The sequence below is a fragment of the Streptomyces taklimakanensis genome, from assembly GCF_009709575.1.
Lineage (GTDB): Bacteria > Actinomycetota > Actinomycetes > Streptomycetales > Streptomycetaceae > Streptomyces > Streptomyces taklimakanensis.
The window spans coordinates 1-115,343 of sequence record NZ_WIXO01000002.1; the positions used below are offsets into that span (position 1 = coordinate 1).

The following is a 115,343-nucleotide window of genomic DNA, read 5'->3' on the forward strand; positions in this document are numbered from 1 at the left end:
CCTCCCCCCGGGGGTCGGCCACTGCTCGCTTCGCTCACAGCGGGCTGGAGGGCCTGTGTGGCGGGGTGGGGGTTCCGCTGCGCTCCACCCCCGGAACACCCCCTCATGAGGCGGAAGTGGCCAACCGTCAGCGGTTGCGCGGTGGGCAAGAGTTGGGCCCGCTGCGCGGGCGGCCGGCTATAGCGGAAAAGGACAGTGCGGGGTGACCGCGAGCGTGACGGTCAGTCACGGGGCGAAGAACAGGGCGGGTTGACGGGTTCCTCACATACAGAGATGCATCGCTGTGTAGAAACTGGAGAATACCCTTTCCTCGGTCGAGCCTGTCGTTTTCCTCCGGGCCGGTCCGCTCCCGTTGTTCATCGGGTTCGCCGGATGTCGAGCCCGCTGTTCCGGCAAGGACACATCGGAAATCGGATTCCAACCTGGGAGTTCGAAGACCCAAGGTGTGGTCGTTCAAGGAAGGAAGGAGGAGCGCACGGTGGGAGTGGTCCTTGCCGAAGGCCCGTTCCTAGCGTGGCGGCTGGGGCACGTTACCCGCGCCGTTCCGACGCGGGTGTGAGGGTCGTCTGTCACCGGAGAGAGGGAGGACCTGTGGATCATCCGCCGGGAACATCGGAAGCAATCGGCATGCCGGGAATGGGGATGTCGGTATCCACCGTGGACACGGTGGGAGCCGTCTTCATCATCCTCTGGACCGTCGCGATGTGGTCGGCCGTCGCCGTACTGGCCTGGGCCAACCGGGGGCCGGTGCGCTCCTGGGTGCACCGCACCGCCGTCGGTCTGATCGTGGTGGGAGCGGTCGGCCAGCTCGGTCACTTCCAGGAGCACGTGGCCCAGGCCGGTTACTGGGTCCTCCATCCGAACTCGCCGGCCTGGATGACCCCGTGGGGGGACAGCATGGCCCGCGGGCTGGGCCGGATCGACATGACCAAACCGTCGCTGGGCATGGAGATCCTGCACTTGGCGGGCAACTTCATCTTCCTCGCCGGGCTGGTCGGGATCATGCAGATCACCCGGCGGTCCGCCCGGTACCTGAAGTCCCGCAAGTGCGCCCGGATGGGGGTGTGGATGCAGGGAATCCACGGTCTGGAACACGCGGTGCTGACCGTGTCCGTGGCGCTGGGGGCCGACCGTGCCGTCGGCCTGTCCACCTGGTTCGGGACGATCGAGCCCGGTCCGGCGCTGACGACCTACCGCGTGTGGTGGCACTTCGTGGCCAACCTGGTCGGCACGAGCATCCTCGTGCTCTCCCTCTACCATCTGTGGCGCGAGAGGCGCAGTGTCCGGGCGGACTACGAGCCGGGCGGCACGGCGGAGGAGTCCGCGCGCTCCGGCGCCGAGCCCACCGGGCGGCCACTGCCCGGCCCCGGCGCGGAGCCCTGCACGGCGACGGCCCCCGTGCGGGAGACGGCCCTGACCGGAGGGACCGGGTAGCGCGCCGGTCCCGCGGCTCCGGGATTCGCGTACCGCGAAGGCCGTGAGTCCCGGGCGACGCGGTGCGGTGCCGGCTGCCGCGGAGGCGCGCTCGCGCGCACGCTCCCGCGGGGGGCGGCGGCTTCAGCCGCCGCCCGGCAACGCCAGCACAGGCCGTGCGGCGTCACGCGGCCACAGCTCTTCCCCCCGCTTCCCGGACACACCCCCACGGGTGGGCCGGGCACGGCGGCTCCTGCCGCGCCGAGGCGGCAGTCCCGGCAGACTCCCGAACCGCCCGGCAGGTGGGGGCGTTCGCATTCGGGGCAGTGCGGGGCGGGGAGGCCGGGGGAAGTGGGCCGTCGGGCGGGTGTGGAGGGGCCGGGTCGGTCCCCGCGGCGGGCGGCGGCCGCCTCCGCACAGGCCCGGCACCCTTCTCCGGTCGACCACAGCGTCCCGGACTCGCAGTCGGGGTTGCGGCATCCCCAGCGGGGGAGGGCGACGCCCAGGAGCCAGCCGCCGGGGTCCCGGATGTCGTCCGGGGGCAGGAGGGCCAGACGGGACGCCAGACGGGCCCGCAGCCGGTCGATGCCGGTGCCGTCGTCGAGTTGGCGGCCGATCTCCCGGCCCACGCGGCGTTGCAGGTAGGCGTTCGTCCGGAGTAACTGCGGCCGAACGGGGTCCAGTACGGCGTGGACCCTGGCGCTGAAGGTCAGTCGCGGTCCGGAGTACGGGGATCGGGGCTTCCCGGTGGAAGGAGCCGCCGTCGCGCTGCCCGGACGCGGCAGCGTCCGGGGCGTGTCCGCCGCCTTGTCCACCGGTACCTCGCCTGCGGCGGGTGACAGGGACGTGCGTTCGTCATCGAGTCGGTCAGTTCTGGTGTCTTCCTTGCACATGAGCGATGCCTCACCGGTGCGGTGACCCGATCCGTCGTCGGGACGGGGTGTCGAATCGCGGGACGGGACGTGTTCCGGTGTCGCCCCGGGACCGGAGTGGACGACGAAGTGGTGCCGTCCGCGCGGACCCGACCGGCGGTCCACCGTGATCCATCCGCTCGCCGCCAGTTTGTCGACGACCCGTCCCGCGGCGTCGGCCGAGATCGGCAGGCCCGCCAGTCGGCCGGAGCGGTGGCGCAGGTATCCGGCGAGTTCGCGCTCGGTCAGCGAGATCTTCCGTGCGGTGGCGTAGGCGATCACGGCGTAGGCGCGCAGCAGCCGGGGCCTGAGGCATTCGCTCGCCGCCACCGGCAGCCACACGAACCGCTCGTGCGCCTCCATCGGGCGTACCTGCCGTCGTGCCGTGGTGCCGCGGCCGCCGGGCAGGGAGCGGCGTCTGCTGTGCGGGAGTTCCACGACGCCGTCCGGAGCCTCGGTGCGCAGCTGGGTGATTCCGCGCTCGACGGTCGACTTCGAGAGGTTGAGGTACCGGGCGATCCCGGCGACCCCGGCTGTGCACGCCTCGGGACGCTGCCCGAGGGCCTTGATCTTGATGTAGACGTTCAGGGCCGCGTCCGCGTAGAAGGGGGACTCCACCAACCGCATGGGCACCTTGACGCGCTGCCGGCAGGTGCGGGGAAGGGGGGCGGCCGATGGCGCCGGTGGGTGTGGTGTCGTGTGCCGGGCGCGGCCGGCACAGGAGTGGCCGGGGGTGTTCTCCGGTCCGCGGGCGTGGCAAGGCTGGAAAAGCCGGAAATTATGCTCCACGATGTGGGGATCTCCGTGCGGGAGGCATGGCGAAGTCGTCGTACGGCTTCGTGATTCGGGCGAGACGCCTGTGTCGGCGTGTTCCGGGGTGGCACCCGGAGCGGGTTCTTCACTCGCCGGGGGGCAACCCGGCGGATGGCGGATACGGCCGCGAGCCCGGTGGTGGCACACCGGGCTCGGCCGACGACGGCGGTACCGGGCGCGAGGCGGCCGCCTGACGTGGTGTCCGTTCTCCTTTTCTCTTCCTTCTCCGTGGTGGCGGAGTCCTGCGGGTGTGGCGGGCCGGTCGGCGTGGGCCGACCGGCCTGTGCGGCGGACACCGCCGGGGGGCGGTCGGGTACCGGTCAGACGGTGGCCATCTCGGCGGTCGCGGTGAAGGCGAAGCTGCCCCGCTGGAGGGCGTTGACGCGCACGGACCTGCGGCCGCCGGGTGCCTTGGGTTCCGTCTCGGCCTCGATCCAGCACGGTTCGTCGAACTCCACGTAGCGCCTGAAGGAGACGTCCATCGCGGTCGGCACCATCGCTCCGGCGGAGGGTCCCAGGGCGTGGGCCGCTTGACGCACGGCCTCCAGCAGGAGCATGCCGGGTACGTGGTCGACGGGGTGGTCGAAGAGGACGGGGTGCGTGGTGTCGACGCGCAGTTGCCAGCGCCAGTCCTCGGCGGTGGGGGAGAGGACCACGTCCTGGGGCCTGGTGCGCCCTGCCACCTCCCCGGCGACGGGAGGTGCGGGTGCCGGGGCGTCGGCGAACATGCGGGCCGCGTCGCACCGGCCGGATCGGAGGCGTTCGTAGACGCGTGGGGAGTGCAGGCCGAAGGCGATGGTGGCCACCGCCAGCAGGGAGCCGTCGCGAGCGGCCTCGATGTGCATGGTCATCGAGGCGGGCAGGGACCGGTGGTAGCGGATGTCGGTGCACGCCACGTGCAGGTCGATCTCGGCGGGTGTGTTCTCCACGTGGAGGACCTGGGCGTTGACGGCGTACTGCAGGCGGGACCAGCTGAGCTGGTAGCCGAACGGGGTCTCGTACGCGGTGTGGGCGAGCAGCAGGCCGCTCTGCCGGAACGTCTCGCAGAGCAGCAGCGGGTCGTGCACACCGTGCTCGGAGGTGTAGAAGCTGTGGCTGCGCGGCCACTGGGCAGTGACCGTGAAGGTGTCCTGGCCGACTTCGTCCCACCCCGTCAGGAACACCTCGGAGAACGCGGCCCGGTGCACGTACTCTCTGGCCACGGTGGTGGTCAGGGCAGGTCTCACGGAGACGGAGCGTTCTTCGGTGGTAAGCATGCCTCTCCCCTAGGACGTGCGTACGTGGCGCCCCCCGCGCTACCCGTCGGAGGGGGCTGACCTGTAAAATAAGGGTGTTCGTTTTTTTTGTCGAGGGAGAGATTGAGGTCGCCGGATGAGCGAACCGAAGCAGGAACGGGCGGTGAAGACGAGGGAAGCGATTCTCCACGCTGCGGCGGAAGTCTTCGACGAGTACGGGTACAGCGGTGCCAGCATCAGCAAGATCATGGAACGCGCCGGGGTGACCCAGGGCGGGATGTACTTCCACTTCAAGTCGAAGAAGTCACTCGCCCACGCCGTCATCGCCAGTCAGCAGGAGTTCGTCCAGTTCCCCGCCGGCGAGCCCGGACTGCAGCGGTTGGTCGACCTGACGTTCCACCTGGCCCGGGCACTGCAGACCAACGTCCTGGTCCGCGCGAGCGTCCGCCTCTCGGTCGAGCAGGGCGAGATGGGACTGCGCGACGACACTCCCTACCGGGAATGGGTGGAACAGCTCTACGTGCACCTGTGCGCGGCGCGCGAGCGTGGCGAGCTCCTGCCCGACGTGGACGAGGAGGAGTTCGCCAAGGTGCTCGTGGGCGCCTACAGCGGCACCCAGCTGTACTCGAACATCTCCACCGGCCGGGAGGACCTGATGGAGCGCGTCGCCATGCTGTGGCACTACCTCCTGCCCGGGTTGGCCCCCGCGCACGTGAGGGCGAAGGTCCGGGTGGGCCCCCAGGAGGAAGGGCTGGCCGCTTGAGGGCGCCGCGGGTCGCGGTCACGGGAGCCACCGGGTTCACCGGCACGGCCGTGCTGCGGTCGCTGGCGCTCCGGCGGGAGGCCGCCGGGGACCGGCTCGTCGTCCGCGCGGTGGGACGGCGGCCTCCCGCCGACGCGGCGGCCGCCGACGAGTGGTTCCCGGCCGACCTGGCGGAGCCCGGCACGCTGGGCGGCGCGTGCGAGGACGCGGACGTGCTGGTGCACCTCGGTGTCTCGCTCGATCCGGACCCGTCGCGGTGCGACGCGGTCAACGACCGGGGGACCGCCGCGGTGATGGCGGAGGCGGAGCGGGCCGGGGTCCGCAGGATCGTGCACCTGTCCACGGCGGCGGTCTACGGTCCCGGCCCCCACCGCGGCATCGCGGTGGGGGAGGTCGAGCCCGCCCCCGTCTCCGCGGTCAGCCGGTCCCGGCTCGCCGGGGAACGGCACGCCCTCGCGGCCGGCGCGACCGTGCTGCGTCCGGGGCTGGTGGTGGGTCGAGGGGACCGGTGGGTCGTCCCCACGCTGGCCGAGCTGCTGGCCGCGGTCCCCGCGGTGTGGGACGGCGGGCGGGCCCTGCTCTCCCTGGTCGACGTCCAGGACCTCGCGCGCCTGATCGTCGGCTTCGGTCTCACCAGGCGGCCGATCCCCGCGGCGGTGCGCCACGCCGGCCATCCCGTCCCGGTGCGCTGCGGCGACCTCCTGACGGTGTTGGCGGGGCACGGGGTGCTGCCGGCGGTCGCGGGGGAGTTGCCCTGGAGCGAGTGCGTGCGTGCGCTGGAGGCGTCCGGCAGCGCGGTGAGCGTGCGTCAGATGTCGCTCGTCGCGCTCGACCACTGGTACGACAGCGCGGACACCTGGCGCGTCGCGGAATGCGAGCCGGGTCCGGGCCCTCTGGCGCGGCTGGGGGAGGCCGCGGCCTGGTACCGCTCGGTCACGGCCGCAGGGGCCGACGGCACCCGCGGGGCGGGGTGAGGGGACCGGGTGGTGTCGGCCGTGGACGCACCACCCGGCAGGGGTCGTCCGTCAGGGGCCGTCCGTCGCGGTACCCGTCGCGGGGACGGGGTTCCCGGAGGCGGAGACGCCCGTCAGTGCCAGGCGCCACACGCGTTCCAGCCGGCCGACGGCGCTCTGGTGGCCGGTGTCCGGCTCGGGTCCGGTGTCGCGCCGCTCGCGTGTGTAGGCCTCGGCTCCACTCGTGAGGTGCTCCACCAGTGTCGCGACGTCCGCCGGCAGCGCGCCCTCACGGAGTTGCCCGGACCGGTGCGCCTCGTCCAGCAGTTTCCGCACGGTCGGCAGCCAACTGTCCGACCACGCCGGGGTGGCGGGCCGTTCCCGCGCGAGGCGGACGGCCGAGCGCACCGACACGTTCTCCTCCATCAGGCGGGCGAGTTCGAGGGTGAGGTCGATGATGACGCGCAGGGCGGGCGTCTGCTGTCCCGTGACGCGCTCCAAGGCGGCCTGCGTGACCTCCCAGCCCTCCCTCAGGACGGCGTCCGCCAGATCGGCCTTGGTGGAGAAGTGGAAGGTCAGTGCCCCCACCGACATACCCGCGGCCTTGCTGACCTGGGACAGTGACGTGCCCTCGTAGCCGCCGCGGTCGAACGCGTCCGCGGCGGCCCTGAGCACGGTGGCGCGTGTCCGTAGAGCTCTCTCCTGCTTCACCATGCCGACTCCGAATGGGCACTCGCCGATGGGCGCACGGGGTGTGGTCCCCTGCTACAACGCACCGTTCTGATTTCCCCACAGTGGTCCGCTTTTCACGTTGGGTGAAAACCCTCCTCCTCCTCGGAGAGGCCGGGCAATACCGAGTTGCCCAAGATGCAACGGGTCCGCAGGACGGCACTCCGGGGCGTCTTCCACCGCGGCGACCTGCGTGTGAGCGCGCCGTTGCCGCTCATGGGCGGCGTACGGGCGGCGTGCGGGCGCGCCGGCGGACAGGACGGAGGGCGGCTCGTCTCGTCACACCGCGCCACCTCCACCGGGACTCGGCCGGGGCCCGGCGGGGTACGGCGGGGTGCGGCGCGGGGCGCGAGTTGGCGAAGTAGCGGACCGACTCCCCGGAGTCGCAAAAAAAAGAGGGTGTTCGCTATTCTTTTGACGTGCGCCAGCTTCCGGCCCGCCACAGGGAGGGGACCACGTCATGACCACGCACGCCTTGACGGACACCCGGGGCCCGGTGTCCGTGTTCGCCGACAGGGTCTTCGGGCACCTGCCGCGGACCGACCAGCGCCGGTGGGCGCGTGCCTACCTGCAGGGCCTGCTCGCCACTTCGGGCAAGAAGTCGGTGCGGCGCATCGCCGCCGCCTTCTCGGACTCGCCCACGGCGTCCCAGTCGCTGCACCAGTTCGTCAACGCCAGCCCGTGGGACTGGATCCCCGCCCGGGAGGAGTTGATGCGCTGGGCCGAGCACCGCGTGCGGCCTCAGGCCTGGACCGTGGACCTGGCGGTGCTGCGCAAACGGGGGGAGCACTCCTGCGGCGTGCACCGGCGCTTCGTGCCGTCCACCGGACGCTCGGTCACCTGTCAGGTGGGCGTCGGCGCCTTCCTCGCCGCGTCCGACGCGGTCGTTCCGGTCGACTGGCGCCTGCTGCTGCCCGGCTCCTGGGCCAAGGATCCGCAGCGTCGCCGGCGCGCCCGCATCCCGGACGACGTCGACGGCCGGCCGATCGAGCGGCACGTCCTGGACCTGGTCGACGCGCTGACCTCGGCCAGCCGCACGGCTCCCGTGCCGGTCGTGGCGGACCTGTCCACCTCCCCCGGCGCGGTCGGCCTGGTGCGCGGACTGGTCCTGCGCGACTGCGACTTCGTCGTCTCCGTGCCGGACGACTTCAAGGTCGTGCTCGGCCGCCATCTGAGGGTCCAGCGCCGCAGCGGCCCCGGCGAGCACGGCATGGCCCTCGCGGCACGCAGCCTCTTCCAGTTCGACGCGGGCGGGCTGTTCCAACTGGAGACGGTGCCCGCCGGCTCCGGGCACCGGCGCGGCACGACCGTCATGACCAGCGTCGTGCACCTGCCCATGGCGCTCCCCGCCGGTTCCCAACCGCTGCGCACCTACCAGTTGTTCACCGTGCGCTCCGCCGGGGACCGCCGGCCGCCCCGGCTGTGGCTGACCACCCTCACCCGCGCCAAGGCGGAGGAGAGGCTCGCGCTGGTGCGGACGCTGGCGCGGACGGCCGAGTCGGTGAGGCAGTTGGAGGAGGGCTTCGGCCTGCTCGACTTCGAGGGGCGTTCCTACCCCGGTTGGCACCATCACATGACGCTGGTGTCGGCGGCGTACGCCTACAGCCGGCTCGACGGCTCGGGAGTCCGGACGCGGCCGCTGACGGCCGCCGCCTGACCGGGCCAGGCCGTCGGTGCGTCGTGCACGGGCCCGCGACCTCACCGTCTCGGTCCCTTGAGAAAACGGTCCGACGCTAGGGTGAGCGGATGCTGAGACACACCTACGAGGGGCAGGACTGCAACTTGGCCCGGACCCTGGAGGTCGTCGGCGAGCGCTGGACCCTCCTGATCGTCCGCTCGGCACTGCTCGGCACCAAGCGCTTCGACGCGTTCCTGGAGCACCTGGACATCGCCCGGAACGTCCTGACCAAACGCCTCACCCGGCTCGTCGAGCACGGGATCATGGAACGGGTCCCCTACCAGGACAGGCCCGTGCGGTACGAGTACCGGCTCACCCCCTCGGGGCGCGATCTGACCCGGGCGGTCGTCGCGCTGATGCAGTGGGGCGACCGGAACCTGCCCCAGGAGGGCGGTCCTCCGCGCAGGGCCGACCACATCGGCTGTGACGGCACCGTCCACGTCGAACTCAGGTGTTCCGACTGCGGCCGCGAGGTGCGCGACGAGGAGGTGGAGGTGCGGCGGGTGCGTTGAACACGCCCGCGCGCCTGAACACCGCCCCACCGGGTCGAACGCAAGTGGGCCCCGGTCGAACACACGTCCCCTGCGCACGCCCGAAGATGCCCGGCGCGCCCGCGCCGCACCACGATGGGCCCTCCGCCGCCGACAGGGCGATCCGTGACAGGAGGGCGACCGTGGCATCCGTGCTGGGAGCGTTGCGCAGGCTGGCGATGGCTCCGTCCCTGGGGGAGGTGAGCTTCGCCGGGCGGGGCTTCGCGGTGGAGGCGACCGAGAGCACCCGGCGACTGGAGGCCATCCCGCAAGCGGTCGTCTGCGGCTTCGAGTGGGGCATCGAGGACCGCGATCCGGCCGACACCGAACGCCGCCTGGCCATGGTCGACCCCGAGGTCAGGGGGTTCGCCTACGAGGGCGCCACGATGGCCTGCGTCATCCGCGACGCGATGGGGCCGAACGGCCATCGCGCCCGGACCCTGATGGAGGGCGGCGGCAGGCCGCACGTCTTCCTCAACTACATCGGGATCGGCTTCGCCATGGCGCGCCTGCCACGGCCGCTGTGGCGCAAGGCCGTGCCCGCACCGACCGGACCCGGGCACTATCCGGCGATGAGCTGGCTGGCCGTGGACGGGTACGGCTTCGACCGCGCCTACTTCGACACCGGCCGCTGGATCGATGCGCAACGGGTGCCCCGGGCATACCCTTGGGAAGGCGATCCCGACTACTTCCTGCGCGCCGTCGACCAGGGCATCGGCCGGGCCCTGTGGTTCGTCCACGGCGGCCGCGCCGACCGCGTCTGCGCCGCCGTGCGCGCATTCGCCGACCGCCGCAGGGCGGACCTGTGGAGCGGCGTCGCGCTGGCCGCCACCTTCGCCGGCGGAAGCACCCCCGCGGGCCTCGCCGCGCTGCGTCACGAGGCCGGGGAGGACCGCGGCCACGTGGCCCAGGGGTCGGTGTTCGCCGCCAAGGCCCGTCACCACGCCGGTCATGTGCCCGAGCACACCCGTGTCGCCACCCGGGCGCTCGCCGGTCTCGACGTCGAGGCGGCCGCGGAGCTGGCCGACGACTGCGCGGTGACCCGGACCGGGGCGGGGGGCCCTCCAGCGTACGAACTGTGGCGCCGGAGCGTGCGCGAACGGCTGACCTCCACCGTGGTTTGAGCATTTACGGAGTAGACGCCCGTCCGCCATCCCTGGATAGATTCGAAATCACCCGGTAATTAAGGGAGTTTCCACGAGGGGCGGTTTACTGCGTTGTCCACGATCTTCGGCGCGCTACGGCGCCGCATTCTCACTCCTTCCGTTTCCGAAACAAAACTGGAAAAGCGCGGATTCCATCGGAAGAACCGTCGGGCCCAGGAACAGCTGGAGACGATCGGCCGGGTGTTCCTGGAGGGGTACGGCCACGCGGTCCGGGCACGGTCGGCCGCCGAGGCCGAGGAGTCGCTGGAGGCCGTCCCCCGCGCCTACCGCGGGTTCGCCTACGAAGGCGCCGGCATGGGGGCCGTCGTGCACGACGCGCTGCCGGGCCACAGCGGGAGGCTGGAGGGCCTCCTCGCCGGGAAGGGGCGCGACCACGTCTACATGGTCCACGTCGGCATCGGCTGGGCGATGGCCCGCCTGCCCAGGTTCCTGTGGCCCGACGTGGAGCGGACCGATCCGCTGCTGCGGTGGCTGATCCTGGACGGCTACGGCTTCCACCAGGCGTACTTCCACACCCGGTCCTACGTCCGCACGCCGCACGTCCGGCACCCCTTCAGCTGGGCGGGCGGACCGGACGACCACTCCGCCAAGGTGATCGACCAGGGCATCGGGCGGGCCCTGTGGTTCGTCGGCGGCACCGACGTCGACGTCGTCACGGACCTGATCGCCTCCTACCCCGAACACCGCCGCGGTGACCTGTACGCCGGCGCGGGGCTGGCCGCGACCTACGCCGGGGCCGCGGACGAGGAGGAGCTGCGCCGGTTCGCCGAGCGGGCCGGGAAGTACCGCTTCCAACTGGCCCAGGGCGCCGCCTTCGCCGCGGAGGCCCGCGACCGGGCGGGCACCACGATCGCACACACCCACCTGGCCACCCGCGTCCTGTGCGGCACGACGCCGGAGCGGGCGGCGCGGGTGTGCCTGGACCGCATGCCCGCCCCCGGCGACCACGGTGACGTTCCCGCCTACGAGAGGTGGCGCCGGGACATCGCCGCCGAACTCGCCTCCACAACGCTCTCCCGGAAAGGTGCCGACCTGTGAGAAAAGCAATCGGATGGCTGCGCAAGAATGCGGCGGGAGTCGCCGCGCTCACCCTCATGGTGGGCACTTTCTACGCGGTACGGCTTCCTGATACATCCGCTGCGGAAACCAGAGAGATGGCCGAGAATTTCTCGTTCGAATCGATGTCGGTCGCCATGCCGGCCGGATTCGAGAAGAAGGAGATACGCGAGGTCAACAAGGCGTACGAGCACATCGACGCCTGGATCTCCTCGGTCGGCGCCGGCATCGCCATGAACGACGTGGACGGTGACGGGCTGGCCAACGACCTGTGTGTCACCGACCCGCGCATCGACCAGGTCGTCGTGACGCCCTCACCGAACCGCGAGGACGCCTACCCGCCCTTCGCGCTCGACCCCGCCCCGCTGCCGGTCGGCGACACGATGGCGCCGATGGGGTGCGTGCCCGGCGACTTCGACGAGAACGGCGCCACCGATCTCCTCGTGTACTACTGGGGCCGCACCCCCATCGTCTTCCTCGCCCGGGACGGGAAGGACGAGCCCCTGACGGCCGCCTCCTTCAAGCCGACCGAACTGCTGCCCGGCAAGGCCGGCCCCCGGTACACCGGCCCGCTGTGGAACTCCAACGCCGCCGCCGTCGCCGACTTCGACGGCGACGGCCACGACGACATCTTCATCGGCAACTACTTCCCCGAGAGCCCGGTCCTGGACCCGTCCAAGGACGGCGACGTCGTGATGAACGACTCGCTCTCCCACGCCCAGAACGGCGGCGGCGGCCACTTCTTCCGCTGGACGGAGAACGGCTACGAGAAGACCGACGGCTCCCTGCCGCAGAACATCAGCCACGGCTGGACGCTCGGCGCGTCCGCCGCCGACCTCGACGGCGACCAGTTGCCGGAGCTGTTCCTGGCCCACGACTTCGGCACCTCCGCGCTGCTGCACAACACCTCCCGTCCCGGCCGGATCGAGTTCACCGAGGTCAAGTCCGTCCACTCGGGCACCGTGCCCAAGTCCAAGGAGATCGGACGCAGCTCCTTCAAGGGCATGGGCATCGACTTCGGCGACCTGGACAACGACGGCCTGTACGACATGTTCGTCAGCAACATCACCACCTCGTTCGGCATCCAGGAGTCCAACTTCGCCTTCATCGGCACGGCCGACAGCAGGGCCGAGGTGAGGGCCCGTCTGGAGGACGGCGAGGCCCCCTTCAAGGACGAGAGCACCGGTCTCGGCCTCGCCTGGTCCGGTTGGGGCTGGGACGTGAAGACGGCCGACTTCGACAACGACGGCGTGCTGGAGATCGCCCAGGCCCTCGGCTTCGTCAAGGGCAAGGAGAACCGCTGGCCGCAGCTGCAGGAGCTGGCCACCGCCAACGACGCGCTGGTCTCCGACCCCCGGTGGTGGCCCAACGTCCGGCAGGGTGACGACCTCGCCGGGAGCCAGACCATGCGGCTGTTCGCCAAGGGGAAGGACGGCAGGTACGTCGATCTGTCCCCCGCGCTCGGCCTCGCCGTCCCCGTCCCCAGCCGGGGCATCGCCACCGGCGACGTCGACGGCGACGGGCGCCTCGACCTCGCGGTCGCCCACCAGTGGGGCGAGCCGAGGTTCTACCACAACGTCAGCGAGGACACCGGCGCCCACCTCGGACTGAAGCTCACCCGCGAGTCCGGCTCGCCGGCGGTCGGCGCGGAGGTCCGCGTCACCCTGCCCGACGGCACCGAGCGCATCGGTCGCGTCGACGGCGGCGGCGGCCACTCCGGCAAGCGCAGCTCCGAAGTGCACATCGGCCTCGGCGAGGACGTCCGGGGACCGGTCGACGTCCGGCTGACCTGGCGGGACCACACCGGCGACGTACACGAGCAGCGGCTGCGGCTCGCCCCCGGCCGCCACAGCATCCAGCTCGGCACCCAGGCCAAGGAGAAGTGACACCATGTCCGCACAGCAGAAGGCGCCGGCCGCTCCGCGCCACAACCCGAAGGTCGTCACCGCCCTGCGCCGGTTCGCGATCTCGATCTCCGTGCTCAACATCTTCGGCTACACCGTCCTCGGCTTCGAACAACCGTGGACCTGGCCGTTCATCGCCCTGGCCACCGCCTACACGCTGGAGGTGGCCCTGGAGGCGGTCGGCGCCCGCTCCGAGGGCCGGGCGCCCCGGTTCCGCGGCAACGGCTTCCGCGGGCTGGTGGAGTTCCTCTACCCGGCCCACATCACCGCCCTGGCGGTCAACATGCTCACCTACGTCAACGACCTGGTCTGGGTCATGGTGTTCGGCGTCATCGTCGCCGTCGGCACCAAGTGGGTGCTGCGCGCGCCGGTGCGCGGCCGGATGCGGCACTTCATGAACCCGTCGAACTTCGGCATCGCCGTCATCCTGCTGCTCTTCCCGTGGGCGAGCATCGCCCCGCCCTACCACTTCACCGAGTACCTCGACGGCGGCTTCGACTGGCTCGTCCCGGCCATCATCATCACCCTCGGCACGATGCTCAACGCCAAGCTCACCGAGCGGATGTGGCTGATCCTCGCCTGGGTGGCCGGCTACGCGCTGCAGGCCGTCGTCCGCGGTCTGCTGTTCGGCACCTCCATCCCCGCGGCCCTGGCGATGATGACCGGCGTGGCGTTCGTGCTCTTCACGAACTACATGATCACCGACCCGGGGACCACCCCGTCCTCCAAGTGGGGCCAGATCGCCTTCGGCGGCGGCGTGGCGGCCGCGTACGGCGTGCTGACCGCGCTCGGCGTCGCCTACGGCATCTTCTTCGCCACCGCCCTGGTGTGCCTCGTCCGCGGCGTCCACCTGTGGACGGTCGACATCCTGGACAGGAGGCACACCCCGGCGCGCGAGCGGGCGGACCTGACCGTCGGGCGGACCCCGGAGCAACCGACCACCGAGCAGCCGACCCTCGACCGGCTCACCGCCGCGCAGTGCGCGGGCGGCTGCGTCGGCGAGTGCGCCTGCCCGGCCGAGCCCGCCGCGAAGAACGCGCCGGAGAAGGTCGGGGTGGCGGCGTGACCAGGATCGCCATCGTCGGCATGGCCTGCCGCTACCCCGACGCCGCCGACCCCGGACAGCTGTGGGACAACGCCGTCGCCGGACGCCGTGCCTTCCGCCGGCTGCCCGACGTGCGCATGCGCCTGGAGGACTACTGGGACGCGGACCCCGCCGCACCCGACCGCTTCTACGCGCGCAACGCCGCGGTGCTGGAGGGGTACGAGTTCGACCGGGTCGCCCACCGGATCGCGGGCAGCACCTACCGCTCGACCGACCTCACCCACTGGCTCGCCCTGGAGACCGCCGGGCGGGCCCTGGCCGACGCCGGGTTCGCCGAGGGCGGGGGACTCCCCCGCGAACGCACCGGTGTCGTGATCGGCAACACCCTCACCGGCGAGTTCGCCCGCGCCAACGTGATGCGGCTGCGCTGGCCGTACGTGCGCCGCGTCATGGCCGAGGCGCTCAGGGGTCAGGACTGGGACGACGAGCGGATCGCGGACTTCCTGGCCGACGTCGAGACCGCCTACAAGGAGCCGTTCCCGGCCGTCGACGAGGACACCCTGGCCGGCGGTCTGGCCAACACCATCGCCGGCCGGATCTGCAACCACTTCGACCTGGGCGGTGGCGGCTACACCGTCGACGGCGCCTGCTCCTCGTCGCTGCTGTCGGTCACCACGGCCGGCACCTCGCTGCTCAGCGGTGACATCGACGTCGCCGTGGCGGGCGGGGTGGACCTGTCGATCGACCCGTTCGAGATCATCGGGTTCGCCAAGACCGGCGCCCTGGCCAAGGGCGAGATGCGCCTGTACGACCGCGGTTCCAACGGCTTCTGGCCCGGCGAGGGCTGCGGCATGGTCGTTCTGATGCGCGAGGAGGACGCCCTGGCGGGCAACCACCGCGTCTACGCGACGATCGCGGGCTGGGGCGTCTCCTCCGACGGCCAGGGCGGCATCACCCGCCCCGAGGTCGACGGCTACCGGCTCGCCCTGCGCAGGGCGTACGAGCGGGCCGGATTCGGCATCGACACCGTCTCGCTGTTCGAGGGCCACGGCACCGGCACCGCGGTCGGCGACCGCACCGAGCTGTCCGCCCTGACGGGCGCCAGGGCCGCGGCGAACCCCGACGCCCCGGTCGCGGCCATCACCTCCATCAAGGGCATGATCGGCCACACCAAGGCGGCGGCCGGCATCGCGGGTCTGATCAAGTCGGCGATGGCCGTCGACCGCCGGATCCTGCCCCCGGCCATCGGCTGCGTCGACCCGCACGAGCTGCTCACCGGCGAGCAGGCCAACCTGCGGGCCCTGCGCACCGCCGAGGCCTGGCCGCAGGACGCGCCGCGGCGGGCGGGCGTCACCGCCATGGGCTTCGGCGGGATCAACACCCACGTCGTGCTGGACGAGCCCGCCACCCGCCGGCGCACGGCGCCCGACCGCCGCTCCATCGCGCTGGCGCGCTCCGCGCAGGACTGCGAACTGCTGCTGGTCGAGGGCGGCTCCCCGAAGAGCCTGCGCGCCCGGCTCGTCGAGGTCGCCGACTTCGTGGCGCGGGTCTCCTACGCGCAGGTCGCCGACCTGGCCGCCACGCTCCAGGGCGAGCTGCGGGGTCTGCCGCACCGCGCCGCGGTCGTGGCCTCCTCCCCGGAGGACGCCGAGCGCCGGCTGCGGAACCTGGCCGACGCCCTCGACGCGGGAGAGACCACGCACTTCACCCCCGACGGCCGCGGTTTCCTGGGGCACGCCACCGGCCGCGGCCGGATCGGCTTCCTCTTCCCCGGGCAGGGATCGGGGAGGGGCACCGGGGGCGGGGCGCTGCGCCGCCGCTTCCCCGAGGCGGCGGAAGTCCACGACGCCGCCGGTCTGCCCACCGCCGGCGACATGGTGGCCACCGACGTGGCCCAGCCGCGCATCGCCACCGGCTCGGCGGCCGGTCTGCGCGTCCTGGACGCCCTGCGGGTGGAGGCGACCGTCGCCCTGGGCCACAGCCTGGGCGAGCTGTCCGCCCTGCACTGGGCCGGCGCGCTCGACGAGGAGACCCTGCTGGAGGCGGCCCGGGTCCGCGGCCGCGCGATGGCCGAGCACAGCGCCTCGGGCACCATGGCCTCGCTGGCGGCCGCCCCGCAGGAGGCCGAACGGCTCACCGACGGGCTGCCCGTGGTCGTCGCCGGGTACAACGGCCCCGAGCAGACCGTCGTGGCCGGACCGGTCGACGCGGTCGAGGAGGTGGCCGGCCGCGCCGCCGCGGCGGGGGTCGGCTGCACCAGGCTCGCCGTGTCCCACGCCTTCCACTCCCCGCTGGTGGCGCCGGCCGCCGACGCCTTCGGCGACTGGCTCGCCGGCGTCCGCTTCGGCGAGGTCGGCGCCCGGGTGGTCTCCACCGTCACCGGCGGGGAGCTGGCACGGGACACGGACCTGGCCGGGCTGTTGCGGCGTCAGATCACCGACCCCGTGCTGTTCACCCAGGCGGTCACCGCGGCCGCCCGGGAGGTCGACCTGTTCGTCGAGGTCGGCCCGGGCCGGGTGCTGAGTTCGCTGGCCGCGGCGGCCACCGGCGTCCCGTCCGTCGCGCTGGACACCGACGACGAGTCGCTGCGGGGGCTCCTGGGGGTGGTCGGCGCCGCCTACGTCGTCGGCGCGCCCGTCGCCCACGAGCGGCTCTTCCAGGACCGGCTGATCCGGCCGCTGGAGGTGGGCCAGGAGTTCGACTTCCTGGCCAACCCCTGCGAGCAGGCCCCGCGGGTGGCCCTGCCCGCCGGCCGGCCCTCCCCGGCCGGGGCGGCTGCCGACCCGGCCCCGGCCCCGGCCCCGGCCCCGGCCCAGGCCCAGGCCCCGACTCCGGCCTCGGTGCCGGCCTCGGTACCGGACGCCGGGACCGCCGACGCGGAACCGGAGGGGTCGGGCGGCGCCTCGACCCTGGAGGTGCTGCGCGGTCTCGTCGCCGAGCGGGCCGAGCTGCCCGCCGACCTCGTCGCCGAGGACAGCCGGCTCCTGGACGACCTGCACATGAGCTCCATCACGGTCGGTCAGATCGTCAACCAGGCCGCCTCCCGTCTGGGCATCGCCGCGGCACGGGTGCCGACCAACTTCGCCACCGCGACCCTCGCCGAGCTCGCCGAGGCCCTGGAGACGCTGGTGCGCACCGGCGGCGAGGAGCCCGGCGCGACGGACGCCCCCGTGGTCACGGGCGCCGCGCCCTGGGCCCGCCCGTTCTCCGTCGATCTGGACGAGGTGCCCCTGCCCCCGGCCGCCGCGGCCGAGGGCGACGGCGGCTGGGAGCTGTTCGCGCCGGTCGAGGACCGGGCGGCGCGGGAGCTGCGCGACGCGCTCCAGCGCGCCGGGGTCGGCTCCGGCGTGCTGGTCCGCCTGCCGGCGGACTGCTCCCCGGAACAGGTCGAGCAGGCGCTCGCCGGCGCGAAGAGCGCCCTGGCGGGGGAGCGCGACCGGCGCTTCGTCCTGGTGCAGGACGGCCGGGGCGCGGCCGGACTGGCCAAGACGCTCCACCAGGAGGCGCCCCACCTGCGCACGACCATCGTGCACACCCCGCCGACGGACGGCCTGGTCGAGCGGGTCGTGGCCGAGGTGGCCGCGACCACCCGGTTCACCGAGGTCCACTACGACGCCGACGGGGTGCGTCGCGTACCGACGCTGCGTGCCCTGCCCGTGGCCGCGGAACGCGCCGACTCGCCCCTGGGGGCCTCGGACGTCCTGTTGGTGACCGGTGGCGGCAAGGGCATCTCCGCCGAGTGCGCCCTGGCGGTCGCCCTGGACACCGGTGCGCGGCTCGCTGTGCTGGGCCGCTCCGATCCCGCCTCGGACCGGGAGCTGGCCGACAACCTGGCGCGGATGGCCGACAGCGGCGTCACCGTGCGCTACGCGCGCGCCGACGTCACCGATCCGGAACAGGTCCGCGCCGCCGTCGCCGAACTGGAGCGGGAGCTGGGGCCGGTCACCGGTCTGCTGCACGGTGCCGGGCGCAACGAGCCGGGCCCGCTGCACGCGCTGGAGCCGGACGACTTCCGCCGCACCTTCGCGCCCAAGGTGGGCGGCCTGCGGAACGTGCTGGACGCGGTCGGGCCCGGCGACCTGAAGTTGCTGGTCACCTTCGGCAGCATCATCGGCCGCGCCGGACTGCGGGGCGAGGCCCACTACGCCACCGCCAACGAGTGGCTGGCCGACCTCACCGAGGACATCGCCCGCAGCCACCCGCAGGTCCGCGCCCGCTGCGTGGAGTGGTCGGTGTGGTCCGGAGTCGGCATGGGCGAGAAGCTCTCGGTCGTCGAGTCCCTGTCCCGCGAGGGCATCACCCCGGTCTCCCCGGACCGGGGCGTGGAGATCCTGCTGCGGCTGATCTCCGACCCGGACGCGCCCGTGGTGACGGTCGTCAGCGGCCGTACCGAGGGCATCGAGACGGTGCGCCGCGACCTGCCGGCCCTGCCGCTGCTGCGGTTCACCGGCAACCCGCTGATCCGCTACCACGGGGTGGAGCTGGTCACCGAGGTCGAACTGAACGCGGGCACCGACCCGTATCTGGCCGACCACCTGCTGGACGGCAACCTCCTGATGCCGGCTGTCATGGGCATGGAAGCCATGGTGCAGGTCGGCGCCGCGGTCACCGGGTGGACCGGGACGCCGGTGATCGAGGACGCGCGCTTCCTGCGGCCCATCGTGGTCCCGCCGAACGGCGGCACCACGATCCGCGTCGCCGCGACCGTCACCGGCGCCGACACCGTCGACGTCGCCGTCCACGCCGAGGACACCGGTTTCGTGGCGGAGCACTTCCGGGCCCGGCTGGTCTACTCCGGCGCCACCGCGCCGGACGGGCCGCCCCTGCAGACCGCCGCCGGCACCCCACCGGTCCCCCTGGACCCGGCGGCCGACCTGTACGGCGGCGTCCTCTTCCAGGGGGAGCGCTTCCGGCGGCTGCGCCGTTTCCACCGGGCCGCGGCGCGCCACGTGGACGCGGACGTGGCGGTGCGGGGGCCGGAGGGTTGGTTCGCCGGCTTCCTCCCCGGCGAGCTGCTGTTGGCCGACCCCGGAATGCGCGACGCGCTGATGCACGGCAACCAGGTGTGCGTCCCCGACGCCACCCTGCTGCCCTCGGGGGTCGAGCGCATCCACCCGCTCGGCGCCGGCCCGGACCTCCCGGAGGAGCTGCGCTACTGCGCGGTCGAGCGCAGCCGCGACGGCGACACCTACGTGTACGACGTCGCGGTCCGCGACGCCGACGGCACCGTCGTCGAGCGCTGGGAGGGCCTGACCCTCCAGGCGGTGCGCAAGGGCGACGGTTCCGGGCCCTGGGTCGCCCCGCTGCTGGGCCCGTACCTGGAGCGGACGCTGGAGGACGTGCTCGGCGCCCGTGTCGCGGTGGCGGTCGAGCCGCACGGCGACGCACCGGCCGGCTCCGCCGCCGAGCGCCGCGCGTTCACCGCGACCGCGACCTCCCGGACCCTGGGGGGCCCGGTGACGGTGCGCCACCGTCCCGACGGGCGCCCGGAGATCGACGGGGACCGGTACGTGTCGGCCGCCCACAGCCTGGGGGTCACCCTCGGTGTCGTCGCCGACACCGAGGTGGCCTGCGACGTCGAGGCGGTCAGCATGCGCCCGGCGGCCGAGTGGGAGGGCCTGCTCGGTGAGCACGCGGCCGTTGCGGAGCTGGTCGCCAAGGAGACCGGGGAGGCTCCCGACACGGCCGCCACCCGGGTGTGGAGCACCGTCGAATGCCTGAGGAAGGCGGGCGTCATGGCGGGAGCGCCCCTGACGGTGCTGCCCCGCGGCGAGGACGCCTGGGTGGTCTTCGCCACGGGCGGGCTGCGGATCGCGACCTTCGTCACGTCACTGCTCAACGCCCTGGAACCCGCCGTCTTCGCGTTCCTGACGCACGAGACGGACGACAGGAAGGATGGCACCGGAAAATGACGGCAGACTACTTCGAGTACCGGCACACGGTCGGCTTCGAGGAGACCAACCTCGTCGGGAACGTGTACTACGTCAACTACTTGCGCTGGCAGGGCCGGTGCCGGGAGCTGTTCCTGCAGCAGAAGGCGCCGGACGTGCTGGCCGAGGTGCAGGACGACCTCAAGCTGTTCACCCTGAAGGTGGACTGCGAGTTCTTCGCCGAGATCACGGCCTTCGACGAGCTGTCCATCCGGATGCGGCTGTCGGAGCTGGGGCAGACGCAGCTGGAGTTCACCTTCGACTACGTCAAGGTGACCGACGGCGCCGAGGTCCTCGTGGCGCGGGGCCGGCAGCGGATCGCCTGTATGCGCGGCCCGAACACCAACACCGTGCCCTCGGTCGTCCCCGCCTCCCTGGCCCGCGCCCTGGAGCCGTACGCCGCACGGGGCCGGGTCCTGGCGGGGAGGGCGGCATGAGCACCGCCGTCGCGTCACCGCCCGTGGGCACCGGCGCGCACGCCGACGTGGGCGCCGGTGTCGACGACACCGCGCGACTGCGGCGAGTCTTCGGCGCCTTCGCCACCGGCGTGACGGTGGTGACGGTCGGCGGGGCCTCGCCCCGGGGCATGACCGCCAACTCCTTCACCTCCGTGTCGCTGGATCCGGCCCTGGTGCTGCTGTGCGTGGGCAAGGACGCCGTCATGCACCGCGTGCTCGCCGAGGCCGACACCTTCGCGGTGTCGGTCCTCGGCGCCGAACAGGAGGACGTGGCCCGGCACTTCGCCGACCGCTCGCGGCCGATGGGCGCCAGGCAGTTCGACACCGTGGACTGGCTGCCCGGCGCGTCCGGGGCCCCGCTGCTCACCGGCGCGGTGGCGCACTTCGAGTGCGCGAAGTGGCGTGCCTACGACGGGGGCGACCACACCGTCCACATGGGCCGGGTGCTCTCCCTGGCCGAGCTGCCGGACCGTGAGCCGTTGGTGTTCCACCGGGGACGCTTCCGGCGGCTCGCCGACCGGACGCACGGAGGCGCGGAATGAGCGCCCACCCCCTCGCGGCGGTCCGCGGCCGGGGGGCGCGCGGGCGTGGCACGGGCGTCCGACCGCCCGGCCCGCCCGTGCGGGCCCTGCCCGGTCTGCTGCGCAAGCTGGCGGTCGACCGGCTCGGCATGATGCGGGACGCGGCGGAGCTCTCCGACGCCGTGCGGGTGTCCATCGGACCGAAGAGGATGTACGTCTTCAACCGGCCCGACTACGCCAAGCACGTGCTGGCCGACAACGCCTCCAACTACCGCAAGGGCATCGGCCTGGTGGAGTCCCGCAAGGTGCTCGGCGACGGTCTGCTCACCAGCGAGGGCGAACTGTGGCGCGCCCAGCGTCGCGCCGTCCGGCCGGCGTTCCGGCCCGGACGGATCGCCGCCCAGGCCGGTGCTGTGGCCGAGGAGTCCGCGAAACTGGTGGACCTGCTGCGCGGGCGCGCCGGCGGCGGGCCCGTCGACGTCCTGAAGGAGGTCACCGGCCTCACCCTCGGAGTGCTGGGCCGGGCCCTGATGAACGCCGACCTGGAGGAGTACGGCGGCATCGCGCACGCCTTCGAGGCCGTCCAGGACCAGGCGATGTTCGACATGGTCACGCAGAGCCTGGTGCCGACGTGGGTGCCGTTGGCGACCCAGCGGCGGTTCCGCCGGGCCCGCCGGGAGTTGGTCCGGATCGCCGACGAACTGGTGGCCGACCACGACCTCCGCGCGGCCGGCGGCGAGGACGCCGACGACGCGCTCTCCCGGATGATCCTCGCCGCGCGCGGGCACCGCGATCCGGCCGTCGGGCGGCGGCTCCTGCGGGACGAGCTGATCACCCTGCTGCTGGCCGGGCACGAGACGACGGCGAGCACGCTGGGCTGGACCCTGCTGTCACTGGCCCGCCACCCCCGCGTCCGCGACCGGGTGCGCGAGGAGGCCCGCGCGGTGCTGGCCGGCGGCCGGCTCCCGGAGGCGGAGGACCTCCACCGGCTGGTGTACACCGCGCAGGTGGTGCAGGAGGCCATGCGTCTGTACCCGCCGGTGTGGATCCTGCCGCGCGTCGCCCGGCGGGACGACGAGGTCGGCGGGTACGCGGTGCCGGCCGGGTCCGACGTGCTCATCTGCCCGTACACGCTGCACCGTCATCCGGACCTGTGGGAGGCTCCGGAGCGCTTCGACCCGGAGCGCTTCGACCCGGAGCGCTCCGCGCACCGCTCGCGCTACGCGTACATCCCCTTCGGCGCGGGGCCGCGGTTCTGCGTCGGCAGCGGCCTCGGGATGATGGAGGCCGTGTTCGTGACGGCCCTGGTCACCCGGGACCTGGACCTGACCCCCGTCCCCGGGCACGAGGGCGTCGCCGAGCCGATGATGTCCCTGCGGATGCGCGGCGGACTGCCGATGACGGTCCGGGTGGCGCGGTGAGGCGCGGGCGCGAGCCGGCCGCGGGCGGTGCCCGCGGCCGGCTCGCGTTTTCGGGGGTGTCAGCCCGCCACGGCCTCCAGCGCGGTGGTGCGCATGTCGAGCAGGGCCGTCAGCACGGGCGGGTCCAGGGCGTCCAGCGGACGCAGGACGATGTCGGCCGGCATCAACAGCGTGTCGGCGTGCACGGTGACGGGGCCGTACCGCCCGACGGAGACGACGTCCGCGCGGCCGCCGCCCGTGGGCGTGTGCTCCTGGCCGTAGGGGACGGAGTGCACCAGGACGTACCAGGTCCCCGCGGGGGCGTCCGGCAGTTCGAAGGCACCGGGGCCCTTCAGGACGGCGCAGCACACCGGACGGCCCTGGGGGACCGGTGTGGGGAAGAGACCGACGAAGCAGTATCCGGGGGAACGGTCCTCCGGGAGCTGGACGCGGCCCCGCAAGGTGGCGCGCGGCGGGGATCCGGCGGACGCGGGCGGTTCCTCCCGGCCGACTTCGGGGGTGAATCCGCCCATGGCCCGGAACATGCTCGGGGAGACGCCCACGCAGGCCTTGAAACGTGAACTGAACGTGCCGACGCTGCTGTATCCCACCTGACTGCTGATGTCGGCCACGCTGTAATCGGTTTCGAGCAGCAGGCGTTTGGCCTCCTGCAGTCTCAGCGCGGACAGGAAACGCCCCGGGGAGGTTCCCGTCACTTCCCTGAACACCCGGGTGAAGTGGAACTTGCTGAACATGGCGGTGCGCGCCATGTCGTCGATGGTGATTTCCTGACCGAGGTTGGCGTGCATGTCGTCGATAACCCGGCGGACGGCGCGCTCGATGGCGGTTGTCACCATTTCCCCCTGTCGTTGAGTGGCGTCAGTTTCGATTTCCCGAAGTCGCACGCGGCGCCGGGGCGGGTGTCAGATCGGTGAGTCGCCGTCGGGAGAGTTCCTCGGCGAATCTCCGCCAGGTGTGGGAGCACTGCAGGGCGAGTTCGGCCACGGTGGCGGTGCAGTGGGCCGGAACGGCGTCGGCCTGCTGCCGCCAGGCGTCGTCCACGACGAAGTGCGTGTGCAGCCAGCGCAGCAGGTGACGGCCGGACTCCGAGTGGCGCAGGGACGGGTCGGCGGCGAGCCTGCGCAGCGTCTCCAAGGAGTGGCGGGTCCGGCCGACCGGGCCGGGGGTTCCCGCCGCGAGCCCGGCCGGCCGGGGCCTTGGGCCGTCCGCGGGACGCGTCGGACCGGGCGGCGCCGCGGCGTCGGCCGGGGCCGGCGCGGGCGCCCCGCCCCGGCCGCGGCGTCCGGGGGGCACCGGCGACTCGCCCCTCAACAGTCGCTGCCGCACGTCGTGCGCGGTGCCGAGCGAGAGACCGGTCTCCTTGACGATGGCCCGCAGCGGGAGGTCCGGACGGCTGGTCATCAACTCCGCGGCGCGCATCCGCTCGGCGGTGCGGTCCAGTGGGTGGACCCTGCCGTCGGTGCCCGTGCGCGTGTTCGACCGGGGAGATTCCGCGGCTGAACGCCGCCGGATGGCGGCCACGGTCTTGGCGTCCAGGCCGGCGCAGGTCGCGATGGCGCGGTCCGACAGGTGCGGGTGCGTGCCCAGGATCCGCAGGGCCGCCGCCTTGCGGTCCTCGGTCGACAGTGGCAGCCCGTGGGAGACGTTGGCCGCGACCGCGCGCAGGAAGGACTCCTCCTCGGCGCCGTCGAAGTACTGCACCTCGACGGTCTCCAGTCCCTTCAAGTCCGCCGCCGCCATGCGGTGCATTCCGTCGACCACGCGCATCGTCGCGCGGTGGACGAGGACGGGCGGCAGTGTCGCGTATATTTCGGCAAGTCGTCGCACATGGGCTTCGTCGATGCCGCCCAGACGCGGCGAGTCGGCCGGCAGGAGATCCGCGACTCGTACCCTGTGCGTGAAGTTGGACGGTAGTTCCAGGGTTCTGTCGGTGCTTTCCAACTTTCCCCCCGAAGTGAGATTGAAATGCGTTCCGGTACGCCGTTCAAATTCCCGTCGGATAACTGGAGCTGCGGACAGGCAGCATGTCCGCGGAGAGCATAGCGGTCGTCCTGTTTTTTTTGTCGAGGCGATGCGGGCGCCGCTTCGACTCCGGCTAGTTGCATGAAAGGACTCTCTTGTTCTCCTGAACCGGGAGAATCAGTTGCTTGAAAAGACTCACAGGTCCTAGCGTCCTTCCCACGCCATCGGGCGGCCCCCAACCCACCCCACCCACGGAGGTCGAGTTGCAGCGAGAAGAAGCAGCCGCGCGGACGAGGGACGCGGCCGACGACGCGTCGCTCACCCTCGAGGCCTACGCGGACACGATCGTCCCGGGAGAGAAGCGCTGGCCGGGCGACCGGGCCGTCGCCGGCGCCGCCCCAGGAGGCGGCGCGGTCGCCGCGGGAGCACTGGAACTGCTGCGCTGGGACGCCACCGGCATCAGCGACGGCCTCGACGACCTGGCGCGGCGCGTCAACGAGCACGCCCGGGCCTACGCCGAGGAGGTCGGCCTGGAGCTCGACCCGGAGGTCCCCCCGTTCGTGGCCCTGGAGTTCGAGGACCGCACGGAACTGGTCGCGCGGCTGACCCGCCCCGGCCACCCCGAGAAGGAGTTCTGGGTGCTCCTGTCCCTGTTCTGCACCATGGCCTTCGACTCGGCCGCGCACCTGCACACCGCGGACGCGCTGCGGGACGGCCACCCGGGGCTGGCGGCCATGGGCATCACCCGGCCCGACGCCGACGGCCTGTGGCGCTTCCAGAACTTCGGCTACGGCCGCGAACTGGCCCGACTGCACCCGTCCACCACACCCTCGGGGAGCCCGGCATGAGCGCCGCCATCGAGCGCACCGACGTCCTGGTGATCGGCAGCGGCTTCGGCGGCGCCATCGCCGCCTACCACCTGGCCGCGGGCGGAGCCAAGGTGACCGTGCTGGAGCGCGGTCCCTGGCTGGAGAGCAAGGATTTCGAGCACGACTACAAGCTCGGCTCGTCCTACACGCGGATCTTCGACTTCGTCGTCGGCGACGGCATGAGCGTGCTGGGCGGCAACTGCGTCGGCGGCGGCAGCGTCGTCTACTTCGCGGCCATGCCCCGTGCCCCGAGATTCGTCTTCGACCGAAGGGGCAGCATCGGCCGCCGCATGTGGCCCGGCTCCATCAGCCGCGACACCCTCGATCCGTGGTACGACCGGGTCGAGGAGTCACTCTCGGTCAGCAGGCAGGGCTGGAGCGACGCCTCCTACGCGGGAGGGCTGTGGGCGGCGGCCTGCCACCGGGCCGGACGCACCGCGAACCCGCTGGCCGCCGCGATCGACAACGCCAAGTGCGTCAACTGCAACTTCATGATGGCCGGGTGCCGCTTCGAGGCGAAGCAGTCGCTGACGGCCAACTACCTGCCGGCCGCCGTCGCCCACGGCGCCGAGATCCGCCCCCTGCACGAGGTTCAGTACCTGACGCGGACCGCGGAGGGCGGCTACCGGGTCCACTACACCATCGTCCACGACGAGGACTACCGCCTGCAGAACGGCTCCGGCGTGATCGAGGCGAAGATCGTCGTGATGGCCGCCGGCGCCGGCGCGACCCCCGTCATCCTCCAACGCAGCGAGGCGCACCTGGGCAGGATGCCGCACGCCGTGGGGCGGTACTTCTCCGGCAACGGCGAGCGCCTCAACACCGCCGTCCTCAACGAGGACAAGGTCGCCGAACTGCTGGGCCTGTCCCGCGGCGAGGGGCTGCCGCCCTACGGCGCCAACGCGATCGGCAAGGGCCCCACCGTGGCCAGTTGGGACAGGCTCGACGGATCGCTGCCCGAGTATTCCCGCTACTCGCTGGAACAGCTCTACTTCCCGCCGGGCCTGGGGACGATCCTCGCCCAGGCGCCCGACGCGACCGGCCCCACCTGGTTCGGCAGGGAGAAGAAGGAGATCCTGAGGAACTGGAAGTCCTGGCTCACCATCTTCTCCATGACCGAGGACGACAACGAGGGCGTCTTCGGCCCGCCGCCGGCGACCGGCAACGCGCACCGCATCTCCCAGCAGATGCTCGGGCGGGGCAACCTGACGTACCGGCCGACGGAGAACACCTGGCGCGGCTGGCGGCAGTCCGACGCCGACGTGAAGGAGATCCTGGAGAAGGACGGCCTGGCCAAGGTGATGCCGTGGACCAACGACCTGGTCGGCGCCTACACCGTGCACCCGCTGGCCTCCTGCCGGATGGGCGACGACCCCCACACCTCCGCGCTCGACGACCGCAACGAACTCCGCGGCCACCCCGGCATCTTCGTCACCGACGGCTCCGCCGTCCCCTGCGCCCTCACCGTCAACCCGGCGATGACCATCGCGGCGATCGCCGAGCGCGCGATCCCCGGCATCGTGGCGTCCGCCCGGCTCAGGGGCGTGGCGGTCACCTACGGCGCCCCGGCCCCCAACGGCCGGACCGGCGGGCGCAAGGGCGTCCTGCCCCTGCTGCGGCGGGAGCAGCCGGCGCGGGCCTGACCGCTTCCGCTCGGCTCCGCGCCGACCGGTCGGTTGCTCCACAGAACTTTCCCATGACCGATCAGTTGCTCCACGCAACTCGAAGAGGAACCAGGAGGCGGCGGTGCGACCGCTGGTGAGAACAGTGCTGAGAGGATCCCTCCGGCAGATCCGGCACGTCCGGGCCGTCCCGCACGCCGGGGCCCGGGGCCTGGTGGCCGAGGTCTACGACCGGGCCCGGCGCGAGTTCGGGATCGTCGCGCCACCCCTGGCGCTGCACTCGCCGGCCCCCGAGACCCTGGCCGCCTGCTGGCTGATGCTGCGCGAGACGCTGCTGGCCGAGGGGCGGGCGAGCCGGGCCGCCAAGGAGGCCGTCGCCACCGCGGTGTCCCGGGCCAACGACTGCCCGTACTGCGTCGCGGTCCACCAGGCCAAGCTCGACACCCTGCCCGCCGAGGAGGACGACGGGCTCCGCGCCCTCGTCGGCCGGGCCCGCGCCGGCGCCTCCGAGCCCCCCGGTTCCCCCGGCGCCGGCGAGGCCGCCGAACTGCTCGGCACCGCCGTCACCTTCCACTACCTCAACCGCATGGTCCGACTGTTCCTGCCGGACTCGCCCGTCCCCGCCGCCACGCCGACCGCCGGCCGCGGCCCGGTGATGCGATCGGTCGCCCGGGCCATGCGCCCCGACGCCGGCACGGCCGTGACGCCCGGCGCCGCCCTCGACCTGCTGCCGGCGGCCCCGCTGCCCGCGGAGCTCGGCTGGGCCGAGGCAAGCCCCTCCGTCGCCGGCGCGCTGGCCCGAGCCGTCGCCGCCGTCGACAGGGCCGCCGAGCGCTGGATCCCCCGACCCGTGCGCGAGAGCGTGCGCGCCGAACTCGCCGCGCGCGACGGCGCCGCGCCCGGCCCCGGCCGCGCCTGGCTGGAGGAGGTCGGCGCCGGCCATGCGGCCGGGCACCTGCCCGCGGTCCGCCTGGCCCTCCTCGTCGCCCTCGCCCCCTACCAGATCACCGACGCGGACCTCGACGCGTTCCGCGCCGTCCACCCCGGCGACCGGGAGCTGGTCGAACTCGCCTCCTGGGCGGCGCTCACCGCCGCCGTCCGTGCCGGCGACCGCCTCACGCTCCCGGACCCGTCCCGGCCCGCACCACCCGTCCCGTCCCGCCCGCACTGATCCGACCCCACCGAAGGAGAGCACGACCATGAGCACCCTGAACGACGTTCTGAAGGACCTGACCGCCGACATCGAGGAGACCGCCCGCCTGGTCGAAGGGCTGGACGAGGACGCCTGGAACACCCCGACCCCCGCGCCCGGCTGGAGCATCGCCGACCAGATCGCCCACCTGACCTTCATCTTCCACCTGGCCGGCACCGCCGCCTCCGACCCCGCGGCCTTCGCGAAGATCGCCGAAGGCGCCTCCGGCGACTTCGACGGCGCCGTGAACGCCGCCCTGCGGCAGTTCAACCGGTTCCCGCCCGCCCAACTGCTGGCCCGCTTCCGCGCCCTCGGACAGAGCTCCGTCGACGCCCTCGCCGCCGTGCCCGAGGACCGGACCGTGCCGTGGCTGGTCAACCCGCTGCCGCCCGCCGTTCTCGCCTCCGCCGGGATCATGGAGATCTTCGGCCACGGGCAGGACATCGCCGACGCGCTCGGCGCGCGCCGCGAGCCCACCGAGCGGCTGCGCCACCTCGTCCGGTTCGCCTTCCTCACCCGCGACTTCGGCTACCTCTCGCGCGGGCTGACCCCGCCGGCCGACCCCTTCCGCATCGAGGTGACCTCCCCGGCCGGCGAGGTGTGGGCCCACGGCCCCGAGGACGCCGGGAACAGGATCACCGGTCCGGCGCACGACTTCTGCCTGCTGGTCACCCGGCGCCGCCACCGTGACGACCTCTCCCTCACCGCCACCGGCGCCGAGGCCGAGCGCTGGCTGGACATCGCCCAGGCCTACCGCGGTCCGGCCGGCGCGGGCCGCGCGCCCGGCCAGTTCGGCCACCCGCGCCGTGACCGCTGACGCGTCGGCGACCACCGCGCCCGCCCCACCCCCGAGCACCACCAGGAGGCCCCGTGACCACCGCCGTCCCGCGCACCGCCGTCATCGTCGGCTGCGGCGTCACGGGCACCTCCGTGGCCCTCGCCCTCACCGCCGGGGGCGTCGAGGTCACCCTGGTCGACCGGGACCCGGAGGCCGTCACCGAGGCGGCGGCCCTCGGGTCGGGGACCCCCTGGACCGCGGCCGGCCCGCCCGCCGACCTGGTCGTCGTCGCCACCCCGCCCTCCGAGGTCGTCGACGCCCTGCACACGGCGCAGGCCAGGGGGCTGGGCCACGTCTACACCGACACCGCCGGCACGAAGGAGATCGTCAGCGCCGAGGCGGAGCTGCGCGGCTGCGACCTGAAGGGCTACGTGCCCGGCCATCCGCTGGCCGGCCCGGACGCGCCGGGCCGGGCCGGCGCCGACGCCACCCGGTTCGCCGGGCGCCCCTGGGTCCTGTGCCCGTACGAGACCACCCCCGCGTGGGCCCTGGAGACCGTCGCCGCGCTGGTGGAGTTGTGCGGCGCGGTCCGCCTCGACATGACGCCGGACGCGCACGATCGGGCCGTGGCGGCCGTCCTCCACCTGCCCTACGTGGTCGCGGCCGTGCTCGCCGCGAACCTCGCCGGGGCCGGTCCGGAACTGCTCCGCCTGGCCGGGGACGAGTTGTCCTCGGCCGTCGCGGCCGCGGGAGCCGACCCCGTGCTCGGCAGCGATCTACTCGCCCACAACGCCGGTCCGGTCGCCGACGCCGTCGACCGGACCGTCGCGGGCCTGCGCGCGGTGGCCCGGACACTGCACGCGGGGGACGACACCGTGCCCGTCGAGCTCGGGTTGCTCCTGGAGCTCGGCGCGCGGGGCCACCGGGCCCTGGCGGAGGAGGCGCCGCGGCCCGGGACGGCCGGGCGCGACCTGCCCGGCGACCGGTAGGGGCACCCGCGCCGGAGGACGCCGAGGCCGGGACGGCCAACACCGCACCCTGGGAGATGTGACGGCCGCCCGGCGGGTGTGACCTTCTAGGCACAACGTGCCGCGGGAGGAGTCCGTCCATGTCCGATGAGAGCCTCGGGGAGACCGTCACCCCCCAGGACGCCCGCTACCCGGACCTGGTGGAGGGGTACAACCACCGCTTCACCGGGCGGCCGGAGTGCGTCCGACTCGTGCGCACCACCGACGAGGTCGCCGCAGCCGTCCAGGACGCCGTCGACACCGGCCGCCGGATCGCCGTGCGCAGCGGCGGCCACTGCTTCGAGGACTTCACCGCCTCCCCGGACATCCGGGTGCTCCTGGACCTGTCGCCGATGGCGGCCGTCTCCTACGACGAGGACATGCGCGCCTTCGCCGTCGAGGGCGGCGCCACCCTCGACCGGGTCTACCGGCGGCTGCACGACGGGTGGGGCGTGACCGTCCCGGCCGGCACCTGCTTCGAGGTCGGTGTCGGCGGCCACGTCTGCGGCGGGGGGTACGGGCACCTCTCGCGGCGCGACGGCCTGGTCGTCGACCACCTCCACGCCGTCGAGGTCGTCACCGTCGACGAGTCCGGCACCGTCCGCGTGGTCGTGGCCACCCGCGAGCCCGACGATCCGCACCACGACCTGTGGTGGGCCCACACCGGGGGCGGCGGCGGCAACTTCGGCGTGGTCACCCGCTTCTGGCTGCGCAGCCCCGGCGACGCCCCGACCTCTCCCGGACGGGCCCTGCCGCGAGCTCCCCGGCGGATGCGCCGCGCCGACGTCACCTGGTCGTGGGACTCGCTGGACGAGGAGTCCTTCACCCGGCTCCTGGTGAACTACGCCTCCTGGTACGAGAAGAACAGCGCGCCCGACTCCCCCGCGCGCCACCTGTGGAGCAACCTCGTCGTCCTGCACCGGTCCGCCGGGACGTTCTTCATGACCGCGGTCGTCGACGAGGACGTGCCGGGAGCGGCCGACCTGATGGCGGAGCACCTCGCCGCGGTGACCTCCGGCACCGGCCCGGTGTCGGTCCAGGAGCAGGTGGTGTCCTGGATGGACACCTGGATGCCCTCCTACAGCTGGCCCAGCGACCCCCGGGGCCGCTACAAGAACAAGGCCGGTTACCTGCGCCGCGGCTTCACCCCCCACCAGTTGGCCGCCGTCCACCGCCACCTGACGGACCCCGACTACCGCAACCCCATGGCCTGCCTGGTGCTGACCGGGTTCGGCGGCCGGGTCAACGCGGTCGCCCCCGACGCCACCGCGGTGGCCCAGCGCGACTCGGTCCTGAAGGCCTCCTACTCCACCGGGGCGTGGACCTCCCCGGACGAGGACGACCTGCACATCGCCTGGGTCCGCTCCTTCTACCGCGACGTGTACGCCGAGACCGGCGGCGTCCCCCTGCCGGACGAGGTCAACGACGGCTCCTACATCAGCTACCCCGACGCGGACCTGGCCGATCCCGCCTGGAACACCTCCGGCACCGGCTGGCAGACCCTCTACTACAAGGACAACTACGCGCGCCTGCAGAGGGTCAAGAAGAGCTACGACCCGCGCGACGTCTTCCGCCACGCGCTCTCCGTCGAACTTCCCTCCTGACGCCCGCCGCCGCCCGCGGCGGCACGCGGGCGCGTACCCATCCACCCCGGACACAGGGAGAACCAACATGACCGCCACCGTCCACGAGACCCCCTCCGCCCTGGCCGACGACGCCGCCGCCGTCGCCGCGGTGCCGCGACGCGTCATCGCCGCCTGGGCCGCGCAGGACGGCACCGCCTTCTCCGAGGTCTTCACCGAGGACGGCACCATGGTGCTGCCCGGCGTCCACGAGACCGGGCGCGAGCGCATCGCCGCCTTCATGACGGCGGCGTTCGCCGGACCGTACAAGGGCACGCAGGTCACCGGCACCCCGCTCGCGGTGAAGTTCCTCTCCCCCGAGAACGCCGTCGTCATCACCCAGGGCGGAATCCTGGCGCCCGGGGAGACCGAGGTCGCCCCGGAGCGCGCCGTCCGGGCCATCTGGGTCCTGACCAAGCGGGACGGCGACTGGTTCATCGCCGCCTACCAGAACACCCCCCGCGACACTCCCTGACCCGACCCGTCTCCGAAGAGGTGAAGCACAAGTGGGCAAGACGGCCGACAGCCGGGCGGTGGTGCTCGGTGGCAGCATGGCGGGCCTCCTCGCCGCACGCGTACTCTCCGACCACCACGCGGAGGTCCTGCTGGTCGACCGCGACCGGCTCGTGGACACCGCCGGCCCGCGCCGCGGCGTGCCGCACGGCCGTCACGCCCACGGCCTGGTGGGTCGCGGGCAGCAGGTGCTGGAGGAGCTGTTCCCGGGACTCACGGAGGACATGAGGGCCGCGGGCGCCGAACCCGGCGACTTCGGCCGCGACTGCCACTGGTACTTCAACGGCAGGCGCATCGCGCCCGTGGAGACCGGGCTCGTCTCCATACCGGCCACCCGACCCGTCCTGGAGGAGCGGGTGCGCCGCCGCGTGCAGGCGATCCCCACCGTCCGCTTCCTGGAAGAGCACGACATCCTGGGGCTGGAGGCCACCGCCGACCGGACCCGGATCACCGGCGCGCGCGTCCAGGCCCGCGCGGCGGGCGGCGCCCCGCGCACCCTCGACGCCGACCTGGTGGTCGACACCACCGGGCGCGGCTCCCGCACCCCGGTGTGGCTGGAGGAACTCGGCTACGAGCGCCCCGAGGAGGAGCGGATCGGGATCGACCTGGCGTACACCACCCGGCACTACCGCCTGAGCCGGGACCCGCTGGGCGACGGCCAGGCGATCATCCCGGCGGCCACCCCCGGGCACCCGCGCGGCGGCCTGTTCTACCGGGTGCCCGGCACCGGCGACCAGTACGAGCTCTCCCTCACCGGCATCCTCGGGGACCACCCGCCGACGGACCCGGAGGGTTTCCTCGAGTACGCCCGCTCCCTGCCCGTGCCGGACATCCACGAGGCGATCGTCGACGGCGAACCGCTCGACGACCCGGTGATGTTCCGCTATCCGGCGAGCGTCTGGCGCCACTACGAGCGCCTGCGGCGCTTTCCGCGGGGGCTGCTGGTCATGGGCGACGCCGTGTGCAGCTTCAACCCCGTCTACGCGCAGGGCATGACGGTCGCCGCCCTGGAGGCACTGGAACTGCGGCGGCACCTGGAGCGGGACCCCGTACCGCGGGCCGCCGCGTTCTTCCGGGGCGTCGCGACCGGCATCAAGGCGCCCTGGGAGCTGGCCGCGGGGTCGGACCTCGGCTACAGCGGAGTCGCCGGCCGCCGCACGCCCAAGGTCAGGGCGATCAACGCGTACGTCGCCATGCTCCAGGACGCCGCCGTGCACGACCCGGAGCTGAGCCGGGCCTTCATCCGCGTCGCGGGACTCGTCGACCCCCCGCAGGCCCTGCTGCGGCCGCGCACGTTCCTGAGGGTGCTGCGCGCCCGGCGCCGTACCGGCGGCGGGGCCGCGATGCCGCGGGCCCGCGTGCCCGCCGCCCACCACTGACACCCCGCGGGCGGTCGGGCCGCCCGCGCACGACGAGAGGCTTTTCCGCCATGCGTCCTTTCCGCATCGAGGTACCGCAGGCCGACCTGGACGACCTGCGGGAACGCATCGCACGCACCCGATGGCCCAAGGGGGAGATCCCGGACTCCGGCTGGTCCCGGGGAGTTCCGGTGGAGTACCTCAGGGAACTGGCCGAGTACTGGCGTTCCGGCTTCGACTGGCGGGCCGCCGAGGAGCGGCTCAACCGGTACCCCCAGTTCATCACCGAGATCGACGGCGTGGACGTCCACTTCCTGCACGTGAGGTCCCCCGAGCCGGACGCCACGCCGCTGATCGTCACCCACGGCTGGCCGGGCTCGGTGGCCGAGTTCCTCGACGTGATCGGCCCGCTGACCGATCCGGCGGCGCACGGCGGCGACCCCGCCGACGCCTTCCACCTCGTCATCCCCTCGATCCCCGGCTACGGGTTCTCCGGCCCCACCGGCCGGGCGGGCTGGGACACCCGCCGCGTCGCCCGCGCCTGGGCCGAGCTGATGAGCCGGCTGGGCTACGGGCGCTACGTCGCCCAGGGGAGCGACTGGGGCATGGCGATCTCCCTGGAGCTGGGGCTCGCCGACCCGGAGCACGTCGCCGGCGTCCACGTGAACATGTTCGCCACCTTCCCGCCGCGGGAACCGGAGGCGTTCGAGGGCCTGGACGCGGCCGACCTGGCGCGGCTGGAGTTCGCCGGCCGGTTCCAGCAGGACGGCATGGGGTGGCAGCGGATACAGTCCACCCGCCCCCAGACCCTCTCCTACGGGCTGACCGACTCCCCGGTGGGCCAGCTCGCCTGGATCGTCGAGAAGTTCAAGGAGTGGTCCGCCGCCGACAAGGTCCCCGAGGACGCCGTCGGCCGCGACCACCTGCTCACCAACGCCTCGATCTACTGGTTCACCGGCACCGCGGGCTCCAGCGCCCAGCTGTACTACGAGTCCGCGCACGGCGACGAGGCCTTCGTGCGGACGTGGGGCGGGCCCTGGCGGCTGGAGATGCCCGTCGGCGTCGCGGTCTTCCCGCGTGACGTGGTGCTGCCGATCCGCCGGTGGGCCGAACCGCTGCTGCCCACGCTCACCCACTGGAGCGAGTTCGACAGGGGCGGCCACTTCGCCGCGATGGAGCAACCCGAACTGCTGGTCGGGGACGTCCGTGCCTTCGTCCGCTCGCTGAACTGACCGGCAGGCCGGGAGGCCGCCTCTGCGGGGGCGGGTCGGAGCGCGTGTTCCGCGCTCCGACCCGCCCCCGTCGCCGTTCCCGGGGCCGCGGGTGGGTCCCGTGCCGTCCCGCCCACTCCCCCCGGCCCCCGCCCTCCCCGCCTCGGCACCGCCCTTCCTGTCTCCGGAACCGCCCTCCCTGCCTCCGGCACCGTCCGCCGGTCGCGGCGCGGGCGGGAGAACGCCGCGGCCGGACGGCGGGTCGCCGTCCGGCCGCACAGCTCCTCCCCGGTCTCCGGGGCGATGGGGTCAGGCCTTCGTCAGCACCCTGGGCTCGGCCGCGCCGGGCTCGGACCGAGGCGGGACGTCCGCGGGCGGCGCCGGCCGGTCGAAGAGCGTGCGCAGCCTCCTGCTGATCGGCTGCTCCAGGGCGTAGAAGCTGATCGAGGCGGCGACGACGGAGCCGGCCAGCGAGACGACGACCATGGGCCAGAAGCCGACCTGGCCGCGGAGCACGGCGTCCGGCACGGCCGTCGTGCCGAAGATCCAGCCGTTCTGCAGGACCACGTGGATGAAGAAGACGTGCCACAGGTAGATGCCGTACGAGATACGGCCGAGGAAGACCATCGGGCGGTTGGTGAGCACCGCGTCCACCGTCCGGGAGCGCGCCCCCGGGGCAACGACCGGGATGACCAGCAACACGGCGAAGACGAAGAACAGCACGTGCAGGACCATCTGCTGGGCCAGCGCGCCCCAGTCGCCCGTGCCCGGACGGCCGAACGGCTGCGGGACGTTGAGCGCGTAGGCGACCGCGGCCGCGGCCCAGAACGCCAGGGGACGCCGGGCCGCGGCGCGGTAGAGGGCGGGGGTGCGGCCGGTGGCCTCGCCGTACGCGGTGAGCACCGCCAGCGCCATGCCGCCCGCGAAGAAGCCCACGTAGCCGAACGGGAAGAAGTTCAGGTACCACACGTCGGCGGCCATGGCCGGCAGGAAGCAGTACGCGGTCCAGCCGGCGCCGACCAGGACGAGCACGGCTATGGGCCAGAACATGCGACGCATCCGCCGTGCCGGGTCCTCGACGCGGCGCGCGAGCCGGTGGGCGATCCAGGCGACGGCCGGCAGCGACAGGTAGAACACCATCTCCGCGGGCACGGTCCAGGTGGGGTCGAGGCCGATGATCCACTCGGTGCGCACGAAGAAGTGGATCATCAGCAGTGGCCGCAGGACGTACCAGGGGCCGTCGATCTTGTCGTAGTTGAGCGCCACGATCACCACGACGGTGACCAGCCAGAAGGCCGGGACGATACGCAGGACGCGCCGCCACAGGAAGGGCAGCAGCGGGGGCTTGGGGGCGGAGTCGATCAGCGTCCGCCGGGCGAACGGCAGGTACAGCATGAGGCCCGACAGCACGAAGAACGGCGGCAGGAAGACGCCCATTCCGGCGGTGAGGTAGCCCCAGACGTCCTCACGCGGGTCGGAGTAGTGGTGCATCACCCCCGAGCTGTAGGACACGTGGAAGACGAGGACGGCCAGGGCGCACAGCCCCCGCAGTCCGTCGAGGGCGGGAACCCTCGCCCTCTCGACGGGCCCCCCGCCCGATCTGTGCGTGGTAGGTGTTGCCACAGTCGGCGCTCCCTTGCGTACGAAAACAAGCCACCTGTCGGGTCACGGCGATCCTTGCGCCGGACGGGGAGGCGGCGCACCTTCTGGAATGCTGTCTGCGACGGTCCGGGGGCTCGGCCTCCCGCGTCCGGCCGGGTGCGGCCGTGCCCCGGCCGGGGCCGCCTCCTCAGGAGAAGCGGTCGGAGTGGAACTCGAACTCCAACGCCTGGCCCTCCAGCGCCGCGTGGAGTTCGGCCAGCGCCGCCCTGGCGGCGGCGAGCACGCCGGGCACCTCGACGGTCCCGGCGATCCGCGCCAGTTGCGCGTAGCAGTCCCTGAGCTGCTGCTCCTGCCGCGCGGTGAGTTCAGCCTGCCCGTTCATCATGGAACCTCTTCGCCTTGACCTCGAATCGGGGGAGGCTGCCGGGGGCCACCACTTCCACCTCCGGCCGCAACCCGATCTGCTCCTTCATCCCGGTGCTGATACGCGCGCCCAGCGACGCGGTGTCGACGCCGGGCGCGTCCCGCGGTTCGACCCGGATGACGACGACGTCCAGTCCCCGGTCCGTGCGCAGGACGGTCTGGAACTCGCTGACCTCGCCGAAACCGCGCAGGACGTCCTCCACCATCAGCGGGGTGATGGAGACGCCGCGGATCTTGCGCATCTCGTCGGTGCGCCCGAGGATCCCGCGGTCGAACCAGTCCCAGGTGCGGCCGCAGCCGCACTCGTACCAGGGCCGCTTCACCACCAGGTCGTCCGTCCAGTAGCGGAAGATCTGGATCCCCTCGCGGCCGAGCCCCGTCATCACCCGCACGCCCCGCTCGCCGTAGCCCACGGGCTCCTTCGTCTCGGGGTGCAGCACCTCCTCGAGCACGCCGGTCTCGATGATGTGGTTGGCTCCGGGGCGGGCGGGACACTCGAAGATGTTCAGCGTGCCCAGCTCGGTCATGCCGGCGACGTTGTGGACCGGGGCGTCGAAGGCCTCCGAGATGACCCGGTCGGTCTTCTCCGGCCGGGGCTCGGCGGCCGCCACCAGGAGCCGGACGTTGGCCTCCTTCGCGAGGTCGACGCCCATCTCCCGCGCCGTCTCGATCAGGCGCAGCGCGTAGGTCGGCGTGCAGGCCAGGAACTCGATCCGCTGCTCGACCAGCAGCCGGATCCTGCTGCGGGAGTCCATGGAGCCGGTGGGCACCACCGTGCAGCCCAGGCGTTCGAGTCCGTAGTGCATGCCCCAGAAGCCGATGAACAGGCCGTAGCCGAAGGCCAGCATGGCCTTGTGCCGGGGCCGCGCTCCCATGCCGTACAGCGCGGTGCACCACATGTCCGCGCCCCAGACCCAGTCACGCGTCGTGTCGAAGGTGCGCACCGGCGGCGCGCCGCTCGTCCCGCTGGTCTGGTGGTGGCGGATGGCCAGCGCGGGATCGACGGAGGGCAGCGTGCCGTAGGGCGGGGCGGTTTGCTGGGCCGCGACGAGGTCGGACTTGTACAGCAGCGGGACCCGCTCGGTGAAGTCCTCCAGCGAGGTGATCCCGTCGGGCAGCCGCTCGCCCCAGAAGACCGAGTTCTCCCGGGCATGGTCCAGGCTCCGGCTGAGCTTGCGCCACTGCCAGGCCCTCAGCTCCCGGCGCGGCATGGTCTCAGTCTTCTTGTTCCAGTACTCCACTTTCCCTCTCCACCGTCTCGGGAGTCGTCGGATGAAGCACGCAGGCGTCCGCCCACCCGGCCGCCACGACCGTGTCGACGTCGTCCCGGGTGCGGGCGCCGCCGTCGACCCAGACCGTGACCCCGCCCTCGTTGCGCACGGCGTCCGCGAGCCGGACGCCGGCCACGAGCAGCGCGTCCGCTCCCGTGGCGGCCGACCGGCGCGCCAGGGCGACGAGTTCGGCTTCGTCGCGGGCCTCGCCGGCCTCGTCCGTCCCGTGCGGCTCGGGCAGCGCGGCGGCCACGGGCAGGTCCGCCGGCCACCGGGCGCGCAGCTCCTTCAGCGCGGCCAGGCCGGCCTCGGGGTCCGTGGAGGGGTCCAGGAGCACCAGGCCGTACCCCGCGGCCCGGGCCCGTTCGGCCAGCGCGGTGTAGCCGCCGGGGTCCTTCAGGACCGGCACCCGCAGGCCCGCCACGGCGCACCCGCCGGGCGGCGCGGGGACCGGGGTCGCGGCGGACGGGGCGACGAGGGCCAGCGCGGCGCCCCGGGCGCCGGTCAGGGTGACGATCCGGTTGGGCAGGACGAGGGAGCCCACCCGCAGGGGGGCGAAGGCCGGGGAGGGGGCGACCTCGACCGGTTCCCCCGTCGCCCGGCCGTGGAACCAGGCGTCGTAGGCGGAGACGAAGTCCGGGTCCCGGCGCGCGATGTCCGAGTGCCTGATCCGCCACGAACGGGCCGTCAGCTGGTAGGCGAACTGCGACGGTTCGAAGTCGAGGTAGCGCGGCGTCTTCTCGAAGTACCGCTCGGAGCGGCGGGCCGCGGCCTGGAACTTCTCCACCCGCGGCCGGCGGGTCCGTTCGAACGCGGCCAGGGCGCCCTCGATCCGTCCGGGACGGGCGGCCAGCTCCTCGGTCAGGGCGATGGCGTCCTCGACGGCGAGCCGGGTGCCCGATCCGATCGACCAGTGGGCGGTGTGGGCGGCGTCGCCGACCAGCACCGTGCGGCCGTGGTGCCAGCGGGCGCACCGCAGGTGCGGGAACCGCTGCCACGGCGAGCCCTTCGTCAGGACCGCGGCGCCCTCCAGGTCCCGCGCGAAGACCCGCTCGCACAGGCGGGCGGACTCCTCCTCCCCCGCCTCCGCCAGGCCCGACTCCCGCCACGTCTCGGGCGAGACGTGGACGATCAGGGAACTCCAGGGCCGGCCGGAGGGGTAGGCGTACGCCCGGAAGACCCCCCAGGGCGTGTCGCGGAAGACGTAGGTGAAGTCGTGGAAGACCCGGTCGGTCCCCAACCAGGCGTACACGAACTCCGACTCCTCCAGGACGGGCCGGAAGCGGTCCCGGTGCGCCTCGCGGACCGCGGAGCGCACTCCGTCCGCGCCCACGACCAGATCGGCGTCCGGGTGTCCGGCCGGGTCCTCGACGGTGTGTCCGAACGTCAGGCGCACGCCCGCGTCCGCCGCCGCGCGCTGCAGGATCTCCAGCAGCGCGGTGCGGGGGATCCCGTGGAACCGGTTGCCGTTGACCCGGCGCCGGAAGCCCCGGTGGCGGACGTCGATGTGGGTCCACGTCGTGCCCGCGGCGAGGACGTCCGCGTGGATGTCGGGCGCGGCCCGGGCCAGCCGGTCCAGCGCGCCCTCGGGGAAGACGACGCCCCAGCCGTACGTGGTGCCCGCCGGGTGCCGTTCGAGGACCCGCACGTCGTCGGCGACGCCGCGGCGCCGCAGGAGGACGGCGGTCAGGAGGCCCGCCGGGCCTCCGCCAACGATGTCCGCTCGCATGTCATCGCTCCTTCACCGGCGGGTCCGCCGGCGGGCGGTGGGTCGCCTCCCGCCAGGCGCGCACCGCCGCGCGCAGTTCCTGTTCCCGGGTGCGGGGGGAGGCGGTCCGCAGCACGCGGATCGCCTCGCTGCCGACGACCACCCCGGCGGCGTGCGGGGCCAGGGCGGCGACGTCCCGCGGGGTGCTGACGCCGAAGCCCACGAGGAACGGTGCGGACGCCCCCCGCGCGAGTTCCCGCGCACGCCGCCGCGCCGCCCGCGGGTCCAGCCGTCCACCGGTGCGGTCGGACAGGGCGCGGTAGGTGAGGTGGGCGGCCGCTTCCTCGGCCCGTGCCACCTCGTCCGGGTCCGCGGTCGCCGGCAGCACCGGCACCGCGCTCACGCCGGCCGCGGCGACCCTCTCCAGTCCGTCGTCGTGCCAGGGCCGGGTCAGCACCAGGCCGTCCGCCCCGGCCGCGGTGGCCTCGCCCAGCAGCGCGTCCCAGCCGAGGTCGCCGGAGGTCTCCGGGTAGACCAGGGGCAGCAGCGGGGTGTGGGGAAGCGCCTCACGCAGCCGGCGCAGCGTCTCCCAGGAGCGTTCGGGGGCCGTGCCGGCGGCACGCCGGAAGGAGGCGCCCACCTCCTCGCCGCGCGGCCTCGTGGACGGCGTGGGGATGCCCAGTTCGAGGACGTCCGCGCCGGCCTCGACGGCGGCCCGGGCCAGGTCGACGGGGGAGCAGCTCGCGGGCGCGTGCGTCAGGTAGACGACGAGCAGGGCGCGGTGCTCCTCCCGCGCCGTGCGCAGCGCGCGGCCCAGCCGGTCTACCGGCGCCATGCCGCCGCTGCCAGGGTCCGCACGAAGGCCGCCGGGTCGGGGCTCTTGGCGACGGCTGTCCCGATCAGGACGGCGTCCGCACCGGCCCGGGCCGCCCGCGCCACGTCGTCGGGGGAGTGCAGGCCGCTCTCCGAGATCACCAGGACCTCGGGCGGCAGCAGACCGGTGACGGCCTCGCTGTGTCCGACCGTGCCCTCGTCCAGTTCCAGGGCCCGGATGTCGCGGTTGTTGAGGCCCACCACGTGCGCGCCCAGTTCGGCGGCCTGTTGGATCTCCTCGCGCGTGTGCACGCCGATGACCGGTTCGAGGCCGAGCTCGGCCGCGCGCGCCTGCATCTCGCGCACGAGTCCGAGGTCGCCGATGGTCCGCAGGGTCAGGTGGACGGCGTCGAATCCCAGGGCGTGCGACTCGTCGATCTGCGCCACGGAGGTGAAGAACTCCTTGCGCATCAGCGGGACGCCGGAGACCGCGCGGACGCGGCGGGCGATCTCGGGGCTCCCCCCGAAGTACTGCGGCTCGGTGACGGCGGCGAGCGCCTCCACCCCCGCGCCCAGCAGCTCCCGCACGTACCCCTCGACCCGCTCGCGGGCGATCAGCTCGCCGTCGCGGGGGGAGCGGCACTTGACGTCCACGACCAGGGCCGCGCGCCCCTCCGCGCGGGCCCGCGCGAGGACGCGGGCGAAGGATCCGGTGGGCGGCTGGGCGAGCGCGGCGCCGGAGCCGGGGGACGGACGGACGGGCCTGCCGTCGCTGCCGAGTGTCTCCGTCATCGCGAGCCCCCGTCCTCTTGCCGTGTCTCTTGTCTGAGATCGTCGCCCGCTGCCGTGACGCAGTGCATCTCCTGGAATGCGGTGTGGGCGGGGACGGCGGACGCCCGGAGGGGGCGCGGCGGGTCCGCCGCGCCCCCTCCGGGCGTACCTGGCCCTCCGGGGCCTCGTTCCGGGTCAGGCCGGGACGTGCCGCGCGTCCCCGGCCCGCTCCGGGGCCTGCTCCCCCGCCCCGCCGGCCCCGGGGGCGGCGCCGCGCCGCTCCCGCAGGGCGGTGCCCAGGACGACCGCCAGGACGGCCACGACGCACCCGGACACGCCGGCGACCGTGTTGAGACCGGTGGTGAACGCGTCGCGCGCCGCGTCCAGCAGCGCTCCGCCGACGGGTGCGGGCAGGGACTCGGCCGTCGCCGCGGCCCCGGCCAGCGTCTCCCGGGCCGCGGCGGCCTCGGCGCCGCCCAGGGCCGCCGGGAGATCGTCGGCGACGAGACCGCGGTAGACCGCGGTGCCGAGCGTGCCCAGGAGCGCCAGGCCCAGGGTCGAGCCCAGGACGTTGCTGCTCTCGGAGAGCGAAGCCGCCGAACCGGCCTTCTCGACGGGGGCCGACCCCACGATCAGACCGGTGCCCAGGGCGAACAGCGGACCGACGCCGAAGGCGACGACGGCGATGCCCAGGGCGACGACGGGCGCCCCCGATCCGCTGCCGGCCACGGCCAGCAGCAGCAGGCCGGACGCGGACACCGCCAGGCCCGTGACCATCGCGGTCAGGGGTTTGACCCACCGCACGAACAGCGGGGCCATGAGCACGCCCGCGGCGATGCCGCCGCCGGTCGGCGCCTGCCACAGCCCGGCCTCGCCGGGCGTCAGCCCCGCGACGCTCTGGATGTACTGGCTCGTCAGCAGCGAGGTGCCGGCGAACGCCCCGGAGGCCAGGGCCATGGCCGCCAGGGCGATGCTGAACGACGGCCTGGAGAACAGGCGCAGGTCGACCAGGGGGTCCTCCAGGCGCCGTTGGCGGCGCACGAAGGCCAGCGCGCCGCCCGCTCCCACCGCCAGCGCGGCGAAAGCCGCCGCCGGGCTCTCGGCGTTGCCGGCGGCCAGCTCCTTGACGCCGTGGATGATCGGCAGGACCGCCACCAGGGAGAGCGCGACGCTGACCACGTCCAGCCGTCCCGCCCGCTCGTTGCGGAACTCCGGCAGGAAACGCGGCCCCGCCAGCAGGAGGATCGCCATCACGGGCACCCCGAGCAGGAAGACCGACCCCCACCAGAAGTGCTTGAGCATCAGCCCGCCGATGGCGGGCCCGACCGCCGCGCCGCCGAACTGGCAGGTGGCCCACAGGGAGATGGCCAGACCCCGCTGCCGGTCGTCGCGGAACATGTTGCTGATCAGCGCGAGCGTCGACGGGTTGAGCGTCGCGCCCGCGATGCCCAGCAGCGCGCGGGCCGCGATCAGCGTCCAGGGGGTGTCGGCGTAGGCGGCCACCACCGAGGCGACGCCGAACGCCGCCCCGCCGATCATCAGCAGTCTGCGCCGCCCGATGCGGTCGCCCAGGTTCCCCATGGTGATGAGGAACCCGGCGAGCATGAAGCCGTAGATGTCCGTGATCCACAGCTGTTCGGTCGCGCTGGTGCCCAAATCCTCGCTGAGGTGAGGCAACGCCAGGAAGAGCACGCCGATGTCGAGCGCGATGAGCAGGGTCGGCAGCATCAGGACCGCGAGGCCGATCCACTCCTTGCGGCCGGCCCGCTCCGCGGCCGCCGGCGCCGGCGCCGTTCCGTTCGTCATGGCAGATCCTCTTCTCGTACCGGCCCGGGGGTCAGGCCCTGGCGACGGCCTCGGCGACGATCGCGCCGACCCGCTCGACGGCGCCGGCCGCCATCGGGTCGAAGCGGTTCTTGGTCAGCGCGAAGGCGACCTTCGTCGACGTGTCGGCGTATCCCGCGCTGCCGCCCATGCCCACCGAGCCGAAGACGTGACGGGTCTGCCGCGGGTCGGCGCCCGGACGTCCGATGGAGTAGCCCAGCCCCCACGCCGTGGGCATGCCGAACACCTGGTCCACCCCTTCGAACGCCACCGAGGAGATCTCGCGCAGGCGCTCCTCGGAGACCAGCCGGACGCCGTCGACCTCGCCCAGCAGCGCCGCGTACATACGTGCCACGGCGCGGGCCGTCATGGTGCCGCCCGCCGGAATGTCGGAGGTGAGGACGTCCGCCCGGTTGCCGTAGGCGGCGTTCGGCGTGACCTGCGGGGGAGACGCCTTGAACAGGGGGAAGTCCTCGGGCAGGGAGCCGAAGGCGTTCGGGTCGGCCGGGGCGTCCTCCAGGCGGGCCAGGCGGCCGAGCTCGGCCTCGGGGACGCCGAAGTACAGCTCGTCGGCCACCCCCAGCGGACCCGCGACCTCCTCGCGCAGCACCTGCGAGATCGGCTTGCCGGTGGCCCGGCGCACCACCTCGCCCAGCAGCCAGCCGTAGGTGAAGGCGTGGTAGCCCGTCCGGGTGCCCGGCTCCCACCACGGCTCGGCGTCGGCGACCGCGGCGCACATGGCGTCCCAGTCGGTCAGGCTCTCGGGGGTGACGTCGGCGGGCATGCCCGGGACGCCGGCGGTGTGGGTCAGGGCGTGTCGGACGGTCACCGCCGTCTTGCCGTGGGCGGCGAACTCCGGCCACAGGTCGGCGATCGGCGTGTCGTACCCGAACAGGCCGCGCTCGACGAGAACGTGCACCACGGTCGCGGCCACCCCCTTGGCGGTGGAGGCGCTGTAGAACGGCGTTCCGGACTCGACCCGGCGACCGTCCTCGGGGTCCGCCACGCCCGCCACCGCGTCGACGACCGGTTCGCCGTCGACGTAGACGGCCGCCTGCAGGCCGAGTTCCGCGCCGGACTCCACCAGGCCGTCGAGGGCTTCCTGCACCAGCTTCTGAATGTCGCTCATGTTCTCTTCCTTGCCGGAGGGGGGACAACAGGGCCGCGTCGGGGCGGGTGGGCGCCGGCCGGCCCTGGTTCTCCTCGCGGAACCGGCGCTCCCGGGTCTGACGCCCGCGCCCGGGCGGGCGCGGGCGTCAGTTCCGCACCGCCCACAGCCAGGGGAACATCGTCTTGAACAGGCCGGCGCGCACGTAGGCGGCGCCCGCCGTTCCACCGGTTCCGGACCTGCCGCCGATGGTGCGGGCGACCATGGTCACGTGCCGGTAGCGCCATTCCTGGAGCAGCTGGTCGATGTCGACCAGCCCTTCGGCGAGCCGGGTGGCCACGCCGTTCTCGCGGTAGACCGTGCGCAGTACCTCCGTCAGCTCCGGCGAGGCCTCAAGGGGCCGCGAGACGTCGCGGTCCAGCAGCTCCGCCGGCACCCGGTAGCCGCCGAGCGCCAGGTAGGACAGGTACGCGTCGAAGACGGACGGCGCCCCCAGCGCGGCCCGCAGCCGCTTCCGCTCCGCACTGCCCTCGGGATACCGGAGCGGCACGTCGTGGTCGCGTGCGCCCAGCACCGTCTCGATCTCGCGGAACTGCGCGGACTGGAACCCGCTGCCGTCGAGCCGGTGGCGGAAGGCCGCGAACTGGCCCGGCGTCATGGTCTCCAGCACGTCGAGGTGCCCGATCAGCACGCGGAAGACCGTTCCCGAACGGTGCAGGCACTGCAGGGCGCGGGCGGTGTCGCCGTCGGCCAGGGCGCGCCGCAGCTCCGCGAACTCGGCGATCAGCTGCTTGAACCACAGCTCGTGCGCCTGGTGGACGATGATGAACAGCAACTCCTCGTGCGCGTCGGTCCGCGGGTGCTGGGCCCGCAGGACCGTGCCGAGTTCGAGGTAGGAGGAGTAGGTGGTGGAAGGGGCGGCCGGTGCGGCGGTCGTGCCGCCGACGACCGCCGCGGCCTCGCTGCCGGCGCTCACGGGGACCTCGCAATCGTCGTCTGGGGCATGACGTCCTGCCGGAACAGACCGCGGGGGTCGACACGGTCGCGGACGCGGGAGACCGCGGCGAGCGTCCCGGTGTCCAGGTGCCGCTGCGGCTGGTGGGCGCTCTCCACGAACGTCGGTGCCGTGCGGCCGGTGTCCCACGGGCCGAGCGCGGCGCGCACCCGGTCCAGGTGGCCCCTGACGCGCTCCGCCGGGAACAGCTCGGGCAGCCCCGCTCCCATCCAGGCGTACGCGGCGGCCAGGTGGTCGAGCGCTCCGCCCGCCGCGGCGGGCTCGGCCAGCGCCCCGCCGAGTTGGCGCAGTTCGGCCGCGACCAGCGGCGACGACGAGCCGGGGCCCGCGGCGTCCAGGAACGCGGCGGTGCCGCTTCCGTCCAACTCCCGCAGCAGCATGTGGTCGCCGAGGACGTTGACGGGGCCCGACGGGTCCATGTGGGCCGACGGGACGTCGGCCGGGGTGCCGGGACGCCAGGTGTCCTCCAGCGGGCGGGCGACCGCGCGCAGCGGGGCGAGCAGCTCCTCGGCGGCGCGCCGGGCGGCCGGTGCGTCCGACCGCCCGGGGGCGAGCACGGCGCCCGCCACGCACACCACCGGTGCGGCGCTCAGCTCGGCCGGGATCTCCGGGATCCGGGGCAGGTTCATGATCCGGAAGGAGGTCGCCGCCTCGCGGGGCGCCTCCCGGGCCCAGGCGCACCACAGCTCCAACAGGCGTTCGGCGTGCCGGCCGGCCCAGAACGCGGCGCCGGTGACGACCTCGGCGGCCGGGAAGAGGGCGAACTCGACCGCCGTCACCACGCCGAAGCCCCCGCCCCCGCCGCGCAGCGCCCAGAACAGCTCGGGGTCGTGGTCGGCGTCGACCCGGCGCAGGGCGCCGTCGGCCGTGACGACCTCGACGGCCCGGAGCGCGTTGGCCGCCAGCCCCACCCGTCTGCCGTACAGGCTCACGCCCCCGCGCAGCAGGTAGCCGACGACGCCGACGGTCCCGGAGGTGCCGTGGGGCGCGGCCAGCCCGTGCGGCGTCGCCGCCGCCACGACCTCCGACCAGGTGGTTCCGGCGGGCACGCGGGCCGTCCGGCGCTCGGCGTCGATCCGGACGCCGCCGGCCAGACGGGTGCGGACGAGCAGGCTGCCGTCCATCGGGCCGGCCGCGCCCGCCGAGTGTCCGGTGGTGTGGACGCGCAGGGGCATGCCCCGGTCCGCCGCGTACGCGACCGCGGCCCGCACGTCCTCGACGGTGCGGGCGGTGACGGCGGCGGCGGGCCGAGCCGGTGCCGCCTCGTTGAACACGCGGCCGGCGCTGTCGTACTCGGGGGTGCCGGGAGGGGCCGGTGTCGCCGGGCGCCCGGTGACCGCCGTGCTCACGGCCGGGCGCCTTCCGCGGCCCCGAAGCGCGCCCGGGCGTACTCACGGGTGGCCGTGCCGCGCAACAGGACGCCGATGCCGGCGTGGCTGTGCAGCGTCGACATGTCGCGCCAGACGCGCTCGACGCGCTCGCCCGCGCGCACGGCACTGGATCCGGCGGTGGGGAACAGGTGCCCCTCCACGGCCTCCCAGGCGAGCCGGACGACCTCGCGGCAGACGGCCGCCAGGCGCAGGTCCGCCTCCCGGGTGAACGCCTCGGGCCCCTCGGCACACGTCGCGCTCCACCGGCGGGCCGCCTCGTGCACGGCGGCCTCGGCGGTGGCGATCATCCCGGCGGCCTGCCCGTACCAGAGCTGGTAGTCGGGGTCCTCGGCCCGGGTGACCCGAGTGAAGATGGTCTTCCGCGTCCGCATGAGGTCCTCGTAGGCGTCCAGCGCGCCCTGCGCCATTCCCACCGCCAGCGAGGCGGACTCCAGCAACATGGAGCTGAGCGGGCCGCCGCCGTACTCGGGGTTGCCGTGCAGCCGGCGCCCCGGGGTCCCGCGTGTCACGTCGATCTCGCTCAGGTGCGTGCCCGGCAGGGCGAAGTGCTCGGGGATGTGGCCGCCCGCGAAGGAGACGCTGTGCGAGCCGCTGCCCTTGAGGCCGAGCTGGCGCCCCCAGTCGTCCACGAGCGTCCACTGGTCGCGGGGCGCGATGAAGAGCAGCAGCTCCGGCTCGCCGCCGTCGTCGGGCTCCACGGTGGTGTGGCCGATGAAGTGCGTGGCGTACGGGGCGCCGGAGCAGTAGGGGAAGGTCCCGTCGATGATCCAGCCGCCGTCCGGGGCGCGGCGCGCCCTGCCCGCCGGTGTGATGGTCGCCGGGCTGACGAAGTCGCCCCCGGCGAAGATCTCCGCCTGGGCCCGCTCCTCGAAGATCGAGGCGACCGCCAGCGCGTGCGCGGCGCCCAGGGTGTACATCCAGCCGGTGGAGGGGCAGCCGCGGGCGAGCGCCTGGGCGACCCGCATGAAGGTCTCGACGCCGAACTCGTACCCGCCGTACCGGCGCGGGACCAGGATCCGGTACAGGCCCGCCCGGGCGAACTCCTCGTGCGTGTCGGGCGCGTAGTACGTGCGCTCCTCGGTCTCGGCCTGGCGGTCGACCAGGGTGCGGGCCAGCGCCTCGGCCCGCCGGACGACCTCGTCCCGGGTCAGGTCGGGCTCCGGCGGCGCTGAGGCGCCGCCGGCCCCGGTGGTGAGGGTTGCGGTGCTCATGCGAGGGTCCCTTCGGGGTCCGCGGGGTCAGTTCCCGGCGGAGGGTGCGACGTTGACGTTGCGGGAGAACAGGTTCTCCGGGTCGTACGCGTCCTTGACCTTCTGGAGCCGCGCGTAGGTCGACGGCGGGTAGACGGCCGCCATGTCGTCCGCGTCCAGCTCGCTGAGGAAGTTGCTGTAGGCGCCCCGCGTGTACGGGGCCAGGGACTTCCAGAAGCGGGCCAGGGCCGGCTCGGCCTCCAGGTTCTCGGCGCGCGTGCCGAGCTTCGCGGTGTTGATCATCACCTCGGCATCGCGGTGCGCGAAGGCGGTCGCGTCCGCCGGGACACGTCCGACCGCGCCGCCCATGCTGCGCAGCTCCACGAAGAGGCTGTCGAAGGAGCGCGCGCCCTCCAGCAGCGTGTCGACGAACTCGTCACCGGCTTCGCGGACGAAGCGGCTGCGGACCGTGGGCTGCCAGTCGGGGGGCAGCTCGCCCGGCTCCTCGAGGATCGTCGGGTAGGGCACGCGGTCGATGTCCTTGCCCTCCGGCGTGCCGAGTTCCAGCAGGGGGGCGATGGCGGCCTCGGCCGCCTCCGCGTCGCCGCAGTGGCACACGAGCACGGTCACCGGCGCCGGGTCGCCGCCGAAGGAGGGGAACAGCGCGATGTGCGAAGTCAGTTCGTCGGGCGCGGTGCGCATGTGGCGGAGCCAGCCCTTGACGACCCGGGCCGCCTCGTCCGCCGGGTAGGTGATGCTGCCGAAGTGGACCGGTCCGCAGGGGTGGGCGGTGATCTCGAAGGAGGTCACGACGCCGAAGTTGCCGCCCCCGCCGCGCAGCGCCCAGAACAGGTCGGCGTTCTCCTCGGCGTCGGCGCGCACGACGCGCCCGTCGGCGGTGACCACCTGCGCCGAGACCAGGTTGTCCAGGGCCAGCCCGGTCCTGCGCACCATCCATCCGATGCCGCCGCCCAGCAGGTTGCCGCCCACGCCCACCGTGGTGGTGTCGCCGGAGGAGAAGGCCAGCCCGTGCTCCTGGAGGCGGTCGGCCACCTCGATCCAGGTGGCGCCCGGCCCCACACGCACCAGGCCGCGCCCGGCGTCGACCGGTTCGACGGTGTTCAGCCGCGACAGGTCGATGACGATGCCGCCGTCGTCCGTGCTCAGGCCCGCGTTGCTGTGGCCGCCGCTGCGGACGGAGATCCTGAGTCCGTGCTCACGGGCGAAGAGCACCGCGGCACGGACGTCCTCGGTGCCGTCGCACCGGACGATCACCTCCGGCGCCCCCTTGTGCGAGAAGACGTTGCGCAACTCCTCGTAGGCACTGTCACCGGGCAGGACGACGGTGCCCGAGACGGTGTCGGCCAGGACGGTTGCCGCGGCGGAATTCATTGACTCTCCTGTGGGTTCTAGACGGCGGCCCGCCGATCCAGCCTGGCATGTGACGGGGTGTCGGCGCGTCTTCCAGAATGCTGACCTGGAACCGATCCGGCGCGGCCGCCGCGTACGGGCTCAGTGGTGGTACTCGCCCCCGTTGACGTCGAGGCACTGCCCGGTGACGGCCCGGGACAGGTCGGACAGCAGGAAGACCACGCTGTCGGCGATCTCGTCCGGCTCGGGCAGCCTGCGCAGGTCCAGACCGGCCGCCACCTCGTCGTAGACCTGCCGCTCCGAGACGCCGCGCTCGTTCGCCAGGTGCGCGAAGTACCCCCGCAGGGCCGGCGCCCAGATGTAGCCCGGCGCGACGGTGTTGACCCGCACACCCCGCGGCCCCAGTTCGGTCGACAGGCTCTGCGCGAGGGCCAGCAGGCTCGCCTTGGCCATCTTGTAGGCGCCGAACAGGGGTTTGGAGTGGCGGACGGCCACGGAGTTGATCATCACGACCGATCCGCCGCTCTCCGCGAGGGCGGGGGCGAACAGCCGGGTGGTGCGCAGCGCGGCGTACACGTTGGTCTCGAAGCCGGACCGCACGTCCTCGATGCGCACGTCGGCCAGCGGGGTCATGGGCGGCACGGCGAAGGCGTTGTTGACCAGGCCGTCCACCCGGCCGAAGGTGTCCACGGCCGCCTTGACCAGGGCGTGGACGGCGGGCTCGTCGGTGATGTCGGTCGGTACGGCCAGGGCGCGCCGGCCGGTGGCCTCCACCTCCGCGGCCGTCTCGGCCAGCACGGACTCGGTCCGCGCGGCCAGGACGACGTCCGCGCCGGCGTGCGCGGCCCGCAGGGCCAGCGACCGGCCCAGCCCCGGTCCCACGCCCGAGACCACCACGACCTTGTCGCGCAGCAGTGTGCTCACGATGATGCGTCCTCCTTCCCGTTCCCCGGCCGCCCGGTGCGGACGGGCGGCCTCACACGAGTTCCTTCAGCGGGCGGCCGGCGGTGCGGTTGAGCCACCACTGCACGGCGATGAGGTTGATGACCCAGCCCAGCCACGGCGCGGTGCCCACCACCTGCGCCCACACCCACTGGCTCTGCACGTGGAGGGTTTCGAGCACCACGACGAAGACGCGGCCCCACACGATGTTGATGGCGAACGCGAAGCTGTAGAGCATCCACATCCGGTGGGAGACGAACCTGCCCTGGACGGCGCGCACGAAGCCCATCACCGTGGTGACCAGCCACAGCACACCGCCGAGGGTGGTGCCGACCGAGGGCCCCATCGACAGCGGGGTGATCAGGAAGGCGAGGATCGCGGAGGGCAGGGCGCCGGCGAAGACGTAGAGCCGTCCGGACCAGCGGTGCACGGCCGGGTGCCGGCGGCGCAGCCGGGGCCACAGCTGTGGGACGACCGTCAGCAGCGCGATCGTCCCCGTGGCGATGTGGGCGACCAGCAGCGGGTAGTGCTGCGCGGCGTCGGGCCGGATGGGGATCAGCGACGCCTCCGGGTCCAGGCCCAGGTACGGCGGCCACACGTGGACGAGGAACGCCAGGACCACGACGGCCAACGGGATCACCCACGGGCGCCGCCACCAGGCGGTGGCGGCCGGGGCGGCGGAGTCGGGGACGGCGGCCCCCGACACGTCGGGGAGCGCCCCCCGGGGCGCCCCGGCGGCCGGGGCGGGTTCGGTGCGGGGGGCGGTTTCCAGGTTCTGCGCCACAGTGTTTCCTCCTGGGAGAGTCCGAAGCGGTGGGGCGGCCCGGGGCCGGCCCGGTCAGCCGACCCTGAACCGGTGCGGTCCGCGCGGCCCGGGCGCGTGCCCGAGGCAGTGGGCGTTGTAGTCGTCGAGCAGCCGCTGCGCCTCGGCGGTGGCCTGCCCGAACCGCACCGCGGGGTCCGCCCCGGCGGTGAGCACGTCGTGCATCGCCGCCGTCATGGCGTCCTGGATCGAGACGAAGTCGCCCAGCAGCGCGCCGCGGGCGGCGACCGAGCGGTCGCCCGCCGCCAGTTGGTCGAGGGCCACCCGGTGGTGCGGGTTCTCGTCGAACCATCCCTCGTCCTCCAGCAGGGCCCGTGCCGACTCGGTGACCGGGACGAACCCGCTGGTCTTGTGACGGGTCGCGGCGTTCCCGGGCGTCAGGAAGGTCAGGAGGAAGGCCAGCGCGGCGTCGAGGGCTGCGGGCTCCAGGCCGGCGGTCAGCCACAGCGAGTCCCCGCCGATGACGTTGCCCGCGTACGGGACGCCGCCCGGGCGCGGCATCGGGGCGGCCTCGACGGCGAACCCCGCGTCGAGCCCCGACCGGACCATGCGGTCGGCCTCCACCGAGGTGCTGAGCACCATGGCGACCCGCTGCTCGGCGAAGGCTCGGTGGTTGAGCTCCCACGCCGGGTAGGTGTCGTCGCCGGCCGACCGCAGGCCCGTGTAGTGGTAGTGGCCGGCCACGTGCAGCTCCTGCCACCACCGGGCGAAGCGGAGCATCGCGGGCGAGTCCAGCCCGACGGTGCCGGCGCGGCCGGCGCGGCCGTTGTCCGGGTCGGCGAGCAGGGCGCCCTGCTGGGCGACCGCCTGCTGGAACAGCCAGCCGTGGTTGGGCCAGGTGATGCCGTGGGCGGGGCCGGAGCCGAGCCGCGCGACGGCCTCGCAGGCCGCGGTGACCTCCTCCCAGGTGCGGGGGATCCGGTCCACCCCCGCGGCCTCCAGCAGCGTGGTGTTGGCGTACAGCAGCGTCGTCGAGGTCAGCGGCGGCAGGGCGAACAGCCCGTCGTCGCCGAACGTGTAGTAGTCGCGGGCGGCCGTCACCAGGTCGTCGAGCCGCACCGGCACGCCCAGGATCTCCTCGCGGCCGGCGATGGCCCGCTCCACGGAGGTGAACAGCGGTGAGCCGTCGGCGGCCCGCAGGTCCCTGGCCAGTTGGGTGGAGGTGTAGAAGTTCTGCACGATGGCCGGCGGGCGTCCCTCGCGCGCGGCGCGGGCGACCTCCTCCGGCAGCCGCAGGTGGTCGATCCCGCGGACCTCCACCCGCACCCCGGGGTGCGTCCGGCCGAACTCCTCGGCCAGCTTCCTGGTCTCGCTCAGGAAGAGCGGAACGACCGGGTAGTCGTTGAGCCAGACGTCCAGGACGACCTCGTCGGTCATGGGTTTCGGCCTCCGCTCGGGCATCGGGCAGCTTCGTTCGGCTCCGCAGGACGGGCGCGGCCCATTGTTGGGATCCGGGCGCCGAAGCCGCATCTTCCGGAGTGCTCTCGGCAGCGCTTTGGACGCGGCAACCTGGGAGAAGACCCCGCCGCACCGCCGGTGCCAGACTCGGTCCCCTCGGACGAGGAGGGGAAGGCCATGGCTGAGGAGCGACGCAGGACACGGCCGTTCACGGGTGACGAGTACGTGGAGAGCCTGCGTGACGGCCGCGAGGTCTACATCTACGGGGAGCGGGTCGGGGACGTCACGACGCACCCCGCCTTCCGCAACCCGATCCGCATGACCGCGCGGCTCTACGACGCCCTGCACGACCCGGACAGACGGGACGCCCTCACCACCCCGACCGACACCGGCAGCGACGGCTACACGCACCGGTTCTTCACCACCCCGCGCTCGGTCGAGGACCTCGTGGCCGGCCAGCGGGCCATCGCCGAGTGGTCGCGGATCGGCTACGGGTGGATGGGACGCAGCCCCGACTACAAGGCGTCCTTCCTCGGCACGCTCGGCGCCAACGCCGACTTCTACGGCCCCTTCGCGGACAACGCGCGCCGCTGGTACCGGGAGTCCCAGGAGAAGGTCCTCTACTGGAACCACGCGATCGTGCACCCGCCCGTCGACCGCAGCCTGCCGCCGGACCGGGTCAGGGACGTCTTCGTCCACGTGGAGGAGGAGACGGACGCCGGACTCGTGGTCAGCGGCGCCAAGGTCGTGGCCACCGGCTCCGCGCTGACCCACTACAACTTCATCGCCCACTACGGGCTGCCCGTCAAGGAACGCGAGTTCGCGCTGGTCGCCACCATCCCGATGGACGCTCCCGGGCTGAAGCTGATCTGCCGCGCGTCCTACACCGCCGCGGCGGCCATGATCGGCAGCCCGTTCGACTACCCCCTGAGCTCCCGGCTCGACGAGAACGACACCATCCTCGTCATGGACCGGGTGCTGGTCCCCTGGGAGAACGTCTTCATCTACGGGGACCTGGGCAAGGTCCAGATGTTCACCGCCAAGTCCGGCTTCCCCGAGCGCTTCACCTTCCACGGGTGCACGCGCCTGGCGGTCAAGCTGGAGTTCCTGGCCGGGCTGCTGGCCAAAGCGCTCGAGGTGACCGGCACCGGCGACTTCCGCGGCGTGCAGAGCCGGCTGGGGGAGGTCCTGGCCTGGCGCAACCTGTTCTGGGGCCTGTCGGACGCCGCGGCCCGCAACCCCGTTCCGTGGCGGAACGGCGCGCTGCTGCCCAACCCGCAGTACGGGATGGCCTACCGCTGGTTCATGCAGATCGGCTATCCGCGGATCAAGGAGATCATCCAGCAGGACGTGGCCAGCGGACTCGTCTACGTGAACTCCAGCGCCGACGACTTCGCCAACCCGAGCATCCGCCCCTACCTGGACAAGTACGTGCGGGGCTCGGGCGGGACGGACGCCGAGGGCCGGGTCAAGCTCATGAAGCTGCTGTGGGACGCGGTGGGGACCGAGTTCGGCGGTCGCCACGAGCTGTACGAGCGCAACTACGCCGGCAACCACGAGAACACCCGTCTGGAGACGCTGTTCGCACAGACCGTCAGCGGACAGCTCGACCAGTACAAGAGCTTCGTCGACGACTGCATGAGCGAGTACGACCTGAACGGCTGGACCGTGCCGGACCTCGACTCGTTCGACGAACTCAGAAAGACCGCAAGCGAAGCGCTCAACGCCTGAGGAGGCAAGCCGTGACGAACAGTGTCGAGCAGGTCGTCACCCGGATATGGACGGACGTCCTGCGCCCGGATCCGGGCCGGGAGAACCTGTCCTTCTTCGAGCTCTCCGGCCAGTCGGTCTCGGCCATGCGGATCGTGGCGCGCGTCGAGTCGGAACTGGGGGTGGAGGTCGACATCAGCGTGCTCTTCGACGACCCGGACCTGGACGCCTTCGTGCGGGCGGTCGCCGAGTCGGCCGGGGACCGGGCGGGCGAGGCGGCATGACCGTCACCGAGACCCCGCCGGCCGTCGGCGCGCACGGCGACGAGGTGCCCCTCTCGGTCCAACAGGAGTTCCTGTGCCTGTGGGACAAGGGCGACGACATGGGCCCGTTCGGGCCCCGGTTCCACATCGTCGACGGCTGGCGCGTGCGCGGCCGGGTGGACACCGCCCTGCTCCGGGCCGCCCTCGACGACGTCGTGGTGCGGCACGAGGCGTTGCGCACCACCGTGGTGCGGGAGGAGGGCGGGCGCCGGCAGTCGATCCACGATCCCAGCCCGGTGCCCTTGGAGGTGCGCGACCTGTCCGGCACCGACCGGGCGGACGAGGAGGCCCGGCACCTGCGTTCCGAGGAACTCCTCAACGAACTCGCCGCCGGCACCGTCGACGTGCGCCGGATGCCCCTGCTGCGGGCCGTCCTCGGCCGTTTCGACGAGGACGACGCCGTCCTCGCCCTGGTCGCGCACCACACCGCGGTCGACGCCTGGTCGATGCAGGTCCTCCTGCGCGACCTCGCGGCCCTCTACGCCCGGCGTGCGGGCCAACCGGACATCCCCCTGGAGCCCGCCACCCAGTACCGTGAGTACGCCCTGTGGCAGCGCTCCCCGGAGGCCCGGGAGGCCGAACGGTCCGCCCGCGCCTTCTGGCGGCGCCGGCTGGAGGGGGCCCGCGCGCTCGCCCTGCCGACCGACCGGCCGCGCTCGGCGGAGCCGGACTTCTCCACCGCCTGGCACCGCTTCCGCTACGGCGAGCGGCTGAGCGCGGCCACGACGGACCTGGCCCGGCAGACGCGTAGTTCGGCGTTCATCGTCCTGCTCGCGGCCTTCAACGTGTTCCTGCGCCGCAGGACGGGCGAGACCGACATCGTGGTCCCGACCTTCACGCCGGGCCGCGGCCAGGCCCGCTTCCAGAACGCGGTGGGGTCGTTCTTCAACTTCCTGCCGCTGCGCACCGACCTCTCCGGCTGCGCCACCTTCCGCGAGGTGGTCCGGCGCACCCGCGCGGTGTGCCTGGAGGCGTACACCCGGGAGATCCCCCTGGCGCACGTCCTCCAGGAGGCGCCCGCCCTGATGGAGCGGACCGCCGTCGACGGGCTGGCCTCCTGCGTCTTCCAGGTCATCCAGACCCCGTTCACGATGGCCGGCGAGCGCGTGGGACCGCTGGAGTACTCGGCGATCCGCCGCAAGGTCCTCTCCCAGAGCGTCGGGTCCGACATCCCCGACGGCATGCTGTTGTGCCTGGAGATCACCTCCTGCGGCGATCTGATCGGGGAGCTCGGCTTCAGCAGCAACCTGTTCGACGGTTCCACCGCCGAGGCCCTGGTCGCCGGCTTCCGCGAGGTGCTCGGCGAGCTGCTGGCCTCCCCCGACGCCGCTCTCCCCGATTCCCGTCCCCACCCGGGCACCCACCCGGACATCCATCCGAACCAGGAGTGACGACACGTGAAGTTCCTGCTCATCATGCACATGGACCCGGCCCTGTGGGAGAAGCTCTCCGCCGAGCAGCAGCAGGAGGTGTTCGACGGGCACGACCGCTTCCAGGAGGTCATCCGCGAGAGCGGCGAGATGGTCGGCACCAAGGCCCTGGACACCGCGGACAGGACGGTCACCGTGAAGGTCAGGGACGGGGCCGTCACGACGGCCGAGGGCCCCTACGTGCCGGGGGAGACGTTCCTGTGCGGCTACTACGTCGTCGATGTCGTCTCCAGGGAGCGGGCCGTGGAGCTGGCGGCGCTGATCCCGGACGCCGGGCACACCGCCGTGGAGGTCCGCGAGGTCGTCCACGACGAGGGCGGCGAGTAGCGCGCCCGACGCGCGAAGGCCGGGGGCCCACCGCCCGCGCGGTGGGCCCCCGGCCGTTCCGTCCCTCCCCGCGGGGGGACGGCCGGTCACTCCCGGCCCGTGCCCGGCCCCTCCCCGGCCGCCCGGGGCCTGCGCACGGTGACGACGCTGTAGGCGATCCTCTCCCCGCCGGTGGCGAAGAACCGCCCCATGGCCTCCTTCAGACCCGACACCGCCTCCGGACCGAAGGCGGCGCCGATCCTGTCACGGCCGTGCTCGGCGGCCTCGACGTACTTCGGCCCCATGCCGAAGACCCGCGGACCGCACTGGGTGTACTCCTCGACGGCGAAGCCGGTCTCCCGCAGCGCGTCCAGCCACGCCTCCACGGGCTGCAGGTGCGGCAGGGCCAGTTGCTCGGCGAGGGCGTCGCGCTCCCGCGGCGGCACGCCGGGCGCCAGTGTGTAGTCGGTCATCGTCAGGGCCCCTCCCGGGCGCAGGACGCGGAACAGCTCCGCCAGGGCCCCGGGCAGGTCGGGCGCGTACTGCAGCGACTCCATGGCCATCACCGCGTCGAACGAGCCGTCCGCGTGGTGGCCGAGCCGGGCGTAGTCGCCGTGCTCGAAGCGCACCCGGTCCGACAGGCCGCGCGCGGCGGCCTTGCCCGCCCCGGCTTCGGCCTCGAAGCGGCTGACCGTGACGCCGGTGACCCGGGCCCCGGTCTCCTCGGCGACCAGCAGGGCGGGGCCGCCGGGGCCGCAGCCGGCGTCCAGGACGTGCTGGTCCGCCCGTACGCCCAGCACGTCGACCACCTTGCGGGTCAGCCGGCGGGACGCCTCGGCCATCGGGGTGCCGTCGTCGGGGCCGTACCAGTAGCCCAGGTGCGCCTGGCCCTCGTTGAAGACGTCGGAGACCGGGGACGACCGGTCCCACCGCTCGCCCTCACGGGTCGCTTCCGCTGTCGTTGTGCTCATCTCTCCTGCTCCCGGCTGCCGCGGCGGCTGCCTCGGTCGGTGGTCGGATCAGTAGGTGACGACGGCGCGGAAGCGGACGTCCCCCTTGGCGACCAGGGAGACCGCCTCGGCGATCCGCTCCTTGGGGAAGACCTCGATCACCGGGTCCACCGCGCCGTCGGCCACCATTCGCAGCGCCTCGGCGAGGTGTTCGAGACCGCTGTGGGTGGCGCCGATGACCTGCTGGCGCCGGGCCCAGAAAGGGCTGGTCGGCGCGATGGTGAAGGAACCCTCGGGGTCGATGGTGGCGAGCACCAGCCGGCCGCCGGGCCGCAGTCCCTGCAGGGCGTCGGTGGCCGCCTCGTAGGAGGTGCCCGTCACCAGGACGACGTCGGCGCCGCCGGCGGCGGCCAACTCCCGGCCGTCGGACACCACCGTGGAGGCGCCCAGTTCGCGGGCCGGGCCGTGCTTGTCGGCCGATCCGGTGATCGCGACGGTGTCGAATCCGCAGGCGCGCGAGAACTGCAGCGCCAGGTGGCCCAGGCCCCCGATGCCGAGCACGGCCACGCGCTCGTGCGGTTGGGGATCGGCGGCGCGCAGGGCGCTCCAGGAGGTGTAGCCCGCGCAGAGCATCGGGGCGGCCTGCTCGTAGGTGACCCGGTCGGGCAGCAGCACGGTCGAGTCCGCGAGCACCACGGCGTACTCGGCGTGGTGGCCGGGGACGGTCAGGCCGCTCATCACGGGCGCGGCGCAGTTCATGCCGGACCGGCCGGTCAGCGGCAGGTTCAGCCTGCAGTGGTCGCACCTGCCGCAGGTGCCCTGCACCCAGGTGGCGCCGACCCGGTCGCCGGGGCGACGGTTCGTGACGCCCGGTCCCACCGCGACGACGTCGCCGGCCCCCTCGTGCCCGACCACGACCGTGCCGAATTCGGGGAAGGGGAAGTGGCCGTCGGTCAGCCACAGGTCGTTGTGGCAGAGCCCGGAGGCGCGGATCCGAACCAGCACCTGTCCCGGCCCCGGCTCCGGGACGGGGACGTCGCGCAGTTCCCACGGGGCGCCGGGCGCGTCCACCACGGCGGCCTTCATCGTGGTCGGACGGCCGTGCGGGAACACCGGCAGCTCGGCCACCCCGTTCATGATGAACGTGCCCTGTGGCCCGATCTCCTCGGGCGGCACGGCCAGGGACAGGTTCGGGAACCGTTCGAAGAGGGCGGACAGGGCGATCTCCGCCTCCATCAGCGCCAGCGGCCGGCCGATGCAGCGGTAGACGGCGTGCCCGAAGGAGAGGTGCTCCTTGTCGGGCCGCGTGATGTCGAAGCGGTCCGCGTCCTCGCCGTGCAGGGCCGGGTCCCGGCCGATGGCCGCGTAGTTGACGAGGACCGGCTCGCCCTTGGGGATGGTGACGCCGCCGATCTCGACGTCCTCGACGGGGAAGCGGAACGGCAGGTGGGCCACCGGCGCCTCCACCCGCAGGGTTTCCTGGATGACGTCCTGCCAGGTGGCCTCGCCGCCACGGACCAGCTCCAGTTGCTCGGGGTGGGTCAGCAGGGCCAGTACCGCGTTGGCGATGAGGTTCTTCACCGGCTCGGTTCCGGTGGCGAGCATGATGTGCAGCGTGCCCACCAGTTCGTCGTCCGACAGCAGGGAGGGGTCCTCGCGCTGTGCGGCCGCCAGGTCGCTGGTGAGGTCGTCGCCGGGCTCGCGGCGCTTGGTCTCGACGAACTCCAGCATCTGCCGGTGCCACCGCTCGACGTTGGCCGCGGCCTCCTCCGGGGTGATGCTGGTGTCGACGTTCACCTCGCCGCCGCGCAGCATGTCGGCGCGCGCGTCGGCGGGGACCCCGAAGAGGTCGCATATGGTGCGGGCCGGCAGCGGGTGGGCGAAGCGGCTCTTGAGGTCGACGACCTCGCCGGCCGGTACCGCTGCCAGCTCGTCCAGGAGTTCCGCCGCGGCCGCCTCCACCGCCGGGCGCAGCGCCTCCACCCGGCGGGGGGTGAAGGCCTGCGCGCACGGCTTGCGCAGGCGCGTGTGGTCCGCGCCGTAGGCGGTGGTCATGTTCTCCATCAGCACCCAGCCGATGAGCGGGAAGTCCTCGCCGACCTCACCGTCGACGTAGGCGCCGAAGTGGCGGCGGCCGTCCTTGGAGAAGCGGTGGTCGCTCAGGATCTCCCGGGCGACGGCGTAGTCGGTGACCGACCAGGCCGCCACTCCCCCCGGCAGCTCGACGCGGGCCACCGGGCCGTGCGCGCGGATGCGGGAACCCTCGGCGTGTATGTCGCTGCCCGTGGGGTCCAGGGCGACGGGGCAACGGTGTTCCATCGGAAGTCCTCCACGGGAGCGGTCGGTCTCACAGGTAGACGGTGTTGGGCTCCAGGCCGCACAGGATCCGGCCGTACAGTTCCAGGTTGGTGTTGGGGTGGAGGATCGCGTGCAGGTTGAGCGTCTGCACGTCGCGTTCGATGCGCTGGATCGGCACGGAGCTGTAGACGGAGGAGCCGCCGCTGGCGGTGTTGAGGATGTCCACCGCCTCCTTGGCGCGCTGCGTGACGGCTCCCAGGTCGAGCCGGACGCGGGCGCGTTCCTCGAGCGTCCACTCCTCGCCGGCCGCGCCCTTGGTGTCGACCGTGCGCGCCGCGCGGTGCGCGTGGAACTCCGCCTCGTCGATCTTCACGGTGGCCTCGGCGACCTGGAGGTGGGTGAGGGGCGCCTCCTGCTGGCTCTCGTACGCCGTGTAGGTGATCTTCCGGCCCGGCAGGCGCTCGAAGAACACGTCCTTGGCGCCCTTGGCCAGGCCCAGCGCGGGGGCGGCGATGGTGGCGCAGGCGGTCGGCATGAACGGCGTCCGGTACAGCGGGGAGTCGGCGTTGAGCACGGACAGGTGCCGGCCCTCGAGGACCGGGCCCATGGGGAGCACGCGCTGCTGGGGCACGAACAGGTCCTCGGCGACGGTGGTGACGCTGCCGCTGCCGCGCAGTCCGGCGGTGTGCCAGTCGTCGACGACGGTGAGGTCCGAGACCGGGATGGCCAGCATGACCGGCTGCGGCTGTCCCTCGTCGCCGACGAGGATCGCGGCGTTGGTGTTCCAGGAGCTGTGCCGCACGCCCGAGTTGAACGCCCACTTGCCGCTGACGACGACGCCGCCGGGCACCTTCCGGGCCGTGGCGGTGGGGCTGATGATGCCGCTGATGCGGACGTCGGGGTCGGAGAAGACCTCGTCCTGGACCTCGTCCGGGAACATGCCCATCATCCAGGAGCTGATGGCCCACACGGAGGCCGTCCAGGCCGCGGAGCCGTCGCCACGGGCCAGTTCGGCGAGGGTGTCGACCACCGTGCGCATGTCGGACTCGTAGCCGCCGTAGCGGTGCGGGACGCGCATCCGGAGGATCCCGGATCCGGCCAGGGCCTCGACCGTCTCCTGCGGAAGGCAGCGGTCCTCCTCGCCGGAGAGCGCGTTCTTCCGCAGCAACGGGATCAGGTCCGATGCGCGGTGGACGAGTTCTTCGCGCGTCGGCGCCTCGATGGTCTCCATGGAATTCTCCTGTTTATCGGTCACCGAATGTGCCTTGGAAAATCCTTGCACCGGGGAAGTGGGCGCTCCATATCCGATGTTGCTGAGAACCGCTCGGTGTGCGGCGGAAAGCGGGGGTCGTCGCCGCACACCGAGGTCTTTATTCCGCCCTCTTTTCCGCGGTGATGATAATGAAGGTTCCGGGTCCGGACTCGTCCACCGGACGGAGGCCGGCCCCACTCAGCCAAGTCCGGATCCGTTCCGCTTCGAACAGCTTGATGCCGTCGGGGCTGCCCGGGAACGCGTGGGAGCCCTGGAAGTACCGGTAGACCGGATCGTCGGCCCAGCGGAACGTGAGCATCGTCAGTCGGCCGCCCGGCCGCAGCACGCGCCCGATCTCGTCGATCGCCGCCTTCGCGTCGGGCAGCGCCTGCAGGGCGTTCCAGCAGTTGACAGCCGCCAGGGAGGCGTCCGCCACGGGCAGCGCCAGGGCGCTCGCCCGCAGGGTGGCGATCTCCGGGAGCCGGGCCCGCAGTCCCGCGAGCATGGGGGCGATGAGGTCCAGGGCCAGCACCCGGCCGGCTCCGGCGGCCTCGGCCACGACGGCGGTCCAGCGGCCGGCGCCGGCCGCGACGTCGAGGACCGGGCCGTCGACCCCGCGCAGCCGGCCCGCCAGGTAGTCGTCCTCGTCGGCGGGCGTCACCGCGCCGCCCCAGTTCTGCCCCATCACCCGCAGGAACGCCGGGCGCAGCACGTTCTCGTAGTGGAAGCCGATGCCCCGCATCGCGGCCGCGTTCTGCAGCACGTCCTCGTCGCTGTGGGAGTCCCCGGCGCCGGCGGAGAGGTCCAGCACGCCGTACGGCAGCGGGTACGCGCGCCCGCACGCCGCGCACCGCGCGCCGTCGTCGCCGAAGTCCAGCTCCGAGCGGCACTCCGGGCAGCGCAGGACGTCCGCGAAGCGGCTGAACTCCTCGATGCGGGGCGCCGGGGGGTCGGCCGGGCGGGCGCCGGCGTGGACGCTGGTGTCGCGCACCACCGTCGGTGTCCCGTTGCGCAGGGCCCACAGGGCCTTCGCCCCGGTGTACGCCAGCACCGAGCGGGTGTCGCTGTTCCACGTCGTCCGTAGCTGTCGCGGAGTCAGGCCGCGGATCCAGCTCCGGTCGAAGGCCTGCTCCTCGGCGCCCAGCCGCCACTCGTGCGGGGACGGCCACACCCGCCCCAGGACCACGTCGGCCGGGTCCAGGGGCCGCAGACAGCGCTCCAGCCGGGTTCGATCCTCCGGTGTCAGGGGGGCGCGGGCCGCGGCGGCGAGGACGGCCTCCCGGTCCGCGCCCAGGTGCGAGAGCAGGTACAGCGCGGCCGACTGCAGCGGCCCGCCCGCAGCCGAGCCGGTGAACAGCGCGAGGAAGCGGTCCAGGCCCGCGCGCACCGCCGTGGTGATCGGGCCGCCGCCCGCGGTGTGCTCCGTCCCGGCCAACAGGCCGAGCAGCAGCATGAGGTATCCCCGGCGGGTGTCGTCGGCGTCCTCCAGGGCGGCCACCAGGAGCGGTACGGCGCCCGGCGCCTCCTGGGAGGCCTCACCGTCCTTCCACAACTCTCCCGTCAGGCGCAGGAACGCCTCGTCGGCGCGGTCCGGCGGGGCCTGGAGCAGGTCGGTCAGGTGGGCGTCGACCGTCGGGCCGACCGGTGGAGCGCTCATGGTGGGGCATCCTTTCGGGCGCGGGCTCTCGGGTGGGGGTGCGGGTGCGGGCTCTCGGGCGGGTGCGCGGGGACGCGGTGCCGTGCCGTCAGCGCAGCACGGCGCCCGCGTGACGGCCGACGGCCTCCAGGAACTCGCCGCGCGAGAGGGCGGCGGCGACCAACTCGATGTCGTCGGCCATGTACCGGTCCTCGTCCAGGACCGGCACCAGCGCGCGCACCGCGTCGTGGGCGGCCTTCGCCGCGGGGCTCAGGCCCTCGTACCGGCCGGAGACGTCGACGGCCTGGGCGGCGGCGAGGAACTCGACGGCGAGGATCTTGTTGTTGTTCTCCAGCACGCGGCGGGCGTTGCGGGCCGCGATCAGCCCCATGCTCACCACGTCCTGGTTGTCGCCGTTGGACGGCACGCTCTGGATGCTGGCGGGACCGATGGTGCGGTTCTCGGCCACCAGGGCGGTCGCCGGGTACTGCGCGCCGGCGAAGCCGCTGTGCAGACCGGGATCGCCGGCGACGAGGAACTCCGGGAGCCCGTAGCTCAAGTGGCGGTTGAGGACCCGGTTGATCTGCCGCTCGGCCAGGACGCCGAGCTGGGTGAGCGCGATCGTGACGAAGTCCATGGCGAAGGCGATGGGCTGGCCGTGGAAGTTCGCGCCGTGGAAGATCTCCCGGCCCTCGAAGAACAGCGGGTTGTCGTTGGCCGAGTTGAGCTCGATCTCCAGCTTCTTCGCCGCGTGGTAGAGGGTGTCGCGCACGGCGCCGACGACCTGCGGGATCGCGCGCAGCGAGTACGCCTTCTGCAGGTAGATGTCCGAGCGCTGGACCTCCTTGCCGGATTCCTTGCTCTCCTGGAGCCGGCGCCGCAGGTCCGCGTGCTCGACGGTCAGGCGGCTGCCCTCCATCAGCGCCCGCATGTTGGCCGCTGTGTCGATCTGGCCCTCGTGCGGGCGCGCGATGTCGTGTCCCTCGGCCAGGAACGGGCTGGTGGAGCCGCGCAGCGCCTCGATGAGCAGTGCCGTGACGATCTCGGCCTGGCGCACCTGGGTGAACGCGCGGCCCACCACGAGCGACCCCAGGCCGGTCATCGCCGACGTGCCGTTGATCAGTGCCAGCCCCTCCTTGAAGCGCAGCCGGAGCGGCTCGACGCCCAGCTCGCCGAGGACCTTGCGGGTCTGCACGGGCTTGCCGTCGCGCAGGACGTAGCCCTCGCCGATCAGCGTGCCGGCCACGTGGGACAGGGGGGCGAGGTCGCCGCTGGCCCCCAGGGAGCCGATCTGCGGGATGGCGGGGGTGACCCCCTGGTTGAGGTAGAGGGCCAGGCGCTCCAGGATCTCCGGGCGGACGGCGGAGTGGCCCTTGGCCAGCGTGTTGAGGCGGGCGGCGACGATGGCGCGGGCCTCGTCCTCGGCGAACAGGGGACCGACGCCGGCGCTGTGGCTGCGGACCAGGTTGGTCTGCAGCTCGGTCTCCTTGGACTTGTCGACCTGCATGTAGATCATCTCGCCGTAGCCGGTGGTCACCCCGTAGATCGGGATGTTCTGCTCGGCGATGTCCTCGAAGAGCCTGCGGTTCCTGCGCACCTTGGCCAGCGCGTCGTCGCCGATCCGAGCCGGGGCGCCCTCCTCGGCCACCCGGCGAACCGCGTCGATGGTCAGGCCCTCCCCGTCGAAGGCGACCGGAACGGCGATGGTCTCGACTGCAGTCACGGTTACTCACTCCAAGCGTGTCGGGGGTGAAGCGGATGGGGGTCAGGCCACGGGGGCCGTCGTGCGCAGCCGCGAGCGGTCCACCTTTCCCGCCGCGTTGCGGGGCAGACGTCCGGGCACCTCGTGGAAGGTCGCGGGCAGGTGCAGCGCGCCGAAGTGCCGGCGCAGGTGGGCGCGCCACTCGCGGGCGGCCCCGACCGGCCGGCCGGCCGCGTCCCGCCGGGGGACGACGTGCACGGCCAGCCGCCGGACGAGCCCGGAGCGCGCCTCGACGAGCGGGACCACCGCGCACTCCAGGACGGACGCGTGCGCGGCCAGGGACGCCTCGATCTCCGTCAGCTCGACACGGTTGCCCGAGAGTTTGATCTGGAAGTCCTCGCGCCCGCGGAACTCCAGCGTCCCGTCGGGCAGCCGGCGGCCGAGGTCGCCGGTGCGGTACCAGCCCGCAGGGTCCTCCGGGTCGTCCAGCCAGTCCACCGGGCGGAAGGGCGCGCCGTCGCCGCCGTCGAGGTATCCCGGGGTCACGTGGGGGGAGCGGACGACGATGCCGCCGGTGACCCCGACCGGGCAGGTCAGGTCGTCCTCGTCCAGCACCAGCACCTGACGGCCCGGTATCGGCCGGCCGATCGGGACGGGCCCGGAGACCGCGTCGGTGGCCTCGTGCCAGGTGGCGGCGATGGTCTCGGTGGGCCCGTACAGGTTGAAGATCCTGGTGTCGGGCAGCACCCGGCGCAGGCCGCCGACGAGTTCGCCCGTCAGGGCCTCGCCCATGAGCAGCAGGTGGCTCAGGCAGCGGGGCCGCCGCCCGGCGGCCGTTCCGGCGATCACCTCCACAAGGTCGCGGGCGAAGCCGGGGACCGTCTGCAGGTGGGTGATCCGCTGCTCCGCCAGCCAGGGCACGAGCCGGTCGGGGTTGAGGCGGATCTCCTCGGGGAGGACGTACAGCGTGCCCCCGGCGACCAGGGTGGCGCAGACCTCGGCCAGCGCCGGGTCGTGCTCGGGGGAGACCCACTGCGCCACGCGGGCCCCGGGCCCCATCCCGAACCGGTCGCCCATCCAGTGGGCGAACTGGGCCAGCGCACCGTGGGTCTGGACGATGCCCTTGGGGCGCCCGGTCGATCCCGAGGTGAAGGCGACGTAGGCGTGGTCGCCGGGGTCGACGGCGGGCGGCGCGGGGAACGCGGCGGGTCGCGGACCGCCCTCCGCGGCGGCCAGGACCCGGCCGCCGATCCCGTCGCGGTACCACCGGACCAGGTCGTCACCGTCCGGTTCGTCCTCGACGAGCAGGCAGGCGGGCCGCAGGGCGGCGAGCATCGCCCGGCCGCGCTCCCCGGCCGGCCCCGGTGCCATCCACAACAGCCGCGCACCGGACGCCATCACGCCGAGCAGGGCCGCGATCCGCAGCGGTCCGGGGGGCATCCGGACGGCGACCGAGTCGCCGCGTCCCACACCGACCGCGCCGAGCCGCCACGCGATGCGGCCGGCCAGGGCGTCGAGCCGGCGGTAGTCCGTGGCGCGGCCGGCCCACACGACGGCGGGACCGCCGGTGCCGGCGTGCCCGGCGACGCTCGCGGGCACCGCGCGCGCGCCGGGCGGGCCGCCTGCCGCCGGGCGTGCGGCGGCCCCCTTCGCGGCGGTGAGGTCGGGACGCGGCGGCGGCTCGGCCACGGGGGCCGCCGGCGCGGCCGCGGCCGCCGTCAGCTGGGCGCGCAGCCGGTCCAGGACGTCCGTCGCGGCGTCCGTGTCGTACACCGCGGGCCGGTACTCCAGGCGGCCGGCGATCGCGGGCGACACCTCGTCGAGCACGAGGGCGAGCCCGGCGGACAGGCGCGCGCGGCCCGGTGCGACCGGCCGCGCCCGCACGCCCGCCAGGCGCAGGGCGGCGCGCGCCGCGCGGTGGTCGGCGAACACCGCGTCGCAGCCGGGGACGTCCGACGGACCGCGGCCGGGGTGCGGCATCCGCGCCAGCAGTTCGCGGAAGGTGGCGCCGCCGGCGCGGCCACCGCGGCGCAGTAGCAGAGCGCGGAACGCCGCGAGCACGACGCCGGCCGGGGAGGCGCCCTCGGAGTCGGCGACGGTCGCCACGTCGCGGGCCAGGTCCCCGTCCCAGGAGAAGGGCAGGACCGCCCCGTCGTACCGGGGCCGCTCCGCTTCGCGGCCGGGGGAGGCGGGCGACGCGGTCGCCGGGGCGGGGGAGCCGCCGGGCGCGCCGTCCGTTCCCGTCCGCCGACGCCCGTACGCCGCCGTCAACAGACCGAGCAGACCGACGAACGCGTCTTCGTCCATCGGCCGGTCCGCGGCCACGAACAGGACGTGCTCCAGGGGGGCGAGCCGGGCCGCCGAGATCCGGACCCCGGAGGGGGAGGGGACCGGCTCGGCGGCCCAACGGTCGCACAGCTCCGCGGCGAGAGCGTCGGCGTCGGGGCCCGCGCCGGTGCCGGTGCCGACGCCGGTGCCGACGCCGGCCACGGTCAGCGAGCCGAAGTCGGTCAGGCAGAGGGAGCCGGCGCCCCCGGATCCGTCGCGGTGCGCGCGCACGGCCTCGCCCCACGCCTCACGCAGGGCCGACAGGTCGAGGGGCCCGGTCAGGCGGAAACCCGCCCACCGGAAGGGAAGGGGGGCGCCGCACGCGTGATCCACTGCCGCTTGGATGTCCACAGGCACATTGTTCGGCCGGGCCCGCGGGGTGTGCTTCTCCTGGAGTGCGGAGGTCGCGCGGGGGCCGCCCGCGGGGAGGGGCACGTGCCCACTTCGCCATGTCCCCGCCCCAGGGGTCCCCGGCCCCGGCCCCGGCCCGGGCCCGGCAGAGCCTCGGGGCTCAGCCGTGTGAGGTCGTCCAAGGTCCGCCTCGTCGACCGGCGGCATCGATCGGCGGCGTCGATCGGCGGCGTCGACCGGCGGCGTCGGCCGGTCGCCGCCGGTCCCTCTCCTCCGCGGCCGGGCCCCGGACGGCACCGGACCGGGGAGCGCAGAGTGAGTTGCTTGAAGCAATTTACGAGATGCGGCTCAGGACCGGTGATCACTAACGTCGTTCACGGCCGAACGGACAGGGACGGCCGATCCCCCCATCACGTTTGGAGTGCCTCTATGACCACCAAGAGCAAGTTCGGTTCCCTCGCCCGTGCCGGTGCCGCCGTCGCGCTCGCCGCCGGCCTGACCGCCGCCTTCCAGCCGGCCGCCGTGGCGGCGACGCCAGCCGTGACGGTGACTCCCGCCACGGGGCTGGCCGACGGCGACACGGTGACCGTGAAGGGCACCGGCCTCACCCCCGGGGTCGTCTACCACGTCGCGCAGTGCGAACTCGTCACCTCGGGCTCCTACGGGTGCGACCCGACCACCGTGGTGGACGTGACCGCGGACGCCCAGGGTGAAGTCACCGCGCAGATCACCGTCCACCGGACCTTCGAGGCCGTCAAGGGCGCCGACGGCACTCCGTCCGGCACGGTCGACTGCTCGGTCAGCGCCTGCCAGGTGGGTCTGGGCGACGACTTCGGACAGGGAGGTGGCGGCCAGCAGATCACCTTCGGCTGATACCGCCCCCGCACCGCCCCGCACCATCCCCACGGCGGGGCGGAACGCGACCGGACCACGGGCCGGGCTCTCCGGGACGGGCACGCGCGAGGCGTGCCGCACCCGGCGCGCCCGGCCCCCTGCCGTGCGGTCCCCGCGCCGCCCCGAAGCGGGCCGGCTACGCGACCGCCCCCAGCGCGGCCGGCCGGCCGGCCGCGCGCACCCCGCCCAGCCACACCACCTGCGACACCATGCGCATCAGCCGCTCGGCCTCGGGAGAGACCTCGGTGCCCGGCTCGGACGGTTGCGCCGGCACCCGGGACACGGCCGCGCCCACCGGCGTCGGCCAGCCGCGCAGCGCGTGCCCGATGGTGCGCAGGGTGGCGAGGGTCGAGGCCGCCCCCTGGGAGGAGGTGCCCACCGCGACCGTGCCGATCGCGCGCCCGTCCAGGTACGGCAGCGGCCCGCCGATGTCGTTCGCGAAGTCGAGCGCGTTCTTCAACAGCCCCGACACGGTGGCGTGGTACGTCGGCGAGACCAGGACCACGCCGTCGGCGCGGCGCAGCTCGCCGAGGAAGTCCGCCACGCCCTCGTGTGTCTCCTCCAGCCCCGGCCGGTACGCCGGGAAGTCGATCTCGGCACCGGTGAAGACCCGTGCCGTCGCGCCGTGTTCGACGCATCGCCGGGCACACCAGTCGGCCACCCGGTCCGATGTCGAGCCCGCCCGCAGCGATCCGCTGACCAGGACGATGTGCGGTGTTCCCATGGCCTTGCCACCTTCCGTTGTGTGCCCCGCCGCCGGGGGGCGGGGTCTGCCGGGGCGCCGCGGCCGCGGTTCCCGGCCGACGACGTCGGCGCGGTCCGCGTTCCTGCGGCCCGCGGCTCCCGTGCGGGCGTCGCGGCGTTCCTCGACCGCCGGGTCCGCGCCCCGGTCGAGCGCTCCCTGACGGCGCGACCGCAGTACCACCGCGGCGGTCCGCTCCATGCGCCCGTGCGCGTAGGCGGCCAGGGCCGCCGGGATGTCGGCGCACGAGACCACCGCGTCGACCAGCGCCACCGCGTCCTCCAGCGCCACGCCGGCCCCCTGACCGAGCGTCGGAACCACCAGACGGGCGGCGTCGCCGAGCAGCGCCACACGTCCGTCGACCCAGCGCGGCGCCGGGTCGCGGTCATGGACGTCGGTGACGGCGATGTCCCCCGGGTCGGTGCCGCGTACCAGCTCGGTGACAGGTGCGTACCAGCCGTCCAGGGCCGTGAGCAGCGCGCGTCGGGCACCGGGGCCGCCCAGGGCGGGCCAGACTCCGGGCGGTGAGGTGATCTCGGCCGTCCAGTGGAGGGCGTCCCCGCCGGCGGGGACGATGGCCAGCCGGACGCCCCGGCCGCTGACGACGTGTTCACGCCCCCCGAACGCGGGGCCGCGGGCACGGCCGCGCACCGAGGTGTAGCCGCGGTACCGCGGGGGTCCGTCGTCCAGCATGCGCCGCCGCACCACCGAGCGGATGCCGTCGGCGGCCACCAGTGCCCCGCAGCCGAGTGTGGTGTCGTCGGACAGGTGCACGGAGACGGATTCGCCGCGCCCGGCGTACCCCTCCACCGAGGTGTCCGGACGCACGACCGCCCCCGCGGCCAGCGCCTCGTCGAGGAGGATCCGGTGCAGGGCGGAGCGGAGCAGGAGGACCCGTGGGGCCCCCGGCCGCCGGTCCGCGGCGCCGACGGGACCCTCCGCGAGCACGGTGCCGCGGCTGTCCATCAGCACGCGCACCCCGTCGGACGCGGTGACGTGGCCGGCCTTCCGGATGCGTGCTCCGACGCGGCCGCCGAGCGCGTCGGCGGCCCGCATCCCGTCGGGGTGGAGCACCAGGCCGGGCCCACCGGCACCGATCCGCCCCGCGCGCTCGACGACGGTGACGTCGAAACCCCGCGCGGCGAGCCCCGCCGCCGCGGCCAGCCCGCCAATGCCACCGCCCGCGACGACCACGCTGCGGCGCCGTGTCATGAGTGGGTCCCTTTCCGTCTTTCCGTCTTTGCCGTCGGTGTCGGTGTCGGTGCCGGTCTTCCCGCCTCCGGACGGCCTCGCGGCCCGTCCTCGTGCGGTACGCCGCAGGAGCGGCCGGTGCGGTGCCGGTGCGGTGCCGGTGCGGTGCCGGTCGGTGCCGGTGCCGCCTTGGGTCCGAGGAACCCCTCGTGGACCTGCCCGGAAACGGCGTCCGGCGTTTCCGTGGCCGGATCGGCCCCGTCACCTCCGCACCGACCTCGCCGCCCGGTTCGCGCAGGTCGGAGCCGGACACCCGTGTCCCTTCCGAACTCGTCGGACGCCCTGCCACCTCCCGCGCCGGCACGCCCGCGGGGACGGGGATACGGGAGGCACGGACGCGGCCGACCGGTCACGGGAGGAGCGCCGACAGCGGACGGGCGGTCGGCCGGGCAGGACGGTGCCGAGCAAACCACGGGCCGCACGGCGGGGCAACGGACCCCGGGGGAAGCACGGCGACTTCACCAACTCGGCCGTCCCACGGCTCCGTTCCGCCTCTCCGGAGGGAGCCGACCTGTCCAGGTCGCCTTCCGCTCGGACTTCCCGGGCGGGCACCTCGCCGACGTGTACGGCCGCCGACCGGCGCCGCACGGTCCGGCAGCGGCGAAGATGCGACCCGTCCGAGCCGCTGAAAGCATGTTCCCCTGTATACCGATGTATACCGACCCGGAGGAACCCGGGGGAAGGAGCAAGGAACATGACCGAGTTCGACGGAAAGGGCGGTGAGCGCTTCGCCGGGGCCCCGGACCCGGCCGGAGACGCCGACGGCGACGCGGAGTTCGAGGAGTGGACCGCCGTCATGAGGCAGTCCGGCGCCGACCTGTACGCGCACCTCTCCTCCGAACTGGAGGCGTACGTCCTGGGCGAGGCCGTGTGAACCGACCGGCGCGGAGGCGGACCGCCGCGTCCCGCGTTCCGGTACCCGCCGTGCGGTGGTGCCGGGGAGGAGCGTTCGCCGCGAAGTGAACCGTGCCGGCGCGCTCCCCGGCACCACCGAAAAACCAGAATGGCTATTCGGAAAATTCACGGAGCTGCCCCGATCTTCACCGAGGCGGACTTGGTCGACACATTCGGACAACGCCGGGTCGCCGTATGCCAGTAGCATCTGGAAAAGTCATTGCGGCCCCGGCGCCGGCACCGGGTCCGAAGGTCCGCGGAATGCGCGACGGCCTCCCGGCCCTGTGGTCCGTCTCTCGACCGTGAGGAGACGCACCCACGCGGATGGCCGAATTCCGCCACGGTCCCTCCGGCGGACGTGAAGTGGCCGAGTACCCACCTGTGTGCGTCGGTGCGGCGCCCTCGCGCACCGTATTCAGAAAAGGAGCCCGCGACGCATGGCTCTACCCCCACCACTCGCCGTGAGGAGCCTGGCCGGCGTACGGCTGGACAGCCTCGTCCGACTCGCCCGTGCCCACGAGAGGGCGATCACCGGAACGGCCAGATGCACCGACGGGGACATCCTCCTCGAGATCGGGCACCCGGCGTACGACCCGCTCCACAACGGCTGGTGCGTGACCCGGCCCCAAGGCGACCTCGTGGCCTGGGCCACTTTGACCATGCGGGGCGGTCCCTCGCTGGACTGCACGCTCACCGTGCTGCCCGAAGACGGCGACGGCATCGCCCGCGAGTTGCTCGCACACGTCCTCGCCCGCGCCGACGAACTCTCCCGGGAGCACGGAGGCTGCCACGAGACCGTCCTCGTCGGCGTACTCAACGGCGATCCGGTGGTCCCCGGCGTGCTCCGGGAGGCGGGCTTCCTACGGCAGATCACCTACAACCGGTGCGAGATGGACCTGACCCGCTCGGCGTTGCCCGACACGCTCCCCGAGGGGGGCCTCCTGCGGCAGGTCGACAGCTCCTCGGACGACGTGCGCGCCCTGCACGACATCCACACCCTCGCCCGGACCGCGGGCGCCAGGGAACTGGACTACAGGACCTTCCACGCCCGCCTGGACCAGTTCGGCGGCGACGTCGCCGGGCGGTCCGCCGGAGTGTCCCTGCTCCTGGAGATCGCCGGCAGGCCCGTGGGCCACGTCCTCGCACAGGCGTGGAAGGACAGGGGGCGGATCGTCGACATGGCCGTGGCCCCCGCCTTCCGCGGTCGGGGCGTCGGCCTCGCGCTCATCGCGGCGGCCGTCGAACGGCTACGGGAGCTCGGCTGCGGTCACGCCCTGGTGGCCCTGGACTCCTCCCGCCTGCGGTACCAGCAGGCCCTGTACGAGGCGCTCGCCGTGACGGGGGAGTACGCGGTCACCCAGTACGTCAGACGCCCGCACGGCGACGCGCGGGCCTGAGGGGGCGAGGACACGGCGGTAGGCCTGTTCACCTCCGAGTCCGTGACCGGGGGTCACCCCGACAAGACCGCCGACCGGCCCGGCCACCCCACAGCGGGGCGGCCGGGCCGTGTCGGTGCCGTGTCGGTGCCGTGTCGCCGCGCCGGCCGGCGCGGCTCACGCCCAGGGCGCCATGGGGAACCAGATCAGATCGCGGTAGGCCAGTATGCGCACGTCCCAGTACAGGACCATGAAGACGCCCGCCGCTATGAACGCCGCGGCGATCACGGCGGAGGCACGGCCCGGGTGCGCCGACATCCAACGGTGCAGCCGCTCGCCCGCCAGCAGGGAGACCAGGACGAACAGCACTCCCATCACCACCAGGTTGCCCAGCGCCTGCAGCGAGAAGGAGGCCGCGCCGTAGAGGACGTTGCCGCTCTCGGCCGCGTCGTGGAACAGGCGCCGGAACAGGGGGTAGGGACGGCCGATGAGGAAACCGCCGATGAGGGCGCCCATGACGACCAGGGGGGCGTTCGGGAAGCGCGCGGACACGCGTGCCAGCGGATCGGGCACCAGCCCCAGCGACGCCAGGCCCAGCCACACCATCACGGCGCCGATGATCCCGAAGACCACCATGGCCTGCACCAGGACCGGTGGGAAGCCGCCCGCCCCCGGTGACCCAAGCCGGAACTGCGGCATACCGGTGCCCACCAGGGCGACGACCACGCCGTAGACGGCGGACACGGCCACGGAGCCGGCCGCCAGATACCCCAGCGGCCTGAGCAGCCGTGCCGACCGGTCGCGCCGCGACCGGGTCCGTCCGGCCAGCGGGGCCACCGCGCTGAACACCGCCACGTTGCAGGCGGTGAACGTTCCCGCGACGCCGGTGGCCAGGGCGAACGCGATACCGGCCAGGGAGCCGCTCAGGGACGCGGTCGCGGCGTCCTGGCCCAACAGCGCACCGGCGACGTTGGCGCCGATGGTCTGGTCGACGAACTCGTGCGACCACACCACCGTCAGCGCGAACCCGAACAGCGCGGCCAGACAGACGACCAGTCCGCGCCGACGGGGGAAGTGCCCGTTGACGAACAGCGAGCGCGGTCGGTCGGGTCCGGCTTGCGGAACGGGAGGCGAGGCCGAGGGGATGCGCCGCGCGCTGGAATTCGTGTCCATGACGGAACGCACAGTGAAGCCTTTCTGCCGTTGTCCGGTGGGTGGATCGACCGTAGGAGTGTTCAACCGACGACCGGCCCCGCCGGCCGAAGACGGCAATCCGGCGGAAGAGTGCCTGAACACGGTGCCCGGCCCACGCCCGCGCCGGGCACGGCGGACGCCCCCTCAGCCATGACGTCGAGCGGCCCTCGGCGACGTCGTCCGCTGCCCGTACCGCACCCCGGTCAGCTCCTCCGACAGCTCCCACAGGTCGAGCTGTGCCCGCGCGTCCCGTGAGACCCGGCTGGACCGCGCGGGCGCCGGCGCGCCCCGTGTCTCCACCAGCCTCCCGGGCGCCAGGTGAGCACCTCCCGGTACGCGGTGGTCGGTGGCGGCGCGCAGCACCGGTTCGGCCGCCCTGCCCGGCGGCCGAGCCAGGAACCGCAGAGCGGCCCGGCCCACCGGCCGCAGCGGCGCGGGCGCGTCGCCGTGCCACAGTGCGGTCGCCGACAGGCCGGGGTGCGCGGCGAGCGAGACCGTCTCCGCGCCCTCGTCGGCGAGCCGCCGCTGCAGTTCGCGGGAGAACATCAGGTTCGCCAGTTTGGAGCGTCCGTAGGCGGCGACGGATCGCCGTCCGTCCCCCGAGCGGGCCCCCGCGGCGTCGAAGCCGCCCGGGGCGATCCGGTGTGCCAGGCTCGTGACGGTGACGATCCGCGAGCCGGGCACCTGCCGCATCGCGTCCAGCAGCAGGACGGTCAGCGCGAAGTGCCCCAGGTGGTTGACCCCGAAGTGGGTTTCGAAGCCGTCCTCGGTGTACGGGCGCGGGGGGAACATCACCCCGGCGTTGTTCACGAGGACGTCGAGCCGTCCGTAACGGTCGCGCACCTCGGCCGCGGCCCGCCGCACGGATTCCAGCGAGCCCAGGTCGAGCCGTACGACGTCCGCGGGTCCGGCCAGGCCCGCGGCCGCGGCACGGCCCCTGTCCACGTCCCGGCAGGCGAGGACGGTCCGGGCGCCACGGGCCGCGAGCGCCCGGGCCGTCGCCAGGCCGATCCCGGCCGAACCGCCGGTGACCAGTGCGACCCTGCCCCGCTGGCAGGGGATGTCCGTCGTGGACCAGGCCATGTCGACCCCCTCCGGGAAAACGGAACGGACGGCACGTCAGCGCGCGGCGCCGTGTCCGCGGCCGGCGGCGGGCCTCGACGGCCCGCGCCGGAGGACGGCTGGGGTCTCATCCTCGGCTCCCACGGGCGTGGCGACCAACTCCCAAAGTGCGTACCCCACACCGCCCCGCCCCGCCTCGCACCGCCCTGCACGCTCGGGCGGCGCCGGCGGCCACGGCGGGCCTTGCCGCCCCCCTTCCGGTGGCGGACGGCCTTCCACCGCGGCCCGGTTGCCGTGCCTGTGTGGGCATGGCGACCGGGCCGGCCGCACGACGGGGGGGGGACCGTGGGTCAGGTCGATGCCGTCACGCTCCGGCTCCGCGACTGGAGCAGGTCGATCAACCGAGCCCGTTCCGCGGGGGACATGTGCTCCTGGATGAGGTGGGCGACCGCGTGTACGTCGTGCCACGGCACCGTGATGCGTTCCTCTGTGGCCCGGTCCTCGGCCCTCCGCGGTTGTGCGGGTACGGCGGTCGCGTCGCGCTGCGGAAGCCTCCGGCCGTCGGCGGCCTCGGGAGCGTCGGTCCGAGGATGCCGGTCGGTCGGGCCCGTCTCCTCGCTTATCACGGCGTGATAATCGCCGGCGGTCGCCGGTTCGGTGGTGGCGGAGGTGTCCACGGTCGGTTCGTGGGCGGCAGCCCGCCTCTGCTCGGCTCGTTTCCTCGCCTCGGCTGCCCGGGCGTCCGCTGCCGCACGCTGCTCCTCCGGGCTCAGTTTGCCGAGGTTGCGTACGTGCTCGACTTGCCTCCTGCCGCCGGCCAGGTCGGCTTGGAGTTCGGGGGAGAGTTTGAGCAGGGACAGCTTGGAGGAGATGTTGGCCTGGGAGATGCCGAGGCGCTGGGCGGCCTTGGTCTGGCTGCCGTAGAACTTCACCAGTGCCTCGAGTGCGTGGGCTTGCTCGAGGTCGGTCATGTCGTCGCGGTGGAAGTTCGCCACGAAGGCGGATTCGAGGAGGGACTCGTCCGTGGCGACGCGGGCGTCGTCGACCATCACCTTGATGGTGGTCTTGCCGGCGCGGCGTGAGCCTTCGAGGCGGCGGTGGCCGTCGACGACGACGTACTTGGCGCCGTCGTCCAGGTCGTCGGCGCGGTCGGGGCGTTCCTTGAGGTAGGCGTCGACTCGAGCCACGGTGATGGCGTTGATGACGCCGAGTTCTCTGATGCTCTGGGTGAGGTCGTCGAGGTCGCGAAGGTGGTCGCGCGGGTTGTCGGGGTTGTGGCTGATGACCTCGACGGGCAGTTCGGTGGGGTCGGGGACGCCTTCGGTGGGGACACCGGTGGCGGCGCCGATGGCGGCCCTGCGGGCGCTGACGGGGCGGGCCCGGCCGAACGAGGCGCCGGCGCCGAGCTTTGCTGCCTTGCTGCTCATGAGATCTCCCGTGCGAGGGCGCGCATGGCCACTGCCTGGTCGGACTTGGGTGCGTAGGCGAGCAGTGGCCGTTTGACGCGTACGGCTTCTTTCTGTTCCTTCAGGTCGCCGATGACGCCGACCACGCGGGGGTCCTTTATGTCCATCCAGGCCTGCAGGGAGGAGGTGGCGATGAAGCCGCGACGGGCGTCGTAGTGGTTGACGACGATGCCGAGGTAGTCGATCTCGATGGCGAGGTCGTGGCGGAGGTCTTCGATCTGTGTGGTGAGGAGGGTGTAGGCGTCGGCGGAGCTGTCCTCGGCCTGGACGACGGTGAGGGCTCCGGAGGAGCCGGAGGGTTCGTTGTCGCGGCGGCGTCCGTAGTAGACAGCGGCGTCCATGCTCAGCCCCAGGCTGGGCGGGCAGTCGACGAGGATGACGTCGAAGAGGGGCTCGATGGGCGCGAGTGCGCGCTCAAGGGCTGCTTCGCGGGCTCGGACGCCGGCGAGTTTGACGTCGAGGAGGAAGGCATCGTTGCAACTGGGCAGCAGGTGCAGCCGGTCGCCGAAGCGGTCCTCCTCGATGGGGACGATCAGGTCGCGCAGTTCGCCGACGGGTTCGCCGGCCATGTGCTTGGTGAGGCTGTCACCGTCCATGGGCAGCGGCTTGTGGCCGAGTTGCTGGGTCAGGTGGCACTGGGGGTCGAAGTCCACGAGCAGGACGCGTAGGCCGAGCCCGGGCAGCTCTCCTATGCCGATCGGGTCGGCGGCGCTCCCGTGGTCCTGACCCTCGAGGAGCGCGGCGAAGTGCTTGGAGACGCGCACCGGGTACAGGGTGTTGGGGTCTTCGGCCATCGCCTCGCCGGTTCCGGCGGCGACGGCGGTCTTGCCGACGCCGCCCTTCTGGTTGCAGACGATGACGCGGCGTGGGTGTTCCGGGCGTTTCACCGCGGGGGCGGGGTTCTTCTGAAGCCACAGCTGTACCGCTTGGGCGAGGCCCTGGATGAGGGAGACCCTGCGGTCGGCGGCTGTGGTCCTGAAGAGCTCCCACTGCCCCGGGGGGAGCCAGGTGGAGAAGGGATCGGCGCCGGAGGTGTCGACGGCGGTCGGGGCCGAGGCGAGGTCACACCAGTCGTTGATGCCCTGCTCGACGGCGGTTTGGATCTCGACACCCAGTTGGGCGGTGCGGACCTTGAGGTCCTGCCGGAGCCACCCGGGGAGCTTGGAGACGACCTTCTCGCGGTCGCCGGTGGAGTCTGGGGAAGCCATGGCGGACACCATACTAACGCCGATGATCAAATCAAGGATCATCGCGTTACCTAGGTTCACCCAGGGGTGTGGCTATCACGGCGTGATAATTTCGCCGCCCCCCGACTCGGTCGCGCAGGAGGCGGTCGAATCATCACGCCGTGATAATCCACCTCGGCATCGCGTGGGCGGAGGTGGCGCCGCAGGCGCCACGCACCGGGTCACCGTCAGCCCAGTCGGACGCCCGACCGGACGGATCGGGAAACGCGCAGCGCGACAGCCGGCGAGCGCGGCGCCACGGCGGCTCGGCCGACCGGCTCGCCACCGTCGCAGGCGAGCACACCCGCAGGGGTTCGATCCTCGGCGGTGCACGAGCCCCACCTCGCCCCGCCGGCGCCAATGCGCCACAAAGCCGACAGTACGTCTTAAGTACGCCTAATGATCGCCGAAAGTCCGCTTCGTGCTAGCGTGAGGCGGAGGAGGTACTGCATGTCGGAGTTGTTCGACGCGGTCGACGCCCTGGTCGAGAGCCGCTCGCCGCTGCCACCGCCGGCGGAGCGGGAGCGGCTGCGCAAGGCCCACGGGCTCAGCCAGGAGGAGGTCGCCAAGGCACTGAAGGTACGGCGGGCGACGGTGGTCTCCTGGGAGAACGGGAAGACCGATCCGCGACCGCCGCAACGCGACGCCTACGCCCGGTTGCTGAACAAGCTCGCCGAGCTCTACCCCGCCGACACCGCCGGCACATCCGACACCTCCGACCCCGCCGGGGCGGGGGACGCCCGGGGCGCGGCGCCCCCCGCGTCACCGACCCGGCCGGTCTCGCGGCCCTTCGCCGAACGCGTCACCACGGCCGAACCCGAGGCGCCCCCCACACCGTCACGGCCCCCGGCCGCCGCGCCGCCCCCTCCGGCCCGTCCGACGCGTCCGACGCGTCCGACGCGTCCGACGCGCACGCCCGGACCGGCCTCGCCCCCGCCATCGCACCGCCCGGCCACGAGGAAGGCGGCGCCCCGGCCAGCCCCCGCCCGGCAGGCCGACGCGGATCCCCGGTTCGTCAACGGTCCGCTGGCGGTCCTGGACGGGGACGGCAGCGCGTACTGCGTGGACGGACTGGTGCTGGACTGCCCGGCCACCACGGTCCCGGCCCTGGTGGAGTGGGCCCTGACCGAGGCCGGACTGGGCGCGCCGCGACTGCACCCGTCGGGCAAGGACGCCGATCCGCTGATCGTGCTCACCGCCTCGGCCACCGAGCGGCTCGGGCTGCCCCAGCGCCTGGAGGACCGGCGCGGACTGCGCCTGCCGGGCAACCATCCGGTGGTCAGGCAGCTCACCAAGGCCAAGTGGCAGCTCACCAAGCGCGGCTTCGGCCCCTGGGCCCGCGTCTACCGCCCCGCGCAGGGCGGGCAACGCCGGTGCGTGCAACTGGCCGTCCTGCCCTGGGACGCGCTGGACTCCCGCTCCTGGGCGGAGGCCGACCGGCTGCCCCCGGCCGAACTCGCCCGCGCCCTGGGCGCCTACGCCACCCGGGTGATCACTCCGCGCGGGTCGACGGCGGTGTGCGGCCTGGAGCTGATGACCGCGCTGCGCCCGCCCACCCGCGCCGTCCGCGACGAGGCCACCGGCGGATGGACCTCGGGCCCGGTTCCCGGCTCACTGACCGCCCCCGTGGATCCCGCCCCGCCGGAGGCCCCGGACGAGCACCCGGTCGTCGCCGCCCACCACCCGCGCGGCCACCAGCGCACCCCGGACCAGGTGCTGGTGGAGGAGGCGTACGAGTGGATCCGCGACCCGCAACTGCTCACCGACGCCGAATGCGCCCGCACCCACGCGGTGGGCATCGACGTCAACACCGCGTTCCTCGCGGCCGCCAACCGCCTGCCCGTCGGCCTGGGCGCACCGGTCCACGTCAAGGCGCCGGTGTTCGACAAGAAGACCCCCGGCAGCTGGTTGGTGGACCTGTCCGGCATCGAGCTGGACCCGCGCCTGCCCAGTCCGTTCACCCCGCACGGCACCCGCCCCGAAGGGCCGGCCTGGTACGCCACCCCGACCGTCGCCTACGCGGCCGAACTCGTCGACACCTACCGCCTGCCGGTGGAGATCCGCCCGTTGGAGGCATGGATCCGGCCGGAGTCCGGACCGTACCTGGATCCCTGGTACAAGCACCTGGCCGAGGCGTACAAGGCCACGATGGCCGACCTCGGCGTGGTCACGGGGATGAGCGACTCCGAGTTCCTGGCGGCGATGGAACGGCACAAGCGGACGGACCCGGGCATGGCCGCGGTGCTCTCGGCGATCAAGTCCACCGTCAAGGGCGGCATCGGCAAGCTCCGGGAGCGCCCCCAGGGCACCGGTTACCGGCCGGGGGAGCGGTGGCCGGCGCTGGAGCGCCCCACCTGGCGCCCCGACATCCGCGCCGCCGTCATCTCCGCGGCCCGGGTCAACATGCACCGAAAGATCCTCAAGACCGCGTTGGCCACCCAGCACGGCCCGGCCCCCACCGGGCACCTGGTGCTCGCCGAGGAGGCCCTGATCCCCGTCGCGCTGCTGTCGGACTGCGCCGTCTACCTCGCCGACGGCCCCAGCCCGCTCCACGTCCTGCCGCGCACCGCGGACGGCAGACCGGCTCCGGGCACCTTCCGCCTGGGGGTCTCCCCCGGGATGGTCAAGCACGAAGGCACCCAGGAGCTGTTGTGGGCCGTCCAGCTCCTGGACGAAGGCCACAACCCCGCACGACACATCAAGGGCACCGACGCCGCCCTCGACGGAGAGTGAGGAGCACTGGTGGGCATCATCGGCGACGGTCTGGAGCAGGCCGCGGCGAACACCGCCACCCGGCCGGCCCCGAAGTCGGCACCCGCGCAGATGCGGTTCCTGGTCAGGCAGCTCAAGGGGACCAGGGCCGTGGCGCAGTTGCTCGGGGTTTCCCAGCGCACGGTCGAACGCTATGTGAAGGGTCAGATCAGGACCCCGCGTCCGCAGCTCGCCGACCGTCTCGCCGGCGAGGTGCGCAGGCGGTGGCAGCCGCGAGTGCGCCGGCGGGCGATGAAACAGGCCGCCACCCGTACCGGGATCGTGGTGGAGACCCGCGCCCGGTTCGGGTTCACCGCCGCACCCGGCACCACCGACGACGGCCGGATGCGCCGCATCACCCAGCACCTCCCCCCGGCCTACGCGCAGCGCCTGTTCGACGCCCAGGCGTCCGGCGCTCCCGAGGACCGGCTCCGGGCGGTGGTCGCCGAAGGGCTGCAGGAGGTCTACTTCCGCGACGGCGGCCGCCGCGCCCCGGGCCTGGCCGTGGAGTTCACCGACATCGACTACGTGGAGTTCGGCCTGTGATCCGCCGCCCGCCGGCACCCGGTGCAACTTCCTGAAACGGCAGGGGAGAAAGCGTGTTCGGCATCGGTAAGGTTCCTGATACGGCGGTTTTGTGGTCGAGTTCTGCCGTGGTACGGGCCACATGTGGGGGCATGATGCACGAGCGCGAGTTCAGAGCCTTTGTTTCGATCGCGGAAACCGGACGCATGGATGTCGCGGCGCGACAACTGGGCTACTCCCAGCCGGCGATCACCTATCAGATCAAGTGTTTGGAACGGTCTCTCGGTTTCAAACTGTTCACCAGGCACCCCAGCGGTGCACGGCTGACCGGCGACGGGCAGATGATCCTGCCCTCGGTGCGTGCGGTGCTGATGCTGATCGACGGCATTCGCGATCCGCACGGCAACCGGTCCGGCGAGCACACGGACGAGGAGGCCCCGGCGGGAACCGCCCTGCCGATGGTCCGGCAGCGCACCGCCTAGCACCGCCGTCGAGGAACCCGTACGAAGAATCCGCCCTCGACCGCACCGAACTCCCACCGGCACCGCCGGCCGGGCGAACGCGGGCGAACGCCGAACACGCTTGGAGAGAAGACGATGAGCAGCAACCCCTTCGAGGACAACGACGCCCAGTACTACGTACTGGTCAACGAGGAGGGCCAGCACTCGCTGTGGCCCGCCTTCGCCGAGGTTCCCGCGGGCTGGACGGTGGTGCACGGGCAGGACGGCAGGCAGGCCTGCCTGGACTACGTCAACGAGAACTGGACCGACATGCGTCCGCTCAGCCTCGTGCGTCAGATGGAAGGCGCCCGGTAGCACCCCGCGGCGGAAAGGACGATCATGCACACGGAATCCACCGCCGCCGCGGTACACCGGCCACGGCCACGGCCACACGCCGATCGGGTGCTGGTGTGCCTGAGCTACTGCGGCGGTGGCACCGCGCCGTTCCGGCAGTGGGCCAAGACCCTGCCGGACGACGTGGAACTGGCGCTGATCTGCTATCCCGGTCGGGAGGCGCGGTTCGGCACGCCGTTCGCCCGTGACTGGGTCGCCCTCCGCGACGACGTGGTGCGGGCCGTCCGCGGTCTCACCGACCGCCCCTACGTCCTGTTCGGTCACAGCATGGGGTCGTGGATGGCCTTCGAGACCGCGGCACGGCTGGAACGCCTCGGCGTCGCACCCCCCTCGGCCCTCGTCGTCTCCGGAGGCGTGGCGCCGCACAAGCGCCGGGAGGTGCGCAGCCACGTGCCGCGCTCGGACGACAGCGACGAAGCTCTCGTCCGGTGGATGCGGGAGTTCGGGCAGATGACCGCGGTGGTCGCCAACGAGCCGGAGCTCGTCAAGCTCGCGGTGGAGCTGCTCCGGGCGGATCTCGCGGTGTCGGAGTCCTACCGGTTCGTCGAGGGCTCCCGGGTGTCGGTGCCGCTGCGCGTGCTCTACGGGGCCGAGGACTCCGAGCCCTTCGATGACGTCGAGCGGCACTGGAGGTCGCTGACCGACGGCGCCTTCGAGGCGGTCGAGTTGCCCGGCGGGCACTTCTACACCCCGGACGTGTGGTCCAGGCTGCCGGAGTGGTGCTCCCTGCCCGTTCCCCGCACCGCCCGCTAGCCGTACCGACCACGAACGCCGCCGACGGACGCCGGATCGCGGTGCCGGTCCGCGTACCGGCGGGAGCCTCCGGCCGGTGCCCCTTCCGAGGAGGCACCGGCCGGAGGCTCCGGCGCTTCCGGCGCTGCGCCTCCCGGGGACCGTCCGGAGTCCTGTCAGGGGCTCCGGACGGCCCTGGCGCCGCAGCGCCGGAAGAAGCGGGAGCGGCTCAGGAGTCGCCGCGCAGGACGCGCCTGCGGTCGTACAGGACCAGCAGGAGGGTCAGCCCCATCATCACGCCCAGGACCGCGCCGACCTCCCTGGCCAGCGCGCCCGCCAGCGGGTACTCCGGGGCGGGCTGCTGCATGTCGGTGAGGGTGAGGAGGTTGTAGATGCTGTAGGAGAACAGCATGCCCGACGAGATCCATGCCGCCGCCATGGGAGGCAGGAACCTCCGCGACCCGCGTCGGGTGGTCAGCACCAGGATGCCCCACGCCCCCGCGAAGGCCCACGCGCCGGTGCTCAACGACAGCAGGTGCCACCACACGTCGCGGTTGTCCAGCATGTCCGGATCGAGGCCGAGGGTGCCGCCGGCCGCCCAGAACACCTTGACGCAGCCGAGCAGGACGCAGCCGACCGCGACGAGCCCGGCCAGGGTCGTCTGCAACGGCCGGGTGCTTCCCGGCGGTTCCCCGCAGTCGGTCGGGCCGCCCAGCGCCTCCGGCCACCGCGCCTTGGCGTACCCCGCCAGGGCGAGCGGCAGGCCGACGCCCACTCCGACCAGCGAGATCATCACGAGGATCTGCTCGTAGATCCAGAAGTCGGGGGAGCCCGCCTCCTGGTCCCGGTTCATCGCGGCCGGACCGAGCACCGGTGCCAGCAACAGCATGGGGACGAGCAGGCCGGTTCCCACCCACACCGGCAGGGCCACCAGCCACGCGGGCAGCCGTTCGCCCCAGGGCCTGGAGAACGCCATCGCCAGCAGGATGCCGACGGCGGCGAGAAAGGCGGTCGCCGCGTTGATCGCGCGCCAGTCGGCGCCGCCCATTTGTTCGGTCGGAATGAAGAGACCGAAACTCCAGACGATTTTGATCAGCAGATACGGTGTCACCGCTACGGCGGCCCCATAACCGGATACTCTGCGTATCTTCGTCAATCGATCGGTCGGCCGCTCTGCCGTTACTGTCATGTCGGCACGATATCCGGGTCGCAGCAGACCGGTCAAAGTCCTCCGCGTATATCTGCGAATATCCACTGTTCAGTGGAATTCCGAGTGAACGGGACCGTCGAGCGCTATCGCGGTGAGATGCCCGAATTCCGAGACCGACACCACCAGCCCGGTCCCTCCCGTCCGGGCGAGCGCGATCAGCTCCAGCAGGCCCGACACCGCGCAGTGCCGCGCCTCGCTCACCGCCCCGGCGGGCTCCCGCACCGAGCCGCCCGCCTCGGCGAGGGACTCGGCGACGGCGTCGCGGACCGCACCGCCGAACTCCGCGGCGTCGGCCGGCCCGCTGACCACCAGCCGCACGTCCGCCGCCCCGCCGGCCAGGGCGGCGACCCGTCCGCCGCTCGCGGCCAGGGCGGCCCGGTCCCAGCCGCCGTCGGCGCTCCGGGGGACGAACCGGGAGGTCCCGCCGGTGATCCCGGCGAGGGCGCCGGTGCCCCCGGAGGAGTCCGGCGCCGGGTCCCTCGACAGCACGACGGCGGCGGCGGCGTCGTACCGGTCGCCCCCGTCCTCCCCGGCCGGCGCCTGGTCGGTCGCCGCGGCCACCACCCGGTCGGCCCGACCGGTGCGCAGCGCGGTCACGGCGAACTGCACGGCTTCCAGGCCCGCGGTGACCGGATTGGTGAGCGTGACCGAGAACGCGCGGGCGCCGGTGCTGATGGCCAGCTGGCTGCCGGGGGTGTTCATCGAGAACCCGGGCACCTCGGCGGGGCTGATCCCCTGGACGCCCACGGTGGTGAGGGTGTCGTCCATCCGTCGGTGCACGCCGGCGATCGCGTACTGGGTTCCGGTGACCACGCCGAAGCGTTCGGCCGCGTCGCCGGTGAGCGGCGGCTCGTCGTGACGTCGTCCGAGCGCCCGGTTGCCCGCCGCCAACAGGTACCGGGTGGCCGGGCTGAGGTACTTCCAGCCCCGCCGGCCGAGGTGGGCGGCGGGGTCGAACCACGCGGCGGCAGCGGTGCCGTCGCCGGTGCCGCCGGCGGGCCGGGGTTCCTCGGCGACGGCGCCCGCTCCGGTGATCAGCACGGTCATCCGACGGCCCTCCAGGCGAGCACGGCGTTGTTGCCCCCGAAACCGGTACCGCTCACCAGCACCGACGGCCGGGCGAGCGGGGCGGGTTCTCCCAGCGGAACCCCCAGCGGGCACTCGGGGTCGAGCGTGGAGACGTGGGCGTTGGGCGGAACCACCCCGTGCCGCAGGATCAGGGCCGCGATCACACAGCCGAACACCCCGGCCGCGCCCGCGGTGTGGCCCATCACGGCCTTCGGCGCGTACCCGGCGACCTCGGCGGCGGTGCCGTCGCCGACGGCCGCCACGGCCCGTCCGACCGCGGCGGACTCCACGGAGTCGTTGCCCGCCACCCCGGCGCGGTGCAGTACGACGGCGCCGGGGGCCTCGGTGGCGCCGGCCAGCGCCCGGGCGGCCGAGCGGCACAGTTGCTCGCCGGACGGCTCGGGGGCCATCGGGTGGTGGGCGTCGCAGCTCCAGCCGTGGCCGGCGAGCGTGGCGAGCGCGTCGGCTCCCCGGCGCCGGGCGGACGCGGCGGACTCCAGCACCACGGCGGCGGCGCCCTCGCCGGTGACCATGCCCGCGCGATCGACGTCGAAGGGCCGGCAGCACTCCGGGTCCACCAGTCCGAACCGCTGCAACGTGCCGATCGCGACCCGCGAGAAGGCGTCCCCGCCGCAGGCGACGACGACGTCGGCCTGGCCGGTCGCGATCAATTCGGCGCCCCAACCGACCGCGTAGGCCCCCGCCGAGCAGGCGGTGGAGAGGGTCTGGCAGGGACCGCCGATGCCGAACCGACCGGCGACCACGGCGGCGACGCGGTGGGTGGCGAGGCGCCGGTCAAACGCCTCGGGCGTCTCCGCCAAGTCGATGTCGCCGAGCGAGGTGCCGACGGTCAGGCCGGCGTCGAGCAGGTCCTCGGCCGTCAGGCCGGCGTCCTCGACGGCCTCCGCGACGGCGGTCGCCACCAGCGCGCTGGTCCGCCCGGCCGGTTCGCCGCCGGGCGCCGCGGTGTCCGGGTGGGGGTGGACGGGGCCCGGGTCGGGCGCCGCGTACAGGTACGGTCGGGTCGGCAGGCCGCAGGCGTCCGGCGCGGGCACCGGTCGCCGGTCCGCGCGGAGCAGACCGTCCCACAGGGCGGCGGTTCCGCCGCCGAAGCAGCTCACCGCCCCCAGTCCCGTGACCACGACCGTCACCGGTGCACCTCGCTCTTCCGGGTAGCGCGACACAATTGCCGACGCCGATCAGGATGCATTCGTAAAGATCGAGGTCCGTAGCCCTTGCAAGTACCTGCAGCAATCGGGCGGGCACCTCCTCGCCTTCGGCGCACTGCCATAACATCGGCGAAGATCGACGCGGTGCCGCGTTCTTACAGGAAAGCACGGACGCGGAAATCGAAGAGCAAACCGCGCGAACGGCCCGAGGAAAGGGAATTCCGGTGAGTGCCGAAACCACACTGGACGTGTCGGAACTTCGGGAGCTGGTGGCGGACACGCTGGACGTCGAGCCGTCGGAGCTGACCGACGAGGTGCTCCTCATCGAGGAGCTGGAAGTCGACTCGGTGGTGGCGCTGGAACTCGCGGTCACGCTCGAGCAGCGGTACCGGATCAAGATTCCCGAGGAGGAGCTCGGCACGGTCCGCAGGTTCCCCGACATCCAGGACCTGCTGAACCGGAAGCTGAGCGGTTGATGGACGCGCAGACGGCCCGTTCCGCGGACGCCGCCTCCTACTTCCTGATCGAGAGCAAGGGGAACTGGGCGGGCCCCAACGCGGGCACCTTCCTCCTGGACGCCGCGGCGCTCGCCGAAGCCGGCCACCGGGTGCGGGTCTTCCTCGTCGAGGACGGCGTGCTCAGCGCCGTGGGCACCGACGCACCCGAGATCGAGCGGCTGGCCGCGGCCGGTGTCGAGATCCTCGTGGACGACTTCTCCGCGGCGCAGCGCGCGCTCGGCGCGACGAGGCTGTCGCCGCACGTGAGGCTCGCCGGCATGGACGTCGTCGCCGCGGCACTGGCCGAGGACGGCTGCCGGGGGGTGTGGCACTGATGGCGACCACGATGGAACGCCGCATGTGGGACCTGCTGTTGATCCTGACGGCGGCCCCGCACTCGAGCGACGTGGTGACCTCGGCGCTGCGGCTCTCCCAGGCGGTGCTCGACAACGGCGGTTCGGTACGGGTCTGGGCGTGCGGCTACGCCACGATGATGACCCAGGACACCTTCGGCGACACCAAGCTGCCGAACACCCGCGACCCCGAGGGCCACTACCCCTCGCCCTCGGCGATCGTCCAGCGGATGATCGCCGACGGTCAGGGCCGCTTCGCCTGGATCGGCTGCACCGCGTGCACCGAGGAGCGCGGCGCCACCCACCACATACCGCAGGTGCGGCACCGGTCCCCGCTCAGGCTGGCGGCGACCGTCGCCGGGGCCAAGCAGACTCTCTACCTCGGAGGGGCCTGATGACCACCACCCGCACCGAACGCGGCCCGAGCGTGCTGTGCGTCCTCGACCGCGCCTACCGCGGCGCGGTCGAGGCCCAGTTCTTCCACGCCCTGTACGGCCTGCTCGACCTGCACGGCCAGTTCGAACGGATGGACGTCGCGCTGCGCGGCGCGGCGGTGACCATGGCCGTCGAGGAGGACGCCTACCGGCCGTCGGTGCGGTTGGGCACGATGGTGCTCGACACGCTGCCGGACTACCGGGGCTCCGTGCGCGACCTGATCGCCGAGGGCTTCGACGTCTTCGTGGACGAGGCCGCCGTGACGGCGCTCGGCTTCGCCCCCGAACAGCTCGTCGCGGGGACCACCTGCCTCGGCTCGGCCGAGCTGGCGGTGCGCTGGCCGCGGTACGACCAGGTGTGGTTCGTGTGACCGGCGCGCTCCCCCCGCGGGCCGGGCGACCGGACGACGGAACGCCGCACCACGACCGGCACACCTTCGCGACCCCGCTGCGCGCGGTGGACCGGATCGAGGTGCTGTCCGACGGGCCGGACCTCCGGTTCCTGCTGTACAAGACCGTCAACCCCGAGGACCCGTACATGGTCGGGCACTTCCCGGGGCTGACGCTGCTGCCCGCGGTGTTCGTGCTGGAGGCCCTCCGCCAGGCGACGACCACCCTCGTCGGCGCGGACGAGCCGTTGAACCTGGTCGAGGTCCGCTCCGGGCGCTGGCTGGCGCCGATGCAGGGCGGCGACGAGATCCGCCTGGACGTCACGGCGAGGGCCACCGACGACGGACGGTGGCTGGTGACCGCCGACGGCACCCGCCACGACGGCACACCGGTCGCGGCGGTGAAGGTGGTGCTCGGCGACCGCGACGCCGCCGGCGAGCTGCCGACACCGGCGGGCGGGCCGCTCCTCCCGGCCTCCGGCCCGTCCGGACCGGACTACACCGAGATCCTGGACCGGCTGCCGGTGCGTCACCCGATGCTCCTGGTGGACCGGGTGGCGGCGTTCGACCCCGGTCGGCGGATCACCACCGTCAAGGCGGTCTCCGGCTCGGAGCCCTGCTACCAGGGGATGGCCGACGGTCTGCCCCTGTCGCGCTACATGTACCCCAGGGCCCTGATTCTGGAGTCCTTCGGCCAGTCCTCGGTGCTGCTGTGGCTGTCCACCGACACCGCGGAGGGCGTGCCGGTGGCCGCGGCGTTCCGCGACTGCCGCTTCACCGGCGAGGTGCGTCCCGGTGCCGTGCTGCGCCACGTGGTCCGCATCGACCGGCTGATGTCCGACAACGTCTTCGTGTCCGGACAGACCTGGGACGGCGACCGGTGCGTGATGACGGTCGGCGCCCTCATCGGCTCCAGCAGACCCCGTGCCAAGGTCGACCGCACGATGGCCGGCGCGTCCTGACCCGCGACCGGTTGTTCGACGGGCCCGCCCCCGACCGCTTCGGCGGTCGGGGGCGGGCCCGTCGGACAACCGGTCAGGAGGAGGCGTACACGCCGATGATCTCGTTGACCGCCTCGGCCACCCGCTCGCTGCGCAGGATGTCGGCGTGGTCGACGGGCACCTCGACGGACCGCTCGGCCAGCGCGGCCCCCTCGGTGGGCTCGCGGGAGCTCACCGCGGTCGCGGTGCGCCAGGCGGCGGTCGGGTCGATCTGCCGGGCCGCGTTGAGGTAGGACACGAACGACCGGAACACCGCGACGAACTCGTCCAGCAGCTCCGTGTCGAGCTCCTCGCGGGCGAACGCCGCGCCGGCCCGCTCCAGGAAGATCCGGACCAGCTCGTCGCCGTAGGCGGCGAAGTCCGGGGCGGCGGTCTGCGCCGCGACGCCCTCCCGCTGGGCGGCGGCCACCTCCTCGGGCGACAGCACCGAGGCGAACTGGTCCATCATGGCGGCGAAGTCCCGGTACAGGCCGGCCGGTGTCGGCACCTCCGGATCGAACATCACGAACCGGGGCGCCTCGGCCTGCCGGGCGGCGATCCGGGCGGCGAGCTCACCGGCGAACACGCTGCCGGCGCAGTAGCCGAGCACCGCCCGCACCGTGCGGCCGCTGTCGGCGACCTCGCCGTCCCACAGCGCGAGGTAGTCCTCTGCCGACATCCCGGTGGCGGTGTGCGGCTGCCTGGTCTCCCACACGGTGAGCTCCGGGGAGAGGAGCGGGACGAGGTCCGAGAAGCTCGAGTCGGACCGGCCCGTGGTGGCGAAGTCGACGGCGAGCACGAGCCCGGCCTCCCGACCGGCGTTGAGCACTTTCCATCCGTTGGGCTTTGTCATGTGAGCTGTCCACTCCGGTCGGCGCTGGGATAGGGGTACGGAACGGGAAAGGCCGCGGGTCCGGTGCCCACACGGGAAGGCACCGGACCCGCGGCCCGTGCGGGACGGGGCGGTGGCCCTCAGCCGTCCGAGATCAGGATGGCCTTCGACGGGCAGATGTGTTCGGCGAGCTTGTGGGCGTCCGCGGCCTCGGCGTCCGAGGGCGAGTCGTTCAGCACGACCACCAGACCGGCGTCGTCCTGGTCGAACACCGACGGGGCGTTCAGCGCGCACAGTCCGGCGCCGATGCAGCGGTCGCGATCCGCGTGGACCTTCATCCGGTCACCAGCCGACCATGAGCTTGTGGACCGGGGGCAGCCCGTCGACGAGCTCGATGGGCTCGTCGCTCTCGACCAGACGCAGCTCGGGGAAGCGGTGGATCAGGCTGGTCAGGCACAGCTCCAGCATCAGGCGCGCGACGTGCTGGCCCAGGCACTGGTGGACGCCGTAGCCGAAGGCCAGGTGGTCCCGCGCGTCGCGGTGGATGTCGAAGGTGTCCGGGTCGGCGTACTTGGCCGGGTCGCGGTCGCCCAGGCCCTTGAGCACCAGGATGCCCTCGCCCTCCTTGATGGTCACGCCGTCGATCTCCACGTCGGCGAGCGCCACCCGGGCGATGATCTCGTCCACCAGGCTGAAGTAGCGCAGCACCTCGTCCACCGTCTTGGGCATCAGCCCAGCGGTGTCGGCCCGCAGCGCCGCGAGCTGCTCGGGGTGGTCGAGCAGCGCCTGGGTGCCGAGCGCGATGCGGTTCACGATGAACTCGTAGCCCGCGATCAGCAGCATCTTGGTCATCAGGGTCAGACCGTGGTGGTCGAACTCGTCGGTCTGGCTCGCCCGGCTGATGAAGTTGCCGAGCATGTCGTCGGTGGGGTTGTTCTGCTTCTCGGTGACGAGGGTCGCGAAGTACTTCATCAACTCCTCGTTGGCGGCCAGCTTCTCGTCCATGGTGTACGAGTGCCGGGTGCCCACCATGATCGCCGCGTTGCGGGTGAAGGTGTCCCGCTCGGACTCGGGGATGCCGGCCAGCTCGCAGATCACCTGGGCGGGAAGCGGCAGCGCCAGCGCCTGGACCAGGTCGACGGGGCTGCCCTCGGCCTCCATCCGGTCCAGGTACTCGTCGACCAGTTCCTGCACCCGGGGCCGCAGCTTCTCCACGGCCTTGATGGTGAAGTCCGGCAGTGCCATCTGACGGACGCGGGTGTGGCGCGGCGGGTCCATGGTCACCAGGAGGTTCTTCGAGTCCTTGGCGATCATGTCGAGCAGTTCCTGCGGCGCGGGGAACCGGATGGGGAACGTGGGGTGCGGCTCCACGCTGAACCGGTCGTCGGCCAGCAGTCGCTGGATGTGGTCGTGCTGCGCGACCAGCCACGCCTTGCTACCCGACGGCATCGTGACCTGCGTCAGCGGACGGCCTTCCGGCAGCTGGTCGTACTCGGGCAGCAGCGGATTGGGCCAGCCGCGAGGGGCGACGGGGCAGGTCGCCCCCCTCTCCACGGCGTCGGTCATGGCGTTACCCCTTGTCTGTCTGTGGTCTCTGACCCTGCTGGGCCGATGCTATGGACCGGCTCTCGTTCACCGGAGCCACTTGCCACTTGCTGCAGCCCGGGTCGATTCAAAGAATTCGAATTCCTATGCTCCTCGGGCCGTTTCCGGAAAATGCATCTGCGCGCGACAGGGATTGTCCGATCGTGTATTCGTTTAGCTGGAACGTCGATGAACCTCAGCCCGCGAAGGCCGGAAGTGCGCCGAAACAGCGCGGCGCCTGCCTTCCGCAGCAGGTGAGCCGGCCGACTCGCGCTGGTGGCAGGACGACCGAAGTCGTCCGTCCTGCCGACCGTTGGCACCCTGACCGGACACCCAGATCGGCCTGGCCCGAAGAAACAGAGGACAGATGTCTGACTCGTCAGCCACGGTTCTGCCACTGACCGCCGGCCAGGCCGGAATCTGGTACGCGCAGAGCCTGAGCGGCCCGAACGCGACATTCCACGCGGCCCTGTACCTGGAAATAGCGGGAGCCGTCGACCCGCGGCTGTTCGTGTCCGCCATGCGCCGGGTCGTCACCGAGGCCGAGGCGCTGCGCGCCCGGTTCGTCGACGACGGGACCGGTCCGGTACAGGTGGTCGAGCCGATCGCCGACTGGTCGACGCAGCCGTTGCACGTCCTGGACTTCAGCGCCGAGGACCGGCCGGAGCAGGAGGCCGAGGCGTGGATGTGGTCGGACGCGAACACCCCGGTGGACGTGTTCGAGGGCCCGCTGTACCGGTTCGCGCTCATCAAGGTCGCCGCCGACCGCTTCTTCTTCTACCACCGCTACCACCACCTGGTGATGGACGGCTTCGGCGCGAACCTCGTCGCGGCCCGCCTCGCCGAGGTCTACACGCGGCTCGCCGCCGGCGAGGACCCCACCGACGGCGCGTTCCCGCCGCTGCGCGAGCTGATCGACGACGAGTCGGCCTACCGGCGGTCCGCCGCCTTCGAGGCCGACCGGGACTTCTGGACCGAGCGGTTCGCCGACAAGCCGACCGCCGCCAGCCTCGGCGATCGCCCGACCGGGCTGCCGACCAGCCTGGTGCGGGGGTCCCGGCACGTCACGCCCGGCACGGGCGCCCGGATCCGCGACGCGGCCCGTGCCGTCCGCGTCGGCTGGCCGGCCGCCGTGCTGGCCGCCGTCGGCGCGTACACCGGCCGGATCACCGGCAGCAGCGACGTGGTGATCGCGCTGTCGGTCGCCGCCCGCTCGACGACCGTGGCGCGCACCGTGCCCGGCATGGTCTCCAACGTGGTCGGCGTGCGGCTGACGGTGCGGCCGGACATGACGGCGAACGAGCTCATCCGGCACGCGCACCAGCGCATGCGCGAGGCGTCCCGGCACAAGCGCTACCGCTACGAGGACCTGCGGCGCGACCTCAAACTCCTGGGCTCGGACGGCCGGTTGATCGGACCGCGGGTCAACCTGAGCGTCGTCGCGCCGAACCTGCGCTTCGCGGAGCTGCCGGCGACCGTGCGGCCGATGATCGCCGGGCACGACGACGACTTCTCCCTGATCGTGTACGCCCAGCAGGACGGCGGCTTCCAGCTCGACGTGTCGGCGAACCCGGACGTGTACGGCTCCGACGCGGCCCAGCGGCACCACCGCCTCATCACCCGGCTGCTCGGCGAGCTCGCCGCGCACCCCGACCGCCCGATCGGCAGCCTGGACATCGTCGAGCCCGAGACGCTGACGCGCCTGGTCGACGTGTGGGGCGGCGCGGCGTCCACGTTCGAACCGGTCGGGAAGGCGACCCTGCCCGAGCGGTTCGCCGCGGCGGCCGCCGCGCACCCGGACAACACGGCGGTGGTGTACCCCGACGGCACCGCCACCCGGTCGCTGACCTACCGGGAGCTGGACGCCCGGTCCAACCGGCTGGCCCGGCTGCTGATCGACCGCGGCGTGCGGCGCGGACAACTCGTCGCACTGGCGGTGCCGCGCTCGACGGACACGATCGTGGCGCTGCTGGCGACGCTGAAGGCGGGCGCCGCCTACCTGCCGATCGACCCGGAGTACCCCGCGGACCGGGTGGCCTACATGCTCGGCGACGCCCGGCCCGCCGCGGTGGTCACCGCCCAGCGCGACGCCTTCGCCCAACTGGCCGTGGACGTGCCGGAGATCGGGCTGGACGACCCGGAGACCGAGGCCGAGCTCGCCGCGCTGCCGGACGCCCCGGTCGAGGACGACGAACGCGGCGGTCCGGTCCTGCCCGACCAGGTCGCCTACGTCATCTACACCTCCGGCTCCACCGGCCGGCCCAAGGGCGTCATGGTCGCCCACCAGAACGTGATCCGGCTGTTCGGCTCGACCGACCGGTGGACCGGCTTCGGGCCGGACGACGTGTGGGCGCTGTTCCACTCCTACGCCTTCGACTTCTCGGTGTGGGAGATCTGGGGCCCCCTGCTGTACGGCGGCACGCTCGTGGTGGTGCCGTTCGCGGTGAGTCGTTCGCCCGAGGACCTCCTGCGGCTGCTGGTCCGGGAGCGGGTCACCGTGCTCAACCAGACGCCGTCGGCCTTCTACCAGCTGATCCAGGCCGACCGGGACCACCCGGAGGTCGGCGGCGACCTCGCCCTGCGGTTCGTGATCTTCGGCGGTGAGGCGCTGGAGATCGGCCGGCTGGCCGACTGGTACGAGCGGCACGCCGAGGACAGCCCGCGGCTGGTGAACATGTACGGCATCACCGAGACCACGGTGCACACCACCGAGCTGGCGCTCACGGCGGCCGACGCGACGGCCGGCACCGGCAGCATGATCGGCCTGGGCATCGACGACCTGCGCGTCTACGTCCTCGACACCGCGCTGCGCCCGTCCCCGCCCGGGGTGATCGGCGAGCTGTACGTCAGCGGGCCCGCCGTCGCCGACGGCTACCTGGGGCGCCCGGACCTGACCTCCACCCGGTTCGTCGCCGACCCCTTCGGCCCGCCGGGACAGCGCATGTACCGGTCCGGCGACATGGTCCGCTGGGCCCCGGACGGCAGCGCGAACCTGGAGTACCTGGGGCGCGCCGACCACCAGGTCAAGATCCGCGGCTTCCGGATCGAGCTGGGCGAGATCGAGTCCGCCGTGCTGCGCCACCCCGACGTCCGGCAGGCGGCGGTCGTCGTCCGCGAGGACGCCTCCGGCGACAAGCGGCTGGTGGCCTACGTCGTCGGCGGTCCCGACGGCCACGGCACCGGCGGCCGGGTCGCGCTGGAGCCGGCCGAGCTGCGCAAGCACGCCGCCGCCGCGCTGCCCGACCACATGCTCCCGTCGTGGTTCGTCCAGTTGGACGCGCTGCCCCTGACCACGAACGGAAAGCTCGACACCAGGGCCCTGCCCGCCCCGGACCTCACCGCCACCGCCGGCGGCCGGGCGCCCCGCACTCCGGAGGAGGAGATCTTCTGCGGTCTCTTCGCGGAGATCCTGGGCGTCCCGTCGGTCTCCATGGACGACAACTTCTTCGATCTGGGCGGGCACTCGCTGCTGGCCACCCGGCTGGTGAGCCGGATCCGCGCGGCGTTCGGCGTCGAACTCGCCATCCGCACCGTCTTCGAGGCGCCGACGCCGGCCTCGCTGATCGCCTGGCTGGCCGGCAACGGCAACGTCCCCAAGGCCCGGCGCCCGCTGACGGCGATGGACAGGCCGGAGGAGATCCCCCTGTCCTTCGCCCAGCTGCGGCTGTGGTTCGTCGACAAGATCGACGGCGGGGCCGGCACCTACAACATCCCGCTCGTGGTGCGGCTCAACGGTTCCCTGGACCGCGAGGCGCTGCAGGCCGCGATCGGCGACGTGGTCGCCCGGCACGAGAGCCTGCGCACCGTCTTCCCCGACACCGACGGCACGCCGCGCCAGCACATCCTGTCCGCCGAGGAGGCGACACCGGTCATGGGCGTGACCGACATCGCCGCCGACCGGCTGGCCGAGGCCATGGCCGAACGCGCCGGCGTCGGGTTCGACCTGGCCACCGAGGCGCCCATCCGCGCGCACCTGTTCGCCGTGTCCGAGGAGGAGCACGCGCTGCTCATGCCGGTGCACCACATCGCCGGCGACGGCTGGTCCCTGGTGCCGCTCACCCGCGACCTCCAGACCGCCTACACCGCCCGGTGCCGGGGGAAGGCCCCCGACTGGGCGCCGCTGCCGGTGCAGTACGCGGACTACACGCTGTGGCAGCGCGAGATCCTGGGCGACGAGGACGACCCGAACTCGGCCATCTCCGACCAGCTCGCGTACTGGAAGCGGTACCTGGCCGGGCTGCCGGAGGAGGTCACCCTGCCCACCGACCGGCCCCGGCCGGCCGTCGCCTCCTACCGCGGCGAGACGCTGCGCTTCGAGCTTTCCAACCGGCAGTACCAGCAGTTGATGCGGTGCTCGCGCGAGTACGACGTGAGCCCGTTCATGGTGGTGCAGACCGCGTTGGCGGCGCTGCTGAGCAAGCTCGGCGCCGGGGAGGACATCCCGCTGGGCATCTCGATCGCGGGACGCACCGACGAGGCGCTGGACGACCTGGTCGGCTTCCTGGTCAACACCCTGGTGATGCGCACCGACCTCACCGGCGACCCGCTCTTCGCCGACCTGCTGGGCAAGGCCCGCACGGACGGCCTGGCCGCCTTCGCCAACCAGGACCTGCCCTTCGAGCGGCTGGTCGAGGCCCTCAACCCGGAGCGCTCGGCCGGCCGGCACCCGGTGATCCAGATCGGGCTGGGTTTCCAGAACAACGAGACCCCGGTGCTGGACCTGCCCGGCCTCGACGCGTGGATCGAACCCGCGATCACCCACACCGCCAAGCTGGACCTGCTCTTCGACTTCCGCGAGGTGCGGGGCGAGGACGAGTCCTGCGACCACATGGCGTGCGCCGTCGAGTACGCGACCGACCTGTACGACCGGTCGACCGTCGAGCTGCTCATCAGCCGCCTGGTCCGGCTGCTGGACCAGGCGACCGGACGGCCGGACAGCAGGCTGAGCGAACTGGAGGTGCTCGACGCCGACGAGCGGCGGCGCATCCTCGTCGACTGGAACGACACCGACCGCGCCGTGCGCGTCGACACGCTGCCCGCGCTCTTCGCCGCCCAGGCCGAGCGCACCCCCGACGCCGTCGCGGTGGTCGCGGGCGACGACGAACTGCGGTACGCCGAGCTGAGCGAGCGGGTCAACCGGCTGGCCCGGCACCTGGTCGACCGAGGGGTCGGCGCGGAGGACCGCGTCCTGCTGGTCATGCCGAAGTCGGTGGACCTCGTCGTGGCGCAGCTCGCCGTGGCCGCGGCGGGTGCGGCGTTCGTGCCGGTCGATCCCGGCTATCCGCGCGAGCGGGTCGTCTTCATGGCCGACGACTCCGCGCCCGCCCTGCTGCTGACCGTCGGTTCGGTGGCGGGGACGGCCGAGGAGGTGCTGCCCGACGTGCCCCGGATCGTGGTCGACGACGCCGCGACCGCGGCAAAGGTCGCGGAGCGGCCGGCCGCTCCGCTGTCCGACGCGGAGCGACGGGAGGCCGCCTCGATCGACCACCCCGCCTACGTCATCTACACCTCCGGCTCCACCGGCCGGCCCAAGGGCGTCGTCGTGACCCACCGGGGCATCGGCAACCTCGCCGCCGCGCAGGTCGAGCGGTTCGCGATCCGGCCGGACAGCCGGATCGTCCAGTACGCGGCGCCGAGCTTCGACGCCGCGGTGTCCGAGACCTGCATCGCCCTGCTCAGCGGCGCCACGCTGGTGCTCCCGGTCGGCGGGGGCCTGCTGCTCGGCGACGAACTGGCCCGTTTCCTGACCGAGCACCGCATCAGCCACGCGACGATCCCGCCGGTCGCCCTGACCGGTCTGGACCCGGCCGCGGTACCGGCCGACATGACGCTGACGGTCGCCGGCGAGGCGTGCTCGGCGGAGCTGGCCGGGACGTGGTCCCGCGGCCGCCGCATGATCAACGCCTACGGGCCGACCGAGACCACCGTGTGCGCCACGATGAGCGAGCCGCTGTCGGGCGCGGCCTCCCCTCCGATCGGCACGCCGATCGCCAACGCGCGGGCGTACGTGCTGGACCCCCGGCTCAGCCCGGTCCCGGTCGGCGTCGTCGGCGAGCTGTACGTGGCCGGGATCAACCTGGCCCGCGGCTACCTGGGCCGGCCGGGGCTGACCGCCGAGCGGTTCGTCGCCGACCCGTTCGGCGCGCCGGGGGAGCGGATGTACCGCACCGGCGACGTGGTGCGCCGGCGCCCCGACGGACAGTTGGAGTTCGTCGGCCGGGCCGACGACCAGGTGAAGCTGCGCGGCTTCCGGGTGGAGCTGGACGAGATCTCCGGCGCGCTGACCGAACAGCCGCAGGTGGCCTCGGCGGCCGTCGTGATCCGCGAGGACCGGCCCGGCGAGCGCAAGCTGGTCGGTTACGTGGTGCCCGCCGAACAGGGCGACGGCCCGCGCGACATCGGTCTGGAGACCGACCAGGTCGACAAGTGGCAGGCCGTCAACGAAGAGGTGTACGGCGCGGCGGCCCAGGACGGCCCGCCGCTCGGCGAGAACTTCGGCGGCTGGCACAGCAGCTACGACGGTTCGGTCCTGCCCGAGGAGGAGATGCGGGCCTGGCGGGCGGCGACCGTCGAGAGGATCCTGGAGCTGAAGCCGCGCCGGGTGCTGGAGATCGGCGTCGGCGCCGGACTCATCATGGCGCCGGTCGCGCCGCACGTGGATCTCTACTGGGGCACCGACCTGTCCACCACGGTGATCGAGACGCTGCGGCGCCAGACCGCGGCGGACCCGGTGCTGGCGGAGCGGACCCGGTTCACCGCCTGCCCGGCGCACGTGCTGGACGACCTGCCGACCGGGACGTTCGACACGGTCGTGATCAACTCGGTGGCGCAGTACTTCCCGAGCGTGGACTACCTGGTCGACGTGATCGGCACGGCGTTCTCCCTGCTCGGCGACACCGGCGCCGTCTTCCTCGGCGACATCCGCGACCTGCGGCTGCTGCGCTGCATGCGGGCGGCCGTCCACCGCGCCTCCCACCCCGGCGACAGCGTCGCCGCCGCGCGGTACGCGGTGGACCGGGCCGTCGAGCGCGAGACCGAGCTGCTGGTCGACCCCGCCCTGTTCGACTCCCTCGCCGACGCCCTGGACGGTTTCGGCGGCGTCGACGTCCGGATCAAGCGCGGGGAGTACGACAACGAGCTCAGCCGCTACCGCTACGACGTGGTGCTGCACAAGCGACCGGCCGCGCCGGTCTCGCTGGCGGCCGCGCCGACCGTCGCCTGGGAGGAGGCCGGCGGCCTCGCCGGACTGGCCGCGCGGCTGCGCGACGAGCGCCCGGCGGCGCTGCGGGTCACCGGCGTCCCCAACGGCAGGCTCACCGCCGACCTGACGGCGGTCGCCGAGATCGACGGCATCGAGGTGCCCGACGGGGTCGACGTGACCGCCCTGCACGAGGTGGGCTCCCCGGTCGGCTACCGGGCGCTGGTCACCTGGACGGCCGGGGCCGTCGACGGCCGGCTGGACGCGGTGTTCGTGCCGGCCGCCGACGCGGACGGCCCGGTGCCCGCCTACCGGGACCTGTACCTGCCGGACGCGGTCCCCGACCGGTACGCCAACGACCCGCTCGCCGGACGCAAGGACGGCGTGCTGGTCACCGAGTTGCGGGAGGCGCTCGCCAAGAGGCTGCCCGACTACATGGTGCCCGCCGCGCTGGTGCTGCTGGACGCGCTGCCGGTCACCCCGAACGGAAAGCTCGACCACAAGGCGCTGCCCGCGCCCGACGTGGCGGCGTCCGCCTCGGAGTCGCAGCCCGCCACGCCGGAGGAGACGATCGTCGCCCGGCTCTTCGCCGAAGTGCTCGGGCTCGCCCGGGTCGGGGCGGACGACGACTTCTTCCGACAGGGCGGCGACAGCATCGTCTCCATCCAACTGGTCAGCCGGGCCCGGGCGGAGGGCCTGCGGTTCACCGCGCAGGACGTGTTCGCGCACCGCACCGTGCGGGCCATCGCCGCGGCGGCCACGCGGGTGTCCGACGAGACGGACCGGGTGGACCGGGCGGCCGACGACGAGTGGGACATCCCCCTGGTCTCGCAGGACGAGCTCGACCAGTTCCAGTCGAATTGGAGCGTTTCGGAATGAGCACGAAGCACAACTCGTCGCTGGAAGCCGTACTGCCGCTCACCCCGCTGCAGGAGGGCCTGCTCTTCCACGCGCAGTACGACGACCAGACCGGTCCGGACGTCTACGTCATGCAGCTCGGCATGGACATCGACGGACCGCTCGACGTGCCGGCCCTGCACGTCGCCGCGCGCGCCCTGCTGGAGCGGCACGGCAACCTGCGCGCGGGCTTCCGGCACGAGGGTGCGCGCCCCCTGCAGTTCGTTCCGAAGTCGGTCGAGCTGCCCTGGCGGGAGGTCGATCTGACCGACCTGCCCGAGGAGGAGCGGGACGCCGCGCTCCGCGAGGTCACCGAGCGGGACCGGGCCGCCCGTTTCGACCTGCGCCGACCGCCGCTGCTGCGGTTCACCGTCGTGCGCACGGCGGAGAGCCGGCACCGGCTGCTGGTCACCAACCACCACATCCTGCTGGACGGCTGGTCGGCGCCGATCCTGGTGCGCGAGCTGTTCGAGCTGTACGCGACGGGCGGCGACGCCGCGGCGCTGCCCCCCGTGACGCCCTACCGCTACCACCTGGCGTGGCTCGCGAAGCAGGACCGCGCCGCCGCCGCCGAGGCCTGGCGGACCGCGCTCGACGGGCTCGACGGGCCCACCATGCTGGCCGCGATGCCCGACGACCGGTCCACCTCGGTGCTGCCCAGCAAGGTCAGCGGCCGGCTGTCGCCGGAGACGACCGCCCGGCTGACACAGCGCGTCCGTGAGCTGGGCCTCACCCTCAACACCGTGGTGCAGGCCGCGTGGGGCCTGCTGCTGGGCAGGCTGACCGACCGCACCGACGTCACCTTCGGCATGACCCTCGCCGGCCGGCCGCCGGAGATCCCCGGCGTGCACACCATGGTCGGGCTGTTCCTCAACACCGTGCCGGTGCGGGTCCGCGTCCGGCGGGACGAGACGCTGCCAAAGCTGTGCCGGCGGCTCCAGGAGGAACAGCGGAAGCTGATGGCCCACCAGCACCTGGGCCTGGCGGAGATCCAGCGGGCCGCCGGGCACGGCGACCTGTTCGACACGCTCACCGTGCTGGAGAACTTCCCGGTCGACCCGGCCGCGCTGACCCTGCCCGGCGGGTTGTCGGTCGCCGACGTCTTCTCCACCGACGGCGCGCACTACCCGCTCGCCCTGATGGTCATGCCCGGCCCCTCGCTCGAACTGCGCTTCACCTACCGGTCCGACGCCTTCGACGCGTCCGAGATCGAGGCGCTCGGCACCCGGCTGGTCACCGTGCTGGAGTCCTTCGTGGACGACCCGACCGTCCCGGTGGGCGCGATCGACCTGCTGAGCGCCGCCGAGCGGGCCCTGCTGCTCGACGAGGGGAGCCCGGCCCCCGCGCCGACCCCGGCGCGCACGCTGCCGGAACTGCTGGCGCTGCGGACCGCCGAGGCGCCGGAGCGGCAGGCGCTGGTGTGCGGCGACCGGTCGCTGACCTACGCGGAGCTGACCGACCGGGTGGAGCGGATCGCCGCCTGGCTGCGCGACCGCGGCGTGCGCGACGAGGAGCCGGTCGGCATCTCCATGGACCGTTCCGTCGAGTTCGTGCTCGCCGTGCTCGGGGTGATCCGGGCGGGCGCGGTGTACGTGCCGATCGACCACCGCTGGCCGCCGGCCCGACGCGACCACGTCCTCACCGACAGCGGGGTCTCGCTGGTCCTGGAGCAGGGGGACCTGCCCGACCACCACCCGGTCCCCGACGGCGGCGTGCCGATGCCGCCGGGCCCGGAGCGGGTCGCCTACATCATGTACACCTCCGGCTCGACCGGCCGGCCCAAGGGTGTCGCGGTCACCCACCGCGGCGTCGGCGACCTGGCCGCCGACAGCCGGTTCGCCGGGGGCGCGCAGGAGCGGGTGCTGCTGCAGTCGGCCCACGCGTTCGACGCCTCGACCTACCAGATGTGGATCCCGCTGCTGAACGGCGGCACCCTGGTGGTCGGCCCGCCCGGTGAGCTGGACGTCGCCACCATCGCCCGCACCCTCGTCGAGGAGCGGATCACCGCCACGCTGTTCACCACCGGACTGTTCCGGCTGATCGCGGCCGAGGCGCCGGAGACGTTCCGGCCGCTGCGCGAGGTGTGGACCGGCGGCGAGGCGCTGGACGCCGCGTCGGTGCGCCGGGTGCTCGAAGCCTGCCCGGACACCACGGTCGTGAACGCCTACGGGCCGACCGAGGTCACCGTCATGGCCAGCGCGCGGAAGCTGCCCGCGGGCGAACCCGTGCCGGACCCGGTGCCGATCGGCGGCCCGCTCGACGGCAAGCGGGTCCACGTGCTCGACGGCGACCTGCGGCTGTGCCCGGTCGGTGTGCCCGGCGAGCTGTACGTGGCCGGGGTCGGGCTGGCCCGCGGCTACCTGGGCCGACCGGGGCTGACCGCCGAGCGGTTCGTCGCCGACCCGTTCGGCGCGCCGGGCTCCCGGCTCTACCGCACCGGCGACGTGGTGCGCCGACTCGCCGACGGACAGCTGGAGTTCGTCGGCCGCCGGGACAACCAGGTGAAGCTGCGCGGCTTCCGCATCGAACTCGGCGAGATCGAGTCGGTGCTCGCCGGCCACGACGCCGTCGGCCAGGCCGCGGTCGTCGTCCGCGAGGACCGGCCCGGGGTGCGGCAGCTGGTCGGCTACGCGGTGCCGGCCGCGGGGGCCGGGCTGGACCCCGAGGAACTGCGGGCGTGGGCGGCCGAGCGGCTGCCGGAGTACATGGTGCCGCGGCCGATCGTCGCGCTGGACGCCCTGCCGCTGACCACCAACGGCAAGCTCGACCAGAAGGCGCTGCCGGCTCCCGAGTACGACGCGGAGGAGGCACGGGGGCCGCGCACGCCGCACGAGGAGCTGCTGTGCGGGCTCTTCGCCGAGGTGCTCGGACTGCCCTCGGTGTCGGTGAACGACAACTTCTTCGAGCTGGGCGGCCACTCGCTGCTCGCCACCCGCCTCGTCGGCCGGGTCCGTGCGGTCCTCGGCGTCGAACTGCCCATCCGCGCGGTCTTCGAGGAACCGACCGTGGCCGCGCTCGCGGTCCGGCTCACCGACTCCCCGACGGCCGTCCGGGCGGCGCTGCGTCCGGCGGACCGGCCGGAGCGGGTGCCGCTGTCGTTCGCGCAGCGCCGCCTGTGGTTCCTCAACCGCATGGAGGGGCCCAGCGCCACCTACAACATCCCGTTCGCCGTGCGGCTGACCGGCGCGCTGGACGTGGCGGCGCTGACCGCCGCGTTCAACGACGTGGTCGGCCGGCACGAGGCGCTGCGCACCGTGTTCCCGGACGCCGACGGCGAGCCGTGGCAGCGGGTCGTCCCGGCCGCCGAGGCCACCGTGGCCATCGAGGTCTCCGACGTCCCCGAGGCGGGGCTGTCCGCCGCGCTGGACGCCGCGGGCTCCGCCGGCTTCGACCTCGCCGTCGACCTGCCGGTGCGCGCCTGGCTGTTCCGCGTCGCCGACGACGAGCACGTGCTGTGCGTGGTGGTCCACCACATCGCCGGCGACGGCTGGTCCCAGGCGCCCCTCGTCCGCGACCTGGGCGAGGCCTACCGCGCCCGCCTGGCCGGCGCCGCCCCCACCTGGCGGCCGCTGCCGGTGCAGTACGCCGACTACACACTGTGGCAGCAGGACGTGCTGGGCGACGAGCGGGACGAGAACAGCCCGGCCGCCGCCCAACTGGCGTACTGGAGCGAGCAGCTCGCCGGCTCCCCGCAGGAGATCGAGCTGCCGGCCGACCGTCCGCGCCCGCCGGTGGCCACCCACCGGGGCGGTTCGGTGCCGGTGCGCATCGACGCCGAACTCCACGAGGGCCTGCGGACGCTCGCGGCCAAGACCGACACCACGCCCTTCATGGTCTTCCAGGCCGCCCTGGCCGCGCTGCTGTCCCGCCTGGGCGCCGGGGAGGACATCCCGATCGGCACCCCGGTCGCCGGCCGCACCGACGCCGCGGCCGACGACCTGATCGGCTTCTTCGTCAACACCCTGGTGCTGCGCACCGACGTCTCCGGCGACCCGAGCTTCGTCGACCTGCTGCGCCGGGTCCGCGCGACCGCGCTCGGCGCCTACGCCCACCAGGACCTGCCGTTCGAGCGGCTGGTGGACCTCGTCGGCGCCGACCGTTCGCTGTCGCACAACCCGCTGTTCCAGGTGCTGCTCGCCTACCAGAACAACGACATCCGCGACATCGAGCTGCCCGGCCTGCGGGTCACCGCCCAAGAGGTGCTGCTGCCGGTCGCCAAGGTGGACCTCGAACTCAGCCTGGCCGAGGACGCCGGCGCCGGTGGGATCTCCGGCATCCTGAACTACAGCACCGACCTGTTCGACCGGGAGAGCGCGGAGCGCATCGCCGCCCACCTGGTGACGCTGCTGCGGGCCGCCGCGGCCGACCCGACCCGGCCGGTCCGCCGGCTGGAGATCCTGTCCCCCGCGCAGCGCGAGCGGCTCCTCACCGGCTGGAACGACACCGACCGGGCCGTGCCCGCCGGCACCGTCCCGGCCCTGTTCGCCGAGCGGGCCGCCGCGTTCGCCGACCGGCCCGCGGTCGTCTCCGGCCGGGTCACCGTCGACTACGCCACGCTGGCCGACCGGGTCAACCGGCTCGCCAGGCTGCTGATCGAGCGCGGGGTGGGGCCGGAGGACCGGGTCGCCCTGGTGCTGCCGCGGTCGATCGACCTCACCACCGCCCTGCTCGCGGTGATGACCGCCGGCGCCGCCTACGTGCCGGTCGACCCGAACCAACCGGCCGACCGGATCGACTACATGGTCTCCGACAGCGACCCCGCGCTCGTGGTCACCGTCGCCGAGCTGACCGACCGGCTGCCGCGGCGGGTCGCCGAGCCGCTGGTCCTCGACGGCCCCGCGGTCGTCGACGCGCTCGCGGGCCTGTCCGGGGCCGAGGTCACCGACGCGGAACGGCGGGCCCCGCTCTCCGCCGACCACCCCGCCTACGTGATCTACACCTCCGGGTCCACCGGGCGCCCGAAGGGCGTCGTGGTACCGCACCGGGGGCTGGGCAGCCTGGCCGCCTGGCAGGCCCGGTGGCTCGGCGTGGACGCCGAGAGCCGGGTCGGGCAGTTCGCCGCGCCGAGCTTCGACGCGGCCGCCTGGGAGACGGTGATGGCGCTGCTCAACGGCGCCGCGCTGGTGCTCACCCCGGCCGACGGCCCGGTGCTCGGCGAGGCGCTCACCGACTTCCTGCGCACCGAGAGGATCACCCACGCCACCCTCACCCCGACGGCGCTGTCCGGCGCCGAGCCGCAGGCCGCGCCGCCCGGTCTGACCCTGGTGACCGCGGGCGAGGCGTGCCCCCGCGACCTCGCGGCCCGGTGGTCGCCGGGCCGTCGGGTGATCAACGCCTACGGGCCGACCGAGACCACCGTGTGCGCCACGGCGAGCGGCCCGGTGGACGGAACGGTCACCCCGCCCATCGGCGGGCCGATCGCCAACACCCGGGTGTACGTCCTGGACGCCGGGATGAACCCGTGCCCGGTCGGTGTGCCCGGCGAGCTGTACGTGGCCGGGGTCGGGCTGGCCCGCGGCTACCTGGGCCGGCCGGGGCTGACCGCCGAGCGGTTCGTCGCCGACCCGTTCGGCGCGCCGGGCTCCCGGCTCTACCGCACCGGCGACGTGGTGCGCCGACTCGCCGACGGACAGCTGGAGTTCGTCGGCCGCCGGGACAACCAGGTGAAGCTGCGCGGCTTCCGCATCGAACTCGGCGAGATCGAGTCGGTGCTGTCGGGCTGCGCCGGTGTGGACGGCGCGGCGGTCGTCGTCCGCGAGGACCGGCCCGGGGTGCGGCAGCTGGTGGGTTACCTGGTGCCCGACGGCGACGCGGGCTGCGAGGTGGAGGCGGTGCGCGCCCGGGCGGCCGAGCGGCTGCCGGAGTACATGGTGCCGCAGGCGTTCGTCGTGGTGGACGCCCTGCCGCTGACGGTGAACGGCAAGCTGGACCACGCGGCGCTGCCCGCGCCCGAGCTCACCACCGGCGGCGCCGGCCAGGGGCCGACGACGGACGCCGAGGAGATCCTCGCCGAGGCGTTCCGCGAGGTCCTCGGGCTGCCCGAGGTGGGCGTCGAGGACAACTTCTTCGAACTCGGCGGCGACAGCATCGTCTCCATCAAGCTGGTCGGCCGGGCCCGCAAGGGCGGGCTGGTCATCACCCCCCGGGACGTGTTCGAGCACAAGTCGGTCGCCGCCCTCGCGGCGGTCGCCCGCACCGTCGACGAACTGCCCCCCGAGGACCCGGACGCCGGCATCGGCGAGGTGCCGCTCACGCCGATGACCCACTGGCTGCGCGACCTCGGCGGCCGCATGGAGCGGTTCCACCAGTCGGTGCTGCTGCGGGTGCCCGCGCAGGTCGACGCGGAGTCGCTGACCGCCGCCGTCCGCACCGTGCTCGACCACCACGACGCGCTGCGGCTGCGGCTGACGGTCACCGGCGGCGCGTGGTCCTACGAGGTCCGGCCGCGCGGCGCGGTGAACGCCGCCGACTGCGTCACGCGGGTCGACGTCGTCGGCGCGGACCGCGAGAAGACGCGGGCCACGATCGCCATGCACGCCGAGCAGGCAATCTCCCGCCTGTCGCCGACGGACGGCGCGATGCTGCAGGTCGTGTGGTTCGACGCCGGACCGGAGGAGCCGGGCAGGCTGCTGGTCGTCGGCCACCACCTGGCCGTCGACGGGGTGTCCTGGCGCATCCTCGTGCCCGACCTCGCCGCGGCGTGGCAGGCGGCGGTCGAGTCCCGGGAGGCCGCGCTGCAGCCGGTCGGCACCTCGTGGCGGCGCTGGGCGCAGTGGCTCACCGAGCTCGCCGCCCAGCCCGCCCGCGCCGCCCGGGTCGCCTGGTGGGCCGACCAGCTGCGCGACGAGGACGTGCCGGTGACCGCGGAGCCGCGCGACCCGGCCGTCGACACCATGGGCACGCAGGAGGCGCTCGCCCTGACCCTGCCCGAGCCGGTCACCGAGCGGCTCCTGACGGCGGTGCCCACCGCGGCGCGCTGCGGCGTCGAGGACGTACTGCTGACGGCGTTCGCCCTCGCGGTCTCCGACTGGCGGCGGCGGAGCGGGCTGGGCGCCGGCACCACCGTGCTGGTGGACGTCGAGCGCCACGGCAGACAGATCCCGGACGGGTTCGACCTCGACATCTCGCGCACCGTCGGCTGGTTCACCAGCCTCGCACCGGTGCGGCTGGACCTCGGTCCGGTCTCGTGGGGCCGGGTGTTCACCGACTCCGCCGCGCTGCACAAGGCCGTCGCCCGGGTCAAGGAGACGCTGCGGGAGATGCCGGACGAGGGCATCGGCTTCGGCCTGCTGCGCCACCTCAACCCGCGCACCCGGGAGGAACTGGCCGGGTTCGACTCGCCCCAGTTCGGTTTCAACTACCTGGGCCGGGCGGCGGTCGCCGGGGACGCCGACACCGACGACTGGACCATGTCGGCGGACGGCGACGTGCTGCGCGAACTCGGCGGCGACCCGGACATGCCGGCGTCGCACTCGGTGTCGCTCAACGTCCTCGTCGAGGACACCCCGAGCGGCCCGCGGCTGGTCGCCAACTGGACGTGGCCGCGACGCCTGTTGGACCCCGGCGACGTACGCCGGCTGGCCGACGGCTGGTTCCGTGCGCTCACCGCGCTCGCCGAGCACGCGGGCGAGCAACGGCCCGCCGACCTCACCCCGTCGGACCTGTCACTGATCGACCTCGAGCTCGACGACATCGGGGTGCTGGAAGCGGAGTGGAGGAAGACCCAGTGACCAGCAAGGAACTCTTCGAGGACATCCTTCCGCTCGCTCCACTGCAGGAGGGGATGCTCTTCCACGCGACCTACGACCAGGACGCGCTGGACGTCTACACCGTGCGGCTGGCCATCGACTTCGAGGGCCCGTTCGACCTGGACGTCTTCCGCGACGCGGTGAGGGCGCTGCTGGTCCGCCGGAGCAACCTGCGGGCCGGCTTCCTGTCGGAGAACCTGAGCAGGCCGGTGCAGGTCGTCCCGCGCGAGTTCGAGACCCCGGTCGTCGTGCACGACCTGTCCGGGCTGGGCGAGGACGAGCGGGCGGCGCGGCTGGCCGAGCTGGTCGCGGCGGAGGAGTCCGTGCGCTTCGACCTCACCGACCCGCCGCTGCTGCGGTTCACGGTGGTGCGCCTGGCCGAGCGCGGCTGGCGGCTGATGTTCTGCTGCCACCACATCCTGTTGGACGGCTGGTCCATGCCGCTGGTCCTCGGCGAGCTGTTCGAGCTGTACCAGCGCGGCGGCGACGCGACCGGTCTGCCGCCCGCGCCGCCGTTCAAGCTGTACCTCGCGTGGTTGCGCAAGCAGGACAAGCAGGCGGGGCTGGAGGCGTGGCGTGCCGCGCTCGACGGCCTGGCCGGCGCCACCCTGGTGGCCCCGGAGGCCGGGGACGACGTCGCCGCGCTGCCCGGCCGGGTCACCGCCGACCTGTCCGCGACGCGGAGCGCGGAGCTGGCCACGCTCGCCCGCCGGCTCGGCATCACCGTCAACACCATGGTGCAGGTGGCGTGGGGTCTGCTGCTGTCCCGGCTCACCGGCACCGACGACGTCGTGTTCGGCGCGACCGTCTCCGGCCGTCCGCCCGAGATCGAGGGCGTCGAGAACATCGCGGGCCTGTTCATCAACACCGTGCCGGTGCGCGTCCGGATCGGTGCGGACGAGTCGCTGCGGGACCTGCTGCTGCGGGTCCAGGACGAGCAGTCGGCCCTGCTGGACCACCACTACATCGGACTGACCGAGGTCCAGCGCGCCGCCGGGCACGGCCGGCTGTTCGACAGCCTGGTCGCCTTCGAGAGCTACCCGGTGGACGCGGACTCCCTGCAGGGCTCGCTCGGCGACCTCACGATCACCGGCGTCTCCGGCGCCGACGCCACGCACTACCCGCTGACGCTCATCGTCGTGCCCGGCGAGCGCATCCAGTTGCGGCTGGGGTTCCGGGAGGGCCTGTTCACCCGGGACACCGCAGGCAGCCTCCTCGCCGGCCTGGAACGGCTGCTGGGAGCCGTCGCCGAGGACGACGCGCGGCCGGTCGCCGCGGCGGCGGCGTCGGTGGCGCTGCCTGAGGGCTGGACGGTCACCCGCCCGACCCCGGAGGCGGCCGGCGGGGCGTCGGTGTCCGACCTGACCGCCGTCTCCGGCGGGGGCCGGGCGCCCAGGACGCCGCACGAGGAAGTGCTGTGCGGGCTGTTCGCCGAGGCGCTCGGCGTGCCCTCGGTCTCGATCGACGACAACTTCTTCGATCTGGGCGGGCACTCGCTGCTGGCCACCCGGCTGGTGAGCCGGGTCCGGAGCGTCTTCGAGATCGAACTTCCGGTGCGCGCCCTGTTCGACGCGCAGACGGTGGCGGCGTTGGCGGAGCGGGTGGTGGACTCCGCCACCGGCGGACGCCCACCGGTACGCCCGGTCGAGCGCCCCGAACGGATACCGCTGTCCTTCGCACAACGCCGCCTGTGGTTCCTCAACCGCATGGAAGGCCCCAGCGGCACCTACAACATCCCGCTGGCCGTCCGCCTGACCGGAACCCTGGACACCACCGCACTGCACGCCGCGCTGCTGGACGTGATCGGCCGCCACGAATCACTGCGCACGACCTTCCCCGACACCGACGGCGAACCCTGGCAGCGGATCGTCGCGCCCCAGGACGCGACCCTGCCCCTGGACCTGATCGACACCACCGCCGAGGACCTGCCCACCGCCCTGGCCACGGCCGCGGCCACCGGCTTCGACCTCGCCGTCGACCTCCCCGTCCGCGCCACCCTGTTCCGCCTCACCGACACCGAACACGTACTGTGCGTGGTCGTCCACCACATCGCCGGCGACGGCTGGTCCCAGGCCCCCCTCGCCCGCGACCTGGGCCAGGCCTACCGCGCCCGCCTGACCGGCACCGCCCCCACCTGGCAACCCCTGCCGGTGCAGTACGCCGACTACGCCCTGTGGCAACACCACGTCCTGGGCGACGAGAACGACCCCGACTCCCCCATCGCGGCCCAACTCGCCTACTGGCGCCAAGCCCTCGACGGCATCCCCGACGAACTCGACCTCCCGGTGGACCGAGCCCGCCCGGCCGTCTCCAGCTACCGCGGCGGCCTGGTCACCGTCGAACTCGGCGCCCGCCTCCACCGCGACCTGACCGGCCTGGCCCGCTCCACCCGCTCCAGCCTGTTCATGGTCCTGCAAGCCGGCGTCGCCGGACTCCTCTCCCGCCTGGGCGCCGGCACCGACATCCCGCTGGGAACCGCCATCGCCGGCCGCACCGACACCGCCCTGGACGACCTGGTCGGCTTCTTCGTCAACACCCTGGTACTGCGCACCGACACCTCCGGCGACCCCGGCCTACGCGAACTGGTCGAACGCACCCGCACCACCGACCTGGCCGCCTACGCCCACCAGGACCTGCCCTTCGAACAACTCGTCCACGCCCTCCAACCGGCCCGATCCCTGGCCCGCCACCCGCTGTTCCAGGTCATGATCGTGCTGCAGAACAACGCCCAGGCCACCCTGGACCTACCCGACCTGACCGCCCACCCCATCGACGGCGAACTCGACGCCGCCAAATTCGACCTCGGCTTCAACTTCATCGAACGCAGGGACGCCGAGGGCGCTCCCGCCGGTGTCGAGGTGACGGTGGAGTACAGCGCCGACCTGTTCGACGAGGAGACCGTCGCGCGCCTCGCCCAGCGCCTGGTGCGCCTGTTGTCACTGGGGGTCGCCGATCCGTCGATGCCGCTCAGCCAGCTCGACCTGCTCGAACCGCGCGAGTGGCGGCAGTTGTTGACCGAGTGGAACGACACCGGGCACGCCGTCGGGTCCGACGCGCCCGGCACCGTTGCCGAGGCGTTCGCCGCCCAGGTGGCGCGGACCCCGGACCGGCCCGCGATCGTGGCCGAGGACGCCCACCTCACCTACGCCGAACTCGACGAACGCGCCACCCGACTGGCCACGCTGCTCACCACCCGCGGAGTCCGCCGCGGCGACGTCGTCGCGGTGGCCGTGCCCCGCTCGGCCGCACTGACCGTCGGGCACCTCGCGGTGCTGCGGGCCGGCGCGGTGTGTCTGCCGGTCGAGACGGACCACCCGGCCGGGTGGGTCGCCCACCTGCCGGCCGGCGCCGCGCCCGCCGCGATCGTCACCACGCGCGGTGTCCGGCCCGCCCTGCCCGACACCGGGGCCGAGGTGGTCGTGCTCGACGAGCCCGGCACCGAGGAGGAGTCGGCCGCCCTGCCGGCCGACGCCGACGCGCTGCCGGGACCGCTGCCGGACTCCCCCGCCTACCTCGTCCGCCTCTCCGACCCCAAGGGCCTCCCGCGCGCCGTCGTCGTGCCGCACCGGGGCATCGTGAACCGGCTGCTGTGGATGCGGGACGCCCACCGGCTCGGCCCGGACGACCGGGTGCTGCACAAGGCCCCCGCGGACCTGGACGTGTCGATCTGGGAGCTGTTCGCGCCGCTGGTGGCCGGCGCCGCCCAGGTGGTCGCCGAGCCCGGCAGCCACCGCGACCCGGTCCGTCTGGCCCGGCTGATCCGGCGCGCCGAGGTGACCACGGTCCACTTCGCGCCGTCCATGCTGGAGGTCTTCCTCGCCGAGCCCGAGGCCGCCCGCTGCACCGGCCTGCGCCGCGTCCTGGTGAGCGGCGAGCCGCTGCCCGCCGGACTGCGCGACCGGTTCCGGGCGCTGTTGGCGGGGGCGGAGCTGCACGTTCTGCACGGGCCGACCGAGGCGTCGTTCGACGCCGTGGCGTGGGACGGGACCGTCGGGGCCGCCGGGGCGTACGCGCCGGCGGGCCGGCCGATCCGGAACACCCGGGTCTACGTGTTGGACGCCCATCTCACACCGCTGCCCGTCGGCAGCGGCGGCGAACTGTACGTCGGGGGCGTGCAGCTCGCGCACGGCTACCTCGGCCGGCCGGACCTGACCGCGGAGCGGTTCGTCGCCGACCCCTACGGCCCGCCCGGATCGCGGCTCTACCGCACCGGCGACCTGGCCAGGATCACCCGGGACGGGGTGATCGAGTTCCTCGGCCGCGCCGACGACCGGATCACGGTCGGCGGCCGGCACGTCGAGCCCGGCGAGATCGAGCACGTCCTGGCCCGGCACCCCGCGGTCGGCGCGGCGGTCGTGGCCGCCCGCCCCGGGCCCTCCGGCGAGGCCGTGCTGGTGGCCTACCACACGCCCGCCGACCCGGAGGCCCCGGCAGGCGCCGGGGCGCTCCGGGAGCACGCCGCCGCCGTGCTGCCCGACCACATGGTGCCCGTGCACTACACGGCGGTCGACGCCTTCCCCCGCACCGCGGACGGTCGGATCGACCGCACGGCGCTGCCCGAGCCGCGGCACAGCGCGGCGCGCGCTCCGCGCAACGACATCGAGCGGACGCTGTGCGGGCTGTTCTCCGAGCTGCTCGGCAAGCCGGTCACCGACATCGACGACAGCTTCTTCGATCTGGGCGGGCACTCGCTGCTGGCCACCCGGCTGGTGAGCCGGGTCCGCTCCACCTTCGGCATCGAGCTGCCCTTCCGGGACATCTTCGACGCGCAGACGGTGGCGGCGTTGGCGGAGCGGGTGGTGGACTCCGCCACCGGCGGACGCCCACCGGTACGCCCGGTCGAACGCCCCGAACGGATACCGCTGTCCTTCGCACAACGCCGCCTGTGGTTCCTCAACCGCATGGAAGGCCCCAGCGGCACCTACAACATCCCGCTGGCCGTCCGCCTGACCGGAACCCTGGACACCACCGCACTGCACGCCGCGCTGCTGGACGTGATCGGCCGCCACGAATCACTGCGCACGACCTTCCCCGACACCGACGGCGAACCCTGGCAGCGGATCGTCGCGCCCCAGGACGCGACCCTGCCCCTGGACCTGATCGACACCACCGCCGAGGACCTGCCCACCGCCCTGGCCACGGCCGCGGCCACCGGCTTCGACCTCGCCGTCGACCTCCCCGTCCGCGCCACCCTGTTCCGCCTCACCGACACCGAACACGTACTGTGCGTGGTCGTCCACCACATCGCCGGCGACGGCTGGTCCCAGGCCCCCCTCGCCCGCGACCTGGGCCAGGCCTACCGCGCCCGCCTGACCGGCACCGCCCCCACCTGGCAACCCCTGCCGGTGCAGTACGCCGACTACGCCCTGTGGCAACACCACGTCCTGGGCGACGAGAACGACCCCGACTCCCCCATCGCGGCCCAACTCGCCTACTGGCGCCAAGCCCTCGACGGCATCCCCGACGAACTCGACCTCCCGGTGGACCGAGCCCGCCCGGCCGTCTCCAGCTACCGCGGCGGCCTGGTCACCGTCGAACTCGGCGCCCGCCTCCACCGCGACCTGACCGGCCTGGCCCGCTCCACCCGCTCCAGCCTGTTCATGGTCCTGCAAGCCGGCGTCGCCGGACTCCTCTCCCGCCTGGGCGCCGGCACCGACATCCCGCTGGGAACCGCCATCGCCGGCCGCACCGACACCGCCCTGGACGACCTGGTCGGCTTCTTCGTCAACACCCTGGTACTGCGCACCGACACCTCCGGCGACCCCGGCCTACGCGAACTGGTCGAACGCACCCGCACCACCGACCTGGCCGCCTACGCCCACCAGGACCTGCCCTTCGAACAACTCGTCCACGCCCTCCAACCGGCCCGATCCCTGGCCCGCCACCCGCTGTTCCAGGTCATGATCGTGCTGCAGAACAACGCCCAGGCCACCCTGGACCTACCCGACCTGACCGCCCACCCCATCGACGGCGAACTCGACGCCGCCAAATTCGACCTCGGCTTCAACTTCATCGAACGCACCGACCTCGACGGCGTACCGGCGGGCATCGACATGTCCATCGAATACAGCGCCGACCTCTTCGACGAGGAGACCGTGGCGCGCTTCGCCGAGCGGTTCGTCCGGCTGCTCACCGCCGGTGTCGCCGATCCGGCGGTGCCGCTGAGCCGGATCGACATCCTCGACCCCGCCGAGCGCGAGCAGTTGCTGACCGGTTGGAACGACACCGACCGGGCGCCCGAACTGCCGCCGGCGACGGCGTCCGGTTTCGAGCCGGAGACCATCGCCGGGCTGTTCGCCGCCCAGGTGGCGCGGACCCCGGACCGGCCCGCGATCGTGGCCGAGGACGCCCACCTCACCTACGCCGAACTCGACGAACGCGCCACCCGACTGGCCACGCTGCTCACCACCCGCGGAGTCCGCCGCGGCGACGTCGTCGCGGTGGCCGTGCCCCGCTCGGCCGCACTGACCGTCGCCCTCCTCGCCACGATCAAGGCGGGCGCGGCGTACCTGCCGGTCGAGACGGACTACCCGGCCGAGCGGATCGCCTACCTGCTGGCCGACGCCGCCCCGGCGGTCGTGGTCACCACCCGCGACGCGCGCGGGGGGCTGCCCGACGGCACCGAGGACGCCGTCGAGCACCTGATCGTGCTCGACGAGCCCGGCACCGAGGAGGAGTCGGCCGCCCTGCCGGCCGACGCCGACGCGCTGCCGGGACCGCTGCCGGACTCCCCCGCCTACCTCATCTACACCTCCGGCTCCACCGGCCGTCCCAAGGGCGTCGTCGTGCCGCACCGGGGCATCGTGAACCGGCTGCTGTGGATGCAGGACACCTACCGGCTCGGCCCGGACGACCGGGTGCTGCAGAAGACCCCGTCCGGGTTCGACGTGTCGGTCTGGGAGTTCTTCTGGCCGCTGGTGGCCGGCGCGGTCCAGGTGGCCGCCAGGCCGGGCGGACACCGGGACCCGGGTTACCTGGCCCGGCTGATCCGGGAGACGGGCGTCACCACGGTCCACTTCGTGCCGTCCATGCTGGAGGTCTTCCTCGCCGAGCCCGAGGCCGCCCGCTGCACCGGCCTGCGCCGCGTCCTGTGCAGCGGCGAGGCGCTGCCCGCCGGGCTGCGCGACCGGTTCCGGGCGTTGCTCGGGGCCGAGCTGCACAACCTCTACGGGCCGACCGAGGCGTCCGTGGACGTGACCGCCTGGGACTGCGCCACCGGGTCCGGCGCCGCGGTGGTCCCGATCGGCCGGCCGATCTGGAACACCCGGACCTACGTGCTGGACGCCCGGCTCGCTCCGGCCCCGATCGGCAGCGGCGGCGAACTGTACCTGGGCGGCGTGCAGCTCGCGCACGGCTACCTCGGCCGGCCGGACCTGACCGCGGAGCGGTTCGTCGCCGACCCCTACGGCCCGCCCGGATCGCGGCTCTACCGCACCGGCGACCTGGCCAGGATCACCCGGGACGGGGTGATCGAGTTCCTCGGCCGCACCGACGACCAGGTGAAGATCCGCGGCCGGCGCGTCGAGCCCGGCGAGATCGAGCACGCGATCGCGCGGCACCCCGCGGTGGGCACCGCGATCGTGACCGCGCACAAGGCGCCCTCGGGCGACGTCCGGCTCGCCGCGTACGTCACCCACGCCGATCCGGCGGCGCCGGTGGACCTGGCGGCACTGCGCGACCACCTCGCCACCGTGCTGCCCGACCACATGGTGCCCGTGCACTACACGGCGATCGACACCGTTCCGGTCACGCCCAACGGGAAGGTCGACAAGAAGGCGCTCCCCGCGCCCCGGCAGGTGGAACGCCGGCCGGCCCGCGCCCCGCGCGACGGGACCGAGACGGCGCTCTGCGAGATCTTCGCCGAGCTGCTCGGCCACGACACGGTCGGCATCGACGACAACTTCTTCGAGCTCGGCGGGCACTCGCTGCTGGCCACCCGGCTCATCAGCCGGGTCCGGGCCCGGCTGGGCGTGGAGATGTCGGTGGTGTCGATCTTCGAGGCGCCGACGGTGGCGGCACTGGCCGTCCGTCTCGGGCAGGGCGAGGCGGCGGGGCCGCTGGGCCGGCTGCTGCCGCTGCGCTCCGGCGGCGACGGCGCGCCGGTGTTCTGCGTGCACCCGCTCGGCGGGCTGAGCTGGCCGTACGCCGGTCTCGCCGAGCACCTGCCCGCCGGGGTCGGGCTGTACGGCCTGCAGGCGGCCGGGCTCGGCGACGACGACCCGCTGCCGGCGTCGATCGAGGAGATGGCCGCCGACTACGTGGCCCGCGTCCGCGCGGTGCAGCCGGAGGGCCCCTACCGGCTGCTGGGTTGGTCGCTCGGCGGGCGGATCGCGCACGCCATGGCCGTGCTGTTGGAGTCCGCGGGCCAGGAGGTCGAGCTGCTCGCGCTGCTGGACGCCTATCCGCGCACCGAGGTCGAGGCGGGCGCGAGCTTCTCCGAGCGGGAGTTCCTCGACGGCATCCTGACCGCGGCCGGCGTCGACGCGTCGGAGTTGGCCGGTCCGGTCGACTTCGACACGGTCGTGGCCGCGGTGCGGTCCTCCGGCAACGACCTCGCGGGGCTGTCGGCGGATCGGATGCGGCGTCTGCAGAAGGTGATGGCCAACAGCTTCCGCGCCGACGCGGAGGCGCTCACGGGCCGTTGCCGGGCGGGGGCGGTGATGTTCGCCGCGACGGTCGACCCGGTCGGCGACCCCGACCGCTGGCTGGACCACGTCGACGGCGGTTTGGAGATCCACACCGTCGCGACCTCCCACAACGACCTGATGCGGCCGGAGCCGCTCGCCGAGATGGGGGCGGTGCTGGCCAAGAAGCTGGCCGGGACCGCCCGTGGAGATCGTGCGTGACGCCCCGACGGCGCTCACCCGACAGCGATAGAGAGGGAATGAACATGCCAAAGGCGGTCGTACTCTGCGTGCCGTTCGCCGGCGCGGGCGCCTCGGTCTTCCGCCCCTGGGTGCCGCTGTGCCAGGACGAGTTCGAGCTGGCGGCCGTCCAGCTGCCCGGCCGGGAACAGCGTTTCGCCGAGGAGCCCTACCGGGACGTGGCCGCGGCCACCGAGGGGCTGCTGCCCGAGGTGCTGGAGCGGGTCTCCGGCGCCGGCCCCGTCGTCCTGTTCGGACACAGCCTGGGGGCGGTGCTGTCCTACGAGATCGCGCACCGACTGGCCGCGATCGACGACGTCGACCTGGCCGCGCTGGTGATCAGCGGCTCCCCCGGCCCGTGGACCCGGCGGGAGAACGGCGCGAGCGGCCTCGCCGACGACGAGTTCCTGGCGCGGGTCAAGGAGTTCGCCGGCTACCGGCACGACGCGCTCGAGGATCCGGAGATGCGGGAACTGCTGCTGCCCACGCTGCGGGCCGACGTCGAGATGCACGAGAGCTACGTCCCCCGGTCGAACGACCCGCTGCCCGTGCCGATC

General features: G+C 73.4%; 79 protein-coding genes (1 of these 79 running past the window's edge). 43 read left to right on the top strand and 36 right to left on the bottom strand.

All coding sequences use genetic code 11. The features are described 5' to 3' along the window. The first annotated feature begins 636 nt into the window (after window positions 1-636). The gene (locus F0L17_RS26000; RefSeq protein ID WP_238421041.1) at window positions 637-1,434 is read left to right on the top strand and encodes a DUF6008 family protein; all 798 of its coding nucleotides are present in this window, start codon (window positions 637-639) and stop codon (window positions 1,432-1,434) included. 2,023 nt (window positions 1,435-3,457) lie between these two features. On the opposite strand, the gene F0L17_RS26010 is transcribed toward F0L17_RS26000, so the two are convergent. Next, window positions 3,458-4,393, bottom strand: coding sequence for a ScbA/BarX family gamma-butyrolactone biosynthesis protein (locus F0L17_RS26010; protein WP_155074210.1), 936 nt, complete (start codon window positions 4,391-4,393; stop codon window positions 3,458-3,460). 115 nt (window positions 4,394-4,508) lie between these two features. Here F0L17_RS26010 and F0L17_RS26015 point away from each other — a divergent pair, with 115 nt between their 5' ends. Both F0L17_RS26015 and F0L17_RS26020 read left to right on the top strand, forming a co-directional pair. Continuing rightward, the gene (locus F0L17_RS26015; RefSeq protein WP_155074211.1) at window positions 4,509-5,135 is read left to right on the top strand and encodes a ScbR family autoregulator-binding transcription factor; all 627 of its coding nucleotides are present in this window, start codon (window positions 4,509-4,511) and stop codon (window positions 5,133-5,135) included. Then, window positions 5,132-6,109 carry an NAD-dependent epimerase/dehydratase family protein gene (locus tag F0L17_RS26020; RefSeq protein ID WP_155074212.1) on the top strand — a complete coding sequence of 326 codons (978 nt, stop codon included), beginning with the start codon at window positions 5,132-5,134 and terminating at the stop codon, window positions 6,107-6,109. The genes F0L17_RS26015 and F0L17_RS26020 overlap by 4 nt, the downstream gene beginning before the upstream one ends. Before the next feature lie 51 nt (window positions 6,110-6,160). Here F0L17_RS26020 and F0L17_RS26025 read toward each other — a convergent pair whose 3' ends face one another. Further along, window positions 6,161-6,802 carry a ScbR family autoregulator-binding transcription factor gene (locus F0L17_RS26025; RefSeq protein ID WP_155074213.1) on the bottom strand — a complete coding sequence of 214 codons (642 nt, stop codon included), beginning with the start codon at window positions 6,800-6,802 and terminating at the stop codon, window positions 6,161-6,163. Window positions 6,803-7,277: 475 nt separating this feature from the next. Here F0L17_RS26025 and F0L17_RS26030 point away from each other — a divergent pair, with 475 nt between their 5' ends. From F0L17_RS26030 to F0L17_RS26075, 10 genes are all read left to right on the top strand, one after another. Next, the gene (locus tag F0L17_RS26030) at window positions 7,278-8,474 is read left to right on the top strand and encodes an IS701 family transposase (protein ID WP_155074214.1); all 1,197 of its coding nucleotides are present in this window, start codon (window positions 7,278-7,280) and stop codon (window positions 8,472-8,474) included. A gap of 89 nt (window positions 8,475-8,563) precedes the next feature. Beyond that, window positions 8,564-9,007, top strand: a complete 444-nt coding sequence (locus F0L17_RS26035; protein ID WP_155074215.1) for a winged helix-turn-helix transcriptional regulator — start codon at window positions 8,564-8,566, stop codon at window positions 9,005-9,007. Between the two features lie 161 nt (window positions 9,008-9,168). Then, complete coding sequence (locus F0L17_RS26040) at window positions 9,169-10,149, top strand: DUF1702 family protein (RefSeq protein WP_338018290.1); 981 nt, start codon at window positions 9,169-9,171, stop codon at window positions 10,147-10,149. Between the two features lie 93 nt (window positions 10,150-10,242). Beyond that, window positions 10,243-11,229, top strand: a complete 987-nt coding sequence (locus F0L17_RS26045; RefSeq protein WP_155074217.1) for a DUF1702 family protein — start codon at window positions 10,243-10,245, stop codon at window positions 11,227-11,229. 56 nt (window positions 11,230-11,285) lie between these two features. Next, the gene (locus tag F0L17_RS26050) at window positions 11,286-13,133 is read left to right on the top strand and encodes a CRTAC1 family protein (protein WP_155074301.1); all 1,848 of its coding nucleotides are present in this window, start codon (window positions 11,286-11,288) and stop codon (window positions 13,131-13,133) included. Between the two features lie 4 nt (window positions 13,134-13,137). Continuing rightward, complete coding sequence (locus tag F0L17_RS26055) at window positions 13,138-14,217, top strand: enediyne biosynthesis protein (RefSeq protein ID WP_155074218.1); 1,080 nt, start codon at window positions 13,138-13,140, stop codon at window positions 14,215-14,217. Then, the gene (locus tag F0L17_RS26060; protein ID WP_162466904.1) at window positions 14,214-20,108 is read left to right on the top strand and encodes an SDR family NAD(P)-dependent oxidoreductase; all 5,895 of its coding nucleotides are present in this window, start codon (window positions 14,214-14,216) and stop codon (window positions 20,106-20,108) included. Before F0L17_RS26055 ends, F0L17_RS26060 begins: the two co-directional genes overlap by 4 nt. Beyond that, window positions 20,105-20,563, top strand: a complete 459-nt coding sequence (locus F0L17_RS26065; protein ID WP_155074219.1) for an acyl-CoA thioesterase — start codon at window positions 20,105-20,107, stop codon at window positions 20,561-20,563. The genes F0L17_RS26060 and F0L17_RS26065 overlap by 4 nt, the downstream gene beginning before the upstream one ends. Beyond that, window positions 20,560-21,126: a flavin reductase family protein gene (locus tag F0L17_RS26070; protein ID WP_155074220.1), complete on the top strand. Its 567-nt coding sequence runs from the start codon at window positions 20,560-20,562 to the stop codon at window positions 21,124-21,126. Before F0L17_RS26065 ends, F0L17_RS26070 begins: the two co-directional genes overlap by 4 nt. Continuing rightward, window positions 21,123-22,526, top strand: a complete 1,404-nt coding sequence (locus F0L17_RS26075) for a cytochrome P450 (protein WP_155074221.1) — start codon at window positions 21,123-21,125, stop codon at window positions 22,524-22,526. Before F0L17_RS26070 ends, F0L17_RS26075 begins: the two co-directional genes overlap by 4 nt. Before the next feature lie 59 nt (window positions 22,527-22,585). On the opposite strand, the gene F0L17_RS26080 is transcribed toward F0L17_RS26075, so the two are convergent. Beyond that, window positions 22,586-23,362 carry a helix-turn-helix domain-containing protein gene (locus tag F0L17_RS26080; RefSeq protein ID WP_155074222.1) on the bottom strand — a complete coding sequence of 259 codons (777 nt, stop codon included), beginning with the start codon at window positions 23,360-23,362 and terminating at the stop codon, window positions 22,586-22,588. Between the two features lie 22 nt (window positions 23,363-23,384). Then, window positions 23,385-24,353 carry a transcriptional regulator gene (locus F0L17_RS26085; RefSeq protein WP_338018291.1) on the bottom strand — a complete coding sequence of 323 codons (969 nt, stop codon included), beginning with the start codon at window positions 24,351-24,353 and terminating at the stop codon, window positions 23,385-23,387. A gap of 398 nt (window positions 24,354-24,751) precedes the next feature. Between F0L17_RS26085 and F0L17_RS26090 the strand changes: the two genes are divergently transcribed. The 9 genes from F0L17_RS26090 to F0L17_RS26130 all read left to right on the top strand — a co-directional run bounded on the left by F0L17_RS26090 (window position 24,752) and on the right by F0L17_RS26130 (window position 34,681). Then, window positions 24,752-25,336 carry a DUF5987 family protein gene (locus tag F0L17_RS26090; protein ID WP_155074224.1) on the top strand — a complete coding sequence of 195 codons (585 nt, stop codon included), beginning with the start codon at window positions 24,752-24,754 and terminating at the stop codon, window positions 25,334-25,336. Next, on the top strand, window positions 25,333-27,000 hold the full coding sequence (locus F0L17_RS26095; RefSeq protein WP_155074225.1) for an FAD-dependent oxidoreductase: 1,668 nt from the start codon (window positions 25,333-25,335) through the stop codon (window positions 26,998-27,000). Before F0L17_RS26090 ends, F0L17_RS26095 begins: the two co-directional genes overlap by 4 nt. A 103-nt stretch (window positions 27,001-27,103) precedes the next feature. Further along, window positions 27,104-28,150 (top strand): carboxymuconolactone decarboxylase family protein, encoded by a 1,047-nt coding sequence (locus F0L17_RS26100; RefSeq protein WP_162466905.1) that lies wholly within the window; start codon window positions 27,104-27,106, stop codon window positions 28,148-28,150. A 28-nt stretch (window positions 28,151-28,178) separates the two neighbouring features. Continuing rightward, window positions 28,179-28,988, top strand: a complete 810-nt coding sequence (locus F0L17_RS26105; RefSeq protein ID WP_155074226.1) for a TIGR03084 family metal-binding protein — start codon at window positions 28,179-28,181, stop codon at window positions 28,986-28,988. 53 nt (window positions 28,989-29,041) lie between these two features. After that, window positions 29,042-29,938, top strand: coding sequence for a prephenate dehydrogenase/arogenate dehydrogenase family protein (locus F0L17_RS26110; RefSeq protein WP_162466906.1), 897 nt, complete (start codon window positions 29,042-29,044; stop codon window positions 29,936-29,938). A 119-nt stretch (window positions 29,939-30,057) separates the two neighbouring features. Then, window positions 30,058-31,560 (top strand): FAD-binding oxidoreductase, encoded by a 1,503-nt coding sequence (locus tag F0L17_RS26115; RefSeq protein WP_155074228.1) that lies wholly within the window; start codon window positions 30,058-30,060, stop codon window positions 31,558-31,560. Window positions 31,561-31,627: 67 nt separating this feature from the next. After that, entirely contained in the window at window positions 31,628-32,053 is a 426-nt protein-coding gene (locus tag F0L17_RS26120; RefSeq protein ID WP_155074229.1) for an SgcJ/EcaC family oxidoreductase, read from the top strand. Between the two features lie 31 nt (window positions 32,054-32,084). Then, window positions 32,085-33,470 (top strand): FAD-dependent monooxygenase, encoded by a 1,386-nt coding sequence (locus F0L17_RS26125; RefSeq protein WP_338018292.1) that lies wholly within the window; start codon window positions 32,085-32,087, stop codon window positions 33,468-33,470. 50 nt (window positions 33,471-33,520) lie between these two features. Continuing rightward, entirely contained in the window at window positions 33,521-34,681 is a 1,161-nt protein-coding gene (locus F0L17_RS26130; protein ID WP_155074230.1) for an epoxide hydrolase family protein, read from the top strand. A 288-nt stretch (window positions 34,682-34,969) separates the two neighbouring features. Here F0L17_RS26130 and F0L17_RS26135 read toward each other — a convergent pair whose 3' ends face one another. The 15 genes from F0L17_RS26135 to F0L17_RS26205 form a co-directional block, all read right to left on the bottom strand. Beyond that, the gene (locus F0L17_RS26135) at window positions 34,970-36,283 is read right to left on the bottom strand and encodes an acyltransferase family protein (RefSeq protein ID WP_162466907.1); all 1,314 of its coding nucleotides are present in this window, start codon (window positions 36,281-36,283) and stop codon (window positions 34,970-34,972) included. A 166-nt stretch (window positions 36,284-36,449) separates the two neighbouring features. After that, the gene (locus F0L17_RS26140; RefSeq protein WP_155074231.1) at window positions 36,450-36,644 is read right to left on the bottom strand and encodes a DUF6052 family protein; all 195 of its coding nucleotides are present in this window, start codon (window positions 36,642-36,644) and stop codon (window positions 36,450-36,452) included. After that, entirely contained in the window at window positions 36,628-37,926 is a 1,299-nt protein-coding gene (locus F0L17_RS26145) for an AMP-binding protein (protein ID WP_162466908.1), read from the bottom strand. Before F0L17_RS26145 ends, F0L17_RS26140 begins: the two co-directional genes overlap by 17 nt. Next, a complete protein-coding gene (locus F0L17_RS26150; RefSeq protein WP_155074232.1) occupies window positions 37,901-39,685 on the bottom strand; it encodes an FAD-dependent monooxygenase in 1,785 nt (594 codons plus the stop codon). The genes F0L17_RS26145 and F0L17_RS26150 overlap by 26 nt, the downstream gene beginning before the upstream one ends. A gap of 1 nt (window position 39,686) precedes the next feature. Further along, complete coding sequence (locus F0L17_RS26155) at window positions 39,687-40,499, bottom strand: tryptophan synthase subunit alpha (protein WP_155074233.1); 813 nt, start codon at window positions 40,497-40,499, stop codon at window positions 39,687-39,689. Continuing rightward, window positions 40,487-41,269: a beta/alpha barrel domain-containing protein gene (locus tag F0L17_RS26160; RefSeq protein ID WP_155074234.1), complete on the bottom strand. Its 783-nt coding sequence runs from the start codon at window positions 41,267-41,269 to the stop codon at window positions 40,487-40,489. Before F0L17_RS26160 ends, F0L17_RS26155 begins: the two co-directional genes overlap by 13 nt. A gap of 174 nt (window positions 41,270-41,443) precedes the next feature. Further along, window positions 41,444-43,054, bottom strand: a complete 1,611-nt coding sequence (locus F0L17_RS26165; RefSeq protein WP_155074235.1) for an MFS transporter — start codon at window positions 43,052-43,054, stop codon at window positions 41,444-41,446. Between the two features lie 31 nt (window positions 43,055-43,085). Next, window positions 43,086-44,201, bottom strand: coding sequence for a serine hydrolase domain-containing protein (locus tag F0L17_RS26170; RefSeq protein WP_155074236.1), 1,116 nt, complete (start codon window positions 44,199-44,201; stop codon window positions 43,086-43,088). 127 nt (window positions 44,202-44,328) lie between these two features. Continuing rightward, entirely contained in the window at window positions 44,329-45,156 is an 828-nt protein-coding gene (locus F0L17_RS26175; RefSeq protein WP_162466909.1) for a tryptophan 2,3-dioxygenase family protein, read from the bottom strand. Next, entirely contained in the window at window positions 45,153-46,544 is a 1,392-nt protein-coding gene (locus tag F0L17_RS28410) for an FAD-binding oxidoreductase (RefSeq protein ID WP_338018293.1), read from the bottom strand. The genes F0L17_RS26175 and F0L17_RS28410 overlap by 4 nt, the downstream gene beginning before the upstream one ends. Next, complete coding sequence (locus tag F0L17_RS26185; RefSeq protein ID WP_155074237.1) at window positions 46,541-47,797, bottom strand: acyl-CoA dehydrogenase family protein; 1,257 nt, start codon at window positions 47,795-47,797, stop codon at window positions 46,541-46,543. Before F0L17_RS26185 ends, F0L17_RS28410 begins: the two co-directional genes overlap by 4 nt. Window positions 47,798-47,824: 27 nt before the next feature. Then, the gene (locus F0L17_RS26190) at window positions 47,825-49,168 is read right to left on the bottom strand and encodes an FAD-binding oxidoreductase (RefSeq protein WP_155074238.1); all 1,344 of its coding nucleotides are present in this window, start codon (window positions 49,166-49,168) and stop codon (window positions 47,825-47,827) included. 120 nt (window positions 49,169-49,288) lie between these two features. Then, a complete protein-coding gene (locus tag F0L17_RS26195) occupies window positions 49,289-50,071 on the bottom strand; it encodes an SDR family oxidoreductase (RefSeq protein WP_338018294.1) in 783 nt (260 codons plus the stop codon). Window positions 50,072-50,123: 52 nt separating this feature from the next. Then, window positions 50,124-50,873 carry a DUF2306 domain-containing protein gene (locus F0L17_RS26200; protein ID WP_338018295.1) on the bottom strand — a complete coding sequence of 250 codons (750 nt, stop codon included), beginning with the start codon at window positions 50,871-50,873 and terminating at the stop codon, window positions 50,124-50,126. A gap of 54 nt (window positions 50,874-50,927) precedes the next feature. Then, window positions 50,928-52,289 (bottom strand): extracellular solute-binding protein, encoded by a 1,362-nt coding sequence (locus tag F0L17_RS26205; RefSeq protein WP_155074239.1) that lies wholly within the window; start codon window positions 52,287-52,289, stop codon window positions 50,928-50,930. Window positions 52,290-52,487: 198 nt separating this feature from the next. On the opposite strand from F0L17_RS26205, the gene F0L17_RS26210 reads away from it, so the two are divergent. The 4 genes from F0L17_RS26210 to F0L17_RS26225 are packed head-to-tail and all read left to right on the top strand — an operon-like array spanning window position 52,488 to window position 56,100. Beyond that, on the top strand, window positions 52,488-54,041 hold the full coding sequence (locus F0L17_RS26210; protein WP_155074240.1) for a 4-hydroxyphenylacetate 3-hydroxylase family protein: 1,554 nt from the start codon (window positions 52,488-52,490) through the stop codon (window positions 54,039-54,041). A gap of 11 nt (window positions 54,042-54,052) precedes the next feature. After that, the gene (locus F0L17_RS26215; RefSeq protein ID WP_162466910.1) at window positions 54,053-54,304 is read left to right on the top strand and encodes a phosphopantetheine-binding protein; all 252 of its coding nucleotides are present in this window, start codon (window positions 54,053-54,055) and stop codon (window positions 54,302-54,304) included. After that, window positions 54,301-55,734 carry a condensation domain-containing protein gene (locus F0L17_RS26220; protein ID WP_155074241.1) on the top strand — a complete coding sequence of 478 codons (1,434 nt, stop codon included), beginning with the start codon at window positions 54,301-54,303 and terminating at the stop codon, window positions 55,732-55,734. Before F0L17_RS26215 ends, F0L17_RS26220 begins: the two co-directional genes overlap by 4 nt. A 6-nt stretch (window positions 55,735-55,740) precedes the next feature. Then, window positions 55,741-56,100 (top strand): YciI family protein, encoded by a 360-nt coding sequence (locus tag F0L17_RS26225; RefSeq protein WP_162466911.1) that lies wholly within the window; start codon window positions 55,741-55,743, stop codon window positions 56,098-56,100. 86 nt (window positions 56,101-56,186) lie between these two features. On the opposite strand, the gene F0L17_RS26230 is transcribed toward F0L17_RS26225, so the two are convergent. From F0L17_RS26230 to F0L17_RS26255, 6 genes are all read right to left on the bottom strand, one after another. Then, window positions 56,187-57,050, bottom strand: coding sequence for an SAM-dependent methyltransferase (locus F0L17_RS26230; RefSeq protein ID WP_155074242.1), 864 nt, complete (start codon window positions 57,048-57,050; stop codon window positions 56,187-56,189). Between the two features lie 48 nt (window positions 57,051-57,098). Then, complete coding sequence (locus F0L17_RS26235) at window positions 57,099-59,348, bottom strand: cytochrome P450 (protein WP_155074243.1); 2,250 nt, start codon at window positions 59,346-59,348, stop codon at window positions 57,099-57,101. Between the two features lie 28 nt (window positions 59,349-59,376). Further along, a complete protein-coding gene (locus F0L17_RS26240; RefSeq protein ID WP_155074244.1) occupies window positions 59,377-60,558 on the bottom strand; it encodes an acyl-CoA dehydrogenase family protein in 1,182 nt (393 codons plus the stop codon). 139 nt (window positions 60,559-60,697) lie between these two features. Beyond that, the gene (locus F0L17_RS26245) at window positions 60,698-62,236 is read right to left on the bottom strand and encodes a class I SAM-dependent methyltransferase (RefSeq protein ID WP_155074245.1); all 1,539 of its coding nucleotides are present in this window, start codon (window positions 62,234-62,236) and stop codon (window positions 60,698-60,700) included. An 88-nt stretch (window positions 62,237-62,324) separates the two neighbouring features. Beyond that, on the bottom strand, window positions 62,325-63,938 hold the full coding sequence (gene cmdF / locus F0L17_RS26250; protein ID WP_162466912.1) for a tyrosine 2,3-aminomutase: 1,614 nt from the start codon (window positions 63,936-63,938) through the stop codon (window positions 62,325-62,327). A 42-nt stretch (window positions 63,939-63,980) separates the two neighbouring features. Further along, window positions 63,981-66,596: an AMP-binding protein gene (locus F0L17_RS26255; protein WP_338018296.1), complete on the bottom strand. Its 2,616-nt coding sequence runs from the start codon at window positions 66,594-66,596 to the stop codon at window positions 63,981-63,983. Between the two features lie 429 nt (window positions 66,597-67,025). Here F0L17_RS26255 and F0L17_RS26260 point away from each other — a divergent pair, with 429 nt between their 5' ends. After that, the gene (locus F0L17_RS26260) at window positions 67,026-67,469 is read left to right on the top strand and encodes an enediyne antibiotic chromoprotein (protein WP_155074247.1); all 444 of its coding nucleotides are present in this window, start codon (window positions 67,026-67,028) and stop codon (window positions 67,467-67,469) included. A 157-nt stretch (window positions 67,470-67,626) separates the two neighbouring features. Here F0L17_RS26260 and F0L17_RS26265 read toward each other — a convergent pair whose 3' ends face one another. Then, entirely contained in the window at window positions 67,627-69,444 is a 1,818-nt protein-coding gene (locus F0L17_RS26265; RefSeq protein ID WP_155074248.1) for an NAD(P)H-dependent oxidoreductase, read from the bottom strand. Window positions 69,445-70,177: 733 nt separating this feature from the next. Here F0L17_RS26265 and F0L17_RS26270 point away from each other — a divergent pair. Together F0L17_RS26270 and F0L17_RS27205 are read left to right on the top strand one after the other, a co-directional pair. After that, window positions 70,178-70,357: a hypothetical protein gene (locus tag F0L17_RS26270; RefSeq protein ID WP_155074249.1), complete on the top strand. Its 180-nt coding sequence runs from the start codon at window positions 70,178-70,180 to the stop codon at window positions 70,355-70,357. A 457-nt stretch (window positions 70,358-70,814) separates the two neighbouring features. After that, window positions 70,815-71,774: a GNAT family N-acetyltransferase gene (locus F0L17_RS27205; RefSeq protein ID WP_202918009.1), complete on the top strand. Its 960-nt coding sequence runs from the start codon at window positions 70,815-70,817 to the stop codon at window positions 71,772-71,774. Between the two features lie 156 nt (window positions 71,775-71,930). On the opposite strand, the gene F0L17_RS26285 is transcribed toward F0L17_RS27205, so the two are convergent. The 4 genes from F0L17_RS26285 to F0L17_RS26300 all read right to left on the bottom strand — a co-directional run bounded on the left by F0L17_RS26285 (window position 71,931) and on the right by F0L17_RS26300 (window position 76,683). Then, window positions 71,931-72,926 carry a hypothetical protein gene (locus F0L17_RS26285; RefSeq protein WP_238421035.1) on the bottom strand — a complete coding sequence of 332 codons (996 nt, stop codon included), beginning with the start codon at window positions 72,924-72,926 and terminating at the stop codon, window positions 71,931-71,933. Window positions 72,927-73,091: 165 nt separating this feature from the next. Continuing rightward, window positions 73,092-74,030: an oxidoreductase gene (locus F0L17_RS26290; protein WP_155074250.1), complete on the bottom strand. Its 939-nt coding sequence runs from the start codon at window positions 74,028-74,030 to the stop codon at window positions 73,092-73,094. 329 nt (window positions 74,031-74,359) lie between these two features. Beyond that, entirely contained in the window at window positions 74,360-75,436 is a 1,077-nt protein-coding gene (locus F0L17_RS26295) for a ParB/RepB/Spo0J family partition protein (RefSeq protein ID WP_155074251.1), read from the bottom strand. Continuing rightward, on the bottom strand, window positions 75,433-76,683 hold the full coding sequence (locus tag F0L17_RS26300; RefSeq protein ID WP_155074252.1) for a ParA family protein: 1,251 nt from the start codon (window positions 76,681-76,683) through the stop codon (window positions 75,433-75,435). Before F0L17_RS26300 ends, F0L17_RS26295 begins: the two co-directional genes overlap by 4 nt. A gap of 468 nt (window positions 76,684-77,151) precedes the next feature. On the opposite strand from F0L17_RS26300, the gene tap reads away from it, so the two are divergent. The 5 genes from tap (at window position 77,152) to F0L17_RS26325 (ending at window position 81,584) form a co-directional block, all read left to right on the top strand. Further along, the gene (gene tap / locus F0L17_RS26305; protein ID WP_155074253.1) at window positions 77,152-79,434 is read left to right on the top strand and encodes a telomere-associated protein Tap; all 2,283 of its coding nucleotides are present in this window, start codon (window positions 77,152-77,154) and stop codon (window positions 79,432-79,434) included. A 9-nt stretch (window positions 79,435-79,443) separates the two neighbouring features. After that, the gene (tpg, locus tag F0L17_RS26310) at window positions 79,444-79,998 is read left to right on the top strand and encodes a telomere-protecting terminal protein Tpg (protein ID WP_162466913.1); all 555 of its coding nucleotides are present in this window, start codon (window positions 79,444-79,446) and stop codon (window positions 79,996-79,998) included. A 53-nt stretch (window positions 79,999-80,051) separates the two neighbouring features. Beyond that, on the top strand, window positions 80,052-80,459 hold the full coding sequence (locus tag F0L17_RS26315; protein WP_338018297.1) for a LysR family transcriptional regulator: 408 nt from the start codon (window positions 80,052-80,054) through the stop codon (window positions 80,457-80,459). A gap of 114 nt (window positions 80,460-80,573) precedes the next feature. Continuing rightward, on the top strand, window positions 80,574-80,792 hold the full coding sequence (locus F0L17_RS26320) for an MbtH family protein (RefSeq protein WP_155074255.1): 219 nt from the start codon (window positions 80,574-80,576) through the stop codon (window positions 80,790-80,792). A gap of 24 nt (window positions 80,793-80,816) precedes the next feature. Then, window positions 80,817-81,584, top strand: a complete 768-nt coding sequence (locus tag F0L17_RS26325) for a thioesterase II family protein (protein ID WP_155074256.1) — start codon at window positions 80,817-80,819, stop codon at window positions 81,582-81,584. A 208-nt stretch (window positions 81,585-81,792) separates the two neighbouring features. Here F0L17_RS26325 and F0L17_RS26330 read toward each other — a convergent pair whose 3' ends face one another. The 3 genes from F0L17_RS26330 to F0L17_RS28415 form a co-directional block, all read right to left on the bottom strand. Continuing rightward, window positions 81,793-82,674: a hypothetical protein gene (locus F0L17_RS26330; RefSeq protein ID WP_202918010.1), complete on the bottom strand. Its 882-nt coding sequence runs from the start codon at window positions 82,672-82,674 to the stop codon at window positions 81,793-81,795. Between the two features lie 147 nt (window positions 82,675-82,821). Continuing rightward, complete coding sequence (locus tag F0L17_RS26335) at window positions 82,822-83,820, bottom strand: beta-ketoacyl synthase N-terminal-like domain-containing protein (RefSeq protein WP_155074258.1); 999 nt, start codon at window positions 83,818-83,820, stop codon at window positions 82,822-82,824. Further along, entirely contained in the window at window positions 83,817-84,992 is a 1,176-nt protein-coding gene (locus tag F0L17_RS28415) for a beta-ketoacyl synthase N-terminal-like domain-containing protein (protein ID WP_155074259.1), read from the bottom strand. Before F0L17_RS28415 ends, F0L17_RS26335 begins: the two co-directional genes overlap by 4 nt. A 242-nt stretch (window positions 84,993-85,234) precedes the next feature. On the opposite strand from F0L17_RS28415, the gene F0L17_RS26345 reads away from it, so the two are divergent. Genes F0L17_RS26345 through F0L17_RS26360 form a run of 5 tightly spaced genes read left to right on the top strand, consistent with a single transcriptional unit; the run spans window position 85,235 to window position 87,645 of the window. Further along, window positions 85,235-85,486: a phosphopantetheine-binding protein gene (locus F0L17_RS26345; protein WP_155074260.1), complete on the top strand. Its 252-nt coding sequence runs from the start codon at window positions 85,235-85,237 to the stop codon at window positions 85,484-85,486. Then, on the top strand, window positions 85,486-85,842 hold the full coding sequence (locus F0L17_RS26350) for a DsrE family protein (protein ID WP_155074261.1): 357 nt from the start codon (window positions 85,486-85,488) through the stop codon (window positions 85,840-85,842). Before F0L17_RS26345 ends, F0L17_RS26350 begins: the two co-directional genes overlap by 1 nt. Continuing rightward, window positions 85,842-86,255, top strand: coding sequence for a hypothetical protein (locus tag F0L17_RS26355; RefSeq protein WP_143071818.1), 414 nt, complete (start codon window positions 85,842-85,844; stop codon window positions 86,253-86,255). The genes F0L17_RS26350 and F0L17_RS26355 overlap by 1 nt, the downstream gene beginning before the upstream one ends. After that, window positions 86,255-86,665 carry a hypothetical protein gene (locus tag F0L17_RS26880; protein ID WP_162466914.1) on the top strand — a complete coding sequence of 137 codons (411 nt, stop codon included), beginning with the start codon at window positions 86,255-86,257 and terminating at the stop codon, window positions 86,663-86,665. Before F0L17_RS26355 ends, F0L17_RS26880 begins: the two co-directional genes overlap by 1 nt. Then, window positions 86,662-87,645, top strand: a complete 984-nt coding sequence (locus tag F0L17_RS26360; protein WP_162466915.1) for an ApeI family dehydratase — start codon at window positions 86,662-86,664, stop codon at window positions 87,643-87,645. Before F0L17_RS26880 ends, F0L17_RS26360 begins: the two co-directional genes overlap by 4 nt. Window positions 87,646-87,718: 73 nt before the next feature. On the opposite strand, the gene F0L17_RS26365 is transcribed toward F0L17_RS26360, so the two are convergent. The 3 genes from F0L17_RS26365 to F0L17_RS26375 all read right to left on the bottom strand — a co-directional run bounded on the left by F0L17_RS26365 (window position 87,719) and on the right by F0L17_RS26375 (window position 90,061). Next, complete coding sequence (locus F0L17_RS26365; protein ID WP_155074263.1) at window positions 87,719-88,516, bottom strand: hypothetical protein; 798 nt, start codon at window positions 88,514-88,516, stop codon at window positions 87,719-87,721. Window positions 88,517-88,635: 119 nt separating this feature from the next. Continuing rightward, window positions 88,636-88,833, bottom strand: coding sequence for a ferredoxin (locus tag F0L17_RS26370; protein ID WP_155074264.1), 198 nt, complete (start codon window positions 88,831-88,833; stop codon window positions 88,636-88,638). Between the two features lie 4 nt (window positions 88,834-88,837). Next, on the bottom strand, window positions 88,838-90,061 hold the full coding sequence (locus F0L17_RS26375; RefSeq protein ID WP_155074265.1) for a cytochrome P450: 1,224 nt from the start codon (window positions 90,059-90,061) through the stop codon (window positions 88,838-88,840). Window positions 90,062-90,446: 385 nt separating this feature from the next. On the opposite strand from F0L17_RS26375, the gene F0L17_RS26380 reads away from it, so the two are divergent. The 4 genes in view from F0L17_RS26380 to F0L17_RS26395 are tightly spaced (at most 44 nt apart) and all read left to right on the top strand, a layout consistent with a single transcriptional unit that may run on beyond the window. After that, entirely contained in the window at window positions 90,447-98,156 is a 7,710-nt protein-coding gene (locus F0L17_RS26380) for a non-ribosomal peptide synthetase (protein WP_155074266.1), read from the top strand. Further along, the gene (locus tag F0L17_RS26385) at window positions 98,153-105,904 is read left to right on the top strand and encodes a non-ribosomal peptide synthetase (RefSeq protein ID WP_155074267.1); all 7,752 of its coding nucleotides are present in this window, start codon (window positions 98,153-98,155) and stop codon (window positions 105,902-105,904) included. Before F0L17_RS26380 ends, F0L17_RS26385 begins: the two co-directional genes overlap by 4 nt. Beyond that, on the top strand, window positions 105,901-114,768 hold the full coding sequence (locus F0L17_RS26390; RefSeq protein WP_162466916.1) for a non-ribosomal peptide synthetase: 8,868 nt from the start codon (window positions 105,901-105,903) through the stop codon (window positions 114,766-114,768). Before F0L17_RS26385 ends, F0L17_RS26390 begins: the two co-directional genes overlap by 4 nt. Window positions 114,769-114,812: 44 nt before the next feature. Then, a protein-coding gene (locus F0L17_RS26395; protein ID WP_155074268.1) for a thioesterase II family protein crosses the window boundary here: on the top strand, window positions 114,813-115,343 show its 5' portion. Its footprint extends 171 nt past the window's final position; the window shows 531 of its 702 coding nt (coding positions 1-531); its start codon is at window positions 114,813-114,815; its stop codon lies off the right edge, out of view.

What these genes read in the sequence shown, in the direction of transcription:
- F0L17_RS26000 (WP_238421041.1), top strand. Translation starts at nt 637, where the DNA reads ATGGGGATGTCGGTATCCACCGTGGACACGGTGGGAGCCGTCTTCATC.
- F0L17_RS26010 (WP_155074210.1), bottom strand. Translation starts at nt 4,393, where the DNA reads ATGCTTACCACCGAAGAACGCTCCGTCTCCGTGAGACCTGCCCTGACC.
- F0L17_RS26015 (WP_155074211.1), top strand. Translation starts at nt 4,509, where the DNA reads ATGAGCGAACCGAAGCAGGAACGGGCGGTGAAGACGAGGGAAGCGATT.
- F0L17_RS26025 (WP_155074213.1), bottom strand. Translation starts at nt 6,802, where the DNA reads ATGGTGAAGCAGGAGAGAGCTCTACGGACACGCGCCACCGTGCTCAGG.
- F0L17_RS26030 (WP_155074214.1), top strand. Translation starts at nt 7,278, where the DNA reads ATGACCACGCACGCCTTGACGGACACCCGGGGCCCGGTGTCCGTGTTC.
- F0L17_RS26035 (WP_155074215.1), top strand. Translation starts at nt 8,564, where the DNA reads ATGCTGAGACACACCTACGAGGGGCAGGACTGCAACTTGGCCCGGACC.
- F0L17_RS26050 (WP_155074301.1), top strand. Translation starts at nt 11,286, where the DNA reads ATGGTGGGCACTTTCTACGCGGTACGGCTTCCTGATACATCCGCTGCG.
- F0L17_RS26055 (WP_155074218.1), top strand. Translation starts at nt 13,138, where the DNA reads ATGTCCGCACAGCAGAAGGCGCCGGCCGCTCCGCGCCACAACCCGAAG.
- F0L17_RS26065 (WP_155074219.1), top strand. Translation starts at nt 20,105, where the DNA reads ATGACGGCAGACTACTTCGAGTACCGGCACACGGTCGGCTTCGAGGAG.
- F0L17_RS26070 (WP_155074220.1), top strand. Translation starts at nt 20,560, where the DNA reads ATGAGCACCGCCGTCGCGTCACCGCCCGTGGGCACCGGCGCGCACGCC.
- F0L17_RS26075 (WP_155074221.1), top strand. Translation starts at nt 21,123, where the DNA reads ATGAGCGCCCACCCCCTCGCGGCGGTCCGCGGCCGGGGGGCGCGCGGG.
- F0L17_RS26080 (WP_155074222.1), bottom strand. Translation starts at nt 23,362, where the DNA reads ATGGTGACAACCGCCATCGAGCGCGCCGTCCGCCGGGTTATCGACGAC.
- F0L17_RS26095 (WP_155074225.1), top strand. Translation starts at nt 25,333, where the DNA reads ATGAGCGCCGCCATCGAGCGCACCGACGTCCTGGTGATCGGCAGCGGC.
- F0L17_RS26105 (WP_155074226.1), top strand. Translation starts at nt 28,179, where the DNA reads ATGAGCACCCTGAACGACGTTCTGAAGGACCTGACCGCCGACATCGAG.
- F0L17_RS26115 (WP_155074228.1), top strand. Translation starts at nt 30,058, where the DNA reads ATGTCCGATGAGAGCCTCGGGGAGACCGTCACCCCCCAGGACGCCCGC.
- F0L17_RS26120 (WP_155074229.1), top strand. Translation starts at nt 31,628, where the DNA reads ATGACCGCCACCGTCCACGAGACCCCCTCCGCCCTGGCCGACGACGCC.
- F0L17_RS26130 (WP_155074230.1), top strand. Translation starts at nt 33,521, where the DNA reads ATGCGTCCTTTCCGCATCGAGGTACCGCAGGCCGACCTGGACGACCTG.
- F0L17_RS26140 (WP_155074231.1), bottom strand. Translation starts at nt 36,644, where the DNA reads ATGAACGGGCAGGCTGAACTCACCGCGCGGCAGGAGCAGCAGCTCAGG.
- F0L17_RS26150 (WP_155074232.1), bottom strand. Translation starts at nt 39,685, where the DNA reads ATGCGAGCGGACATCGTTGGCGGAGGCCCGGCGGGCCTCCTGACCGCC.
- F0L17_RS26155 (WP_155074233.1), bottom strand. Translation starts at nt 40,499, where the DNA reads ATGGCGCCGGTAGACCGGCTGGGCCGCGCGCTGCGCACGGCGCGGGAG.
- F0L17_RS26160 (WP_155074234.1), bottom strand. Translation starts at nt 41,269, where the DNA reads ATGACGGAGACACTCGGCAGCGACGGCAGGCCCGTCCGTCCGTCCCCC.
- F0L17_RS26165 (WP_155074235.1), bottom strand. Translation starts at nt 43,054, where the DNA reads ATGACGAACGGAACGGCGCCGGCGCCGGCGGCCGCGGAGCGGGCCGGC.
- F0L17_RS26170 (WP_155074236.1), bottom strand. Translation starts at nt 44,201, where the DNA reads ATGAGCGACATTCAGAAGCTGGTGCAGGAAGCCCTCGACGGCCTGGTG.
- F0L17_RS26185 (WP_155074237.1), bottom strand. Translation starts at nt 47,797, where the DNA reads ATGAGCACCGCAACCCTCACCACCGGGGCCGGCGGCGCCTCAGCGCCG.
- F0L17_RS26190 (WP_155074238.1), bottom strand. Translation starts at nt 49,168, where the DNA reads ATGAATTCCGCCGCGGCAACCGTCCTGGCCGACACCGTCTCGGGCACC.
- F0L17_RS26205 (WP_155074239.1), bottom strand. Translation starts at nt 52,289, where the DNA reads ATGACCGACGAGGTCGTCCTGGACGTCTGGCTCAACGACTACCCGGTC.
- F0L17_RS26210 (WP_155074240.1), top strand. Translation starts at nt 52,488, where the DNA reads ATGGCTGAGGAGCGACGCAGGACACGGCCGTTCACGGGTGACGAGTAC.
- F0L17_RS26220 (WP_155074241.1), top strand. Translation starts at nt 54,301, where the DNA reads ATGACCGTCACCGAGACCCCGCCGGCCGTCGGCGCGCACGGCGACGAG.
- F0L17_RS26230 (WP_155074242.1), bottom strand. Translation starts at nt 57,050, where the DNA reads ATGAGCACAACGACAGCGGAAGCGACCCGTGAGGGCGAGCGGTGGGAC.
- F0L17_RS26235 (WP_155074243.1), bottom strand. Translation starts at nt 59,348, where the DNA reads ATGGAACACCGTTGCCCCGTCGCCCTGGACCCCACGGGCAGCGACATA.
- F0L17_RS26240 (WP_155074244.1), bottom strand. Translation starts at nt 60,558, where the DNA reads ATGGAGACCATCGAGGCGCCGACGCGCGAAGAACTCGTCCACCGCGCA.
- F0L17_RS26245 (WP_155074245.1), bottom strand. Translation starts at nt 62,236, where the DNA reads ATGAGCGCTCCACCGGTCGGCCCGACGGTCGACGCCCACCTGACCGAC.
- F0L17_RS26260 (WP_155074247.1), top strand. Translation starts at nt 67,026, where the DNA reads ATGACCACCAAGAGCAAGTTCGGTTCCCTCGCCCGTGCCGGTGCCGCC.
- F0L17_RS26265 (WP_155074248.1), bottom strand. Translation starts at nt 69,444, where the DNA reads ATGACACGGCGCCGCAGCGTGGTCGTCGCGGGCGGTGGCATTGGCGGG.
- F0L17_RS26270 (WP_155074249.1), top strand. Translation starts at nt 70,178, where the DNA reads ATGACCGAGTTCGACGGAAAGGGCGGTGAGCGCTTCGCCGGGGCCCCG.
- F0L17_RS27205 (WP_202918009.1), top strand. Translation starts at nt 70,815, where the DNA reads ATGGCTCTACCCCCACCACTCGCCGTGAGGAGCCTGGCCGGCGTACGG.
- F0L17_RS26285 (WP_238421035.1), bottom strand. Translation starts at nt 72,926, where the DNA reads ATGGACACGAATTCCAGCGCGCGGCGCATCCCCTCGGCCTCGCCTCCC.
- F0L17_RS26290 (WP_155074250.1), bottom strand. Translation starts at nt 74,030, where the DNA reads ATGGCCTGGTCCACGACGGACATCCCCTGCCAGCGGGGCAGGGTCGCA.
- F0L17_RS26295 (WP_155074251.1), bottom strand. Translation starts at nt 75,436, where the DNA reads ATGAGCAGCAAGGCAGCAAAGCTCGGCGCCGGCGCCTCGTTCGGCCGG.
- F0L17_RS26300 (WP_155074252.1), bottom strand. Translation starts at nt 76,683, where the DNA reads ATGGCTTCCCCAGACTCCACCGGCGACCGCGAGAAGGTCGTCTCCAAG.
- tap (WP_155074253.1), top strand. Translation starts at nt 77,152, where the DNA reads ATGTCGGAGTTGTTCGACGCGGTCGACGCCCTGGTCGAGAGCCGCTCG.
- F0L17_RS26320 (WP_155074255.1), top strand. Translation starts at nt 80,574, where the DNA reads ATGAGCAGCAACCCCTTCGAGGACAACGACGCCCAGTACTACGTACTG.
- F0L17_RS26325 (WP_155074256.1), top strand. Translation starts at nt 80,817, where the DNA reads ATGCACACGGAATCCACCGCCGCCGCGGTACACCGGCCACGGCCACGG.
- F0L17_RS26335 (WP_155074258.1), bottom strand. Translation starts at nt 83,820, where the DNA reads ATGACCGTGCTGATCACCGGAGCGGGCGCCGTCGCCGAGGAACCCCGG.
- F0L17_RS26350 (WP_155074261.1), top strand. Translation starts at nt 85,486, where the DNA reads ATGGACGCGCAGACGGCCCGTTCCGCGGACGCCGCCTCCTACTTCCTG.
- F0L17_RS26355 (WP_143071818.1), top strand. Translation starts at nt 85,842, where the DNA reads ATGGCGACCACGATGGAACGCCGCATGTGGGACCTGCTGTTGATCCTG.
- F0L17_RS26880 (WP_162466914.1), top strand. Translation starts at nt 86,255, where the DNA reads ATGACCACCACCCGCACCGAACGCGGCCCGAGCGTGCTGTGCGTCCTC.
- F0L17_RS26365 (WP_155074263.1), bottom strand. Translation starts at nt 88,516, where the DNA reads ATGACAAAGCCCAACGGATGGAAAGTGCTCAACGCCGGTCGGGAGGCC.
- F0L17_RS26370 (WP_155074264.1), bottom strand. Translation starts at nt 88,833, where the DNA reads ATGAAGGTCCACGCGGATCGCGACCGCTGCATCGGCGCCGGACTGTGC.
- F0L17_RS26375 (WP_155074265.1), bottom strand. Translation starts at nt 90,061, where the DNA reads ATGACCGACGCCGTGGAGAGGGGGGCGACCTGCCCCGTCGCCCCTCGC.
- F0L17_RS26380 (WP_155074266.1), top strand. Translation starts at nt 90,447, where the DNA reads ATGTCTGACTCGTCAGCCACGGTTCTGCCACTGACCGCCGGCCAGGCC.
- F0L17_RS26385 (WP_155074267.1), top strand. Translation starts at nt 98,153, where the DNA reads ATGAGCACGAAGCACAACTCGTCGCTGGAAGCCGTACTGCCGCTCACC.